Source organism: Saccharibacillus sp. WB 17 (genome assembly GCF_008634075.2).
Taxonomy (GTDB): domain Bacteria; phylum Bacillota; class Bacilli; order Paenibacillales; family Paenibacillaceae; genus Saccharibacillus; species Saccharibacillus brassicae.
Genome location: NZ_VPFK02000010.1, coordinates 1 through 115343, shown reverse-complemented (window position 1 = coordinate 115343; position 115343 = coordinate 1). Strand labels below are relative to the sequence as shown.

Annotated in this window: 104 protein-coding genes, 1 tRNA gene, 1 rRNA gene and 2 pseudogenes (1 of these 108 running past the window's edge); 30 read left to right on the top strand and 78 right to left on the bottom strand. The window is 57.0% G+C overall.

Features of this window, described 5'->3' with window-relative positions; translation table 11 throughout:
• The 5 genes from FTE24_RS03255 to FTE24_RS03235 all read left to right on the top strand — a co-directional run.
• Positions 1–745, top strand: the 3' portion of a protein-coding gene (locus tag FTE24_RS03255) for an ATP-binding protein (protein ID WP_150234290.1). The gene continues 569 nt to the left of window position 1, outside the view; only the last 745 of its 1314 coding nucleotides appear in the window; its start codon lies beyond the left edge, outside the window; it ends in the stop codon at positions 743–745.
• Between the two features lie 552 nt (positions 746–1297).
• On the top strand, positions 1298–2413 hold the full coding sequence (locus tag FTE24_RS03250; protein ID WP_150234291.1) for an iron-siderophore ABC transporter substrate-binding protein: 1116 nt from the start codon (positions 1298–1300) through the stop codon (positions 2411–2413).
• 5 nt (positions 2414–2418) lie between these two features.
• Positions 2419–3459, top strand: a complete 1041-nt coding sequence (locus FTE24_RS03245) for a FecCD family ABC transporter permease (RefSeq protein WP_141447726.1) — start codon at positions 2419–2421, stop codon at positions 3457–3459.
• Entirely contained in the window at positions 3456–4511 is a 1056-nt protein-coding gene (locus FTE24_RS03240) for a FecCD family ABC transporter permease (protein ID WP_150234293.1), read from the top strand. Before FTE24_RS03245 ends, FTE24_RS03240 begins: the two co-directional genes overlap by 4 nt.
• Positions 4511–5326: an ABC transporter ATP-binding protein gene (locus tag FTE24_RS03235; RefSeq protein WP_150234295.1), complete on the top strand. Its 816-nt coding sequence runs from the start codon at positions 4511–4513 to the stop codon at positions 5324–5326. Before FTE24_RS03240 ends, FTE24_RS03235 begins: the two co-directional genes overlap by 1 nt.
• Positions 5327–5470: 144 nt before the next feature.
• On the opposite strand, the gene FTE24_RS03230 is transcribed toward FTE24_RS03235, so the two are convergent.
• The 5 genes from FTE24_RS03230 to FTE24_RS03210 form a co-directional block, all read right to left on the bottom strand.
• Positions 5471–6487 (bottom strand): alpha/beta hydrolase, encoded by a 1017-nt coding sequence (locus FTE24_RS03230; RefSeq protein ID WP_150234297.1) that lies wholly within the window; start codon positions 6485–6487, stop codon positions 5471–5473.
• A 121-nt stretch (positions 6488–6608) separates the two neighbouring features.
• On the bottom strand, positions 6609–7973 hold the full coding sequence (locus FTE24_RS03225; protein ID WP_141447729.1) for a sensor histidine kinase: 1365 nt from the start codon (positions 7971–7973) through the stop codon (positions 6609–6611).
• Positions 7970–8647, bottom strand: a complete 678-nt coding sequence (locus tag FTE24_RS03220; RefSeq protein ID WP_141447730.1) for a response regulator transcription factor — start codon at positions 8645–8647, stop codon at positions 7970–7972. Before FTE24_RS03220 ends, FTE24_RS03225 begins: the two co-directional genes overlap by 4 nt.
• A 128-nt stretch (positions 8648–8775) precedes the next feature.
• Positions 8776–11283 carry an RNA polymerase recycling motor HelD gene (helD, locus tag FTE24_RS03215; RefSeq protein WP_150234299.1) on the bottom strand — a complete coding sequence of 836 codons (2508 nt, stop codon included), beginning with the start codon at positions 11281–11283 and terminating at the stop codon, positions 8776–8778.
• Positions 11284–12031: 748 nt separating this feature from the next.
• A complete protein-coding gene (locus FTE24_RS03210) occupies positions 12032–14701 on the bottom strand; it encodes an S-layer homology domain-containing protein (RefSeq protein ID WP_150234463.1) in 2670 nt (889 codons plus the stop codon).
• Positions 14702–14956: 255 nt separating this feature from the next.
• Between FTE24_RS03210 and FTE24_RS03205 the strand changes: the two genes are divergently transcribed.
• A complete protein-coding gene (locus FTE24_RS03205; protein WP_160441628.1) occupies positions 14957–17410 on the top strand; it encodes a helix-turn-helix transcriptional regulator in 2454 nt (817 codons plus the stop codon).
• 19 nt (positions 17411–17429) lie between these two features.
• Entirely contained in the window at positions 17430–19019 is a 1590-nt protein-coding gene (locus tag FTE24_RS03200; protein ID WP_150234303.1) for an extracellular solute-binding protein, read from the top strand.
• Positions 19020–19100: 81 nt separating this feature from the next.
• Here FTE24_RS03200 and FTE24_RS03195 read toward each other — a convergent pair whose 3' ends face one another.
• The gene (locus FTE24_RS03195) at positions 19101–19448 is read right to left on the bottom strand and encodes a DUF4260 domain-containing protein (protein WP_150234305.1); all 348 of its coding nucleotides are present in this window, start codon (positions 19446–19448) and stop codon (positions 19101–19103) included.
• Between the two features lie 4 nt (positions 19449–19452).
• Entirely contained in the window at positions 19453–20073 is a 621-nt protein-coding gene (locus FTE24_RS03190; protein ID WP_150234307.1) for a TetR/AcrR family transcriptional regulator, read from the bottom strand.
• 206 nt (positions 20074–20279) lie between these two features.
• On the opposite strand from FTE24_RS03190, the gene FTE24_RS03185 reads away from it, so the two are divergent.
• Entirely contained in the window at positions 20280–21230 is a 951-nt protein-coding gene (locus FTE24_RS03185; RefSeq protein ID WP_150234465.1) for an aldo/keto reductase, read from the top strand.
• Positions 21231–21507: 277 nt separating this feature from the next.
• Here FTE24_RS03185 and FTE24_RS03180 read toward each other — a convergent pair whose 3' ends face one another.
• From FTE24_RS03180 to FTE24_RS03145, 9 genes are all read right to left on the bottom strand, one after another.
• A complete protein-coding gene (locus FTE24_RS03180) occupies positions 21508–23232 on the bottom strand; it encodes a family 10 glycosylhydrolase (RefSeq protein WP_150234309.1) in 1725 nt (574 codons plus the stop codon).
• Positions 23233–23374: 142 nt separating this feature from the next.
• A complete protein-coding gene (locus FTE24_RS03175) occupies positions 23375–24367 on the bottom strand; it encodes a DNA-3-methyladenine glycosylase family protein (RefSeq protein WP_150234311.1) in 993 nt (330 codons plus the stop codon).
• A gap of 106 nt (positions 24368–24473) precedes the next feature.
• Entirely contained in the window at positions 24474–24902 is a 429-nt protein-coding gene (locus tag FTE24_RS03170) for a DUF3237 domain-containing protein (protein ID WP_150234314.1), read from the bottom strand.
• Positions 24903–24920: 18 nt separating this feature from the next.
• On the bottom strand, positions 24921–25838 hold the full coding sequence (locus FTE24_RS03165; protein ID WP_150234316.1) for an alpha/beta hydrolase: 918 nt from the start codon (positions 25836–25838) through the stop codon (positions 24921–24923).
• A 191-nt stretch (positions 25839–26029) separates the two neighbouring features.
• Positions 26030–26362 carry a hypothetical protein gene (locus FTE24_RS23145; protein ID WP_237401607.1) on the bottom strand — a complete coding sequence of 111 codons (333 nt, stop codon included), beginning with the start codon at positions 26360–26362 and terminating at the stop codon, positions 26030–26032.
• A gap of 17 nt (positions 26363–26379) precedes the next feature.
• Entirely contained in the window at positions 26380–26619 is a 240-nt protein-coding gene (locus FTE24_RS23140) for a nitroreductase family protein (RefSeq protein ID WP_442978158.1), read from the bottom strand.
• A 161-nt stretch (positions 26620–26780) separates the two neighbouring features.
• Positions 26781–27146, bottom strand: a complete 366-nt coding sequence (locus FTE24_RS03155; protein WP_150234317.1) for a VOC family protein — start codon at positions 27144–27146, stop codon at positions 26781–26783.
• Entirely contained in the window at positions 27143–28081 is a 939-nt protein-coding gene (locus FTE24_RS03150) for a ribokinase (protein ID WP_150234319.1), read from the bottom strand. The genes FTE24_RS03155 and FTE24_RS03150 overlap by 4 nt, the downstream gene beginning before the upstream one ends.
• A gap of 16 nt (positions 28082–28097) precedes the next feature.
• Positions 28098–28982, bottom strand: a complete 885-nt coding sequence (locus FTE24_RS03145) for an SIS domain-containing protein (RefSeq protein ID WP_141447742.1) — start codon at positions 28980–28982, stop codon at positions 28098–28100.
• A gap of 258 nt (positions 28983–29240) precedes the next feature.
• Here FTE24_RS03145 and FTE24_RS03140 point away from each other — a divergent pair, with 258 nt between their 5' ends.
• Positions 29241–30197, top strand: coding sequence for a sugar phosphate isomerase/epimerase family protein (locus tag FTE24_RS03140; RefSeq protein WP_150234321.1), 957 nt, complete (start codon positions 29241–29243; stop codon positions 30195–30197).
• Positions 30198–30225: 28 nt separating this feature from the next.
• Positions 30226–31476 carry an MFS transporter gene (locus FTE24_RS03135; protein WP_415663143.1) on the top strand — a complete coding sequence of 417 codons (1251 nt, stop codon included), beginning with the start codon at positions 30226–30228 and terminating at the stop codon, positions 31474–31476.
• Between the two features lie 106 nt (positions 31477–31582).
• Here FTE24_RS03135 and FTE24_RS03130 read toward each other — a convergent pair whose 3' ends face one another.
• Positions 31583–32263: a TetR/AcrR family transcriptional regulator gene (locus FTE24_RS03130; protein WP_150234323.1), complete on the bottom strand. Its 681-nt coding sequence runs from the start codon at positions 32261–32263 to the stop codon at positions 31583–31585.
• A gap of 155 nt (positions 32264–32418) precedes the next feature.
• Between FTE24_RS03130 and FTE24_RS03125 the strand changes: the two genes are divergently transcribed.
• Positions 32419–33171, top strand: a complete 753-nt coding sequence (locus FTE24_RS03125) for an SDR family NAD(P)-dependent oxidoreductase (RefSeq protein ID WP_150234325.1) — start codon at positions 32419–32421, stop codon at positions 33169–33171.
• Between the two features lie 5 nt (positions 33172–33176).
• Positions 33177–33296, top strand: a pseudogene (locus tag FTE24_RS03120) (NAD-dependent epimerase/dehydratase family protein); the annotation flags it as partial.
• Between the two features lie 51 nt (positions 33297–33347).
• Here FTE24_RS03120 and FTE24_RS03115 read toward each other — a convergent pair.
• Entirely contained in the window at positions 33348–34310 is a 963-nt protein-coding gene (locus FTE24_RS03115) for a helix-turn-helix transcriptional regulator (RefSeq protein WP_150234327.1), read from the bottom strand.
• Between the two features lie 106 nt (positions 34311–34416).
• Here FTE24_RS03115 and FTE24_RS03110 point away from each other — a divergent pair, with 106 nt between their 5' ends.
• Positions 34417–34896, top strand: a complete 480-nt coding sequence (locus tag FTE24_RS03110) for a GyrI-like domain-containing protein (RefSeq protein ID WP_150234329.1) — start codon at positions 34417–34419, stop codon at positions 34894–34896.
• 69 nt (positions 34897–34965) lie between these two features.
• Here FTE24_RS03110 and FTE24_RS03105 read toward each other — a convergent pair whose 3' ends face one another.
• Together FTE24_RS03105 and FTE24_RS03100 are read right to left on the bottom strand one after the other, a co-directional pair.
• Positions 34966–35565, bottom strand: coding sequence for a YdeI/OmpD-associated family protein (locus FTE24_RS03105; protein WP_237401605.1), 600 nt, complete (start codon positions 35563–35565; stop codon positions 34966–34968).
• A gap of 63 nt (positions 35566–35628) precedes the next feature.
• Positions 35629–36093 carry a VOC family protein gene (locus FTE24_RS03100; RefSeq protein WP_150234332.1) on the bottom strand — a complete coding sequence of 155 codons (465 nt, stop codon included), beginning with the start codon at positions 36091–36093 and terminating at the stop codon, positions 35629–35631.
• 99 nt (positions 36094–36192) lie between these two features.
• On the opposite strand from FTE24_RS03100, the gene FTE24_RS03095 reads away from it, so the two are divergent.
• Entirely contained in the window at positions 36193–37104 is a 912-nt protein-coding gene (locus tag FTE24_RS03095) for a helix-turn-helix transcriptional regulator (RefSeq protein WP_150234334.1), read from the top strand.
• 119 nt (positions 37105–37223) lie between these two features.
• Here FTE24_RS03095 and FTE24_RS03090 read toward each other — a convergent pair whose 3' ends face one another.
• The 6 genes and pseudogenes from FTE24_RS03090 to FTE24_RS03065 form a co-directional block, all read right to left on the bottom strand.
• Complete coding sequence (locus tag FTE24_RS03090) at positions 37224–38705, bottom strand: DHA2 family efflux MFS transporter permease subunit (protein WP_150234469.1); 1482 nt, start codon at positions 38703–38705, stop codon at positions 37224–37226.
• Between the two features lie 58 nt (positions 38706–38763).
• Positions 38764–39351 carry a TetR/AcrR family transcriptional regulator gene (locus FTE24_RS03085; RefSeq protein ID WP_150234336.1) on the bottom strand — a complete coding sequence of 196 codons (588 nt, stop codon included), beginning with the start codon at positions 39349–39351 and terminating at the stop codon, positions 38764–38766.
• A gap of 306 nt (positions 39352–39657) precedes the next feature.
• A pseudogene (locus FTE24_RS03080) lies at positions 39658–40955 on the bottom strand (L-arabinose isomerase family protein).
• Positions 40956–41040: 85 nt separating this feature from the next.
• The gene (locus FTE24_RS03075; RefSeq protein ID WP_141447753.1) at positions 41041–41736 is read right to left on the bottom strand and encodes an L-ribulose-5-phosphate 4-epimerase; all 696 of its coding nucleotides are present in this window, start codon (positions 41734–41736) and stop codon (positions 41041–41043) included.
• A 17-nt stretch (positions 41737–41753) separates the two neighbouring features.
• On the bottom strand, positions 41754–43355 hold the full coding sequence (locus tag FTE24_RS03070) for a xylulokinase (protein ID WP_150234340.1): 1602 nt from the start codon (positions 43353–43355) through the stop codon (positions 41754–41756).
• Positions 43356–43672: 317 nt separating this feature from the next.
• Positions 43673–45412: an ABC-F family ATP-binding cassette domain-containing protein gene (locus FTE24_RS03065; RefSeq protein WP_150234342.1), complete on the bottom strand. Its 1740-nt coding sequence runs from the start codon at positions 45410–45412 to the stop codon at positions 43673–43675.
• Between the two features lie 303 nt (positions 45413–45715).
• Between FTE24_RS03065 and FTE24_RS03060 the strand changes: the two genes are divergently transcribed.
• Positions 45716–46342, top strand: a complete 627-nt coding sequence (locus FTE24_RS03060; RefSeq protein ID WP_237401604.1) for a YczE/YyaS/YitT family protein — start codon at positions 45716–45718, stop codon at positions 46340–46342.
• 104 nt (positions 46343–46446) lie between these two features.
• Here the strand turns inward: FTE24_RS03060 and FTE24_RS03055 are convergent, their stop codons facing one another.
• Together FTE24_RS03055 and FTE24_RS03050 are read right to left on the bottom strand one after the other, a co-directional pair.
• The gene (locus tag FTE24_RS03055) at positions 46447–46848 is read right to left on the bottom strand and encodes a VOC family protein (RefSeq protein WP_150234346.1); all 402 of its coding nucleotides are present in this window, start codon (positions 46846–46848) and stop codon (positions 46447–46449) included.
• Between the two features lie 160 nt (positions 46849–47008).
• Complete coding sequence (locus FTE24_RS03050) at positions 47009–47314, bottom strand: winged helix-turn-helix transcriptional regulator (protein ID WP_237401611.1); 306 nt, start codon at positions 47312–47314, stop codon at positions 47009–47011.
• 66 nt (positions 47315–47380) lie between these two features.
• Between FTE24_RS03050 and FTE24_RS03045 the strand changes: the two genes are divergently transcribed.
• Positions 47381–47767 (top strand): RidA family protein, encoded by a 387-nt coding sequence (locus tag FTE24_RS03045; RefSeq protein ID WP_150234350.1) that lies wholly within the window; start codon positions 47381–47383, stop codon positions 47765–47767.
• Here FTE24_RS03045 and FTE24_RS03040 read toward each other — a convergent pair.
• The 3 genes from FTE24_RS03040 to FTE24_RS03030 form a co-directional block, all read right to left on the bottom strand.
• On the bottom strand, positions 47761–48828 hold the full coding sequence (locus tag FTE24_RS03040; RefSeq protein ID WP_150234352.1) for a hypothetical protein: 1068 nt from the start codon (positions 48826–48828) through the stop codon (positions 47761–47763). The two genes, FTE24_RS03045 and FTE24_RS03040, sit on opposite strands and share 7 nt — an antisense overlap.
• A 66-nt stretch (positions 48829–48894) precedes the next feature.
• Complete coding sequence (locus FTE24_RS03035) at positions 48895–50385, bottom strand: aldehyde dehydrogenase family protein (protein ID WP_150234353.1); 1491 nt, start codon at positions 50383–50385, stop codon at positions 48895–48897.
• A gap of 37 nt (positions 50386–50422) precedes the next feature.
• The gene (locus tag FTE24_RS03030) at positions 50423–51508 is read right to left on the bottom strand and encodes a 5-methyltetrahydropteroyltriglutamate--homocysteine S-methyltransferase (RefSeq protein WP_150234355.1); all 1086 of its coding nucleotides are present in this window, start codon (positions 51506–51508) and stop codon (positions 50423–50425) included.
• Between the two features lie 586 nt (positions 51509–52094).
• Here FTE24_RS03030 and FTE24_RS03025 point away from each other — a divergent pair.
• Complete coding sequence (locus FTE24_RS03025) at positions 52095–52799, top strand: hypothetical protein (protein WP_150234357.1); 705 nt, start codon at positions 52095–52097, stop codon at positions 52797–52799.
• Here FTE24_RS03025 and FTE24_RS03020 read toward each other — a convergent pair.
• The 3 genes from FTE24_RS03020 to FTE24_RS03010 form a co-directional block, all read right to left on the bottom strand.
• A complete protein-coding gene (locus FTE24_RS03020) occupies positions 52789–53988 on the bottom strand; it encodes a hypothetical protein (RefSeq protein ID WP_150234359.1) in 1200 nt (399 codons plus the stop codon). The genes FTE24_RS03025 and FTE24_RS03020 overlap by 11 nt on opposite strands.
• A gap of 1 nt (position 53989) precedes the next feature.
• Positions 53990–54871 (bottom strand): serine/threonine protein kinase, encoded by an 882-nt coding sequence (locus tag FTE24_RS03015; RefSeq protein ID WP_160441627.1) that lies wholly within the window; start codon positions 54869–54871, stop codon positions 53990–53992.
• A 245-nt stretch (positions 54872–55116) separates the two neighbouring features.
• Positions 55117–55938 (bottom strand): NYN domain-containing protein, encoded by an 822-nt coding sequence (locus tag FTE24_RS03010; protein WP_150234363.1) that lies wholly within the window; start codon positions 55936–55938, stop codon positions 55117–55119.
• Between the two features lie 746 nt (positions 55939–56684).
• On the opposite strand from FTE24_RS03010, the gene FTE24_RS23545 reads away from it, so the two are divergent.
• Both FTE24_RS23545 and FTE24_RS03000 read left to right on the top strand, forming a co-directional pair.
• The gene (locus FTE24_RS23545; RefSeq protein WP_150234365.1) at positions 56685–56915 is read left to right on the top strand and encodes a recombinase family protein; all 231 of its coding nucleotides are present in this window, start codon (positions 56685–56687) and stop codon (positions 56913–56915) included.
• A 153-nt stretch (positions 56916–57068) separates the two neighbouring features.
• Entirely contained in the window at positions 57069–57821 is a 753-nt protein-coding gene (locus FTE24_RS03000) for a zinc ribbon domain-containing protein (RefSeq protein ID WP_160441625.1), read from the top strand.
• A gap of 23 nt (positions 57822–57844) precedes the next feature.
• Here the strand turns inward: FTE24_RS03000 and FTE24_RS02995 are convergent, their stop codons facing one another.
• Positions 57845–58195 (bottom strand): hypothetical protein, encoded by a 351-nt coding sequence (locus FTE24_RS02995; protein WP_150234369.1) that lies wholly within the window; start codon positions 58193–58195, stop codon positions 57845–57847.
• Between the two features lie 148 nt (positions 58196–58343).
• On the opposite strand from FTE24_RS02995, the gene FTE24_RS02990 reads away from it, so the two are divergent.
• The gene (locus FTE24_RS02990; RefSeq protein WP_150234371.1) at positions 58344–58979 is read left to right on the top strand and encodes a serine/threonine protein kinase; all 636 of its coding nucleotides are present in this window, start codon (positions 58344–58346) and stop codon (positions 58977–58979) included.
• Positions 58980–59104: 125 nt separating this feature from the next.
• Here the strand turns inward: FTE24_RS02990 and rlmH are convergent, their stop codons facing one another.
• From rlmH to FTE24_RS02925, 13 genes are all read right to left on the bottom strand, one after another.
• Entirely contained in the window at positions 59105–59584 is a 480-nt protein-coding gene (gene rlmH, locus FTE24_RS02985; protein WP_141447774.1) for a 23S rRNA (pseudouridine(1915)-N(3))-methyltransferase RlmH, read from the bottom strand.
• A 162-nt stretch (positions 59585–59746) separates the two neighbouring features.
• Entirely contained in the window at positions 59747–60229 is a 483-nt protein-coding gene (greA, locus tag FTE24_RS02980; RefSeq protein WP_150234373.1) for a transcription elongation factor GreA, read from the bottom strand.
• A gap of 77 nt (positions 60230–60306) precedes the next feature.
• Positions 60307–61374 carry a YdcF family protein gene (locus FTE24_RS02975; protein ID WP_150234375.1) on the bottom strand — a complete coding sequence of 356 codons (1068 nt, stop codon included), beginning with the start codon at positions 61372–61374 and terminating at the stop codon, positions 60307–60309.
• 124 nt (positions 61375–61498) lie between these two features.
• Complete coding sequence (locus FTE24_RS02970) at positions 61499–61666, bottom strand: CxxH/CxxC protein (protein ID WP_141447777.1); 168 nt, start codon at positions 61664–61666, stop codon at positions 61499–61501.
• A gap of 54 nt (positions 61667–61720) precedes the next feature.
• Complete coding sequence (locus FTE24_RS02965) at positions 61721–62956, bottom strand: S1C family serine protease (RefSeq protein ID WP_150234377.1); 1236 nt, start codon at positions 62954–62956, stop codon at positions 61721–61723.
• Positions 62957–63151: 195 nt separating this feature from the next.
• Positions 63152–63967: an MBL fold metallo-hydrolase gene (locus FTE24_RS02960; RefSeq protein ID WP_141450425.1), complete on the bottom strand. Its 816-nt coding sequence runs from the start codon at positions 63965–63967 to the stop codon at positions 63152–63154.
• 30 nt (positions 63968–63997) lie between these two features.
• Positions 63998–64738, bottom strand: a complete 741-nt coding sequence (yycI, locus tag FTE24_RS02955) for a two-component system regulatory protein YycI (RefSeq protein WP_150234379.1) — start codon at positions 64736–64738, stop codon at positions 63998–64000.
• A gap of 84 nt (positions 64739–64822) precedes the next feature.
• A complete protein-coding gene (locus tag FTE24_RS02950) occupies positions 64823–66121 on the bottom strand; it encodes a two-component system activity regulator YycH (RefSeq protein ID WP_150234381.1) in 1299 nt (432 codons plus the stop codon).
• On the bottom strand, positions 66122–67984 hold the full coding sequence (gene walK / locus FTE24_RS02945; protein ID WP_150234383.1) for a cell wall metabolism sensor histidine kinase WalK: 1863 nt from the start codon (positions 67982–67984) through the stop codon (positions 66122–66124). It lies immediately after the preceding gene.
• Between the two features lie 3 nt (positions 67985–67987).
• Entirely contained in the window at positions 67988–68716 is a 729-nt protein-coding gene (gene yycF / locus FTE24_RS02940) for a response regulator YycF (protein WP_141447782.1), read from the bottom strand.
• Between the two features lie 176 nt (positions 68717–68892).
• A complete protein-coding gene (locus FTE24_RS02935; protein WP_150234385.1) occupies positions 68893–70560 on the bottom strand; it encodes a M23 family metallopeptidase in 1668 nt (555 codons plus the stop codon).
• Between the two features lie 210 nt (positions 70561–70770).
• The gene (locus FTE24_RS02930; protein ID WP_150234388.1) at positions 70771–72057 is read right to left on the bottom strand and encodes an adenylosuccinate synthase; all 1287 of its coding nucleotides are present in this window, start codon (positions 72055–72057) and stop codon (positions 70771–70773) included.
• Between the two features lie 390 nt (positions 72058–72447).
• Positions 72448–73230, bottom strand: coding sequence for an SDR family oxidoreductase (locus FTE24_RS02925; RefSeq protein ID WP_150234390.1), 783 nt, complete (start codon positions 73228–73230; stop codon positions 72448–72450).
• Positions 73231–73651: 421 nt separating this feature from the next.
• Here FTE24_RS02925 and FTE24_RS02920 point away from each other — a divergent pair, with 421 nt between their 5' ends.
• The gene (locus FTE24_RS02920) at positions 73652–73852 is read left to right on the top strand and encodes a DUF2512 family protein (RefSeq protein ID WP_150234392.1); all 201 of its coding nucleotides are present in this window, start codon (positions 73652–73654) and stop codon (positions 73850–73852) included.
• 138 nt (positions 73853–73990) lie between these two features.
• Here the strand turns inward: FTE24_RS02920 and dnaB are convergent, their stop codons facing one another.
• From dnaB to rpmH, 30 genes are all read right to left on the bottom strand, one after another.
• Positions 73991–75358, bottom strand: a complete 1368-nt coding sequence (gene dnaB, locus FTE24_RS02915) for a replicative DNA helicase (protein ID WP_141447787.1) — start codon at positions 75356–75358, stop codon at positions 73991–73993.
• A gap of 1 nt (position 75359) precedes the next feature.
• Positions 75360–75803, bottom strand: coding sequence for a 50S ribosomal protein L9 (gene rplI, locus FTE24_RS02910; RefSeq protein WP_141447788.1), 444 nt, complete (start codon positions 75801–75803; stop codon positions 75360–75362).
• Entirely contained in the window at positions 75800–77791 is a 1992-nt protein-coding gene (locus FTE24_RS02905; RefSeq protein WP_150234396.1) for a DHH family phosphoesterase, read from the bottom strand. Before FTE24_RS02905 ends, rplI begins: the two co-directional genes overlap by 4 nt.
• A gap of 12 nt (positions 77792–77803) precedes the next feature.
• Positions 77804–78730: a DUF2232 domain-containing protein gene (locus FTE24_RS02900; protein WP_150234398.1), complete on the bottom strand. Its 927-nt coding sequence runs from the start codon at positions 78728–78730 to the stop codon at positions 77804–77806.
• 136 nt (positions 78731–78866) lie between these two features.
• Positions 78867–79298, bottom strand: coding sequence for a CBS domain-containing protein (locus FTE24_RS02895; RefSeq protein WP_150234400.1), 432 nt, complete (start codon positions 79296–79298; stop codon positions 78867–78869).
• Positions 79299–79526: 228 nt separating this feature from the next.
• Positions 79527–80468 (bottom strand): D-alanyl-D-alanine carboxypeptidase family protein, encoded by a 942-nt coding sequence (locus FTE24_RS02890; RefSeq protein WP_160441624.1) that lies wholly within the window; start codon positions 80466–80468, stop codon positions 79527–79529.
• Between the two features lie 270 nt (positions 80469–80738).
• The gene (locus tag FTE24_RS02885) at positions 80739–81749 is read right to left on the bottom strand and encodes an ABC transporter ATP-binding protein (protein ID WP_150234405.1); all 1011 of its coding nucleotides are present in this window, start codon (positions 81747–81749) and stop codon (positions 80739–80741) included.
• Positions 81712–82731 (bottom strand): ABC transporter ATP-binding protein, encoded by a 1020-nt coding sequence (locus FTE24_RS02880; RefSeq protein WP_150234407.1) that lies wholly within the window; start codon positions 82729–82731, stop codon positions 81712–81714. Before FTE24_RS02880 ends, FTE24_RS02885 begins: the two co-directional genes overlap by 38 nt.
• A gap of 33 nt (positions 82732–82764) precedes the next feature.
• A complete protein-coding gene (gene opp4C, locus FTE24_RS02875; protein ID WP_150234471.1) occupies positions 82765–83673 on the bottom strand; it encodes an oligopeptide ABC transporter permease in 909 nt (302 codons plus the stop codon).
• A gap of 34 nt (positions 83674–83707) precedes the next feature.
• Positions 83708–84670, bottom strand: coding sequence for an ABC transporter permease (locus tag FTE24_RS02870; RefSeq protein ID WP_141447795.1), 963 nt, complete (start codon positions 84668–84670; stop codon positions 83708–83710).
• 93 nt (positions 84671–84763) lie between these two features.
• Positions 84764–86530, bottom strand: a complete 1767-nt coding sequence (locus FTE24_RS02865; protein WP_150234408.1) for an ABC transporter substrate-binding protein — start codon at positions 86528–86530, stop codon at positions 84764–84766.
• Between the two features lie 757 nt (positions 86531–87287).
• Positions 87288–87563, bottom strand: a complete 276-nt coding sequence (gene rpsR / locus FTE24_RS02860; RefSeq protein WP_018976953.1) for a 30S ribosomal protein S18 — start codon at positions 87561–87563, stop codon at positions 87288–87290.
• Between the two features lie 21 nt (positions 87564–87584).
• Entirely contained in the window at positions 87585–88145 is a 561-nt protein-coding gene (ssb, locus tag FTE24_RS02855; protein WP_150234410.1) for a single-stranded DNA-binding protein, read from the bottom strand.
• A gap of 84 nt (positions 88146–88229) precedes the next feature.
• Positions 88230–88520: a 30S ribosomal protein S6 gene (gene rpsF, locus FTE24_RS02850; RefSeq protein WP_141447798.1), complete on the bottom strand. Its 291-nt coding sequence runs from the start codon at positions 88518–88520 to the stop codon at positions 88230–88232.
• A gap of 166 nt (positions 88521–88686) precedes the next feature.
• Positions 88687–88777, bottom strand: a tRNA-Ser gene (locus FTE24_RS02845).
• Positions 88778–88989: 212 nt separating this feature from the next.
• Positions 88990–89202, bottom strand: a complete 213-nt coding sequence (locus FTE24_RS02840) for a DUF951 domain-containing protein (protein ID WP_141447799.1) — start codon at positions 89200–89202, stop codon at positions 88990–88992.
• 18 nt (positions 89203–89220) lie between these two features.
• Positions 89221–90372 (bottom strand): mechanosensitive ion channel family protein, encoded by a 1152-nt coding sequence (locus FTE24_RS02835; protein ID WP_150234412.1) that lies wholly within the window; start codon positions 90370–90372, stop codon positions 89221–89223.
• Between the two features lie 94 nt (positions 90373–90466).
• Complete coding sequence (locus tag FTE24_RS02830; RefSeq protein ID WP_170315144.1) at positions 90467–90697, bottom strand: DUF3343 domain-containing protein; 231 nt, start codon at positions 90695–90697, stop codon at positions 90467–90469.
• A gap of 17 nt (positions 90698–90714) precedes the next feature.
• Positions 90715–91221 (bottom strand): DUF4446 family protein, encoded by a 507-nt coding sequence (locus tag FTE24_RS02825; protein WP_150234414.1) that lies wholly within the window; start codon positions 91219–91221, stop codon positions 90715–90717.
• Between the two features lie 210 nt (positions 91222–91431).
• On the bottom strand, positions 91432–92604 hold the full coding sequence (locus tag FTE24_RS02820; RefSeq protein WP_150234416.1) for an aminotransferase class V-fold PLP-dependent enzyme: 1173 nt from the start codon (positions 92602–92604) through the stop codon (positions 91432–91434).
• 115 nt (positions 92605–92719) lie between these two features.
• Entirely contained in the window at positions 92720–93562 is an 843-nt protein-coding gene (locus FTE24_RS02815; RefSeq protein ID WP_150234473.1) for a ParB/RepB/Spo0J family partition protein, read from the bottom strand.
• Between the two features lie 4 nt (positions 93563–93566).
• A complete protein-coding gene (locus FTE24_RS02810; RefSeq protein WP_150234418.1) occupies positions 93567–94328 on the bottom strand; it encodes a ParA family protein in 762 nt (253 codons plus the stop codon).
• A gap of 35 nt (positions 94329–94363) precedes the next feature.
• A complete protein-coding gene (gene noc / locus FTE24_RS02805) occupies positions 94364–95182 on the bottom strand; it encodes a nucleoid occlusion protein (RefSeq protein WP_150234420.1) in 819 nt (272 codons plus the stop codon).
• A gap of 466 nt (positions 95183–95648) precedes the next feature.
• Entirely contained in the window at positions 95649–96371 is a 723-nt protein-coding gene (rsmG, locus tag FTE24_RS02800; protein WP_150234422.1) for a 16S rRNA (guanine(527)-N(7))-methyltransferase RsmG, read from the bottom strand.
• A 2-nt stretch (positions 96372–96373) separates the two neighbouring features.
• Positions 96374–98266 (bottom strand): tRNA uridine-5-carboxymethylaminomethyl(34) synthesis enzyme MnmG, encoded by a 1893-nt coding sequence (mnmG, locus tag FTE24_RS02795; RefSeq protein ID WP_150234424.1) that lies wholly within the window; start codon positions 98264–98266, stop codon positions 96374–96376.
• A gap of 302 nt (positions 98267–98568) precedes the next feature.
• The gene (mnmE, locus tag FTE24_RS02790) at positions 98569–99945 is read right to left on the bottom strand and encodes a tRNA uridine-5-carboxymethylaminomethyl(34) synthesis GTPase MnmE (RefSeq protein ID WP_150234426.1); all 1377 of its coding nucleotides are present in this window, start codon (positions 99943–99945) and stop codon (positions 98569–98571) included.
• Between the two features lie 225 nt (positions 99946–100170).
• Positions 100171–101055: an RNA-binding cell elongation regulator Jag/EloR gene (gene jag / locus FTE24_RS02785; protein ID WP_150234427.1), complete on the bottom strand. Its 885-nt coding sequence runs from the start codon at positions 101053–101055 to the stop codon at positions 100171–100173.
• Between the two features lie 86 nt (positions 101056–101141).
• Positions 101142–102020: a YidC/Oxa1 family membrane protein insertase gene (locus tag FTE24_RS02780; RefSeq protein WP_337190005.1), complete on the bottom strand. Its 879-nt coding sequence runs from the start codon at positions 102018–102020 to the stop codon at positions 101142–101144.
• A gap of 129 nt (positions 102021–102149) precedes the next feature.
• Positions 102150–102527 carry a ribonuclease P protein component gene (gene rnpA / locus FTE24_RS02775; RefSeq protein WP_150234429.1) on the bottom strand — a complete coding sequence of 126 codons (378 nt, stop codon included), beginning with the start codon at positions 102525–102527 and terminating at the stop codon, positions 102150–102152.
• Positions 102528–102598: 71 nt separating this feature from the next.
• Positions 102599–102733 (bottom strand): 50S ribosomal protein L34, encoded by a 135-nt coding sequence (gene rpmH / locus FTE24_RS02770; protein WP_018976936.1) that lies wholly within the window; start codon positions 102731–102733, stop codon positions 102599–102601.
• Positions 102734–103798: 1065 nt separating this feature from the next.
• Here rpmH and dnaA point away from each other — a divergent pair.
• The 9 genes from dnaA to FTE24_RS02725 form a co-directional block, all read left to right on the top strand.
• The gene (gene dnaA, locus FTE24_RS02765; protein WP_150234432.1) at positions 103799–105154 is read left to right on the top strand and encodes a chromosomal replication initiator protein DnaA; all 1356 of its coding nucleotides are present in this window, start codon (positions 103799–103801) and stop codon (positions 105152–105154) included.
• Positions 105155–105311: 157 nt separating this feature from the next.
• Positions 105312–106454 (top strand): DNA polymerase III subunit beta, encoded by a 1143-nt coding sequence (dnaN, locus tag FTE24_RS02760; RefSeq protein WP_141447811.1) that lies wholly within the window; start codon positions 105312–105314, stop codon positions 106452–106454.
• Positions 106455–106601: 147 nt separating this feature from the next.
• Complete coding sequence (gene yaaA, locus FTE24_RS02755) at positions 106602–106820, top strand: S4 domain-containing protein YaaA (RefSeq protein WP_141450430.1); 219 nt, start codon at positions 106602–106604, stop codon at positions 106818–106820.
• A gap of 152 nt (positions 106821–106972) precedes the next feature.
• Entirely contained in the window at positions 106973–108082 is a 1110-nt protein-coding gene (recF, locus tag FTE24_RS02750) for a DNA replication/repair protein RecF (protein ID WP_150234434.1), read from the top strand.
• A gap of 30 nt (positions 108083–108112) precedes the next feature.
• Positions 108113–108364 (top strand): extracellular matrix regulator RemB, encoded by a 252-nt coding sequence (gene remB, locus FTE24_RS02745; RefSeq protein WP_150234436.1) that lies wholly within the window; start codon positions 108113–108115, stop codon positions 108362–108364.
• 148 nt (positions 108365–108512) lie between these two features.
• Complete coding sequence (gene gyrB, locus FTE24_RS02740; RefSeq protein WP_141447814.1) at positions 108513–110432, top strand: DNA topoisomerase (ATP-hydrolyzing) subunit B; 1920 nt, start codon at positions 108513–108515, stop codon at positions 110430–110432.
• A gap of 353 nt (positions 110433–110785) precedes the next feature.
• Positions 110786–113335: a DNA gyrase subunit A gene (gene gyrA, locus FTE24_RS02735; RefSeq protein ID WP_150234438.1), complete on the top strand. Its 2550-nt coding sequence runs from the start codon at positions 110786–110788 to the stop codon at positions 113333–113335.
• 218 nt (positions 113336–113553) lie between these two features.
• Positions 113554–114645: an HD-GYP domain-containing protein gene (locus FTE24_RS02730; RefSeq protein ID WP_141447816.1), complete on the top strand. Its 1092-nt coding sequence runs from the start codon at positions 113554–113556 to the stop codon at positions 114643–114645.
• 384 nt (positions 114646–115029) lie between these two features.
• Positions 115030–115343, top strand: a 16S ribosomal RNA gene (locus tag FTE24_RS02725); the annotation flags it as partial.

Here is a 115343-nt window from a genome sequence, read left to right as displayed (position 1 = left end):
GCCGATGAACGCGATCCTGAACATGGGCGAGATGCTCGAATCGACTCACCTGTCGGAGACGCAGCGGCAGTATTTGCGGCTGATCCATTCCAGCGGCAGTTCCCTCATGACGATCCTCAATCAGATCCTGGATTATTCCAAGCTCGATTCCGGCAAAATGGAAGTCGTGTACGAACCGTTCTCGCTCAGGGGCTGCCTGGTCGAAGTGCTGCAGCTGTTCCGCTCGGAAGCTGCCCGCAAAAACGTCAAGCTGAACGAGGTCATTCCGATGCATATGCCGGATCTCTGGATCGGGGACGAGAACAAAATCCGTCAGATTCTGATCAACCTGCTGTCGAACGCGCTGAAGTTCACGGAAGAAGGCGAGATCCGGATCGAAGCTTACGTCTCCACCGACTCCAGAACGGACCCGGAGACGAGTCTTGCGGCGCTGCCGCTGTCGTCCGCCTCGGGCGCCGCGCTCGAAGACGACCGCGAGGCCAACGTATATCTGACGTTCACCGTCACCGATACCGGCAGCGGCATCTCGGAAGACAAGCAGCCGCTGCTGTTCCAGGCGTTCACGCAGCTGCATACGGCCAACTACGTCAACCGTTACGGCGGCACCGGGCTCGGCCTGTCGATCTGCAAGCAGCTCGTCGACCTGATGAACGGCGAGCTGCGGCTGAAGCATTCGTCGGCGACGGGCAGCTGCTTCTCGTTCAGCCTGCCGGTCGAGCTGCCCGAATCGGCCTGGGGCCGGTAAGCGGGGCGGCCGACCCATCGAACCATCAGAGCATCGAACCATCCGAGCATCGGGCTGTCTGGCGAAACCCAAGCGGCCTGGGCCGGTCGTTCCGCTTCCTGCGCTTTTCGTATAATTCCGTATAAGCATGCATGTTCAAGTCCGGAACTTCAAACCTGCGTGCCGCGAACGTCCGTACTTCAGTACGGACGTTTTTGGTCTGCCCTCTCTGCGAACGTCTGTACTTCAGTACGGGCTTTTTCGTATGCTCTTCCTTCTAAACGTCCGACCTTGGTGCGGCAGGCATTTTTGGTGTGCGTCGCCTGCGAATGTTCGAAAATCGCGACCCGATCCGTTCTTTTTCGCGTTCGATGTCAGGTTTTTCTATGAAAATACGTACGTATTCCCGGCTGAGCGCTCAAATTTGCGATTGACAGCGCTCCCTGTATACCGATATATTTAGTGATGTTGATAATCATTATCAGAATCATATTTCTCATTTTATTGCATTTTTATTCACCGCGTAGAATTTTGCTCCACCCAATAAGCTTTCCACACAGAGAGGGGTTCATCATGAACAGAAAAAGAAAATATTCGCTCCTGACCGCCATGATCTCGATTCTGCTGGTTCTGGCGCTCGTCGGCTGCGGCGCGCAGCCGGCCGCTACGACTCCCGCTCCGGCCGCAGCCGATTCGGCGACGACCGAAACGGCTCCAGCCGCGGACACGACGACAGCTGCCGAAGAAGAACCGGCTGCCGCCGACGCTTCGGCCATGGAATACCCGGTTACGATCAAGGGCGCGCTGGGCGATGCCGTGATCGAGAGCAAGCCTGAACGGATCGTCACGATCCAATGGGGCAACCAGGACGTAGCGCTCGCTTTGGGCGTCGTGCCGGACGGTTTCTCCGCTGCCAACTTCGGCGTGCAGGACGACAGCGGACTGCTGCCGTGGACGAAGGAAAAGCTGGACGAGCTCGGCGCAACCGACCCGAACGTGTTCCAGGACACGGACGGCCTCGACTTCGAAGCGATCTCCGATACCAAGCCGGACGTAATCCTCGCCGCTTATTCCGGCATCACGCAGGAAGATTACGACACGCTGAGCGAGATTGCTCCGGTCGTCGCTTACCCGACGTCCCCTTGGACGACCAAATGGCGCGAACAGGTTCAACTGATCGCACAGGGCATGGGCATGCCGGCCGAAGGCGACCAGCTGATCGCCGATACCGAAACGCTCATTAACGAGAAATTCTCCGCCTACCCGCAGCTCAAAGACAAAAAAATCGCCTGGGTTAACTTCTCCTCAGACGATCTGTCCAAGCTGCACATCTACACGCCGGTCGATACGCGCGTCTCGTTCCTCGAAGAGATGGGCCTGACTTACCCGGAGAGCATCACTTCGCTGATTACCGACCCGGACAGCTACTCGCTGGAATTGAGCGCGGAGAATGCCCAGGCGCTGAACGACGTCGACCTGATCGTCGGCTACGGCGACGACCAGCTGCTCGAAGCGCTGCAGGCCGATCCGCTGCTCGGCAAAATTCCGGCCATCGAACGCGGTTCCGTCGCTTTCATCACGGCGGATACGCCGCTCGTCGCGGCCGGAACGCCGACGCCGCTGTCGATCGCGTACACGATCGACGATTACATGAAGCTGCTCGGCGCTGCCGCCGACAAGGTTAAATAAACAAGATGAACCCGATTACGGTCTCGAGCGATCACCGTCCGAGTCCGCACATCCCGAAGCATTTCCTTACGGTACTGATCGTGAGCCTGATCCTGCTGGGAGCGAGTATTCTCGCCTCCCTCGCATTCGGCTCGCGGGCAGTGCCGTTTCACGATTTGATCGACGGTTTGTTTCGTCCGGAGAACGACTCCTACGAAGCGAACATCGTTCGAAAACGGATCTCCCGGACCGTGTTCAGCCTGTTCTGCGGCGCGGCACTCGGCGTATCCGGCTCGCTGATGCAGGCCGTGACGCGCAATCCGATCGCCGATCCGAGCATACTGGGCGTGAATACGGGAGCTTCTCTGTTCGTGGTGTGCGGCATGGCTTTCCTGAATATGACGACGGCCAGCCAATACATCTGGCTGGCAATGGCCGGCGCCGCGCTCACGGCGGTATTCGTGTTCGGCGTCGGTTCCCTGGGGCGCGGCGGAGCCACGCCTATCAAGCTGATTCTGGCCGGAGCGGCCACGAGCGCGGCTCTCTCCTCGCTCGTCACGGCCATCCTGATCCCGCGTTCCCACGTCATGGACCAGTTCCGCTTCTGGCAGGTCGGCAGCGTCGGGTCGGGCACGTGGAGCAGTATCGGAACGTTCCTCCCGTTCCTGCTCGTCGGCCTGCTGATCGGCTTCCTCACTTCGCCGGCGCTTAACGCGCTGGCGCTCGGCGACGAGACCGCCAAAGGCCTCGGCGTCAAGACCGGCACGCTGCGGCTGATCGCGGCGCTCGCCGGCGTGATCCTGTGCGGCGCGACGACCGCGCTGGCCGGGCCGATCGGCTTCATCGGCCTGCTGGCGACCCATGTGGTCCGCCTCATGGTCGGACCGGACCTGCGCTTCGTCATTCCGCTGTCGGCCGTCGCCGGCGCGATCATCCTGACGGTATCCGACGTCTTCGGCCGGCTGATCGGCAGTCCGGGCGAACTTGAAGTCGGCGTCGTGACCGCCTTCGTCGGCGCTCCGATTCTGATCATTCTGGCGATGAGAGCGAAGGTGCGTTCCTTATGACCCTGACTTCCAAACTCGCCGTTCCGGCGGCGTCCGTCGAATTCATCCGCGCGGGCCGGCGGCAGCGGGCGCGCCGCTGGATGCTCGTGACCGGCATCCTCGCGCTGATCGCCGTCTCGCTGTGCGCCGCCATGCTGATGCTCGGCAATACGATCTACCCGCTCGACCAGGTCGTTCGCGCCCTGGCCGGCGAGAAGATCAAAGGCGTCTCGTTCGCCGTCGGCACGCTGCGCCTGCCACGCATGCTGGCCGGCTTGTTCGCCGGCTTCGCGTTCGGCATCGCCGGCTACACGTTCCAGACGCTGCTGCGCAATCCGCTCGCCAATCCGAACGTGATCGGCGTCACGTCCGGCGCAAGCGCGGCCGCCGTCTTCTGCCTGACCGTACTTCAGGCAAGCGGCGCGGTCACGTCCGCGGCGGCCGTAGGCGGCGGACTTGTCACCGTAATCGTCATCTACGTTCTCGCCCGCGGCAAGATCTTCTCGATCGGGCGGCTGATCCTGATCGGCATCGGCATTCAGGCCATGCTCGACTCGGTCATCTCGTATCTGCTGCTGATCAGCTCGGAAAAAGACGTCCCGGCGGCGATCCGCTGGCTGTCGGGCAGCCTGAACGGTTCCAAGATGAGCGAACTGCCGCCGCTCGTCCTCATCGTGCTGATCTGCACGCCGATCCTGATGCTGCTGGGCAAGCATCTGCACGTGCTGGAACTCGGCGAACAGACCGCCTCCTCGCTCGGCGTCAGCACGGACAAGACGCGTATCGCGCTGATCGTCTGCGCGGTGTTCGTCGTCTCGATCGCGACCGCGACGACGGGACCGATCGCTTTTGTCTCGTTTCTGGCCGGACCGATCGCCAAGCGGCTCGTCGGCAGCGGCTTCCACGGCCTCATCCCGGCTGGGCTCGTCGGTATCAATCTCGTGCTGGCCGCCGATCTGATCGGGCAGTTCGCTTTCGTCTACCGATTCCCTGTGGGCGTCATCACCGGCCTGCTCGGAGCGCCGTACCTGATCTTCCTGTTAATCCGCATGAATCAGAAAGGGGAATTGTGATGAAGCCGAACCATATTTTCCGGGCCGAACAGGTCGTCGCGGGCTACGAGCACAAGACGGTCATCAACGGCGTGGACCTGACGATTCCGGGCAGCCGGATCAGCGTCATCATCGGCTCGAACGGCTGCGGCAAATCGACGCTGCTCAAAGCGCTCGCCCGGCTGATCAAGCCGACTTCGGGCAGCATTACGCTTGACGGCAAGCCGATCGCCAAATATCCGTCCAGGCAGCTGGCCCGGATCATCGGGCTGCTGCCGCAGTCCCCGATCGTGCCGGAAGGTATCTCCGTCGCCGATCTCGTCGGCCGTGGACGTTTCCCGCACCAGTCGCTGCTCGGCGGCTGGTCCAAGCAGGACTACGCCGCCGTCGCCGAAGCGATGGAGCTGATGGACATTACGGAGTTCGCCAACCACAACATCGACGAATTGTCGGGCGGCCAGCGTCAGCGCGTCTGGATCGCCATGGCCATGGCGCAGCAGACCGACATCCTGTTTCTCGACGAACCGACGACGTTTCTCGATATCACGTACCAGATCGAGATTCTCGACCTGCTGACCGACCTCAACCGCAAGCACGGCACGACCATCGTCATGGTGCTGCACGACATCAATCTGTCGGCGCGCTACGCCGACCATATCTTCGCGCTTCAGGAAGGACGGCTGGTCGCCGAAGGCACGCCGTCCGAAGTAATCACGAGCGAACGGATCAAGGACGTGTTCGGGCTGGACTGCGAAGTGATCGACGACCCCGTCTCCGGCAGCCCGATGGTCGTGCCCAAAGGGCGGCATCATATGGAGACGAGAGCGGCTTTGTAAGTCTGCCGGTCGCTTAGGTCTCGTACGCTGCTGCGTTTCTGCCCGTACTGTCCCGGCGGCGCCGTTTACGACGCAACGAAAAACCCCCGATCGCGCACCGGCGCGGATCGGGGGTTTTTCGTTGCGATTTTCCGGAATAATAGATCAATTCTTCTTCCCAAGCCCGTCCATAAAAGCGTCAAAGTCGGTCGCAATCTCCTGGGAAAGCGTATGGTGCAAATAATGGTCGCCTTCCATCGGAATCAATTTGCCGTGCGCCGAATGGGCCACCTGCTCTTCGTGCAGGCCGGTCCAGTTCGTCACTTCGACGTCGTCCTTCTTGATGAACAGCAGCAGCGGCAGGTCGGCCGGGAACGTCGCGCCGGCTTCTTTGGCCTGATTGAAGTTTGAAGAGATATGGCTCATCTCGTTCAGCATCGTCTTGTTGTTGCCTTTGCGGTTCGTGATCATGCGCATCTGCTCTTTGGTCGACTCGTCGTAATCGAGCGCCGCGTAGGGATCGCCGCTGATTTTGGTCAGCATCCGCATCAGGCCGGACTGGCGCAGAAATTTGAACGTGCCGATCGGCAGCTCCGTGTCCATGCCGCCCTGCGACGGGACGCTGGTGTCGATACCGGCGAACGCGATCACTTCGTCCGGATAGCGGTTCGCGTACTCCAGGCCGTACAGCCCCGCGATGGAATGGCCCATCAGCACGTAGCGTGTCAGTCCGAGCTGCTGCACCGCTTCATGGACTTCGCCGACGATGTTGTCGGTCGTCCGCTCTTTGTCCGTTCCGTCGCTGAGCCCGTAGCCGAAAGGCTCGACGGTGACGATCCGGTAGTCTTTCGCTTCCAGTTCCCGGATCAGCGGCTCGAAATCGAGCCCCGGCGCCGCCGTGCCGTAGCCCGGCAGCAGCACGATCGTCTCGGCGCCGTCCCCGTCGATCCGCACGTTCATCCGCTTGCCGTCCACTTCGACGAACTGCCCGTACGGCTCGATCCGGGCTTCTTCCATGCTGCCCGCGACTTTGTCCGTCACGAACACGATCGCGAAGAACAGCACGATGATCCCCGCGAAGATGCCCAATACGTTTCTTATGATTCGAAGCGGTTTACGCTTTTTTTTGATTTTGCCCGTCTCTGCCGCGCCGTTTCCGTTCTCGCTTTGTGCTGCCGCCATGTCGATCCACTCCCGTTTCCATTTCTGTATTCCGGCCGCTTCAAGCTGCCGATACACCAAGCATAACCGGTCCGCATGGACGCTTCGTGACGGCAGTATGAACGCAGCATGAACAGGACGTTTAATTCGGCGGGGCGAGCGGCAGGCTCACGACAAACGTCGTGCCCTGTCCCAATTCGCTTTCTACCGCGATCTCTCCGCCCTGCAGCGTGACGATCTGTTTGACGATGGCGAGTCCGAGCCCGCTGCCTTCGTACTTGCGGCTGCGGGCCCGGTCGGCTTTGAAAAAGCGTTCGAAAACGCGTTCCCGGTCTTCCGGCGCGATGCCGATGCCTTGATCGGCTACGCGCACCGTGACGATGCTTTCGTCCGTCTCTACCCGGATAGCGATCTGCCCGCCGTCCGGGGAGAACTTGATCGCGTTGCCGATCAGGTTCGTCCAGACCTGGTCGAGCTGATCGCGGTCGCCCGCAAGCCGCACGTCCGGCAGATCCAGCTCGAACGCGATCTGCCGCTCCTGCCACTGCGGCTGAAGCGCGATGACGACGCGGCGAAGCTGCTCGTCGAGCTGGAACGGTTCGCGGCGGAGCTGCGGCGACTGCGCTTCGAGCGCGCTGAGCTTCAGCAGGCTGTCGCTCATCTTGGAGATGCGCCCCGCCTCCCCGATGATGATGTCGAGATAGCGGATACGCTGCTCCTCGCTCAGTTTGACCTGCTTGAGCGCGACCGCGTACCCGGAAATCGAAGTCAGCGGCGACTGCACTTCGTGCGAGACGTTCGAGACGAAGTCCCGGCGCATCGTCTCAAGCTGCCCCAACTCGCGTATCATCTGCTCGAAGCTGCGCGCAAGCGTGCCCAGCTCGCCTTTTTGCCGAATATCGAGTTTGACGTCGAAGTGGCCTTCCGCGATCCGCCGGGTCGCTCCCGTCAGCTTTTGGATCGGCCGAACGAGGAAATACGCCGCGGCCAAAATGACCAGACTGCCGGCGACCAGCGCATAGACGGAAAAGTTCAGCAGCCATTTCAGCACGAACAGGGACGACGGCGATCCCATCGGATCGATGAAGATTGCCTGGGAGCCGGTTTTCGTCTCGAACGGCAGCCCCACGAGCGATATGGTCAACCCGTTCGGGTTTCTCTGGATCTTTTCGCCGCTCAATACCCGCCGCACTTCTTCGCTCGTAATATCGGCAATCCCTTCTCCGTCAAGTTGCCCGAAAGAGCGGAAAACGTCCGGCGATTCGTAAATGCGTATATGGTAAGAACTGAGCTGGTGCATGCCCGCGACAAAAGCATCCGCTTCGTCCGTCGGCAGCACCTCATAGATTCGGGCCACGTCCTGAGCGAAATGGACGAGCGGAATCTGCAAATTCTCGTTCAACGGCTCCCGGAACGCCCACGTCGCGATAAAAAACGACAGCAGCGTCCCGCCGATGACGGAGACGAGAAAGATCAGGACGACCCGCGTATACAGCGAGCGGATCACTTGGCGGCCTCCAGCCGGTATCCGAGTCCCCGCACCGTCTCGATCGCAAAGTCCGCCGTATCCGCGAAGCGTTCCCGCAGCCGCTTGATATGCACGTCGACCGTCCGGTTATCTCCGGCGTAATCGAGTCCCCAGATGCTCTCGATCAGCTGTTCGCGCGTGTATACCTGACCCGGCGTCTCGGCCAGCTTGTACAGCAGTTCGAACTCTTTGAGCGGCAGGTCGAGCGACGGACCTCCGGCGACCGTCACTTTGTACGTGCTGCGATCCAGCGTAACGCCTCCGAGCTGCACGCTCCGTCCGGCGTTCGTCCGGCTTCGCTTGAGCAGCGAACGCACGCGCACCGTCAGCTCCAGCGGATCGAACGGCTTGGTCAGATAATCGTCCGTGCCCAGCTCGAAACCTTTGACCTTTTCCCACGTCTCGCCTCTTGCGGTCAGCATGAGCAGCGGCAGGTCGGCGCTTCGCTTGCGCAGCTCGCGGCACAATTCCCATCCGTCCAGCACCGGCATCATGATATCGAGCACGACCAGGTCGATCGGCGTCGAATCGTACGCCTCCAGCGCTTCTCTCCCGTCCGCGGCTTCCACCGCCATCCATCCGTCATTGCGCAAAAACAAACAAACGAGCTCGCGAATATTCGCGTCGTCGTCGGCGACCAGTATCGTCGGCATCGCATTCCTCTTTTCCCCGTGCTTGCGGATTGAATCTTCCCGTGACTCGTAACTCGTAACTCGTAACTCGTAACTCATGACTTGCAGGGCCGGTACTCTTCTACGCAGCAAGCGGCCTGTAAGGTTCATTATGCCGGATCTGCCGGATCTTCGCCTCTTTGCGTTTCGTACAGGTCGGCGTCGACATGCGCGAGCAGCGGACTCCATTCGCCCGAGGCCAGCAGCACCAGCCGGTGCATCGCGCGGGTGCAGGCGGTATACAGCAGCTTGCGTTCGCTCTCCCGGCCATAGACCGCGGCGGAAGCGTCGTAGAGAAGCACGGCGTCGAACTCGACCCCTTTGGCGAGGTAGACGGGCAGCACCAGCGCGCCTTGTTCGAACTCCGGCGTATCGCGGGTCACTTCCTTGAGGCCGGCGCAGCCGGCGGCGGCCAGTTTCTCGCAGGCTTCATGCGCTTCGGCCGCGGTGCGCGTCAAGATGCCGATCGAAGCGAAGCCTTCCGCGCGCAGCCGCGCCAGCCGGTCCGCGACGTTCGCGGCATGAAGCTGCGGCGTGTTCGAGCGGATCAGCAGCGGCTTGGCGCCGCCGCGCTCGAACGGTTCGACGCCGGCCGCTTCGGGCAGCAGCGCTGCGGCGAAAGCGACGATCTCGCGCGTCGAGCGGTAGCTGCGGTTCAGGCGGAACACGCGGGTGTCGGCTTCGCCGTACAGACGCAGCAGCGGCGAGTCGGCAGCGGACAGCTCCGTCGACTGCGCGAAGATCGCCTGGCCGAAGTCGCCGAGAATCGTCATGCGGGCGCGCGGGAACATCTTTTTGAGAAAAGCGTACTGAAAAGCCGAATAATCCTGTCCTTCGTCGACGAACACATGCCGCACGTCCGAGTTACTCCGCTGCCCTTCGATCAGTTCTTTCAAATACAGGTACGGCGTCGCGTCTTCGTGGAACAGCTCGCCCCGTCCAAGCTTGTCGCGCGTCTGCCGGCACATCTCGTCCCAGTGCGGAGGCTTGGGGTCGGCAGGCCCGGAAGAGGAAGAGGCAGTCCGATCGGCAAAAGAGTGCGGCGCGGACAAAGAAGACTCCGGCGCACCCGACGGTCCGTTGTCGCGGTCCGCTTCGAAAAACGCCGCGTACAGCCCCGGCATGTCGATAAACGCCATCCGCTTCACGCTGCGCTTCAGCGGCTTGAACGCGTCGCCCACCAGCCTGCGGCGCAGCCAGTCTTCTTCCCGCTGTCCAAAATCGAAATCGCCTTCGTCCGGCCGGTGCCTGCCTTCGATCCGCACGCGGGCCGCCGCATACTCTTCGGAAAAATCGAAGACGTTCCGCTCTTCGTGCAGCTCGCGGTACGCTTCTTCGTACAGGGAGCTGTCGGCGAAATGGATCGCTTCTTCGACCCAGGCCGCTTCGTATTCCGCGTGCTCCAGCCGCTTCAGCTCGCCGAGCAGCCACTCCCGCAGCCTGGCCGCGCGGTTAGCGATCCGCAGCGACGGATCGCAGGCCGCAAGCGCCTCCGCCATCTGTTCCGCGCCGATCAGACGTTTGCCCCGAAAATCCAGATCGACGAACTTCAGGCCCGACCGTTCCAGACCGCCCGCATAATGCTGAAGCTCTGCCAAGAAGCGCTCCGAAGCTTTGTACCGGATACCGCTTAATCGTGCTTCGTAACCCGGAGCCTCCGCCGCAGACAGCACCGCTTCCATTTGGTCGCAAGGATCTTCCACCTTGAACGTCCGGCCGAGCCGGCTGTCGAGATACTCCTGAAACGTTGTCTGCTTCATATTGTCTTCGCCGAGTTCCGGCAGCACGGTCGAGACGTAGCTGTTGAACATCCTGTTGGGTGAAAAAAGTACGATCTGGTCGGCGCCGAGCCGGTCCCGGTGGCTGTACAGCAAATAGGCGACGCGCTGCAGCGCAGCCGACGTCTTGCCGCTGCCGGCCGCTCCCTGCACGATCAGCATGCCGCTTTTGTCGTCGCGGATGATCGCGTTCTGCTCTTTTTGAATCGTGGACACGATCGTCTTCATCCGGTGGTCCGCTTCCCCCGCGAGCACCTGCCGGAGCAGTTCGTCCCCGATCGTCTCGTTCGTGTCGAATGCGCCGAGCAGCTCGTCGCCCCGGATCCGGTACTGCCTTTTGAGCTCCATGCGGCCCGAGATCGGTCCGCCCGGCGTCTCGTAGCCGGCCCGTCCCGGCGAATGGTCGTAATACAGGCTGGCGATCGGCGTGCGCCAATCGTAGATCAGGAACTCCAACCCTTCCGCGTCGACGAAGGAAGAGACGCCGATATAGACCTGTTCCGCGAACCCGGTGCCGTCCTCGCGAAAATCGATTCGCCCAAAATAAGGCGATTCCCGCAGCCGGCCCAGTTTGCGGTACTGCGCCGCTTTTTGCCGGTGGCTGCGCTCGCGTTCGGACAGCAGCGCTTCCTGCTGCTCGATACTGTAGACGCTCTCCTCGAAGTCCTCGTTCGTGCCCGTGCTGACGCTGACTTCTTCCCAGAAGCGCCTGCGCATATCTACCGCCTGCTCCTGCAGCCCGTCCACCTGCGGCGCAAGCTTCTCAAGCGCCTCTTCCAATTGGCGCGCGACGTCCGTCAGCCGCTGCCGTTCCTTCTCCAAGTCTTCGCGTCCGATCATTGCCCGACCCCTCCCTTGTGATACTCCGAGTCATGCTCCGCAAAATCCGATTTGACAGCCCGCCGCAGCCCGTGGTAATATTAAAGTATAAGTAAGATGCAATAATTATGATTTTTTATATCAGCTCACAGCGGTTCTCCCATCGTAGCATGGAAGCCCGCGTTCGAGCAAGGTGATTTTCGATTTTTCCAACCCCGGCGGAGACGCCGGGGTTTTTGTTTTTTGGCGCGGTTTGTCGGGAGTCGGCTGCTGGGAGCGATTCGTCGGGAGCGGTTTTCGTTTTTGAAAAAAAAGCGGTGCGAACGGTTCGCGTCAGCTTTGATCCGCTCCAAATAACTGCGCAGCTGCACTTATTCCGGCTTTATTTTTCGCATTCGGGCAAATAACTGCGCAGAAGCGGTTAATTTTGCTCTTTGTGCGTTTTCGGCTTCTTGGGAGGCGAAATAGTTGTATTCAGGCCGTTATTCGGGCTGCGCTCCCTTCGGCGCCTGAATTAGTTGGATTCAGGCACTTAGGCGGCGCGGGAAGGATCGATCAGCCGCTTCGGCTTGTTCGATCCGGCGCAGACGCGGCGCGAACTCGCTTCTCCGGCGAAAAAAACGCCGAAAAACGGCGAAAACCCCGTCCATAAGGACGGGGTTTTCGCCGTTTGGCAGGAAGCCGGGCCGCTGGCCGCGGAACGAGCCGGCCGACCGGCGCGGAGCGCGGCGCTGGAGCCCGGCAGCCGAACCCGGCAGCGCCGCGGAACTTACAGTCCGGCCAGCAGCGCCTTGACGGACTCGTCCGTCTCCAGCGCACGCACGATCAGCGCGATCGCTTCGGCGCGGCTGGCGTTTTGGTCCGGCGCGAAAGCCGACGCCGACGAGCCGTTCAGCAGGCCGGCAGACGCGGCCTGCTTGATGACGCCGGCGGCCCAATGGTCGCCGCGGACGTCGCCGAAGTTGGCCGGCGCCGACGTGCCCGGCAGGGCGCCCAGGTTCACGACGCGGGCGATGATCGCGGCCATTTCGGCGCGCGAGATCGTCGCGTTCGGCTTGAAGCTGCCGTCGCCGTAGCCGGCGACGACGCCGAGGTTCGACAGGGCGCCGATATAACCGGCGGCCCAGCTCGAACGCGTATCGCCGAACGCGGCGGCGGAAGTGGCCGGCTGGATACCGAAGCCGCGGGCGATCATGGCCGTGAACTCGGCACGTGTGACCGGCGCGTTCGGACGGAACGTGCCGTTCGCGTAGCCGCCTACGATGCCAAGCTTGGCCGCTTTGGCGATGGAGGCGCTGCCCCAGTGGCCGGACGGCAGGTCGGAGAAGGTGCCGTCGGCAGCCGATGCGCCGGCCGCGGCCTGCGTCAGCGATTGCAGCAGCGCTGCCGGATCGACGACGTTCGAACGGAACGGACTGGTCGGCAGCGGAGTCTGCGGGTCCTGCGCGCCCGGTTGGGTCGGCGGCGTGACCGGCACGGTCGGCGGCGTCGTTGGCGGCGTCGGTGTGACCGGAGCCGTAGGTGTCGGCGTCGGTGCCGGAGTGAAGGTACCGCCTCCGCTCGAAGGCGGATTGGTCGTGCCCGGGTTCGACGGAACGGCCGTCGTGTCGGTAAGCGTCAGCACGACGCCTTCGCTGCGGTAGCCAAGCGCGGCGGTGTAATTCGCCGGCAGGCCGGACGTTTCAAGCTTGTCGAAGCGGCCCGAAGACAAGCCCGGCGCCTGGGTAATCACGGTAAAGTCGCCGGCGGCCGGCACGTAGCCGTTCGCGAAGTTGACCCGGAGCGTGCCGCCCGCCTGCACGCTGCCTTTGACTGCAAGCGTATCGCCCGGGGCGGTCACGTTCAATTCCAGCGTGCCGTTCGCGGACTGCGAGAAGTTCCCGCCGATCGTCAATTTGCCGGAACCGCCGTAGACGTTGGCGGTCACCGTGCCGCCTCCGTACACGTTCTCTGTCACGGTGCCGCCGTTGTTGACGACGCTGCCGGTGCCGAACGCCGATGCGGACAAGGCTTCCACCGTGCCGCCTTCGATTTGCGTACCGCCGCTGTACGTGTTGGCGCCGGACAGGCTCAGCTTGCCGCTGCCGCGCTTGATCAGGCTGCCGGCGCCGGAGATGTCGTTGCGCCACAGGTCTTCGGCGTGGAAGCCGCCGAGCGAAGCGTCCATGTTCACCGTCACGGCGCCTTTGAACGCGCCGTAGCCGTTGGCCGCTTCGAACAGGTTCAACCGGCCCCAGCCTTCCGGGTCGTCCAGCAGCGGATAGCCGGACGGCAGGCCCGTCGTCGCCAGCACTTCGCGGATCTGCGGTCCGCTCAGGTACGGCAGGCGCGTCTCCAGCAGCACCTCGGCGTTTTTCGGAACGACCATTGCCCGGGTCGTATCGCCGATCGGCTGGAAGCCGTACGTCAGCCGCTTGAAGTAGTCCGCTTTATTTTTCCCGTAATCCGCGAAGCGGTCTTCCGACGTACCCGTCTGCTTCATCAGCACGTTCTGCGCCTGTTCGTACGCCTGCTTCTTCAGATCGGCGTTCGCCGGATCGGACAAAGCCGCCGCCGCAAGCGCCGTCGCCAGCATCCGTCCGCCCATCACGTCAAGCGGCGAGTGCATGCCGGACACGATCCGGCTGTCGCCCATTTCCGAAGCGCGGGTCAGCATCTCCTGATAACGCTCCGGCACGGCATAGGCCAGCGACAGCGAAGCGAGGTACGACGCGTTGGTGTGGCCGCTCGGGAAGCCGCCGTCTTTTTCCGGAGTGGTGCTGATCGCCGGGACGAGCGTCGGCACGACGATGCGGTTGGCGTTGGTGCCTTCCTGCTGGTTCACCCAGCGGTAAGGACGCATATATTGGAAAAAGCCTTTGGACGGATTGGTCGAAGCGAAGTTGCCGCGCACGATCCCGACCAGGTCGACCACTTTGCCGAGCTGCGAATTGGAATCGCCGCCTTTGTTCGTGCTGCCGACGTCGTCGTATTTGACGGTCGTGGCATCGGCCGGGACGTCTTTGATAACGGTCGTCGTGCCGCTGAGCGTCCGGTAAACGTCGGCCAGCGCGCCGAGCCCTTCGGTCGCGCCGTACGTCTGGCCGCGGCGGTCGACGAGATACGCCATCTCTTCGTCGGCAGCGGTGCGGGCAGCGGCGAGATCCACTACGTATTGAATATTATAGTCGAGCACGTCCGCCCGCAGCTTCGTGCCCTGATCCCACGAGCTGCCCGGCGTCCACAGTTCAAGGAACTTGGACAGCGTGCCGTAAGCGGCGTTGGTCTCGACGGTCGTGAACTCATTCTGGTTCGTCTTGTATTTGTCGGTGAAGTAGCCCCAGGCCGGCGCGGCCGGAAGTTCGATCGTATAGGAATCGGGTGCCGCGATCGCGGGGTGGACGAGCGCCGTATTGGACAGAATGGCGAAGCCCAGCGCAACGGCGAGCATTTGTTTCATCGGTCTTTTTTTCACGGTAGGGTTGCTCCTCTTCGGTTGGGTTGGATGTGCATATTGGCGGCTTGTGTATTCGAATCGCTCAAAATGTAGCATCCGGGACCGAATTTGGGCAATGCAACGATTTCCCCTTTGTATCGTTTTGGGAGGTTTTTGCTCAAATGTTGCTCATTACGCAGAATTTAACGTATGTTTAACAAAAGTCGTGAACAAGAGTTGATCGTGGTTTGTATAATCCCGGCGGGAGGAGAATACGCGATGAAAACATACCATTCCGTTCTGGCCCGTCTGGCCGTGTCTTACATAGCTATCGTGCTCGTGATCGTCCTCTCACTGTGTTCCGTTTTTTATTTGTACGACTCCGGTCGCGACCGGGAACAGCTCAACGCGCGCAGCCGGATGACGCTCGAAAACGCGGCGCGGACCCTCGACGCCGAAGTGTTCGAACGCGTGGAGCGGATTGCGCTCGGCCTCGCGCTGGACAAGACGACGGATCTGCGGCAGCTGCGCGGCGGTTCGTGGCAGACCTATCCTTCGCGGCTGATCGGGCTCCAGGAACTGCTTCAGGCGGAAGTGTCCGGCAACGCGGAGCTGATCGAAGCGATCCATCTGTACGAACCGGCGAGCGGCGCGACGCTGTCTTCGCTATACGGACTCGTGGACGCCGCAAGCCGGGCAGCGAATCCGTCCCTGCCGTCCGACTGGATCGACGGCATGCTCGGCACTCCGGAGAGCAGTCTGTGGACGCCGCCGCGCTTCGTGCCGAAAGACGCTTTTTCGCGCATTACCGGCGGCAGCGGGCAGCGGCTGCTGACGTATGCGCACGCTTATCCGTTCCAATCGGCCGGAGCCGACAGCCAGCTCATTCTGGCGATCGACGTCAAGGAAGACGCAATCCAGGCGGTGCTGCGCAACATGCTGCCTGTTCAATATGAAGAGACGTGGCTGCGCGGCGCTTCGGGCGCGATCGTGCGCGGCCCGGCGGAAGCCGCCGCCGGCGGGGCGACCGCTCCTGCCGCGGACGCTTCCGCCCTGCCCGCGCTGATCGCGAATGCCGACCTTATGGCTGCGCCGGGCGTGGCCGGCGGCTGGACCGACAGCGACTCGCATACGGTGTTCCGCGAGCCGCTTCCGACGGCGGACTGGACGCTCTACAGCGCCACGCCCCACAGCTTCTATCAGGAGCGGTCGGCGGCCGTGCTCAAGCTGATGCTCGGCATCTGCGCGCTGGCGATCCTGATCGGACTCGTGCTGTCCGGCGTCATGACGCGGCTGATCTACAGCCCGCTCAAGCGTCTCGTCGGCAAAATCCGCCATCTGGCGGGGCAGCCGGCAGCGCCCGGAGCCAACGAATACGGCATGATCGATACGGCTCTGGAACATCTGAGCGGCCGGGTCGTCAGCCTGGAAGAGACGCTGCACGCGGCCGGTCCGCTCGTGAAGCGCGACGCGCTGTTGAAGCTGCTGCGCGGCGATTCCGTCGGAACGTCGTCCGAGGAGACGCGCCTGCTCGGCGACGGGTTCGGCGGATACGCGCATCTGCGCTGCGTGGTGCTCGATATCGGAAGCCGGCCGGCCGGCGATTCCGCGGCGCGCCCTGCCGCTCTGCGGGAGCTGGCCAAGCTGCTGGAAGAGCGGCAGAACGCGCAGCGGCGGATCGTGACCGCGGAGCTGTCGGACCGGCGCCTCGCCGCGATTGTCGCCGACCGGGAATCCGGGAGCGCGGACGGGCCGGCTGGCGGCGCGAACGGGACGGCCAGCCGCGCCAACGGGCATGGCAGCGCGGCAGCGGCGGAGGCGGCAGGCGAAGCTGGGCTGCGGCGCGAAGAAGACGCCCTGCAGGCGTTCGCGCAGCGGCTCGCCGACGACAGCCTGCGGCGATTGGACGTGCGCGTCCAATTGGCGTGGGGCTGCGAGGTCGATCGGCCGGACCGGCTTCCGCTCAGTCTCGGCGAAGCCGAGAGCCGACTGAAATACGCGTATTTCCTGCCCGGGCCGGCGGTCTTGTCCGGCGCCGGGCTGCTGGAGCGGGAGCTCAGCACGGAAGAGATTCCGCAGCCGATGCTGGCGCGCTTCCGCGACAGGCTGGCCGCGCGGCAGCCGTTCGAGCAGATTGCGGCGGCGGTCGACGATCTGCTCGGGGCGATGCGCACGGGACCGTATTCGGCCGATTATTGCCACTTCGTGCTCGCCAATCTGGTCTTCGTCTATTCGGACCATCTCAAAAGCATTCGTTACAACCCGCCGAGCGGCGGCCGGCCCGACCTGCACCGCCAGTATGTCGGACTTGGCCATATCGACGATTTTCGCCGCTGGCTGCTCGATTCGGTGACCGCTTTTCTGGCTGATACCGAAAAACGGCACGGCGAGCGGGCGACGGATACGCTGGAAGCGGCCAAACGCCATATCGAGCGCGATCTGTCCGGCGATCTTTCTCTGGAAGCGGTCTCTTCCAGCGTGTTCATCAGCGCCAAATATTTGAGCCGGCTGTTCAAGGAAGAACTGGGCGTGACCTATACGGAATACGTCACGGCCCGGCGGATGGAAACGGCGAAAAATCTGGTCGAGCTCGGCAGCCTCACGATCGAGCAGGTGGCGGCGGCGGTCGGTTACGGCACCCCGGCGTATTTTATCAAAAAGTTCAAGGAAGCCTACGGCTGCACGCCCGGCAACTATTTGCGGGAGCAAGCGAAGCAGGCCCATTCTTCGTAGAAGGAACAGGAGGGTTACGATGAAAAAGACGTGGAAGCGGAGCGGCGCCGCGCTCATGCTGACCGCCGCGATCGCGGGAATCGCCGGCTGCGAGACGCGTTCGGACGCCGATATTCCCGCCGCGCCCGTTCCCGAATACGAAATCTCCTGGACGATGCACCAGAACCGGAACGTGCCCGAAGACGCCGAGATGCTGCGTTACGTGGAAGAGAAGCACAACGTGAAGCTCGACATCTGGAATCTGCAAAATAACCGCTACGAATCGCTGCTCGACCTTAAGCTTGCGCGGGAAGGCCCGCCGGACCTGCTGCGCATCCGCCAGCCGCAGGATCTGCTGAAGTACCGGCAGCAGGGACTGCTCGCGGAGATTCCGCAGGCGACGCTCGATCGGCACGCGCCCAATCTGATGGCGGCGATTCGGAAATACGCGCCGGATTACGCGGATTACGGCGTCATCGACGGCAGGATCTACGGCATTCCCGCGATCAGCCCGACGAACGTGTACCGGATTCCGGTCGTGTACCGGCAGGACTGGCTGGACAAGCTGGGGCTGGACAGCCCGCGGACGCTGGCGGAATTCGAGCGGGTGATCTACGCGTTCGCCCACGAAGATCCGGACGGCAACGGGATCAAGGACACGTACGGGCTGTCGCGCGAAGGGATGAACGTCGTGTTCGGCGCGTTCGGGCAGGTCGTGTTCGCGGACCAGCTTTATTTTGGCGAAAAAGACGGGGCATTGGTCGTGGGCGCACTGGAGCCGGAGATGAAGGAAGCGCTGCGTTATTTGCGCAAATGGTACGCGGACGGCGTGATCGATCCGGAGTTCGTCACGGGCGAGAACAAAGGCGGGTACAAACATTTGTCGCATTCTTTTATCAACGGAAGAATCGGCATGACGTCCATGGGCAACTACTACCATTGGATCGGCGACGGCGATTACAAGGCGTGGACGGTGGACGGACGCGGCGGCAGCCGCGAGATTCCGGTGGAATCGACGTATAACGTCAAAGAGCTGAACGCCAAAAATCCGGACGCCCGCATCTCGTTCGGGCGTCCGTTCAGCGGGCCGGGCGGCAAGCGGGGGTCCAAAGCGTACGACCGATTGATGAGCTTCACGGCAATCGGCGCGAACGTGACGCAAGAACCGGGCAAGCTGGAGAAAATTCTGCATATTCTCGACGACGTCAGCGCCAATCCGGACCCCGACGAGCGGACCGCGCTCAGAAACGGCGTCATCGGCAAGCATTGGGCCTGGGCCGACGCTTCCAAGCAGGACATCGTCACGCTGCCGCCGTACGAACGGACGCCCGACTATCTCAACGTCATCGGCGCCAATCTCGGCATGTCCGTTCCGTATCCGCCGACCGGCCGCCGCGAGCAGTGGGCGTCCACGCTCGGGCTCGACCGGGACGGCATCTATAACGCGCTGGAAGCGTCGACGCCGTCGCTTGCGAGCAGCGGCGAAGCGCTGATCCGGCTCAAAGACAAAGCGTATCTGTCGTTTATCGCGGGAGAGCGGCCGCTGGCGGAATTCGACGAATTCGTGCTTGAATTCATGGAAGCGGGCGGCCGCGACGTGCTGGCGGAAGCGAATGCGCTTCGGCGGTAGCGGGCGGGCTGCGTTAGGTGCTGCGGCAGGCGCGAAGTCGGGCGCGAAATCAGGCGGGGTCAGAGGCGGGGTCGGACGCCGTTACAGCCGCTGCACGTGCGTGTCCTGGAAGCCGGTCTCGTACTTCAGTCCGTAGCCCATCATCCGGTCGAAGCCGATATGCGCGGTCCAGATCAGGCCGATCATCAGCGGCCAATCGGCCTTGAAGACGACGCCGGCGAGCAGCAGAAACAGCGGTACGGTGTACGTATGCGCGGCGTTGTACAGATAGGCACCGACTTTGGCGTTGGCGGCGTAGCCGAGCATGGAGACGTCCGGAACGAACAGCAGCAGCACAAAAGCGAGCCCGCCGTACCCGTTCCAGAAATACATGTAGGTGCTCAGCGCAAGGACGATCAGCCCTTCGATACGAATCAGATTTCGGTTCATCGGTTTACTCCCCTTTTTCCGCGGATGACGTTCGAATGCCCTGCAGCATCCAGTGGATGCCTTGCGAGACTTGGGCGTGGGACAGAGGCTGTTCGGACAGCAGGGCCGGGGCTTGCAGCGTCAATCCGTCGAATACGGCTTGAATGAGTCCGGCCAGGCTTTCTTTGGCCTGCGCGTCGAGCGGCAGTTCCAACCGGTCGATCACCTGGACGACGCCGGCGCGCATTTCGGTGTAGATGCCGACCAATTCCGCCGCGAGCTTCTCGTTGTTCACGCTCTCCGACCATAAGCTGACGAGCAGCGTGAACCATTCGGGATTGGCTTTGCGGAATTCGACGACGTGCAGCAGTCCCTGTCCGAGCATCTCCTGGGGCGAAGACTGCAGATCCAGCTTGGCAAAAGCTTCTTTCATGCCGCGGTTGATCATCCATTCCCGCACGACTTCGACCAACAGCGTTTCTTTGTTCCCGAAATGGTAGCCGATCAGCCCCTGCGCCACGCCGGCTTGGGCCGCGATGTCTTTCATGGACGATTTGGCGTAGCCGCTGCGGCCGAACAGCGTGTAAGCCGCCTGCAGGATCGCCTGTTTGCGTTCGTCTTGAGGCGTTGAAGATACGTGGGTCATAAAAGTCTCCTTCATACTGTTTGATTGAACAGTCAGTTTATAGGGATATCATAATCCTGTTTGTTCGAACAGTCAAGTGTTTTGTCTATTACTCCCGTTACCCGTATAGACAGAGCGTGGCTGGACCGGACGGGATCGCTTAGGATAAAAGCAGACCGCGGCTTTGCGTTATCTTTTCGCCGCAGAAAAGAAGGTGTATCCATATGATCCAACGCAGACTATTGGGCAGTCAGGGGCTGGAGGTATCCGCACTGGGCCTCGGCACGATGATGATGCCGGATAACGAAGAATCCGTACGCACGATTCAAGGCGCGCTCGATCTGGGCGTCACGATGTTCGACACGGCCGACCTGTACGGCGATTACACGCTGGGGCAGTTCGGCGGCAACGAGAAGACGCTCGGCCGCGCGCTGCGCGGACGGCGGGACGAAGCGATCGTCGCCACCAAGTTCGGCGTGACGCATACCCAGGGCCCCAAAGGCGATCCGGCGTATATCAAAAAATCGGTCGATGCCAGCCTCTACAGCCTCGGGCTCGATCATATCGACTTGTATTACCAGCATCGTCCCGATCCGAATACGCCGATCGAAGACACGGTCGGCACGCTCGCGGATCTCGTCCAGCAGGGCAAGATCCGCTATATCGGCTTGTCCGAAGCGCCGGCCGACCTGATCCGCCGCGCGCATGCGGTGCATCCGCTGTCGGCGGTGCAGACCGAATATTCGCTGTGGAGCCGCGAAGTGGAAGACGAAGTGCTGCCCGTGCTCGGCGAGCTGGGCATCGGCCTCGTGCCGTACAGCCCGCTCGGCCGCGGCTTCCTGACCGGACAGATCAAGACGTTCGAAGACCTGCCGGCCGACGATTACCGCCGCTATTACGAGCGATTCCAGGGCGACAACTTCGCCAGGAACGTGGAGATCGTATCCCTGATCGAGCAGCTGGCCGCGCAAAAAGGCGTCACGCCGGCTCAACTCGGCCTCGCCTGGCTGCTGTCGCGGGGCGAGCGGATCGTGCCGATCCCCGGCACGAAGCGGCTTGAGCGCGTACGCGAGAACCTCGGCGCGTTGGACGTTGAGCTGAGCGCGGAAGATCTGGCCGGGATCGAGCGAATCTCGCCCAAGGGCGCGGCGGCGGGCGGCCGATTCGGCGCGTTCTGATCCACGGGCGGCGCAGTTATTCGAGCCGGATATTCGAACGGAACCGTCGAGCCGGCCGTTCGGCAGCGCGTTCGGCGCGGATCGACGTTCGGCATGTCGAACAACAAAAAAGACTCTTCCGTTGTGGCGGAAGAGTCTTTTTGCGTCGATTCGTCGACTTGTCGATTCTTTGATTCTTCGATTCGTCGATGCGTCGACTTGTCGATCCAACAAGGTCACGCTTCCAACCAACGAAGTCTACCTTCAAATCTGCCTGCCTGATCCGCACTCGCCCGAATTACCGGGCCGGCGTGAGCTTCACGTTCCCGAACACGGCTTTGCCGGCCGCGTTCTCGCTCGGATTGCTGAGCGCAAGGCCGATATAGGCCCGGTCGCTTAACGGAATCCGGACGGTTCCGACGCGCTCCCAGCGTTTGCCGTCCGCGGAGATCGAGCCGACGAACGTATCGCCTTTGCGGCTCAGCTTCAGCCAGCCTGTCGCGGGCGCGTCCGCCGTGCGGTCGGCCGTAAGGCCCGAGGTCTGCTCCCGATACTGGAAAGACGCTCCATGTTCCGGCGTCAGCACCAGATCGACGTGGCGGGCATCCGCCGCCAGCGATTCCCGGATCGAGAGGCCGTACTTCGCCCACTCGTCCAGGCGGCTCGGCGATTTCACCTGCGCGACCAGCTCCGCGTCGCCGGTCAGCGGCCGGTACACGAAGTTCAACTGATCGGCTTCGCCCCAGACGTCCGAAGAACTGCCGCTGAGCGTAATCTGCTTGCTCGACGCGGCGTAGCCGGCTTTGCCCGGCATCGACCCGATATTGCGGGCGCTCCACCCTGCCGGCAGCTTGGCGGCATAATCGGCTTCGCCCGACTCCGGCCAGCCGGTCCGTTCGTCGATCGCGGCCAGTTCGTCTTCCGTCCACGCGCCGTAGGCGAAGAAGGAAAGCCTCCGCACGTTCGGCACCTGCTGCCGCAGCCCTGCGTAGATCTCCGCGTATTCGGCGTCGGTCCAGTCCGGGTCAAGCGTCGGCACGATCTGCGCATCCGAGCCCTCAAGCTTGCTCTGCACCTGCTTCAGCAGGCCGGAATCCCGGCCGTAGACCCAGTCCGGTTCAAAGCCCCAATCGTCGAAATACGCCATCGGCGCAACGAAATCGATCGAATGCTTGAACTTGGACACGTCCTGCCCGACTTCGCCGAATTCCGGCGGCAGCGCGTACAGGCCGAGCGGCACGTCCGGGTTCGAAGATTGAAGCAGATCGCGTCGCACGTCGGCGACGTAGGCCGCAATCTGGTCCGTGCGCCATTCGTTCCACTGCCGGCGCCGCGGCGAATCCGCTTCGAAGTCGATCGCAAGCGGCGAATAGCCGAACTGCGCTTGGTAGCGGGCAATCGTGTGATCGCTGACGTCCATGTTGTAATCGTCGAAGCGAATCCAGTCCAGCGCTACGCCGTCGACCGCATAATTTTCGACCACTTCCCGGATGATGGAGCGTTCGTACCGCTGCACGTCGGGATGCAGCGGATTGACGAAATATTCGCTGCCGTTCGATCCGGTAAAAGGCACTCTTTTCCCGTCGACGAGAGACTGCATCTGCCACTCTTCATGCTGCAAAAACGCCTCCTGATCGTGAAACTGCGGAATCCAGGCGTGAACCTTGATCCCCGCCGCATGCGCCTGCCCGACGACTTCGCGCAGCGCGTCGAACTCTTCGTAGCCTTCGGCGACCGGCGCGATCCGGCTGTCGTAGAACACTTGGCCGGACGGCACTTCGTCGTCTTCGTCCTGCTTCACGTTCATGCTGATCACGTCGACGCCGCGGCGCTCCGCCGCTTCGACGAAAGCTTCGACGTCCGCTTCGTCCGCGAACTGATTCACCGTGCGGACGACCACTTCCGTATCGAACGGCGGATAATCGCCGTTTTCGGCCGAGACCGGCGCGTAAGCGCCGAGCGTCGATCCGAGCAGCAGCAGAGTGCCTGCCGCCGCCATTCTCTTTTTCCATACCTTTTCCATCTCAACGCCTCCGTGCACTTATGGGGTAGACTTGCCGCCTTGCCTCACCACTGCCCGTCTATGGTCTGTCTATGGCCTGTCAACGGTGTGCCGACGGTCTGCTCAACCTGCCGGCTCGACCCGTCTCTCTCTTCTTCGGCATTCAGTACAGAAACCGCCATAGATAAAACGTCGCGTAAGACTCCCACATGCTCCAGCCGGCGGACCATTCGAGAATCTGCTCCTTGCCGGGCTTGGCGTCGAGGCCGAGCACGTGGCGGATCGAATGATGCAGCCCGACGTCGTCGATCGGAAAAGCGTCCGGTCTCCGCAGGCAGCGCATCAGCACGTAGTGGGCGGTCCACGGTCCGATGCCGCGAATCCGCACGAGCCGCTTCTCGGCTTCCTTGACGCTGTCGGCCGCAAGCAGCTGCTCTTTGGTCAGTTCGCCGCTTGCGATCAACCGGGCGGTATCGACGAGGTATTCGCATTTCTTGACCGTCGTCATGCCGGCGGCGGACAGGTCTTCGGCGGTCAGTTCGGCCATGCGCACGGCGGTCGGGAACAGCCAGTACGTCTCGCCTTCGCGCTCCAGCGCCTGACCGAACCGCTCGACATACCGTCTTTTTAACGTATAGGCGAAGCCGAGGTTGATCTGCTGGCCGAGAATGCCCCAACATATCGCTTCGTACAGGTCGGGTATGCCCATATTGCGCAGCCCGTAGAACGATTCGACCGCCTGCCTAAGCAGCGGATCGGTCTTGGCCATCTTGTAAAAAGGCTTCAGGTCCGTGCCGAGATCGAACCAGTCGTGCACGTATTCGGCGACGCCCGTGCGCAGCGCCGGCGAATCGGCATTCGGTTCTGCGACAAACCGGATCCGCAGCTGCGCATCGCCTTCCGGCGCGATCTCAACGACCGTCGCCTGCGTGCCGACCGCGATCGCTTTGCGAATCCGCCCTTCCCGCAGCGTATAGAGCGCTTCGTTGGTCGCGGTCGCCAGATGGTCGTAGTTCTGCGCGAAGCTGAATTCGTCCGGCACCGGCAGCAGCAGGTCGGCACCGTCGTCTTGCCACACCGGCGAACGGTGCGCGGGCAAAGACCGATCCGGCGGCACAAAAGGCGGCGAATGCGGATGATCGGGGGAGTTGTTCATGGATGTGTCGGCCTCCGTTTCGATGCGAAATCGTGATGAACCGGGCCTGTGACCCGTCATTTCCCCTATTAACCGTTGGCGCCGCCGCCTGAACTCCGCTTTAGGCTTACAGCCGGTAAATCTTGATCTCCACGCCGTCTTCCGATGGCCGACCTTCCCCAACCAGCTGTGCCCCGTTCAGAAAAGACAGCGCTGCGCTGTTCGTGATGATCTTCGGCGTCGTACGGAACAACAGCCCTTCCGCTTCCGGTACCCCGCCGAAGCTGCCGTTGTTCTCGATATACAGCTCGCAGCGCTGGCCGGCGCGATCCGTGCCCCGCAGCATGTAGCGCGCCGACAGCGTATGCCGATCCCCGGGCTGTCCGATGATCTGCGTATCTACGCCGCCGGGAAGCACTTCCCCTTCAAAATACGGCCCGGCCGCCTGTCCTGTAAAAGGGATCATGACGACGGAATCGCCCTGTGGATTCTCGAGGCGCAGCGCCTCTTCCGTCGAGATCCGGATCGTCAGCACTTCTTCGCGTTCTTTTCCCATATCATCCTACTCCTCCTGCTAGAACGGCAGCGGCTGCGCGGACGGGCTTTTGAGATAGGCCGCCAAAAACTTCGCCGTCACCTCAAGCACCTGCGGACTCCAGATACCGGTTCCGTGATCCGCGCCCGCCACTTTATAGAAAAGCGCGTTCTGCCCATGTGCTCTAAGCGCTTTGTACATTTCGATGCTCTGGCTGACATGTACGATCCGGTCGCAGTCTCCGTGCACGAGCAGAAACGGCGGCAGTTCCCGGTCGAGATCCTGATGGATCGGACTCGCCTGCCGGGCCGCTTCGACGTGTTCCTGCACCCGCCCTCCGATCAGCAGCCCTTGCGGGGAATCGGCGGCGTTATGGTCGAGAATATCGTTATGTGCGCCAAGCGTCAGCAGATCGGACACGCCGTAATAATCGACGACCGCCTGCACTTCGTCCGACTGTTCGCCGTGCGCCCCTTCGTTGTAACGGCCGATCGTCAGCCCCGTCATGAGCGAGAGATGCCCGCCCGACGAATCGCCCCAGACGGCTGCCCGCTCCGGGTCGACGCCGTACTGTTCGGCATGGTGCCGCATGAAGCGCAGCGCGCTTTTGACGTCTTCGAGCGGGGCCGGGAACTTCGCGAGGTCCGTATTCCGGATCTCGACGCTTGCGATCACGTAGCCCTTGGCCGCAATCTGCGACAGGTTCGGGAGTGCGGCATAGACGTTCTGGGGACGCCACGCCGAACCTTGAATGAATACGATCAGCGGGAAAGCGACGCCTTCCTGCTGCGGCCGGATGATTTGCAGTCGTCGTTCGGTGCCGGCGTGCGTCGCGTAGACGACGTCAGGCTCGTAGGTACAAGCATAATACGTGCCGCCTTCGGCGAATTCGCCGTACAGGATCTGGGTTCCTTCGGGTGTCTCGTTGGCGGCTCGGCTTGCGGCTTGTCGGTTCATGGGATCGGCTCCTTGTGGGTGGGTAAGATAAATGCTGTGTTTCTCACTCTAACCATAATCGAATTTGCGCCATAATCCAATCTTTACATAATAAAACGCCATCCGCTTAAGCGGATGACGTGCCTGATGAAGCCTCTTGTCTTCTGCCCGGTGTCGGACCGATCGCGCTGCGGCGCTTTTTTACGCGGAATTCAGTTGGACTCGTCGTTGCGCATGAAGTTCTGCTTGTCCAGGTAATCCAGCACGGTCTGCGAGTAGCCGAGATGGGATTCCTTCGTATATTTGGCGATCGTGTAGATCTGGGCCAGGTTCTGCAAGCCGAGCCGCTCCGTCATTTCTTTGAGCTGCGGCACGTCCATGTAGCGCTGCCAGCCTTTTTCGTTGCGCTCGGCGTAAATGTCGAGAATCCGCTCGTCCGTATAGTCTTCGTACTGCTCGTAGTGGACAAGCCCCTGCTGCGGCAGGCGGTCGCGCACCGCGGGCGATTCGGCGGGATAGCCGAGCGAATAACCGACGACCGGCACGACGTTCGGCGGCAGGTTCAGCAGNTGAAATTGTCGAAATGCACCGGCGCGTCGTTCAACTCCAGCCAGCGGCGCATACGGTTGAAGTCGGCGCAGAACGTGAGCAGCACCGGCGCGTCCAGCACCATCGATTGATCCATATGCGGCGTGTACAGCTTCTTGCGCAGTTCCTTGTCTCTTGTGACAACGATGGAGTAGGACTGCATGTTGCCGCTGGACGAAGCGCGAATGCCCGCGTTCAGAATCTCATCCAGCACGTCCTGGCTTACTTCGCGATCTTCGTACTGCCGAATGGAACGGTGTCCGTGTATGACGTCATTGAATTCCAAAGCTTCATCCCCCTGAGCTACCGCTTTTTTTAAGTTTTATCATAAACGAGTTTCCCGGGCGGGGATAGCCGCAGCGGCAAATAAAAAGCTCAGAGGTGCTGCGCCAGCTGTACTTCGAATCCGTCCGGATCGAGTACGTACAGAAAGCGCAGCCGCGGATTCGGCGATACCGGCCCGCGGGCGATCGGAATGCCCCGGTCCGCAAGTTCCGCCATGGCCGCATCCAGCGACTCCACTTCGAACCCGACCGAGATGCCGCTGCCGGGCCGGACGTTGACGTCGCCGCCCTGAATCAGCTCGATCTTCGGCTGCTGCGCGGTGCCGAGCATGGCGATCAGCCGGCCCCGGCTCTCGAAGCGGCGATCGACCGGCAGGCCGAGCACTCCGTTGTAAAAAGCGATCGAAGCTTCGAGGTCGCGCACCCGGAGGGTGAGCCAGTTCCAGGTGAGGTTCATCGGCCGAGTTCCTGTCCTGCCAAGGAAGCCTGGGCGGCCCGCAGTTCGTCAAGCGTCGGAAACGATTCGCTGCCTCCGATTTTCGATACGGTGATCGAACTCGTCAGGGTCGCAAATTCGGCGGCCTGCCGCAGGGCACATCCTTCGACCAGGCTGAATACGAACGCTCCGATAAAGGAATCCCCGGCTCCCGTCGCGTCTACCGCGTCCACTTTGCGAGCAGGTGTGTAGAACGATTCTTCCCGGTCGGCGACGACGACGCCCAGCGCGCCCAGCGTCAGGATAACCAGACTTTTGACTTGGTTGACCAGCTTCCGTGCGGCTGCATGAGCCGATTCCACGGAATCTACCGGACAGCCGCTCATGAAGGCGGCTTCCGTCTCGTTGACGACCAGAATGTCGACGGTCGCCAGGCTGTGTTCGCTAATATCGCGGGCGGGCGCATTGTTCAATACGATACGGCATTCCGCATCTTTCGCCCGCTCCAGAATGTAATCCGTCACGGAAGGAGAAATCTCCTGCTGGAGCAGCACGTACCGGCTGCCAAGTATCGCCGGCAGGCTTCGGTCGATATCTTCGTTCTCCAGCCGATAATTGGCTCCCCGCAGCAGCGTACTGTGGTAATCGCCGTCGGGCAGAACGTTTACAATGCCGAGACCGGTCGCGCCTTCCCGGCCCACGCCATCGACGTTGACGCCGGCGGCCTGCAAAGAATGGATCAGCGCGTCGCCGAATTTATCTTCGCCAACCTTGCCGACCATGACCGTGGACAGTCCGAGCTTGCCGCACTGGGCCGCCTGGTTGGCGCCTTTGCCGCCCGGTCCCTGCGTAAGCTCGTCGGCCGTGAACGTCTCGCCTTTTTGGGGCAGGCGTTCCTGCTTCAACAACAGATCGTAATTCAGACTGCCGATTACGGTTACTTGCGGATTATTCATGTTCGATTCTCCTTTTTTATCCCCGATAATGTTTGACCGACTCGCTCGTCAGCGTCAGTTTTTTGTACGATTCTCCGGAATCTTTCAGGGCCAGGCTGGTGTACAGCGCATCGAGAATGCTCAGCTGCACGATCCGGGCCGCCGCATTTTCGCCGGTGATCGGATGATTCTTGGCCGTGGAGACCAGGCTCATCTCCGATACTTCGGTAATGGGGCTGTGCATATAATTGGTCAGGCTGATCGTGCGCGCTCCCTGCTGCCGGGCCAGCTTGAGAATCTGTACGATATTCTTCGTCGCCCCTGTGTGCGAAATCCCCAGCACGATATCGCCTTCCCGGATCAGGGAAGTGAACATGAACTGCATATGCGTGTCTTTGTAGACATGGGCAAAAATGCCGATCTTCAGCAATTTATGTTGGAAATCTTCGCACAGGATCGCGGACCCGCCGTTGCCGACCAAGAAAATCTGTTTGTCGTCCGGTTTGTCGCGGAAAATCCCGGCCACTTTGTCGAACGTGACGTAATCGACGATATCCAGCGTATCCTGGATCGCGACGATCGCGTTAATCATGACCTTTTCCAATACTTTCGCATTGGAATCTTCCAACGTGAACTCCGAATCCAGATCGCTTTGATCTTCGTCTTTTTGGCCGCCGACATACTGCTCGATCGCTTTTTTCAATTCGTGGAAGCCTTTGCATTTTAACTTTTTACATACTTTCGTGATGGTCGCTTCGCTGACGTTGAGATGGAGAGCCACCTCGCTGATTGTGCTGATCGCCAACTCCTGATAGTTGTTGCTGATAAACTGCGTAACCCTTCTCTCTTTGTTGCCGAGGGAAGGCGAAATGCTGCGCGCGAACAAGATACATTCCTTGCCCGATAACGGCTTATCTTCCATTCAGGATCTACCTCCCTGCTTCCGTATACTCCTTCGATCATAGCATCGTTGTCCGCAGATGAAAACCCCTACATTACTTTTATGATTACAAAAGTAATGTAAAAAGACGTTTATAAAGCTATATAAAATATTATCGGTGTTTAAATTTATTTTTGTTTACACCAGAGTAAAATTACTTATAGACTACAGAGACAAAGCCGTTGCCACGACGTAAGCGTAATCAAACGGCATACCCACACGAAAGGTGATGAATACCGCATGATGTTCTCCACGCGTCTCAATTCATTCAAAGCCCAAAAAGGCTTGTTCTTCCCTGAAGATCAAGAACTGACTACCGTCGATCTGATCCGGAGAATCTCCACGGTCAACGGATTAACCCATATCGAATTGAATTATCCCGAACATTTCAAAAAGAACACGCCGGACGAAGTGAAAGAAGCCGTTGCCGGGGCCGGTCTCGAAATTAGCGGAATCGCGCTGCGTTTCGACGACACGTACCTGAACGGCGAGTTCACCAACAGCAATGAAGAGATCCGCAGCCAGGCAATCCGCGTCACCAAGGAAGCGATCGAAGTCTGTCAGCAGCTCGGCGGCACGACCACGACGATCTGGCTCGCCAACGACGGATTCGACTACTCGTTCCAGCTTGATTATGAGCAGGCCTGGAATCAGACGGTCTCCGCCCTGCGGGAAATCGCTTCGGCCTACCCGTCCATGAATATTAGCTTCGAGTATAAGCCCTACGAGCCCCGCTCGTTCTCGCTCGTCGGCGATATCGGTCTGTCCCTCCTGCTGGTGGAAGAAGTCGGCCTGCCGAACGTCGGCATCACGCTCGACTTCTGCCATATGCTGATGAAAAAAGAAAATCCGGCATACTCGGTCGCTCTGGCCGCACGCAAAAACCGTCTGATGGGCTTCCACCTCAACGACGGATACAAAGACGCCGACGACGGCATCATGCTTGGCAGCGTTCACCTGATGCAGACGCTCGAATTCATTTATTACGCCAAAAAATACAACTATACCGGCTTGATCTACTTTGATACGTTCCCGAAACGCGAAGATCCGGTAGCGGAATGCGAACAAAATATCCGCGTCTACCAAGCACTGGATGCGCTGATCGAGAAAACGGGCATGGACGCGATCGAACAGCTGATCCGGGAAAAAAGCGGCGTAAAAGTGCAGCAGTTCCTGCTCGATGCTTTCCTTGCGTAATCTTTTTTAAACAGCCAAAAAAGCGGAGATGATAATCATGATCGAAAAAATCGGATTACCGAGAAATTTAGTATGGGGATTCATCGGTCTTATGCTGTTCATGATCGGCGACGGGATTGAACAAGCTTGGATCGTTCCGTATCTGGTAGAGGAAGGCATGTCGGTCACGCATGCCTCCCTGCTGATTACGGTATACGGCGTTACGGTTACGATCGCGGCGTGGTTGTCGGGCGTCTTCGTTCAGACGCTCGGACCGCGCAAAGCGATGCTGTACGGATTTATCGCGTTCCTGATCGGAAGCATCGGCTTTATCGGCCTCGGGATGTATACGCTTAACTTGTCTCTGATGATTCCCTTCTATGCGATCCGGGGCTTCGGCTATCCGCTGTTTGCCTACTCGTTTCTTGTCTGGATCAATTACAGCACGCCGCTGGAACGCCGCAGCCGCGCGGTCGGATGGTTCTGGTTCATGTTCTCTCTCGGCCTCAGCGTAGCCGGTCCGCTGTATTCGTCTCTCCTGATCCCCGTTCTGGGTCATGTGAACGTGCTCTGGTCGGGCATCATCTTCACCGTGTTGGGCGCTTTCCTGGCCATTGTCGTCAATAAAGATCAGGTTCCAGCTTCGGAGATTACCAAAATTTCGCTCTCGGAATTCGCGAAAGCGATAACAATCCTCAAAAGGCCAGTGATCGCGCTGGGCTTGGTCGTCAAATCGATCAACGGCTTCGCCCAGTACGGTCTGCTTCTGTTCCTGCCGATCTATCTGCTGGACTTCGGCTATTCCACGACGGAATGGCTGCGGATGTGGTCCACCGTGTTCTCGGTCGCCATCGTCGCCAATCTGGTGTTCGGCTACCTCGGAGACAAGCTGGGCTGGAGAACGACGATCAAATGGGTCGGCGGATACTTCTACGCCGTCGTGCTGATCCTCGTCTACTTCATGCCGCAGTGGGTCGGCCACAATTACCTGATCATGACCGCAACGCTCAGCCTGTGCGGCGTGGCCATGGCCGGTTACGTGCCGCTGTCGGCGCTGTTCCCCATGTTGGCTCCGGACAACAAAGGCGCCGCGATGTCCATCTTGAATCTGGGCGCCGGACTGAGCACCTTCATCGCGCCGGCCATCGTATCGATCTTCTTCCAGCCTTTCGGGGCCGGAGTGGTCATCTTCATCTATGCCGGATTCTACGTGCTCAGCGCGATCCTGACGCCTTACCTCAAGACGCCGGACGAGCTGAACGGACAGCCGGCGGCCAACGCAAAAGCCAAAGTAAGCTGATCGATTTGCGTCCTGTCCTTCGCCTCATACAGGCATGGAGATAAAAAAGCACCCTACATAGGCGTAGGGTGCTTTTTGCTTTTCTGTGGACCGACGAGGAGCGAAGTCATTGCAAAGGCTTCTCGGCGGGGGAATCGGACGGATGCCGCAGAGCCGGCAGCAGAACGCCGTCGAGCAGCGCCGCGAAGAACGGCTTGTCGAACGGCTTGCGCTGGATCAGTCCGCGGAAAGCAGCCGTCGACGTCATGACCTGGCAGGCCATCTCGATATCCGCCCGCCCGGAAATTTCGTCCCGGTCCGCGGCCCGAAGCATCAGCTTGCGGTTCGCGTCGGCCCAGGCATCGAAAATGCCGTCCATGCCCGTCTCCGCGAATTCCGGCTGCCGCAAAAAGGAGCCCAGTCCGGCCAGCACGCTGAACTTTTTTTGCTCGTCCGCGATCGACTGCGGCTTGACGAGCCCCAGCAGGTCTTCGCGCAGGCTGCCCGTATCCGGCAGGTTCTCAAGTTCGAGATGGCTGCGGTTCATCCAGGCCAGAGCGTCCCGAACCAATTCCGGCTTGGACGACCAGCGGCGGTAGACTGTCGCTTTGCCCGCTTTGGCCCGGGAAGCGACGCTGTCCATCGTCATGCCGTCAAAGCCCGATTCGGCGAGCAGGTCGATCGCCGCTTCCAGAATTTTCTCGTCGCGCGAAGGATCGCGCTTGCGTCCGACTTTGGGCGCGGGCGCCCCGGTTGGCGCTTCGTCCGGCTCCGTATGGACAGACTTGCTGCGTTGATGTTCGCTCATGAAAAGACTCCTTTTGAGTTTATATTTCGAAACTATTTCGAAACTATTTAGTTTCGGAACTTTACAGTTCCGTTTTGTTGTGATTTAATGTCATTATCCCATACCGAACGGGAAATAGACAGACGGTATTCCATACCGAAAAGGAGATTGCGATCATGTCGAATCAACAAGTTGCCCTAATCACCGGAGCCAACAAAGGAATCGGGGCGCAGATCGCCGCAGATCTGGCGAAGCAGGGCTTCACCGTGCTCGTCGGCTCGCGCAGCCTGGAGAACGGCGAGACGGCCGCCCGCGGCATCGGGCCGGCGGCGCATGCGTTTCAGCTCGACGTCACCGATCCGCATTCGATCGAAGCGGCCGCGTCCCGCATCCGCCGCGAGTTCGGCCGCCTCGACGTTCTCGTCAACAATGCGGGCATCTCCCATGCGGGACGGCCCGGCAATCCGTTTCCGAGCGGCGGCGCGACCAGCGGCCTGCTGACCGTCGCTTCGCTCGAAGACATCCGCACGGTGTATGAGACGAACGTCTTCGGCGTGATCGCCGTGACCCAGGCCATGCTGCCGCTGCTGCAGGAAGCTCCCGCCGCGCGCATCGTCAATATCGGCAGCACCGGCGGCTCGCTGAGCTGGAACGCCGCGCCGGACAATCCGCACCGCGCGATGTACGGCGCTTATTCGGCCTCGAAGTCGGCCGTGCACGCCGTTACCTTCGCTTTTGCCGCGGCGCTCGAAGCGACGAACATCAAGGTCAACGCCGCCTGCCCGGGCTTCACGTCGACGGCGCTCAACAACTTTGCCGGCACCCGCACCGTCGAGCAGGGAGCCCGCGAAGCGGTCCGGCTCGCCACGCTCGGACCGGACGGCCCGACCGGGACGTTCTCCGACGAAGACGGACCGGTCGCGTGGTAAAGCCCATGCGCGTATTCGTCACGGGCGCGACCGGCTATATCGGTTCCGCCGTCGTCCGCGAACTGCTCGGCGCGGGGCATGCGGTCGTCGGGCTTGCCCGTTCGGACGAAGGCGCGGCCAAGCTCCCGGACCTCTTCGCTATCGAAGAGATTCGGGAGCTTTTCCTGTAGGTTCGATCACACGCCGCACCGTTCGAGCCGCTTCCGGATCGCGGCCCGCACTTCCTCCGGCACTTCCCTGAATGCAACGTCTTCTCCGAGAAACAGCAGCCAATCCGTCAGTTCCGCCAACTGCTCCGCCGGTTGGATCGGAACGAAAGTCTTCAGCCGGGCGGTCGTCTGATACGGATTCGTATAGGAAAGAAACATCTTCAGCGGATGATACTTCTTGAATTGGGCGATCGCTTTGGGGCCGAGTTCCAGCACGAGATTGCAGGCTTCTTCCTGCCGACTCCATTTTTCCGCCATCTTTTTGGGACTCATTCTTTTCTTCGCCCTGTACGGTTCGATCTCAATCAGGCTGTCCACAGGCAGAACCCGTCTTTTTTCCGCTTCCATATCAAAAACTTCGACCTGCCAGACGCTTTTCTCGCGGTACAGATGCAGCAGGTAAACCGGGTAACGCCTGATTTCGCGGCCTTCGGTGAAGGTAATCCACAGATAGCGGTCGGTCAGCAGAATCCGGATCAAGTTCTCCAGCATGGGATGCGGCAGATCGGACAAATCGAGCAGATCGGGATTGTGCGGATTGGTTCCTTCGAACAGCAGAATCCGATTGAGCAGAAGAAGGTCGTCTTGCTGATTGTGCGAGATCAGACCGAGCAGCTTCTCTGCCAAAGCCTGGCGAATCTTGAGATAGGGGAGCTGCTGATTCCGCGTAGCCATAAAAGCGATAAAAAGAGCTTTGATCTCGTTATCGGTAAAGCGCACCGTGGGCAGAATCGAATTGCTCATGACAAAATAACCGCCGGACCTGCCGACTTCGGCAACCAGCGGCATACCGAGAGCTTCGATCTCCCGAATATCCCGTACAGCCGTAGAACGGGAGATGCCGAATTCGCGCATAATTTCGGAGATCGTAAATTGGGAGCGGTTGTTGATGTAGCGCATGATCACGTTGATTCGTTCGACTTTTTTCATGGCAGCTCCTAAACAGTACCTTTTTTTGACAGGATTCAGGTTTATCCTATATCTACCGGGAGGAAAAAACAATTCGCCCGAAAAACGGAAAAGGAAGGTGTCTATCATGGCCAATTACACGCTTGAGAAAAAAGATCGCTTCAACGTTCTGGGTCTGGGAACCGAACTGCTCAGCGATTACACGGATTCTGCCGGAATTGCCCGCGAGAAGTCGGCGTTCTGGTCGGCCGTTGCTCAAGATGGACGACTGGATACGTTAAAAGCCATCTCGACGAACGACTACATTTTTGCCGTGAACGAAGCGGTCAACAACAAGATGATGCACTACGCCGGCGTCATAACCGATGAATCCGTTCCCCAGGAATCCCGGGTGATCGAATTCCCTGCGGGAGACTATCTGGTCGTACGCGGCGAAGGGTCGACGGCCGAAGAACTGAGCCATGCGCTGACCTACGCGGCTTTCGCCGAAGCGCTTCCGGAAGTCAAAGATTTCATCTATGTCGGCGGCCCGAATGCAACGGTCGAGATGGAGCAGCGGGACGGGCGGGTTGTAGGCGAGATGTGGATTCCGGTCGTCCCGGCCTAATCGGCCCGACTTTCTGGCCGACAAAAAAGCGGACCGCCATAAGCGGTCCGCTTTTTTTGTTCGGAAGTCTTAAGCTTCGTCCATCTTTCCTGCGGCCCATAGACGACCGTTATCGTTCCACTGCCCGTACATTTTGCCCGCCTGCGTGTTGAGAATGAATTTGTCCAGCCGGCTCTCGAACAGCTCCGGCTGATTCCGGCAGTTCTGTACGTTGTCGATCCGCACCCGGCGATAAAGTCCGGGCAAAGCCATAAAATTCTCGTACGTCTGCGCATCTTCCCGCAGCCTGCGCTCGATCTCCGGATGAATGCGGAAGTCGGCGGCGTCCATGCCGGGCAGCACCGCCCGTCCTTCATCCGTCATCCGCCCCAACCGCTCCAGCCGCCGGACGCGCTCTTTGTTCAGCTCGGTCCACGAGCTGCGGGCGCTGCGCGGAGACAGCCGCTGCGCCAGCTCCGTGTCCGAGATCTTCCGCTTCACCCCGTCGATCCAGCCCCGGCAGAGCGCTTCTTCGACAGCGTCCAGATACAGCAGCGTGTCCGGCTTGGGCGTCAGACTCACTACGACCCAGCACGATTTCTCGGACCTGCCGTGCTCCGCCAGCCACAGCCGCAGCGTCTCGCTCGAAGCGTCGGGCAGCAGATTGTCCATGTTCTTTTTTTCCAACATACCGCCTCCTCTTTTTCGATCGCAGACGACTTGCGGCTTCAGGATCGTATGGGCCGAACAGGGTTACGGTTGACCGGCGAGCACCTGATCGAGGAATCGATCGGCGTCGCTGTTGAATTTCCAGTGGACGCCGAACCGGTCGACCAGCATGCCGAAGCACGACGACCACGGCACGCTCGACAGCGGCATCACGACGTGTCCGCCGACGGACAGCCGATCGAAATACGTTTCCAGCTTCGCCTTGTCTTCCATGACCAGACTGATCAGCAGGCTGTTGCCCTGAATCCATTCGCCCGTGACCGGCTTCATCGAAGGCAGCACGTCCGACAGCATGATCCGGCCGCCGTCGAATTCCAGCGAAGATTCCATGATCATATTGCGCTCGTGCTCCGGCATCGGGTAGTTCGGGTCCTGCGGAATGTCTCCGAATCTGACCGCTTTCACTTCGGTCGCGCCCAGCGCTTCCCGATAAAATTCGATTGCCTGCCCGGTATTGCCGTCAAAGTTCAAATATGCGATTGCCGCCATAATGGTTAGCCTCCTTCGTGGTATGGGTTTATGATAAGCTACGATAGATGACGACTGTCTGTCACCTTTCCCCAGACCGTTTCAAATAAAGGAGCCTTTATGGAAAAAATCGAACGCCTGCTCTCGATCATCCTGATCCTGCTGCGCAAAGAGATCGTCCCGAGCCGTGAATTCGCGCAGCTGTTCGGCGTCACCAAACGCACGATTCTGCGCGATATGGAGACGCTCAGCCTCTCCAATATCCCGATCTACGCGGTCGCGGGCGCACACGGCGGCTACGGCATCATGGACACGTACAAGATGGACAAGCGTCTGTTGAGCAGCGCCGACCTGGAGAACATCCTGACGGCGCTCGGCGGGCTGGAACAGATCCTGTTCGGCGAAGAAGTGGAGATTACGATCAAGAAAATCGAAGCGATGGTGAATCCGGCGGCACCCAGAGGGACGGTCCGGCTATCTTTTTACGATTGGGCAGGCCGGTCCGAACTTCGCCATATGCTGAAAAGCTGCCAGGAAGCCATCTCCGGCAAAAAAGTGCTTGCCTTCGATTATATCGACAAAAACGGGACGGCCACTCACCGCACGGTCGAACCGGCCGAGCTGCATTTTAGCGAGAACAGCTGGTATCTCCACGGCTTCTGCCTGCAGCGCATGGATACCCGCTTATTCAAGCTGACGCGCATGGACCGGCTCGTATTGGACTCGCAGACGTTCGTCCCGAGAGCGGCGCCTTCGAAGCCGGCAGCCCAAAGCGGTTACCGGCCGGAACTGGCCGACGTCCGGGCGCTGATCTCGCCGGCCGTTCAAGACCGGTTCATCGAGCGGTACGGCCGCCAAAGCGTCGAACCTTACGATGACGAATGGCTGCTGGCCTCGTTCCGGGTGCCGCAAAGCCCGGTCGGCTTTCAATTTCTCGCCGGGTTCGGAACGAACCTGAAAATTACGGAGCCCGCAGACTATGCGGCCGAATTCCGGGCTTACGTGGCGAAGATGCTGAGCCTCTATACGTGAAAACGGCCCGCCGAACGCAAAAAGAGCGGCGTCCCCGGGGACGCCGCTCTTGAACTTGTTTGAATCATGCGACAACACACTTGATTCGCATGTATCGCGATAGGCAAGGCGCTACAAAATTAATGCATCGGTCCCTGCGACTTCGCAGCCGATCCGACCTTGACGCGCTTGATGAAGATCGAAGTGATCAGGCCGATGATCGACAGTACGAGCGCGAACACGAACGCGTTCTGCACGCCCGACGTGAAGCCGGCCAGTTGGTTCTCCGGGCTCTCCGGATTCGTAACCCCGCTCAGGAAGCGGGATTGGCCGGCACTCAGAATGCTGACTGCAACGGCGGTTCCGATCGCGCCGGACACCTGCTGCAGCGTGTTCATGATTGCCGTGCCGTGCGGGTAATACTCGCGCGGCAGCTGGTTCAGACCGTTCGTCTGCGCCGGCATCATGATCATCGAGATGCCGACCATCATGAAGATATGCAGCGTAATGATCTTGGCAAGCGTCGTCGTCGGCGTAATTCCCGTGTACAGGAACAGCACGACCGTTACGATGGAGAGACCGATGATGACGAGCCATTTCGGACCGAATTTGTCGAACAACCGGCCCATGACCGGAGACAGCAGGCCGTTGAGCAGGCTGCCCGGCAGCAGCACGAGTCCGGCCGTCAGAGCCGTAACCGCCATGCCCTGCTGCAGATACATCGGCAGGATCAACATCGAAGAGAGCATCATCATCATGGAGATGAAGATCAGGATCAGGCCGATGGTGAACATCGGGTACTTGAACGCGCGCAGATCCATCAGCGGCTGCTTCATTCTCAGCTGGCGCACGCTGAACAGGATCAGGGAGACAACGCCGATCACGAGCGTTCCGATGACGATCGGGCTCGTCCAGCCGCTGCCGGCTTCCCCGTGTCCGCCCGCGCTGCTGAAGCCGTAGACGATACCGCCGAAGCCGAGCGTCGACAGTACGATCGACAGAATGTCGATCTTCGGCTTGGTCAGCTTGGAGATGTTCGGCAGGAACAGCAGGCCGCAGATCAACGAGATAGCGAAGAACGGCAGGGAGATCCAGAAGATCCAGTGCCAGCTCAGGTTGGCGAGGATCAGGCCGGAGATGCTCGGGCCGCTGGCCGGCGCGAACATGATGACCAGACCGATCAGGCCCATGGCGGCGCCGCGTTTTTCGATCGGGAAGATCACGAGGATGGTGTTAAACATCAGCGGCAGCAGCAGCGCCGTGCCGACCGCCTGGAGCACGCGGGCCGCGAGCAGGATTTCAAAGTTGGGCGCAAGCGCCGCCACAAACGTGCCGGCGATCGAGAAGATCAGCGACGTCGTGAACAGCTGCCGGGTCGTGAACCATTGCAGCAGCATGCCGGATACCGGCACCAGGATGCCCAGTACGAGCAGATAGCCGGTCGTCAGCCATTGAATGGTCGTCGGTCCGACTTCGAGCATCGCCATCAGCGGCGTCAAAGCGACGTTCAAAGCCGTTTCGCCGAACAGGCCGATAAAGCCGCTCAGCAGCATGGCGAACAAAATCGGAAATACTTTATAAGATTGCGTTTCGGGTTGATTCTCTACCGAATCAGCTGTCATTGAACCACTCACGATTCCATCCTCCTCGAACATATCGAACTTTCTCTTTTGCTTCTTCTTACCGGGTTTCTCCGGCATTTTTCGTCACGGCGGCCAGGTAATCGGCGGCCGTGAGCAGCGGCTGTTTGTCCTGATTCGTCAGGCTGATGATCAGCGCGCCTTCCATCAGGGAGACGACCAGCAGCGCCGTCTCGTCCGCCCGCGCTTCGCTCATGCCGTCGATCACCAGATGTTTGGCGATGATCTTCTGCCAATCGGCGAACACGCCCTGGCAGGCGACGCGCAGACTTTGACTGATGCAGGACGTCTCCACCGCGGCCCAGAAGCTGAACGGCAAAAATCCGGTAAAGCCGGCCGCCTCCGTCTCGTACGCCATATCGTGCACGAACTGCTGGATGCCGTCCGCCGTATTGCCGTGCGCGGCGAACGTATCCTCGAACTTTTGCAAAATATGCTCATTCGTCTTCTGAATGCACACATGCGCGAGCTCTTCTTTGCCGTGCGGAAAATAATGATACAACGATCCTTTGGGCGTATGGCTTTCCTTGATGATCTGATTCAGACCGGTCGCATGATAGCCTTGGGAAAAAAAGAGCCGTGCGGCGGTGTTGACAATCGACTCTTTGGCATTCGACTTTTCACCCAACAAAAGCCACTTCCTTCGGAAAAATTATACCAATCGGTCTACATACATTATCCGTATTCGAAGGCACCTGTCAACGCTTTTATTTTTCTCGCCATTTGGTAACGCTCTCATTATAAGCAGGGTCGATTTTGGCGCTTTGAAGCCCTTTTTTTGGAAAATAAAAAGAACCGCTTCCCGACAAATGAACGTGCTCATTTATCGGAAAACGGTTCTGCCTCGTCGGACTCTGTCCGAGAACTTTTTATTATGAAAGAGACTTTTTACTATGAAAAGGACTTCTTATTTCTTGTTAGGAGAGCGAAGTCCTTACTTGATCACGACATACTCCAGATTCACGAGCTTCGCGTAAGTGACGATCTGGTCGGTCGTCAGGTTGAGCGACACGACCGTGTGGTGGCCGCCGCCGTTCTCGATCCAGGCGCGGACGCCGTCCTGGAAGTTCGGCTTCACGCTCCACAATACGCGCGCAACCGGAAGGTTCGGCGCCGGTTCCGTCGGCTCGAACGCGGTCACTTCGTTGATCAGCAGCTTGTAATGCGTGCCGAGATCCACCATCGAGACGACGACGCCGTCGCCGGCTTTGCCGTCGAAGACGAGACGGGCCGGATCTTCTTTGCCGCCGATTCCGAGCGGGGACACGACGACTTTCGGCTTGCTGCCGGCAAGGGACGGGTCCACTTCGAGCATATGGGACTGCAGGATCGCTTCCTGCCCGGCCGCCATCTCGTACGTGTAGTCTTCCATGAAGCCGGTGTTCTGGTTGTGGCTCATGACTTTCATGAGGCGATCAAGCGCCGCCGTCTTCCAGTCGCCTTCGCCGGCAAAGCCGTAGCCCTGCGCCATCAGCCGCTGCACGGCCAGACCCGGAAGCTGCTTCATGCCGTGCAGGTCTTCGAAGTTCGACGTGAAGGCGTTGTAGCCTTTCTCGTCCAGGAAGCGCTTGAGCGCGATCTCGTAACCCGCTTGGACGCGCACGCTGGCTTCCCACGCTTCCTTGCTGTTGTCGCCGTATTCGAACTCGTACAGATCGGCGTATTCGGCCATCAATGCGTCGATTTCCTGCTCGCCAACGGCGTTCACGACTTCCACGAGATCGCCGATGCCGTAGTAGTCCACGGTCCAGCCGAACTGGATCTGCGCTTCGACCTTGTCGCCTTCGGTTACGCCGACGTTGCGCATATTGTCGCCGAAGCGGGCCACGCGGATATTGAAGCTTTCGTTGTAAGCGACCGCGNGAGGTTCATGAAGTCCATGTCGATCGTCGCCCACGGAATGCTCTCATTGTACTGGGTCGCCAGATGCAGCAGCGGCTTTTGCAGCTTTTGCGTGCCGCGGATCCACATTTTCGCAGGCGAGAACGTATGCATCCAGGTAATGACGCCGGCGACTTCGTCGCGGTAGTTGATTTCCTGCATGAGCTGCGTAATCTTGTCCGCGGTCACGGCCAGATCCTGCAGCACGAGCGGATAAGGCAGCACGCCGCTCGCATTGAGCGCGTCCGTCATCTGCTGGGCGTGCGCTTTGACTTCGCCCAACGCTTCTTCTCCGTACAAATGCTGCGACCCGACGACAAACCAAAACTGTTTTTCCGCTGTTCCCGTCATCCCAATCAGCCTCTTTTCATCGTTGAATTTTTTATGGTGAGTTTTTATCATGAATTTTTATCGCGAAATTTGTATCGTCAACCGATCATTTCTGTCCGTAGTAGGCGTCTTTGCCGTGTTTGCGCAAGTAATGCTTGTCCAGAATGCCCTGAGGCAGTTCTTTGGCAAAATGGTTCAGTTGGCGCGCGTACAGGTTCATCTTGCACACTTCTTCCAGCACGACGCTGTTCACGACCGCCGACTTGACGTCTTTGCCCCACGTGAACGGCGCGTGGCCTTGCAGCAGCACGGCCGGAATCGCCAGCACGTCGACGCCGAGCTTGTCGAACGTCTCGATGATGACGCGGCCCGTCTCCGCTTCGTACCCGCGGTCGATCTCTTCCTGGGTCAGGAAGCGCGCGCAGGGTACCGCTCCGTAGAACGTGTCGGCATGCGTCGTGCCCATGACCGGCACGTCCAGCCCCGCCTGCGCCCAGATCGTCGCCCAGGTCGAATGCGTATGCACGATGCCGCCGATCTGCGGATAATGCTTGTACAGCACGGCGTGCGTCGCCGTATCGGACGAAGGTCTCATGTCGCCTTCGACCACGTTGCCGTCAAAATCGACCACGACCATATCGCTCGGCTTCATCGTCTCGTAGCTGACGCCGCTCGGCTTGATGACGAACAGATTGCTCTCGCGGTCGACGGCGCTGGCGTTGCCCCACGTGAACTTGACGAGGCCGTGCTTAGGCAGCTCCAGATTCGCTTCGTATACTTCTTGCTTCAGCTGTTCCAACAAGGTCAATCCCTCCCGTTCTAGTTAAGATGGTCGACAGCCGCCTGCTCGATGGCAAGTCCGGCCCGATAACGCTGGATAAACGTCCGGAAACCTTCGACATCCGACGCGTCCGGCGAGATTTCTTCGCCCTCGACGTCTTTGAACACTTTTTCGCCCAGGAAATGCTCCAGGCTCTCGTCCGCTTCGCGGTCCGTCATGTAAGCCGCGAGCAGCGCCATGCCCCATGCTCCGCCTTCGCCGGCGGTCGACATAACCGAGATCGGCACGTTCAGCGCGGCGGCCAGCATCCGCTGGCCCACGACCGGCGTCTTGAACAAGCCGCCGTGGCCGAGCAGGCTGTCGATCGCGACCTGTTCGTTCTCGGTCAGGATGTCCATACCGAGCTTGAGCGCCCCGAACGCCGTGAACAGATGCGTCCGCATGAAGTTCGCCAGCGTGAAATTGCTTTCCGGCGAACGGACGAACAGCGGGCGTCCCTGCTCAAGTCCCGTGATATTCTCGCCCGACAGATACCCGTAGCTCAGCAGGCCGCCTCCGTCCGGATCGGCTTCGAGCGCCTTGTTCAGCAGGACGCCGAACAGCTTGCCGGAATCCGCTTCGAAGCCCATCGCCGCGGCAAACTCGCGGAACAATCCCATCCAGGCGTTGAGATCGCTGGAACAGTTATTGGCATGCACCATGCCGACCGGACTGCCGTCCGGCGTCGTGACCATGTCGATCTCGGGATACAGCTTCGACAGTTCCCGCTCCAGCACGATCATCGCGAACACCGACGTGCCGACCGACACGTTGCCCGTGCGCTTCTTCACGCTGTTCGTCGCCACCATGCCCGTGCCCGCGTCGCCTTCCGGCGGACAGAGCGCAATGCCGGGCTGCAGGTCGCCGTCCGGGTCGAGCAGCTTCGCGCCTTCCGCGGTCAGCGTGCCGGCTTGTTCGCCGGCACTCAGCACCTGCGGCAGTACGTGCGAGAGCGTCCACGGATACCCTTTGCCCGCGATCAACGCGTCGAACTGCCCCACCATCGCCGGATGGTACGCATGGCTCGACTCTTCGATCGGGAAGAGGCCGGAAGCGTCGCCGATCCCGATCTTCTTCTCGCCCGTCAGCAGCCAGTGGATATAGCCGGCGAGCGTCGTCACGAAGTCGATGCTTGGCACATGCTCTTCCCCGCCGAGGATCGCCTGGTACAGATGGGCGATGCTCCAGCGTTCCGGAATATTGAACTGGAAGAGCTCCGTCAGCTCGCGCGCCGCCTCGCCCGTCGTGGCGTTGCGCCACGTCCGGAACGGCACCAGCAGCTCGCCTGCACGGTCGAACGCCATGTACCCGTGCATCATGGCCGAGAATCCGATCCCGCCGACCGTAGTCAGCTTCACGCCGTAGCGCTGCTGCACGTCCTGCTTCATCTCGCGGTAAGCGGCCTGCAGCCCTCCGAGAATCTCGCTTTGGTCGTACGTCCAATACCCGTCCTTGAGCCGGTTCTCCCATTCGTAACTTCCCGAAGCGATCGTCTCGAACGTCGAATCGATCAGCACCGCCTTGATCCGGGTCGATCCGAATTCGATGCCGAGCGAAGTCCGTCCGCCGGCGATCGCTTCCTGTACGTTGACTTGGTTCATGATGACAACTGTCCCCTCTCCTGTTCCTGCTGGGCCTGCGGTATACAATCCAAAAGTATGCGGTTTCAAAATGATACTTCCAGTATATTTTCTTGTACGTACATCTGTCAATATTCTCTCTTTCACTTTCAAAAAAAGATATTTGTACGTACATGTTATCGTTGACTGATCTGCATGCCGCGGCTGCGCTCGATCCCCTGCCCCGCCTGAATTTTCGCAGCCAAAAAGACACCCACGATTTACTCTTGGATGTCTTTTCGCGTTTTGCCCGTAACGAACTCTTTTACGCCGAGAACTTTTTTTACCATGCCAATCGCTTACAGCTGCTTGATCAACTGTTCCAGTTCGTCGACCCATTTTTTGGCCAGCTCGAAGTTTTTGTCTTTTAACGCAAGCTCGACCTTCAGCTCGACAGCTTTCTTGTTCTGCTCCGCCTCCAGATAGCCGCGATCGAAGTGACGGTTGTAGATCATCTGTCTGAACTTGCGCATGCTCATCTTGCGGACCGTTTTGTTGTCGATGATCAGCACGTAATCCATGCCGTTGACGACCGAATAGAAATCGTGGGAGATCATGAGGATCGCGCCTTTGTAGTCCTGAATGGCCTGATCCAGCGCGATCTGCGAATAGAGGTCCAGATGGCTCGTCGGTTCGTCCAGCAGCAGCAGATTGGCGCCGCTGCCCGCGGCTTTCGCCAACTGGAGCATGTTTTTCTCCCCGCCGGACAGCGATTGTATCTTCTGTTCCAGAATCTCGCCTTCGAAGCCGTATTCGAGCAGATGCGCCCGGATCTCGTCGTACGTCTTGAAGCCGGCGTCGATAAATTCGTTCAGAATCGTATTGGAATCCTGAAGCGTCTCGCCCTGCAGCTGGGAGAGGTACGCCGGCCGGGCTTCGTCGCTGACCTGGATCGCCGGATGCGTGCCGCGGAAAATATCGCGCAGCAGCGTCGTCTTCCCGGTGCCGTTCGGTCCGATCAGGGCGATTTTGTCCGTCGATTTGATCTCGAAAGTCACGTGTTCGAGCAGCAGCTCGTCAAAAGAAACGCTGTAGTCTTCGACGTTGACCCACACGCTCTCTTCCGGCGCCTCGTCCATGCCCAAGCGGATATTCGGCTGCTTGATATCGACGAACGGCTCCTTGATACGGCGCGCTTCCAGTCTCTCCTGGAACCGCACGCGCGCTTTGAGCGCCCGGCCGCGAGAAGCTTCCGAATTGTACGTCGCGATCTCGCGCAGATTGTCGATAATGCCGTCGTAGCGCGCGATCTCTTCGGCTTCCGCCACCGTGATCTCCTGCAGCTCGATTTTCGTCTGGAGCAGGTAGAAGTTGTAATCGATATAACGTCCGTCGAACTCCTGCAGTTCCGTATTTTCGAGGTGGATGATCTTATTGAAGCAGTGGTTGAGCAGGTAACGGTTGTGCGTGACGACGAGCAGCATGCCTTTGTGCGCGTTGATCAGCTTCTTGAGCGCATTGAGGTTCTCGAAGTCCAGGAAGACGTCCGGTTCGTCCATGATCAGCAGATCCGGACGCAGCAGCATTTGCTTCATGACCTGCACGAGCTTGAACTCGCCGCCGCTCAGAGCGGATACGTCCGCATCCCGGAGCTTGATCAGGTTGGCCAGGTTCAGCTGCTTGTTGATCGTATTCTCGTAATTGTCCCCGTCCATCGCTTCGAAAGCGTCCAAAGCCGACTGGGACTTCTCCATCAGCGCATCCAGATCCGACGACGTCGCCATCTCCGCATAGATCGCCGTGATTTCGTCCTGCACCTGGATGAACGCTTCGCCGATATATTCGAACACGGTCATCGGCCGGCTTTTGTCCACCTGCGAGAACTGGCTTACATGCCCGATCGTGAAGCCCGGCTCGATCTCAAGCTTGCCTTCGAACAAATACCGCTCCGGGTCCATCAGGATGTCGATCAATGTGCTTTTGCCGCTGCCGCTCGTCCCGATAAACGCGCAGTGCTGGCCTTCTTCGAGCGTGAACGAGATGTTGCTGTACAGTTCTTTTTGCGGAAAAGAGAACGATAGGTTTTCAACTTTTATCATAATGTTACCTTTCTGTATAGCCAAAGTGGTCATTATTTTTGAGGAGTCAGGGAAGTGCGTTGTTGCCGCGTTTACCACTCTTCAGAGTACCACTGATTGGGGGGAAGTACAATTGGTTTGTGGAGAAGGGAATCGGGATTTGAGCGTTCGGTCCGTGCACAGGAAGGCACAGCCCGACTGCGCGAACTGTGCTATAATGACGGCGTCGTTTGCGCGAGGCCGCATGGCCCTGCACGACAATCTGACTTTAGGACGGTTCATATGAAAAGCTTTTTGAATACGCTGGCAGAGCCAAGACGGTTAATGATTATGTTGGTCGGCAATATTTTTTTGGGTATGGGGATTAGCATTTTCAAGCTGTCCGGCTTGGGGAACGATCCTTTTAGCGGCATGGTGATGGCTCTTGCGGATACGAGCGGGATCGAGTATGCCCGATTTCTGATCCTGCTCAACCTGTCTTTGTTCGTGATCCAGCTGATCGCCGGAAGACGGTTTATCGGAATCGGCACCGTGGTCAACGCCGTATTTCTGGGCTACATCGTTACGTTTTTCTATAACATCTGGATCGACCTGCCCGGCGAACCCCAACTGCTATGGCAGCGCGTAATCACGGTAGCGGTTGGCGTCGTCATCTGCAGTTTTGGCGTGTCCCTGTATCAGACGTCCAACGTCGGCATCGCGCCTTACGATTGTCTGTCGCTGATCATGAGAGATCGCTTCCCGCGAGTCAGCTATTTCTGGCATCGCATGTTCACGGACGCTCTCTGCGCGCTGATCTGCTTCCTGTTCGGAGGCATCATCGGGCTGGGGACGCTGGTGTGCATGTTCGGACTCGGACCGATCATTCATTTTTTCAATGTGCATTTTACGGAAAAGATACTGGGTGACCGACGTAAAAGCGGCAAGTCAGTGAAAATGCGGACGGAGTGAAGGGATGTCGGCGACAAGAGGATGTCCGGCCTCCCCGCTGCATCAGAACTTTCTGCAACCCGTCAGGCCCTTTGTCGAAGGGAGGGTCGCTGCGGATGATCCGGTTATCGGTCTTTGAACCGTTCGATCGCGGCCTCGCTGACCGGCTCGAACAGATTAATCAGATTGCCGTCCGGATCGCGCAGCAGCATCGACCGGTTCCCCCACGGCATCGTCGTCGGTTCCTGCACCCATTGGCCGACCCACGGCTTGAGACGCGCATACTCCGCTTCGATGTCTGCTACACGAAGCTCGATGATCACCGTGCGATTGGAAGCTGCGACCGCGGAATCGGCTCCGAAGAGCTGCGCGGTCTGAGAGTGACCGATAGCCAGTGTGCCCGAAGGCATGACAATTTCGGCGAATACGGGCGCAGGCCGCTCCGCCGCGATTCCCGTGACCTTTTCATAAAATTCGGCCAGACCGTCTACATTGTCCGTGATGATGCGTACAGATGCGAAATTCATAAACCATCATCCTTTCTGCGATTTGCGTATAAGTTCGGCTGTTTGGCACAACCGTGGCACACTCTTTTTATCAATGAGTGAGGCGGGAACAGGTTAATCCTAAATAAACGCTACTGACAACATAATGTCAGTAGCGTTTTGAGGTTTTTGGATTTTTTGCTTACAAGAACAGAAAGGGCTCAGTGTCTTCAGGCTGTCGATTCTGCACGCCCCATTCGCACAGCTGTTCCAGTACCGGCAGCAGCGTCTGTCCTTTCGGCATCAACGAATACTCCACTTTGGGCGGAACCTGCGGATATTCTTTGCGCCGCACCAGCCCGTCGGCTTCCAATTCTTTGAGCTGTGCACTGAGCACTTTGTAAGTGACCGACCCAAGCTGCCGCTGCATCTCATTGAAACGAACCGGCTGATTGGCTGCCAACAGGTACAGAATCGCCATCTTCCACTTTCCGCCGATCACGGACATCGTATAGCCGAACGGCGTGTCCCCGATGACCGTCTCCTTCCCTTTCAAGTAAAGGGGCGCACAACAATGACAACTATTCAAACGTACAACCATACTCTCTGGGATCACGGGATTTCCCAAGGCTACCGCGCAGGCAGCACGCTGTACATCTCCGGACAGTTCGCGCATAATGCGGCAGGCGAATTTGTCGGAGCGGGCGATATTCAAGCGCAGATGCGGCAGACGCTGGAGAACCTGGATACGGTACTGCAGGAGTTTGGGGCAACCAAATCCAACCTGGCTTATGTCGAAATCTATCTGACTCATGCGCAGGAACACGGAGAGCGCGCAATCGAGATGTTCAAAGCATACGTCGCGGAACATCGTCCGGCAGGAAGCCTGATCGGCGTGACGTATCTGGCACTTCCGGAGCAGTGGGTGGAAGTAAGCGCAGTGGCGCATATCGATCAGTAAAAAGGCTTTTGCAATTCCGTTCCCTGATTGGCGGTTGGAACAAGGATCACCGCTTTCCCGTCGGCGGAAGCAATCAACTTATCTCTCAAATGAGTAGGAGTCGAGGATCGTTCTGCGATTAACTTCCCGTCCTGCGCCAGAAAAGACTGCTTGTTTTTTTCCGTATCGGTAAGCAGAAGCCGTCCGGCAAAATAACTGGAAGACCAATTGGAGTCCGATTGCGTAAAGGTACGTTTGAGGCTCTTCGTCATCTGACCCGTGTGCAGATCGTACCGGGCATACAGGATTTGCGGCGTATTCGTCTCTATGCCGAGCGGGGTGCCGCTGATGCTGGAAGTGTTCACGACCAGAGCCGTGCCTTCTGTGACGAAGCTGCTTCTTGCATTCGATCCCGGCGTAATCAACTTGAGCTGTCGTGTCGTTACATTCATGATTTTATAATATTCTTTGGTCTGCCCAAGACTCATTCCGTTCACCTTCGCGATCACATAAGGGAATTGAAATTGAACGTCCTGCACAATCGCATTTTCGTGTTTTTGATCTTCGCTCGTGGCCAGGGACAGGCTTTGAACCGGCTTTTTCCAAGGATATTGATACAGGGACAGCTGCTGCCCATCCGTAACGGCAATACTTTCTTTGGCCGCGGCCCCGGCAGCAGACCATTGAATTTGCGATGCGTCCGTTTTCTTGATCCCCGGCAAGTTTTGTGTGCTCACCACTTTGCCTGCCGTAGTGAACACTTGTTTCTGAAGCTGTCTGCCCGAGTCGGTAAGAACCACGATTTTCCCCGAGCCCAAAAGCACTTCGCAGTCGTACACAGCGCCAAACTTCTTCGTCCATTCAACTTTGCCGGTGTGGACATCGAAAAGCTGCACCTGCTTGAACTCTTTGTCTACGAATAGCGTCTTGGTGTCGTTCACGAATAACGCCTGGACTTCCGAACTTAACAACCGATCCGAAGAGGAGACGAGCGCTTGCGCGGGAAGATTGGCTGCAGGCGACACAACGAATCCAACAATCAACAACAGGCACACCAGAAATTTATTCTTTTGCTTTTTCATTTTACGGCCTCCTTGAATAGAGAATAAGAAGAGGCTGGACCAAATTGATCCAGCCTCTATCGTTTTTTATTCAGGAATATAAGGAAGATCCAGCATCTTAGGCACGTTGATCACATGCGGCTCGGTATACGTGCGAATGCCTTCCACGCCGTATTCGCGGCCGATCCCGGACTGCTTGAAGCCTCCGAACGGGAAGCGGACGTCCAGTCCCTGCACGGCAGCCGTATTGATCATCGTCGTTCCGGCTTCGAGTTGACGCGCAACGGAGATCGCTTGTTCTTCGATCCCCCATACGGAACTCGTCAATCCGTAGATGCTCTCGTTATGGAGACGAATGACCTGCTCTTCGTCGTCGAACGGCAGAATCGGAACGGTAGGTCCGAACTGTTCTTCCACGACGATCCGGTCATGCACGTCGCAGTCCAACACAAGCGTCGGCTGGAGGTAATACCCCTGGTCGAACACCTGCTGATCCAGAATCCGGCCGAGCGGAATGACTTTGGCTCCACGCTGCTTGGCGTCTTCGACCAAACCCAGCACGTACTCTTTCTGCTTCACGTTATTGAGCGGGCCTACCGTCGTATCGGGATCGAACGGATCGCCGATCCGGATCCAGCGATTGGCCGCCTCGATATATTTTTCCACAAAAGCTTCATAGATCGAACGGTGCACATACACGCGTTTGGCGATCATGCAGATCTGACCCGTCGTCAGGAAATTGGACACGACGATCCGGCGCATGGCGCGTTCATCGTTCACGTCGAAGCTGTCCAGGAAAATCGCCGCATCGTTGCCGCCAAGCTCCAGCGTCATATCCTTAATCGTCTCCGAAGCCGCCCGGATAATATGCTTGGCCGTTTCGGTCCCGCCGGTAAAAGCGATTTTGGCCACATGAGGATTCGTCGTCAGTTCAACGCCCACATCCGCACCGCCATGAACCACGTTGATCACGCCGGCCGGGAACTCGCTCGCGATGATCTCCGCCACTTTCGCTGCCGCGAGCGGCGCATACGGACTCGGCTTCAGCACGATCGCGTTGCCCGCCAGCAGAGCAGGAGCAATCTTGATCGTGGACAGCGCAATCGGATAGTTCCACGGACTGATCGCGGCCACGACGCCGATCGGATCGTAAGCAAGAATCGTTTTGCCGTTCTCATGCTCGGTGACCTCTTCTTGCAGAGCCGACGCCGCTTCCTTGCAGGCAAACTCCATCCACATCAACGAGACGTAAATCTCGCCGTGCGCATCGTACAGCGGCTTGCCGTGCTCCCTGGACAGCAAATGCACGATTTCGTTCTCGGCGGCCCGGATCTTCTCGATCGCTCTGCGCATTCTCGTTACGCGTTCTTCGATGCCGGTCTTCTTCCACGTCTGAAAAGCTCCGGCTGCCGCTTCGATCGCTTCGACGGCTTGTTCCTTCGTGGTGACCGGGAAGTAACCGACGATCTCTGCCGGGTCGGTCGGATTTTCTTTGGCGGACTGCGAAAAGGATGTGACAGATTGACCGTTAATAAGCGCTTCAACGGTAACCGGTTCCTGGCCTGCTTGAATGGTCATGGTAGATTCCCCCGTGAGTGAGTTGGATGAGACGATCTTACTGCCAAACTTCTTCCGCGATTTCCTTCACGTAACGAAGCTTCCGCCACTGCTGTTCTTCCGTCAAAATATTGCCTTCTTCCGTGGACGAGAATCCGCACTGCGGGCTCAAGCACAGCTGCTCCAGAGGAACATAGGTGGCCGCCTCGGCAATCCGGGCTTTGATCTGTTCTTTGTTTTCCAACTGTCCCGTTTTGGAAGTGAGCAGACCGAGCACGATTTTCAAATCTTTGCGATTCACATGCTTCAACGACTCGAAACTGCCGGAGCGCTCGTCATCAAATTCCAAAAACAATCCGTCCACGTCCAAGCCGCCGAAGATTACCTCGGAAGCGTAATCGTAACCGCCTGTCGAGAAAAAGTTGGATTTGTAGTTGCCGCGGCAAATATGCATCGTTACGACCAAATCAGCCGGTTTGTGCGCCAAAGATTCGTTGATCATGCGCTGCATCGTCTTCAACTCTTCCGCCGGTTCCAGCCCTTTGGCGCGCAGCTTGTCATGGCCGGCTTCCGAGAACAGATCCGCCCAGGCCGTATCGTCCAACTGGAGGTAGCGGCAGCCCGCGTCGTAGAACGCCTGAATCGCTTTTTGATACGCCGCGATCGTGTCCTGCAGAAAAGCCTCGCGGTCCGTATACACATTGGCACCGTTCTCCAAGCGATACAGCAGCATGTTCGGACTCGGAATAGTCTGCTTCGCCACCGCGTCGCCCGCATGCTTCTGTACGAACTTGAAATCTTCCAAGAAAGGATGCGCCGAGAAATCGACCTTGCCGACAACGCGAATCCCGCCTTTGCGCGTCTGCATATTGTGGAACTTCGGACCGTCTATTTGCTCGTACAGCTCGACGCCGTCTAGCCCGCCCAGGAAGTCGAAATGCCACCAGCTTCTGCGCAGTTCGCCATCCGTAACCGCCAGCACGCCGTTTTCCTTCTGCTTTTCAATGATCCGAATAATCTCCCGATCTTCCACAGCTCTCAATGCCTCATGCGTGAGTTCGCCCGATTTGTACTGTTCGCGTGCCTGAGTTAAGTCGGCAGGACGTAAAAAGCTGCCTACGTGATCATGTCGAAAAGGTATCATATCTGTTGCTCCTTCTGCCTGTTTGTTGTAACGAGTATACCATGAGGGGAAGGGATTTTGGTCATATGAAAAAAGCATGTCTGGTCATATGGTTGGGTGATAGCTGGGGGGTTTAGATTCGATGATTCTTCTCTGGCGGTCTATACGAAAACATGTGAATGGGGAACGATATTACATACTGTATGATTAGTACGGCCAGTTTTCCAATACGGGGAGGTTTGCTTGGCGATCAAAAAGCATGCGGGCTGATGATGCGGAATATGAGGAGGAAATGCTGAATAAGCGACTGTTCGAGGAGCTGGCGGAACAGAAGAAGGTTTTAGTTAGACAGAAAGAAGCGATTGAGGATGTGGCGGAGCAGCGGGCAACCGGAAGCGTGAATATCGCATATGTAAGAGGCATGCTGGAGAGTTCACGAGGCTGTCGAACCCGATGGGTGATGAGCGGAAGAAGTAGTTGGCGCATATGTTGATTAGAGAAGTTTCGGTGACTAAAGAGCGAAAAATTGATACAATAAAGCTAATATTATAGTTGAATTTTTAGTTATTTGAATGTGAGAAATCAATGAAAGAGAGGACACAGCATTATGTATTCTCATGAAATTGAAAGTATAAAACAGCATTATACAGAGCAAGAATTAGTAGAGAAAATAGAATTAATCATGAGAGAAGCTTTAGATAATTCTACTGTAATTTTACGCGAAGTCGACTGTTGGCAAGGCAGAGCAGACTTAGTTAAGGCTAATTTAAAAAGCGATTATGAAAATTTAGATATGCATCAAATAGAGTTATTAAAACACTATACTTGCTCGAATATTATCTCTTTATTGCATAAAAAGGCCCCACGTACTGAAGAATATTTGCAAAAAGCACTTGGACTTAGCTCTCGTACTTTAAAGAAATGGCTTATTTCTTTAGAAAAAAATCAGATTGCATGTAAAAACTCATATGGAAGCTATTTAATTTCAGACGAGTTTTCTTTACCCAATGCTGAACTTTATGCTTATGAAGTTAAGCTTCACAATTGGAAAAGAGCTTTATATCAAGCTAACCAGTATAAAGGCTTTTCTAATTTCTCTTTTGTAGTAATGCCTAAGAAAAATATAAATGCTGCTCTAGCAAATATCGAAGCGTTTTATGCAAACAACATAGGCCTAATTCAAATTGATGAACTAGGCCTAGAAGAAATATTATTCAAACCAAAAAAGATACAACCAAGAAAGAAGTCTTATAATTTGATTGGAATTGCTTTAGCAATAGAAGAAAAAAGACGTTCAGCAGTTAAACATTAGCCTGAATTCTAAAATTAGTGATTGCTTCTTCCCAAACTGAAAGGTGCATCTCACTCGAACTAACTTCCAGTGGGACATATCTTTGATTCATCAAAACATAAAGTCCCTGAGCGTTTACGATAGCTGACATTAAAGTATCTAATCTACTGGTTACATCTGAATATGGCGTAATAATAGAGTCTATCGCATTTTTAAGTGCTTCCCAATGTTGCATATGTCCACCATCTTTATCCCAAAGGGCAGATGAAGGATATGTTGCTTGGGTAATTCTACTATCATAACTAGTATTGGACATAATTCTAGGTAATAATCCTGTGACATCAGAAACCGAATCTAATTCAGTTAAAAGTAATGTATTAAATAAAGGCCAACAGGAGTATCTATGTCTGGGTTGCCTTCCTCCAGTTGAAGGCAATACTCTTTGTTGTACTGTAAATCTACGGAGCCCATTATGCCATCCAGTGGCGATAGAATATGCTCCTACTGATAGATACATGATTCCTACAAAATCAGAGTAACCCATTATAACCTTATACATGTTAATCTCAGAAAGAGAATATATAAAAGTCAAAATATTGGTTAAAGTACTTGGGGTATCAAAATTTTGATTATACGCCGTGCTGTTACGAGAAATTGTTACATAGAACCCGTGTACATCTAGAACAGATATCTCATTCAAGAATTGATTCAACTGTGCCAAATCACTAAAGGCATTCTCACTAATTAATAAGGATATGAGAAGCTCTTTTCCATTACCTAATGTACTATTGTAATCGATTGCTTCCTGGGCCATATTTAAAACAATTTGTGTTTCCCTATCTGTAAAGCTATTGATAAGTATGCAAGGGGACACGAGATATGTAGTATCTAAACTTTCTTGATAATCCATAACTCTTTCTACTAACGGTTGTAGCTGTCTCCCTCTAAAAGAGGATAATGACAAATGTCCTGGATAGTAAGGGTATGTAGTTAAATTTCTATCGTTCGCATTTACGAAGGGTACATGATAAAACTGAGGATCTAGCATAACCTCGGCACTCGGGTGATTTAAATGTATTGCTTGTACACAGGATCGCAGGTTGCTTTCTGATTCGTCCTTAGGACTTAACACTACTCCTGAAATAAAGCCCCCAGACATAGCTCTATCAATTTTTGTGCTTTTTCCATAACCATGTTGAGCAAAAAGCATGCTAAATCTCCCCTTTTACTTTAATCAGTTCCTTTTTTAAAATCTCAATATTTCTGTAACGTAAATGAGGTTGCTTAGCAAGCAATCTCATCACTATCTTATTTAAGTTCGGTGGTATAGAATCAACTTTATTTCTGAGCTGCTGAGGCGTAGCATTAATGATTCCACCCAAAAGCTCTGATACGTTCATCCCTCTCTGATAAAATGGATGTTCTCCAGAAATCGCTTCATACAAGACTATGCCTAAAAGAAACAAGTCTGACCTAAAATCTAGCTTTCTACTAGGACTGCTTAATTGCTCTGGCGACATATAGAGCCTAGTGCCTACTGGACCGAAAGATGTTAGAGACTCAGCATTTAAGTCAAAAGCAATTCCCGCATCTAAGAGTACATGGTGTCCATCTATGTGTCTGATAATATTTTGGGGCTTGATATCACGATGAATCATTCCTATTCCCCACAAATTTTCTATGGCGGTAGTCATGTCTAAAGCAAGAGTGAGCGCTTGTTCCAATTGAAGTGGTCCTGTATTTAAAACCTTGTCCAGGGTTGTGCCTTCAACAAATTCCTCTGTAAAATACAGTAACTGTTCGCCTTTAACCTGAATTTCACTCATTTTTATCGGACCTAACTTCACCAAATTAACACTAGAACACTTGTCCATAATTTCAATTTCTCTTTTTGCTCTAGCGATTATATCCTCTTTAAGCGATGAATCTTCGGTCATATCCTCTTTGATCTTAATAAACTTAATGACATAGGGTTTACCGTCGATGCAGCATGAAAAAACCACTTTTTGTCCGCCTCTATCTAAAAATTCAACTTGTTCTACCTCAGATATACTAAGTTGTACATCCTCTGCAGTTAGTCTCGGTGTTTCCATGCCCATCCTCCTATACTTTCGTCATTTTTATCTTTAAGAAAGTGACCTAAAGCTTATTTGTAAACCAAATTATACCTTAATACCTATGCATCTCACAAGCTTAGTATAGTATAAACATCTCTTGTATGAATTAACTACTTTTATTTCTGCGTTGCTGTTACTTATGATAAATTTCCCTCGCTGGGTATTTCGGCAACGAAAAAAGCCACTTTTTATAAGTGGCTTTTTTCGTTGCTCCCGAAAGTCTAAGTGCGTTCAGATTCACATGCGTGACAGTAAGATCGTCTTCCTTTAGGGAGATTTCGAGTTTCCACAAAAACCCCATGACAATTTGGACATTGTACTGCATTTCCTTCCATTATATCTTTAACATGATCTTGCAAATAAAGTGCTGGGATTTCAAAATCTTCTTGCTGATAAGAATATGAAGACTGCCTATGTTCTGCTTTTAGTTCATCAGGATGGGTAGTAACGATCATAATTTTTTTGCTAAACTCAGGATAAGCAATTTTTATAGCGGGTAAGATATCTGCATCACCTGCAATAACTACATGAATTTCTTCACTTTTTGTTATAGCAGATTTCACTAATAAAGCTACTACAGTAGTATCTACTTGTTTCTCTTGGAAAGTGCCATTAGACAACTTTTGTACCATCCAAGCTTTTAAGTTAGGTGTTAGTACAGAGCTACTTTCAAATCCAGAATTTATTGCTCTTTCAGCGAATCGCTTTCTAGCATGACTATTTGTTCTTGTTTTTTTTACATCTTCTGGTCTCAAAATATAGTTGTTAGCTTTGTTACTTCCGTCTATCTCCCATACCTTTTTATTTTTCCAAGTATCTAAGTCAGTAGGAAGTTGAAGAACCGATATGCAACAGTGTCGTTCTCCAAATCCATTACAGTCCCCATGACCATTATCTTTCACATGCTTCAAAATAAGATTGCTCAGTTTATTAAAATCTATGACGATAGGTCTCTGGCTTTCACTAGCTATCCTGGCCTTTTTTAAAACTTTGTCTTGAACTTTAAATAACCATGTACCGTCTATGAATATGTTAACTTTCAACCAATTCACCTCTGTTTTTTACAAATCATATCATGCCATAAAAAGCCACGTAAGTGGTTTTTTTGTTTACCTTTGCTTTGTGTTATGAAAAAAAACAACCTGAGGGCCGCTGATCCAAAAATCAGCTCTCAGGATGTGAAAAAATGTCCTTTAATATGGATGCTTACGAAAAGCTCGTCGAATAGGAAGACCACCTCATCAAACGTGTCTGGACCTGTAAGGAGATCAGAAATACGATCTTATATATGCTTTTTCCGACGTGGAGAAGCCATCAGCCTCTCGACCTGCCGAGATATCTTAAAGGCAATTTAGAAGATAAGATCCACAGGGATTCCAAAAAATTTACTTACCCGTGGCTTGGAGAAAACGATGCTCTCCTATGAACATTCTAAGAAGCAGCGTGAACGGGAGCCAATCAAAGAATAAATGGTTGCTGTAGGATACTCGTTCAGTCGTCTGTTTAGAAGTAATATTATGTATTATAAACCTAAATCTTATTTTCTTTATCTTAGATTTTGAACAATTTCTGTTCTTGTACTAACTTCATTAGATACTGATTGAACGTTGAGTCTTCTTTTGTATGGATCAAAGCGCAATCTTGCTCTTATCCACTTCTCTTACTGTATACAATTCCACGATAACCTCCATCATCTCAGAACTCGTTGCTCTTTTTTAACGTTTACTCTCTTTTGAATCTTTTGTAATTTTGGATTTTTTAAACTTTAATGTTGAACTAATCCTTCGTTATGTTGGATTTCGTCTCCATTATATTGTACTTTTCTTTCACTATGTTGGTTCTCTTCTTCCTTATGTTGTACGATCTCTTCACTATGTGGAGTATCATCTGTACCAACGAGCTAAATCAAGAAGGCCATCGGGCGAAGCGAAAAAAGCCGTTCTCCATGACGGCCATCAAGAACATTGTGACCAACCCCATGTTCGTGGTAAAGATCCGCTATAATCGCTACGAGAATTGATCCGAAAAACGCTAGTGGAGCCAGAGCAATAACGAGATCATCGCGGAAGGACTGCACCCGGCGATCATTTCCGAAGAGTTGTGGGAGAAAGTCCAGCTCCTTCAACAAAAAAAATCTAAGATGCCTCAGAAGCGCTTTGAAGGCGAATACCTATTGACCGGACTCATCCGCTGCCCCGAATGCGGGGCGGCGATGACCGCCAGCCGAACGGTTAACAAGATGAAAGACGGAACCAAAGTGACTCGTATGTATTACTCGTGTAGCCGGTTTCGTAGTCAAGGAAGTTCTGTTTGCCACGCCAATAGTGTTCGCAAGCTGGAAGCAGAGCAAGCGGTGACTGATCGGATTCGTAGCGTCGTCGAGAACCCTTCGATTTTGAAGGCGATTGTTCAGAGAGTGAATGAGCAAAGGACTCAGCAGTCTAAACCGGCGCTGACTGAACTCACAACTGTAAAGTCTCGCATTGAGAAACTGGAAGAGAAGAAACGGAAGTACCTGGAGCTTTACGAGATGGATGAGATTGATCGGGCGCTGTTTAGTGAACGCCTTAGAGAACTTAATGAGGAGCTGGATGTAGAGCTGAGGCGAAGGTCGAAGCTGGAGGCGACGGTTCGAGAAGACCAGTCGGAGCCGGTCCCTTACGAATTTGTACGTTCCTTGATGGAGAGGTTTGAGGAGTTGCTACAACGATCGCCATTTACACAGCGAAAGACATTGCTTCACTTGATTGTGAAGCGAATTACTCTAGATGAGAGCAAACGGGTTGATAGAATCGAGTTAGCGTTTAATAAAGAAGCTCAGAAGCATTTTTTAAATGAAGCCCCTTCTGCTGATACAACAGCAGAAGGGGCTAATTTATATTTAAGGCAACAATCAGAGTATCAAAAAATCCAGCTAATAGTTTGAAATCCATACATGTTGGTTATGAACTAAAGCTTTAAAAGCTTGGAAACGTAAGGCTGAGAAGCATCAATGTATTGAGCTATTTCATTCTGAGTTTTACCTTCTTTATACATCTTTTTCGCCAAGTCAGCTAATTCTTTTTTCTTCTTGGTTTTCTTTACAGTAGTCAATGTGATAGACTCTGCTTCATCAAATGTAGTGTACTCCAAAGTCAAATTATCACTAGCTGTTTTTCTACTCAAGCTCAATTTATTACCTTTTTTAACAATATCCACATCTTCTCTGCTGATTAACTCGTTTAGAGTTAAATTCGCAAAACTATCAGGGAATAAATTGTTTTTCTTATTTACTTTTACCACGGCCGTTTCTTTGTTCATAATCTACCCCTTCTTTCTGGCTTTTAGGAATATAAATGATTATAACACATTTTCTTAAGAAGGATAGATTATTTTTCTGATTATTTGCTATTTATTCACCAAAATGATATCCTTTAATCACCATTTTTAATATGAGGGAGGAAATAAAATGAATGCTGATTTTAGACAAAAAGAGTTATCAAACTGGGAGACGCTTTTGAATCAACTTTTTCCAAGCGGTATTCCAGAAACGTTCGAGTGGACAAATAAAACAAAAATCATTGAAGTTCTCAATGGAATCGGTAACTCGGAAGCCTCCAATCACACCTTCTTCCCTTCCGGTGGAGGTTTAGATTTAAGCAGTGCTAAGGAATCTAACGAACAAGGATGCATCGAAGTAAAGTTCGATAGTCTTTCACATATCCTTAAAATTTATAGTCTAAGATTTCAATCTTTTCCCGGATCGCCATTAGAATGGGCTCACTTCCGTATAATCACATCTTCTTTAGACGCTAGTGGCGTATATGAAAATCTTAGCCGTGATTCGGAAGAACTTACGGAAATCACTCCTGGAAGTTATATTAACCGAAGCTATTCTGAGCATGGTGAGTACAACGGAAAGCCATTACCTAGAACAGCTCGTACTGTAGTGAGAGTATTAGGTGGAGACTTTGTAATTTTCTCAAAAGGCTCCTTGTATAACGCTAATTCAAGTACTTATGATGGTAGACACAATAATCTTGGAGACCAAGGGTTTACCAAACATTTGAAAGATGTAATTAAGCATCTTGAAGAAAAAGATTAAGTTAATAGTTGTGATAGATAGTATAGCCCTGAGAATTCGAGGGCTATACTGCTGTGACAATCTTTAAATTCCAACTAAGGTTTTGTCTACTTTCGACTCTCATGTTGTACATTCTGAAATTTGCTCTACTTATGATACGGTTCCCCCCGATTAATCTTCACCGCCCGATACACCTGTTCCACCAGCACCAGACGCATCAGCTGGTGCGGCAGCGTCATGCGCCCGAAGCACAGCTTCTGCTGGGCGCGCTTCAGGACGTCGTCGCTGATGCCGTGGCTGCCGCCGATCACGAAGACGACGTGGCTGCTGCCGTAGGTGCCCAGTCGGTCGAGCTCGGAGGCCAGGTCCTCGGAACTCCACATCTTGCCGTCCAGCGCCAGAGCGATGACGTGGGCGTCGGGCTTGATGTGGCTCAGGATGCGCTCGCCTTCTTTGTCTTTCACGATCTTCACTTCCGCGTCGCTTAAGCTGTCAGGCGCTTTCTCGTCGGGCACTTCGACGATTTGCAGCTTGAGGTACGGCGTCAGCCGTTTGCTGTATTCCGCGATACCTTGAACGAGGTATTTTTCTTTTAACTTGCCGACTCCGATGATTTGAATGAACATAAGTCCTCCCGGTTTCCGTTCGTGATGTGATGCTTCCATTATACGATAGAGTGCGCCCGACAGCGCAAAAAAGACGGCACCCGCGCGTATCCGCCGGTCAGCCGTCTTTTCTTTTCCGATCTGTTCAGCTTTGAACGCCCATCCTGCTCAAGCGCCGCTTCCCTACGAGCCTTTGACTTCCAGCAGCTCGTAATGAATCGTGCCCATCGGGGCGTCGACGTTGATCTTCTCGCCGACTTTTTTGCCCATCAGCGCTTTGCCGAGCGGGCTTTCGTACGAGATCTTGCCGTCCACAACGTCCGCTTCGGCCGGTCCGACCACCTGGTATTCCAGCGTGTCGCCGAACTCGATGTCTTTGAGGACCACGTTCGAACCCACGCCGATAATGCCGGAACTGCCGCTGCTTGCCTCCGCGATCCGGGCTTTAATCAGCATTTTTTCCAAAATGATAATGCGCGTCTCCATGAAAGCCTGGTCGTTCTTGGCCGAATGGTACTCGCTGTTTTCCTTCAGGTCGCCGTAGCTGATCGCGAGCTTGATACGCGCCGCCAGCTCTTTGCGTTTCACGTATTTAAGGTCGTCGAGCTCCGCCTGGAGCTTGTCGAATCCTTCTTGGGTCAGTACTACCACTTCTTCGTCTGCCATGCTTTTGCTCACCCCACTCGAATAACTTCTCTCCCTAGTGTACCCTTTTTCGCGCCAACAATCGACCCATTGCCAAATTAGGCGACGAGCGAGCGGTTCGACCACCAGAGCGCAAGCGCCATAAGGCCGAACAGGATCACGAGCGTGCCGAGCAGCAGCATATGCCATTTGCGGTACATGGACAAGATGGCGACGTACTCGCGGATAAAAGCGTTCGGCAGGTAGTAAAAAGCGGTCTTCGACCCGATCCCGTCAGCTTGCAGCCCCGCTTTGCGCGCGTAGACGCCGGCCCGGAACAGGTGGAAGTTGTTGGTCGCGAACACGCAGGTGTACTTGCCTTCGCCGCTTTCGGCATCCATGATCTGTTTGGAAAAAGCCATATTCTCCAGCGTGTTCACCGATTGGTCTTCCATACGGATCTGCGCGTCGGGAATGTCCTGTTCCAGCAAATAATTGCGCATGGCGGCGGCTTCCGGGATGATCTCGTCCGAGCCTTTGCCTCCGGAGACGACGAACACGGGCGGCGTGTAGAGCAGATCTTCCTGCTTGCGGTAAAAAGCGATGCCGCGCTTGAGCCGTCCGGCGAGCAGCGGCGTCACTTTGTCGCCTTTGAGCCCGGCGCCGAGCACGACGATGTAGTCGCGCGGCGCGCGCGGACGCACCAGATTGTACAGCACGCACGAGACGAGGTAGCACAGGAAAATGAAGCCGAAATACCCGGTGACCGCCGTCATGAGGCCGATCGGCAGCGCCAGTTCTTCGCGGTGGGTCCACAGCGGGGAGAACAGCAGCAGGCCGAGGTACGCGAAGATCAGCAGTCCGAGACCGAGCGTGAGCAGGTTTTTCGGTTTGAAGCCTTCTTTTCTCCATAAAATGCGTGCGTTGTAGAGCAGTCCGGCTCCGGTGCCGATAACGAGCAGAGGCAGCAGCACGACGAAGGCCAGCGCGCCGAAAGCGGCGGCATACATGACGGCGGCATTGTCGTCGGCAACCTGGATCACGCTGATCATGAGGGAAAAAGCGAGCAGCAGCAGCCCGGAAGTCAGCAGCATGCCGACGCGGATACGGCGTTTGTCGCGGAGGTAGCTGACGACGAAAGCCAGCAGAATGAGGGCGGTCAGCCCATAGCTAAAAAGGAAGATCATCGGTTGTCAAAGCTCCCTTTCGTCCCGCCGGCCGAACAGGCCGCCTGCAGCCCGGCATTGCCGGATCCTGCGGGCGGCCCCGTCCGTCGGTCGTAGAATTCGGTCGTAGAATATGGAAGGCGGTCTACACGACCAGCACGATGGCCGGCTCTTCGCAGTGCGCGCATTGGAGCGGCGGGTCCCAATCGGAGAATTCCGTCTCCTGCAGGTTCACCAGGTCCGGCGCTTCCGCGTATTCGTCCAGAAATTGTTCAAGCGCGTTCTCGATATGCTGCTTGCATACACAGTACATGACAGACACTCCCGGTTGTTGGATTTGAAAAAAGAGAGGCGGCGCAAACAGCAGCTATTGGCTCGCTTCCGGACGTTCCCCGAGCGTCACGGTCGCTTTCTGCTTTTTGCCGTCGCGGTAATAGCTGATGCTCATTTTCTCGCCGATTTTTTTGTAGCCGTATAAGTATTTGCGCAGCATGAGCGTCGAATCGATCGACCGGTTGTCGAAGCCGACGATTACGTCGTTGAGCTTGATGCCGGCGTCCTTGGCGGGGCCGAGCGATTCCAGCACGACGACGCCTTTGTCGACGCCGCTCGGCAGCTTGAGCTTGTCGACCTGGTCTTCGGCCATCGGGGCGTACGGGTTGCTCAGATCGAGCGAGTACACGCCGAGGTAAGGCCGGCTGATCCGGCCGCTCTCGAGCAGCTCGCCCGCCGTCGCCATGACCTGATTGACCGGAATGGCGAAGCCGATCCCTTCCACCCCGGTGCTGGCGATCTTCATCGTGTTGATGCCGATCAGGCGGCCGTCGAGGTCGACCAGCGCGCCGCCGCTGTTGCCTTCGTTAATCGCGGCGTCGGTCTGGATCACCTGCTGCTCCCAGTCGTAGACGCCGTCTTCGTTGAGCGAGACGGGCATGATCCGCTTGGGATAACTGACGATGCCCGAGGTCAGCGTATCGCCGAGGCCGAGCGGATTGCCGAGCGCGATCACCGTCTCGCCGAGATCGAGCTGATCCGAATTGCCGATCTTCGCCACGGCCCGGACTTTGCCGGCGTCCACTTCCAGCACGGCGATATCGGTGATGAGGTCCGAGCCGACCGCTTTGGCTTTGAGGCGCGTGCCGTCGGTCAGCACCGCTTCCAGTTCTTCGGCGCCGGCGATGACATGGTGATTCGTGATGATATACGCTTTGCCGCCCTGCTTCTGGAACACGACGCCCGAACCGAGCGCGGCGTTCTCAAGCGTCGTCTCGCCGGCCGTGCGGTGATTCACGATGCTGACGACCGCGGGCCGCACGGAAGCGGCGGCCTGCACGATGCGATCGTACGGATCGCCCGAAGACGCCGCCGAAGCCAGCGCGCCCGTGTTCACCCGGGGCAGCACGAACGCGGCAAACACGCCGCCGAGCAGCAGCACGGTCAGCAGCGAGCCGATGACCGCGCCGAGCACGGCGCTGCCGGCTCCGCCCGCTCTTCGGCCGCGGCCGCTTCTGCCGGAGCCCTGGCGTCCGCGGCGGGTGCCACGCTCGGCGAAGCCGCTGCTGCGTCCGCTTCCGCCGTAATATTCGTCGTCAAACAGGCTCATGGTCATCCTTCCTTCCATCTATGCACGCCGTCCGCCGCGGGATCGGCCGGTCTGGGGCCGGTCGTCCGGAGCGGCAGCTTCGAACTCTCGTTGACTGCGCGTGGTCCTCTATCCATTAAACCGTTTGCTTGCCTGCCGACGCCGATCAGAGCCCTGCCTCGATTATTCGGCGCTTATTCCGTGCTTATTCCGTGCTTATTCGCCGCTTTTGCTGCCGACTTCGTCCCACGGCGTCGGCATGTTCCAGTACGTGTCGCGCAGTTCGAATTCGCTGTCCTTGAAAAAGACGCCGCTGTCTTCCATCGAGCAGCGCACCGTCATGCGCGCGATGTCCATCATGTTGTGGTCGCGGCTGAGGTGGGCCAGATACGTGCGCTTCAAGCGGCCGTTCAGCAGCTCGCTTAACGCTTCGCCCGCCGCGTTGTTGGACAAGTGGCCGATATCGCTAAGAATCCGCCGCTTGATGTTCCACGGGTAACGCCCCATGCGCAGCATCTCGATATCGTGGTTCGACTCCAGCACGAGCACGTCGGAGTCGTAGATCGCTTCCTTGACCCGGTCGCTCATATAGCCGAGATCGGTCGCGAGGCTCAGCTTGTGGATGCCGTCGTCGAACGTGTAGCCGACCGGCTCCGCCGCGTCGTGCGAAATGCCGAACGATTCGGCGCGCAGCGAACCGAAGTCCGCCGCCGTGCCCGTTTCCAGAATTTTGCGCTGGGCCGGCTCGATCTGCCCGACGTATTTTTTCATCGCTTCCCACGTCTTCTCGTTCGCGTAGATCGGCAGCTTGTACTTGCGCGCAAGCGCCCCTACCCCTTTGACGTGGTCCGTGTGTTCGTGCGTGACGAGGATGCCGCTGAGCTGCTCCGGCGACACGTCGCGTTCGCGCAGCAGGTCTTCCACCCTTCTCGCGCTAAGCCCCGCGTCGACCAGCAGCGTCGTGCCGCCCAGCTCGATCACCGTGGCGTTGCCCGTCGATCCGCTCGACAATACGGTAAAACGCATTCCCATACTCATTGATAATCTCCTTCTCTCCGCTGCTCAGGGACTGATAACGTCTCCGCTTGCTCCCTGCACGTAGTACACGCTGTATGAAGGGTTCGCGTCGCTCTCGATCGTGAAGCGCCACACCGGCGCCGCCACCTGCGTCTCCGAATCGAACGTCTGGCCGTAGAAGCCCAGTACGATCTCCTTCACCACCGCGCCTTCGGGCAGATAATTCTCGATCAGCGTGCCGAGCGCTTTCTGCGCGGGCAGCACTTCCGTCTCGCCGCCGGCTCCCTGGATGTCGACCGGGGCGCCGCGGTAAGCGGTAATCTTCTGATCGGTATAAAAAAGTTCCAGGCTTGCGTTGAACAGCGGCCACTGCCGCTCGAACAGCGGATGCAGCGTGAACGAACCGTCCCCGCTGCCGCCCGCCGCAAAAGCGTCGTAGCTGTACGTCCCGATCTGCGGGATCTCGTTTTTCAGAGCCGAAGCCAGGTCGTTCGGCGCGAAGATCAGCTTGCTGTCGGCCGGAACTTCCAGCTGCACCGGTTCGCTCGAAGCCTGGCGGACGTAGCGGTACGAGATCTTCGGCAGGCTCGGCGTATCGGCCGGGATCGAAGTCAGCACCTGGATATTTTTCTCTTCCATCGCGCGCTGCGTGCTCTCGCTCAGCGAGCCGAAGCCGAGGCTTACGCCCTGCTGCTCGCGGAAGTCGTTCCAGAGCTGGTAGCCCAGCACCAGATTCAGCAGCAGAAACGCATAGATCAATACGTTCTTCGCCCTTCCCCAATCCAAGTCCCGTCTCCCCCTTTTGCCCGGCCGTCCGATGCGGCGGTTCGCCGCCCTGCCTGCCGCTTGCTCTTGCTGCCGAAGCCCAGCCTAGCTGAACGTCGCGATCGATCCGTCTGTCAGCACGGCCACCCAGCCCGGCACGAGCCGCAGCGTGTCGCCGTTCATGCGCGGCGTATACGCCGGGTACAGATCGACGACTTTGCGGCCGTGCACGTCCTCGATATTCGTGATGCGGTCGATCAGCATCTGGCCGCCGGGCAGCGTATACTGCGGGCCCTGCTTCCCGACGTCCGCCGTCTCCAGCAGCGACCGCTCGTAGAACGAGACGGTGCCCTGCTGCAGAATCAGGTTCATGAAGCCGTAGCGCACGCTGCCGCTGCCGAGAATCGGCAGCGAGCCGTAATACTGCTGGAAGCGGACGCTGAAATCGGAATCGTTGTCCGAATTGCCGCCGCCCGGCAATTCGGCGCGGTAGCGCCCGTTCCAGCCACCATGCTGGTTGACGAAGTCGACGGCCGACAGTACGCTTTCGGTCGCGTCCGCTTCGATCGCCGGCGCGGCGGCCGGATCGGTATAGGTCATCCAGCGCGCCTCGTCTTCGATCTGGAGGCTGCGCTTGCTGTCGGTGTAGATCTCCGAACCGTCCTGTTCGTGAATGTTGCGTGTCACGGCCGGATCGGCGAACAGATTGCGCTGCATCTGGTCGCTCGTGAACGATTCGGTCTCCAGCACCGCTTCCGCCAGCACGATCGGCTTGGACGGCACGTACAGCGTATGCTTGTTCAGCGGCGTGTACGGCGTCCATTCTTCACCGAACGCCACGTGCTGCAGCACGTCCTGCACCGTCAGGTCGAGCTGCTTCGCCTCGTACACGTCCCGACCGTCGGCGCTGAAGAAGAAGGCGCGCGGTTTCTCGTCGCCGCTGCCGGTGTAGATCCAGATCCGGTCGATATCCGCCGTCTCGAACGCCGTGTCCGCGGACAGCCGCATCGTTTTTTGCAGCAGTGGAACGGGCAGGCCGGTTCCGAACGACAGCTCGATGCCCGGATTGTCGGCCGCGATCTTCGCCCAATCTGCGCCCGAGACCGGCTGCACCTGGAACGCGGCGAAGTCGCGTGCCTGAATGCGCGCATAGATCAGCTTGTAAAAAGCCGAATCCGGATAGAAAATCGTGTGCTTGTCTTCGCCCATATGAATGATCATGCGGTCGGGATACAGCGTATCCTCGACGCTTCGCAGCTCGCCCATCTCGTCGGTCCGGACGTAGCCGGCCGACGAGACGACGACCGAACCCGTGCCGGGCAGCCGATAGATCAGCAGGTAGCTCTGCACGAGACTGACGGCGACGAGCACGGTCAGTACCGCCGTTTTGAGCCGTTCTTTCACTTATTCGCCGCCTCCTTCCGCATAGGCGGGCAGCGTGAACGTCACGCGCGTGCCCTGCCCGAGCTCCGATTCGATCGCGATATCGCCGCCGTGCGCCTCCACGATCTCGCGCGCGATGGCAAGCCCCAGCCCGGTGCCTCCCATTCCGCGCGAGCGCGCTTTGTCGACGCGGTAGAACCGCTCGAAGATCCGGCCCAGCTCTTCTTTCGGGATGCCGATGCCGGTATCCGACACGACGACCGCATAGCGCAGGCCGTCTTCGAGCCGGTAGGCGTCCAGCGTCACTTCGCCGCCTTCGGTCGTGTATTTCATCGCGTTGGACACGACGTTGTCTAGCACCTGGTCGATCTGGTCGCGATCGACGTTGACCGTGCCGAGATCCGGCGAAGCCTTCAGCCGGATGCCGATGCCTTTGCCCTGCAGCGGAAACGTAAAGCGTTCCGCAACTTCCTCGACCAATTCGAACAGGTCCGCTTTTTTGCGGCGCAGCGCCGTCTCCTTGGAATCCATGCGCGACAGCTGGAGCAGGTCCGTGACGAGCCGGATCATGCGCTCCGTCTCGTTCTGGATGACGCCGACGAAGCGTCCGGCCACGGCCCGGTCGTCCAGCGCGCCGTCTTCGAGCGCTTCGGTATAACTCTTGATCGTCGTGAGCGGCGTGCGCAGCTCGTGCGACACGTTGGCGACGAATTCCCGCCGCAGCGTGTCGAGCCGTTCCTGCTCGGTAATGTCCTGCAGCACCGCGATCGTGCCGCTGACGCCGACTTCCGTGCCGCTCTCGCGGCGGTGGATCGGGCTGAGCGTCGCCTTGATCGTCAGGTCTTCGCGCCCGCCCGGGCCTCCGGGCGAATCCGGCGTGCCTCCGCTGCCGCCCAGAATGATGCTGCGCAGCCCGGCGGACGGCAGTTCTTCGTCGTCTTCGGGCAGGTCGAGCAGCCCCGAGATGCCGCGGCCGATAATATCGGCTTCGCGCATGCCGAGCATGGCGCTCGCGACCCGGTTGACGAGAATGACCGAGCCGGATTCGTCGGCCGCGATCACCCCGTCGCTCATATTCGTCAGAATCGAAGACAGCTTCTCTTTCTCTTCTTCGTTGAGCGCCAGCACGCCCTGCAGGCGGCTCGTCATATGGTTGAACGCTTCGCCGAGCTGGCCGATCTCGTCGCTGCCGAATACCGGCATCCGTACGTGGAACCGCCCTTCGGCGACCGCGGTCGCCCGCTTGGTCATCTCCTTGATCGGCTGCGTGACCGTATGCGCCAGAATGACGCCGAGCACGGCCGTCAGGCAGAGCGCGATCAGCACGCCGGAGATGAAGATGCCGTTGATGCGCTGCATCGTATCGTACAGGCTCTGCATCGAAGCGACGATATAGATCGCGCCGACGATTTTGCCGGCGCTGACGACCGGCTTGGCGACGACCTTTTTGCGGACGTTGTCTTCGTCGATAATGTATTCCTCGTTATCGTCGATGCCCTGCAGCGCGCGGCTGACGACGGTCTGCGTGTTTTTGCTGTTCACGAGATCCGCGTGCGTCGACAGCGACGTGATCAGCACGCGGCCGCTGACGTCGAGCACCTGGATCTCGCCGCTGCTCATGCTGGAGAAGTTGTCGACGAGCGTCCGCAGGCTCGCGGTCTTGTCCTCGGCCGCTTCCCCGCTGCCCGTCCAGTTCTGTCCCGCCAGAACGGACAGCAGTTCGGCCTGTTCCTTGAGGTCGTTCGTGAAATTGTTCGTCAGCGACGTCTTCATCGCGCTGACGAAATAGACGCCGATCAGCTGCATCGCGATCAGGATCAGCAGCATATAGACGATGATCAGCTTCGCCTGCACGGAACGGAAAAAAGCGGCTCCGCGAAACATGGCCTAAAATCCTCCCGGCTTGTTCGAACGCATCATGTAGCCGAGGCCCCGGCGCGTCAAAATGTATTCCGGCTTGCTCGGATCGTCTTCGATCTTCTCGCGCAGGCGCCGGATGGTCACGTCGACCGTGCGCACGTCGCCGAAATATTCGAAGCCCCACACCGCCTGAAGCAGATGCTCCCGCGTCATGACTTTGCCCGCGTTTTTGCCCATGTAATACACCAGCTCGTATTCGCGGTGCGTCAGGTCGAGCGGCTCGCCGTTCTTGTACACCATATACATATCCGTATCGATAAAAAGGGCATCCACGGTCAGTCCCTGCCGCTGCTGCGGCTGCGCGCCCGTGCCCGGATGCAGCGCCGCGCCCGGCTGGTGGCGGCGCATCTGCGCCTTGACCCGGGCCAGCAGTTCGCGCGTGCTGAACGGCTTGGTAACGTAATCGTCCGCGCCCAGCTCCAGCCCCAGCACTTTGTCGATCTCGCCGTCCTTGGCGGTCAGCATAATGATCGGCACCGGCAGTTGGGTCCGCACTTCGCGGCAGACGTCCATGCCGTCCTTGCCGGGCAGCATCAGATCCAGCAGGATCAGGTCCGGCTTCTCGCTCAGCGCAAGTTCTACCGCCCGAATGCCGTCGAACGCGCAGATGACCTCGTAGCCTTCTTTTTCCAGATTGAATTTTAAAATATCCGCAATCGGCTGCTCGTCGTCCACAACCAGGATTTTGCCCTGCATTTCGATTGGCCCCCTTGCTCGATTCCCCGTTATTCTCGGGATCTTTCCCGGGGATATCTTCGTTATTTTACCATAGGACACGGGAAAAAGCGCCGCCGGGAAAGGTCCGGAGGCGCTTAATATCCGAGAACGTGTCATTCAAAACGCATAAAGCGTCACAGTCGCCCGCAGCCCTTTTAAGGCAAATAGGACAACGGGTTTTCCGGCGAGCCGTTTTTGCGGATCTCGAAATGCAGATGCGTGCCGGTGGAGCGGCCGGTGTTGCCCATCACGCCGATCGACTCGCCGCGGGAGACGGACTGGCCGACGCTCGCGTTGATAACGCTCAGGTGGCCGTAGCGGGTCTCGAAGCCGTCGCCGTGGCTGACGATGACGATATTGCCGTAGCCGCTCATCTGGCCGGCGTACGTGACGGTACCCGGTGCGGACGCCTTGATCGTCGACGGCCCGGTCAGGTCGATGCCGGCGTGCATCTTGCCCCAACGCTTGCCGAACGTGCTGGAGATCGAAGCGCCGCTGACCGGCCAGCTGAAGCCGCTGCCGCCGGACGTCACTTCTTCCTGATCGTCGCGGTCCGAAGACGATTCGGACGAGGACGACGTGTCCGGCTCGGAAGACCGGGACTGTTCGCGTTCGGACGAAGAAGACTCCTCGCTCCGTTCGGCCGATTGTTCCGGCTGCGGAGCTTGTTCTACGACCGGCTTTTCTTCGACGATCTCTTTGGTTCCCTTGACGATGACGATCGGCGCGGAGCGGCGAACGACTTCCTGGCCGACCCAAGCTTCGCGCACGATCTCGCCGTTTTCTTTGGTCAGGCGGTAATCGACGCGCTTCGCTCCGCTTTTGCCGGGGGAAGCGACGATCCGTTTGCCCGCGGCCAGATCGGAATTGCGGCGAATGACGAGTTCCGGCGCGGTCGGAATAATCTCCGAGACGGATTCGACCGTCGTGACGGTGATCGCCGGGTCCGGCAGCGTAATGCGAAGTTCTTGGCCGATCTGGAGCGTGAACTCCTTGATATCGGTGTTGTTCGCGTAGAGGTCGTCCTGCGTGATACCGAACCTTGCCGCGATCGAGCTGACGGTATCGCCTTCGGCGACCGTGTAGGTCACCGGATCTTTTTGCCCGACCGTCAGCAGTTTGTACGCTTCTTCTTCGGTCAGCAGACGCGTCGGCGATGTCTCGGTCTGGCTGTACGCGATTTTCTCGTTGATCTTGATCGAATTCAGCTTGGACGTCGACGCGTCGGCCGACGCGGAACGGCCGGTCGACGCCAGACGTTTGGTCGCGGCGCCCGCCGTCTGCGTGCCCTGCTTGATATACGACTTTTCGGCTTTGCGGACGAGCTTTTTGGCGGTCTGCTCGTCTTTGACGATGCCGATCGTTTTGCCGTCCACAACCAGCTCGACGCCGGTAGCGTAAGCTTTGATCGTGCCTTCGAGCTTGCGCAGCGTCTCTTCGGTCTCCGGCACGACTTTGTAGCCTTCGGCCTGCTCGGCCCGGATGTTCGCCGTGAACAGCTTCATGTCCGCGTTCGGATATTTGGCCGCGAACTCCGCGCGTTTCTTCGCGATCAGCTCGTCAAGCTGGGTTCGATCGGCGATCGTCCCGACGATCGTATCTCCGGAATACACGTTATAATAAGGCAGCGTATGCGCTTCTACGTATTTGAATCCGCCGAAGGTCAGTCCGCCTGCCAGCACGGCACCGCCCACGATTCCCGCTGTCCAGCGGCGAATCTTCCCCGGCTTTCCCCCTGCCAAGACGACCTTGCTCCCCTGCTGCATTTCCGACTGCTCGGAGGATGCGGCTTCGACTCGGCTGTTGTTGTTCGGACTCTCCATGTTCTTCGATCTTCTCCTTTGCCTCGCAGACTAACGTTAGAAATAGTGTCAAAATTTTAACCTTTAAAAAACCTCCGTCTACCTTACCACAGATTCCGCGCTTTTTTCAACTTTACGACAAAGCAAAAAACCCGCGCGGGGCGCGGGTTTGAGCGTTCTAACTAGGTGGTTCGGCGCACAAGGCGCGGTACTGCTGGGACGAAGTCCGGTTTAGACGTAGATCGGAAGAACCGGGTTCGTCTGCTCGCGGTTGCGGCCGACGGAGAAGATGGCAATCGGAATGCCGGTAAGTTCGCTGACGCGGTTCACGTAATTGCGCGTCGACTCCGGAAGGTCTTCAAGCGTCTTGGCGCCCGTGATGTCTTCGCTCCAGCCCGGCATTTCTTCGTAGACCGCTTCGCATTCGGCCAGCTGCTTGAGGCTTGCCGGGTAATGCGAGATGATCTCGCCGCGGAACTTGTAGCCGGTGCAGATCTTGACCGTATCGAGGCCGGTCAGCACGTCCAGCGAGTTCAGGGACAGGCCCGTGATACCACTGACGCGTCTCGCGTGGCGCACGACGACGGTGTCGAACCAGCCGACGCGGCGCGGACGGCCGGTAACGGTGCCGTACTCGTGGCCGGTCTCGCGGATCGTGTCGCCGATGACGTCATGCAGCTCGGTCGGGAAAGGACCGTCGCCGACGCGGGTCGTGTAGGCTTTGGCTACGCCGATGACCTGGTTGATACGCGCCGGGCCGACGCCGGAACCGATGCAGACGCCGCCCGCGGACGGGTTGGACGAAGTGACGAACGGGTAGGTGCCCTGGTCGATATCGAGCATGACGCCCTGCGCGCCTTCGAACAGCACTTTTTTGTCCTGATCGATATATTCGTTGAGCACGACCGACGTGTCGCAGACGTAAGGACGCAAAATTTCCGCATACTCCAGATAGTCTTTGAGAATTTGTTCCACGTCAACCGTTCCGCCGCCGTAGACCTGTTCGATCATATGATTCTTTTCTTTTACCAGATGGCGCAGCTTGAGCTCGAACTCTTCCGCGTCCATAAGATCCGCCATGCGGATACCGATACGGGCCGCTTTGTCCATGTAGCACGGGCCGATGCCTTTGCCGGTCGTTCCGATTTTGTTCGGGCCTTTGCGTTCTTCTTCGAGCGCGTCCAGCACCATATGATACGGCATGATGATGTGCGCGCGATCGCTGATGGACAGATTCTTCGTCGTGAAGTCGTTATCGTGAATGTAGTTGATTTCCTCGATCAGCGCTTTCGGGTTGATGACCATCCCGTTGCCGATTACGCAGGCTTTGTCCGTATAGAAAATGCCCGATGGAATCATCGTCAATTTGTATTTTTTGTTTTCGATCAAAATGGTATGGCCCGCGTTGTTGCCGCCTTGATAACGGGCGACCACGTCGGCGCTTTCCGCCAAATAGTCCGTAATCTTGCCTTTGCCTTCGTCTCCCCACTGCGTTCCCACTACGACTACCGTTGACATTTTACATTCCTCCGTGGGTGCCTTTGCACCTTTGTATTGGTCGTCCGTCCTCTATCCCGGCAGGAATTTCGTCAGTGGAAAATACCGGCGGAGAAGCGTGCTAACGGACGAGCGGAGACGGCTTTTGTACGCATTTTTGCCTGAAAAAAAGGACGCAAAACACGAAAAAGCGCTCCTTGCGCTGCTTTAACGCAGCAATCATAGTGTACCAGCCCGTTTTTTCAAAGTCAAATAAATAACGAACGAATTAGAGAGGGAATGAATTTAATGTTCGGAAATGAGAAGAGGAAAAAAGAACGTAAAAAAGCGGAAGAGAAACTCTTCCGCTTGGGGTCGTGCGTATGAAGCCGGCGCTTGTGGTCCCTCCCCACGAAGGATGCAAAGGCGAGCTTAGTATTTGTACGATTGGCCGCCGTCGATCGGGATCACCGCGGCGTTGATGTAATCGGCCTGGTTGGACAGCAGGAAGGCGACGAGGTAAGCGACTTCTTCCGGTTTGCCGTAACGTTTCATCGGGTTCGGCTGAATGAACTCTTCGCCGGCCGCTTCCCAGTCGTCGCCGCCGATTTGGCGCAGCGAGCCTTCGACCATCGGAGTCATGATCGCGCCGGGCGCGATCGCTTTGATGCTGATGCCGTATTGGCCGTATTCGATACCGGAGTTGCGGGTCAGACCCACGACGCCGTGCTTGCTGGCCGCGTAGCCGGACTGGCTGCCGACTCCGCGGATGCCGCCGACGGAAGCCGTGTTGACGATCGAACCGCTGCCTTGTTCCTTCATGATTTTCAGCACGTATTTCATGCCGTAGAAGACGCCGTCCAGATTGATGCTGACGACTTTGCGGAATTCGTCGATGCCGAAGTCTTCGGTCAGGTCCTGCTTGCCTTCGATGCCGGCGTTGTTGAAGAATCCGTCGATCCGTCCGAACCGCTCCATCGTCTGGTCGACGTAGCTGCGCACTTCTTCTTCCTTGGCGACGTTCGCCGTCACGATCAGCAGTTCCGCCTGCGGTACGGCTGCGAGAATCTGCTGCTTCGTTTCTTCCAGGCCGTTCGGGTTGAGGTCGACCAGCACGAGCTTGGCGCCTTCTTTGGCGATTTGCAGCGCGGAAGACTGGCCGAGGCCCGAGCCTGCACCGGTAATAATAACAACTTTATGTTCGAATCTGTTCATGAATGACACGTCCTCTCAGAAGTTTGAAGTTAAACGTACACACTTATTAGCACTTACTAACTTTATTATAACACATATGATTTAAATTTGCATTATTGCTTTGGCAAGTTTATCGACGTTTAAATTTTTCCTTTCAATTTCCAGAAAAGGGTTCCGCTCCGCTAGCGGAAAAGCACAGCGGGATTAACGTCCTCAGAGCAGTTATTTGTACAAAAAAACCGTCAAAAGCGCAAATAACGACGCAGATCCACTTATTTTGTGAAAAAAGAGGGATTTCGGTGCCAAACCGGAGGAATAAATGCTTCTACGACGCTATTTGCGCACAGCGTGGACAGGCAGACCGAAATAACGGTCCTCACGCCGTTATTCAAGCGGCAGGCGGACTCCAAGGACGAAGGTTGCGTACAGACCCGCCGCCACGCTGGGCGATGCCGCCCTGACCTACGTCGTCCTCTGGGCCGCGTCTTCCATGCTCGGCTGGAATCTGTCGTATTTCGATATGTTCGTCGTGGCGCTGGTCGTCGGTATTTTCGAATTCTTCTTCCATATTTGGCTGCTGCAAGACGGGATTCCCGGGCGCAAAAATAATGAAGGGCATGCGCGGTTTCGTGCTCAGCGTTGAGAGGCGGAGAGATTTACCAGGTGAAAGATAAAAGCGAAAGATAAAAGCACAAGATAAAAAAAGATTTTCTTTTCGGGTTCGAAGTCTCCTTAAATTTGACTAGAAAAAGGTCCGCCGGATTGTCCGGCGGACCTTTTTCTATCCCGCAAACGAGTCCGAGTGGGCTCGTTCGTAATTCACGAATTTATTGAAGTTTTTGAGAAACACGAGCTCGACGGTTCCGACGGGACCGTTCCGCTGCTTGGCGATGATGATCTCGATAATGTTCTTTTTTTCCGTATCGGCATTGTAGTAATCGTCCCGGTACAGGAACGCGACGATATCGGCATCCTGCTCGATCGAGCCGGATTCCCGAAGGTCGGACATCATCGGACGCTTGTCCTGACGCTGCTCGACGCCCCGGCTGAGCTGGGACAGCGCGATGACCGGAACTTCCAGTTCCCGCGCGATCTGCTTCAGCGTCCGGGAAATGTCGGAGACTTCCTGCTGCCGGTTCTCGCCCGATTTGCCGCGGCCCTGGATCAGCTGCAAATAATCGATGACGATCATGCCGAGGCCTTTTTCCTTTTTGAGCCGGCGGCATTTGGAACGGATATCGGCTACGGTGATCCCCGGCGTGTCGTCGATATAGATTTCGGCTTCGGACAGCGAGGCGATGCCCATCGTCAGCTTGGTCCAATCTTCGTCGCTTTTGAAATCGCCTGTCCGCATGACGCTGGCGTCGAGATTCGCTTCGGCGCAGATCATCCGCTGGACAAGCTGCGCCGCCGACATTTCCAGACTGAAAATAGCCACCGTCTCGCCCGCCCGCACCGACACGTTCTGCGCGACGTTCAGCGCGAACGCCGTTTTGCCGACGGAAGGACGGGCCGCGAGAATGATCAAGTCGTTGCGCTGGAAGCCGGCCGTCATGCCGTCCAGATCGACGAACCCCGACGGAATGCCGGTCGTGCCGCCGCCGCCCTGATTCTGGTGCAGCATTTCGACGCGGTCGAACACTTCCATCAGTACGTCGCGAATCGCGACAAAACCGCCGCTTGAGCGGCGGTTGGAAATTTCGAGGATTTTGCGTTCCGCGTCGCTCAGCATCAGGCCGACGTCTTCGCCGCCGGTATATCCTTCGCTGACGATCTGCGTCGCGGTACGGATCAGTCTGCGCAGCATCGCTTTTTCTTCGATCATCTGCGCGTAATACTCGACGTTGGCGGCCGTCGGGACGGCGTGCGCCAGCTTGGACAAATAGCTGACGCCGCCGAGGTCTTCCAGCTGGCCCCTGTCTTTGAGCAGCGAGGTCAGCGTCACCAGATCGATCGGCTGACTCTCTTCCCCGAGTTGGACCATGGCCTCGAATATCATCTGGTGCGACTTGTCGTAGAAATCGTCGGCCGTGATTTTCTCCATGACTGTAATAAGTGCTTCGGCCTGGAGCAGCACCGCGCCCAGCACGGCCTGCTCCGCTTCCAGATTTTGTGGCGGAATCCGGTCGAAAAAGAGATCCTCGCTCATCCTATTCCTCCGAAACCTGAACCTTGAGCGTGGCTTTGACGTCCTTGTGCAGCTTGATCGGAATCTGGATCATGCCCAGCGTCCGGATCGGCTCGTCGAGCTCGATCTTGCGCTTGTCGACTTTGAAGCCCTGCTTGGACAGCGCTTCGCCGATCTGCTTGCTCGTGATGGCGCCGAACAGACGGCCGCCTTCGCCGGATTTAGCGTTGATCTGCACAGTAACGGCTTCCAGCTTTTTGCCGAGTTCGACCGCTTCCTGCTTTTCTTCTTCCTTGCGCTTTTCTTCGGCCGCATGCTGGTTCTCCAGCGTCTTGACGTTGCCCTGCGTAGCCGGCTTCGCCGTTCCGTTCTTGAACAGGAAGTTCTGTGCGTAACCTTCCGATACTTCCTTCACGTCGCCTTTTTTGCCTTGCCCTTTTACGTCTTTGAGAAAAATAACCTTCATTCGAATAGCCCCTCTTCCTTTTCAATATCTTCAAGCACGGCAAACAGCTTTTTCTCCGCTTCCTGCGGGGAAATGTCGAGCTGCACCGCCGCGTTGGTCAAGTGCCCGCCGCCGCCGAGGCGTTCCATCACGACCTGAACGTTGATCTTGCCGAACGAACGGGCACTGATGGCCGTCAGGCCGTCGGGACGGCTGCCGATGACGAACGACGCGTTCACGTCCGTCATGTTGAGCAGCGTATCGGCCGCCTGGGCGATCAGCAGCTGCGGAAACTGACGGCCTCCGTCCGTGACCGCAATCGCGACGCCGCCCATGACGACGCGGGCGTTTTTGATAATTTCAGCTTTCGAGATGTACTCGCCCAAATCCTCTTTCAGCATGCGCTGAACGAGAATCGTATCGGCTCCGCTGCGGCGCAGGAAGCCTGCGGCTTCGAACGTGCGGGAACCGGTATGCAGCGTAAAATGTTTGGTATCCATCGTGATGCCGGCCAGCAGCGTAGTCGCTTCGAGCGGCGTCAGCGTCATGTTGTCGTGAATGTACTGCAGCAGTTCGGTCACCAGCTCGCTGGCGGAAGACGCGTACGGCTCCAGGTAGACGATCACCGCTTCGTTGATAAATTCTTCGCTGCGGCGATGATGGTCGATCACGACGACCTGCTTCGCCCGCTGCACGAGCTTCGGCTCGATCGTCAGCGACTGCTTGTGCGTGTCGACGACGACGAGCAGCGTGCGCTCGGTCATGAGCGCAAGCGCCTCCTCCGGCGTGGCGAAGCGATCCGCCAGCGTCAGGTCGGCGCGAATGCGCTCCATCATCTTCGTGATGGACGGGTTATCCCCGTCCAGAACGATGCTCGCTTCCACTTCGAGCCGGTCGGCCGCTTTGAGCATGCCGATCGCGGCGCCGATCACGTCCATGTCCGGATTCTGGTGACCCATAATCAGGACCCGGTCGCTGCGCTTCATGAGGTCGCGCAGCGCATGCGCGATAACGCGCGCCCGGACGCGGGTCCGTTTCTCGACGGCGTTGGACCGGCCGCCGTAGAACGACAGGCGCTGTCCGGCTTTGACCGCGGCCTGATCGCCGCCGCGGCCGAGCGCCATGTCGAGACTGGACTGCGCCAGCGCGCCGAGCTCGCTGATCTTCTCGCTGCCGCACGCCAGACCGATGCTCAGCGTCATCGGCACTTTCAGGTCGCTCGTCGCTTCGCGCACTTCGTCGAGAATGACGAAGCGGCTGTGCTCCAGCTTCTCCAGCGACGCCTGGTTGAGCAGCATCATGTAGCGTTCGCTGGACAACCGGCGCAAATACACTTCGTACTGCCGCGCCCAGCCGTTGATCAGGCTGGTCGCTCGGGCGATCGTCAGCGTGCGCTGCTGATCGTCCATGCCCTGAAACGCTTCTTCGAGATTGTCGAGCACCAGAATGCCCAGCGCCAGGCTTTCCTTCTCGTAACGCTCCCGCAGTTCGGCCATTTCGGTCATTTTCTGGAGGTAGACGAGACGTTCTTCCGGATAGACCCGGACGTCGTACGTATCCGGTCCGACTTCGATCTCCGCCTGGACCAGCTGCAGCGGCTCTTTGGAACCGTCTTTTCGTTCGCGGGTCAACGCGGGCAGCCCTGGCAGCAGTTCCGACAGCGGAAGGCCGACGGCCGTCTCCAGGTTGAACAGCTGCGCGAACTGGCGGTTATGCCATTCCACGGCCCGATCGGTATCGTACAGCAGCAGGCCGAACGGCAGACGGTGCGTAATCTCGCCCTCGATGCTGTTCACGCGGTAAGAGAGCGCGGACGTGTATTCGGCAAGTTCTTGCCTGAATTTCAGCTCGGCCCGCAGCATGACGAACACGACGACGAATACGAGGCACAGCGACAGCAGGCCGAGCGGCCAGTTGTAGACCGTGACGAAGATCGTCAGCGCAAGCAGCAGGAGAAGCGCCCAGACGGTTCGATAACCGTACCAGCGTTTCAGCAAAAAATTTGGCATCGTTTCCTCACCCTATCGTCTAGGTCTCGTAATGAACTCGCGCAGCGGGAACGCCAAGTCGATAATTCCGATGATGCGCATCGGAGGGAAAACGACCGTAACGATTGCTAACAGAATGGAAATTACCCGATGCCACTTCTTGACGTGTCCGAGGAAGAACCAGAAGCCGATTGCCTGCACGATGAAGCAGAACTGGAGCAGCGGAAGCAGGTTGACGGCGGCGGTTCTCCAGAAGCCGTCTCCCTGGTTGTACGTAATCAGATCCACGATCAGGACGATAAAATAGTAAAAGATGAGCGAGCGCGGAAGTTTCCATTCATGCGCGGGCCGGAGTTTCGGCACGGCCGCGCCCATCGAAGCCAGCGTCGGACGCACGATCGAATGGGTGACGACCGCCAGCACGAACGAACTGACGGTCATGCCGAGCGGAATCATCATGACGGTCTGGTCGGCCAGCGCGAAGATGAAGTCCGGGTCCCATTGGCCGCTCAACACGGGATTCATCTCGGCTACGGCCAACAGCGGATCGAACGTCTGATGCACGAAGTCGCTCACGTAATCGGACAGGTTGAAGCCGAGTACGAGCTTGGCGCCGGCCAGCAGAATCAGCAGCATGCCGAGCAGCGAGCCCATTCCGTAGATGATCGTCTGCAGCGCGGGCGCGCGCTTCTTGTACTGATGCCCCATCACGATGCCGGGCACGAGGAAATATGCGGCCAGGATCAGCGTGTAGGGCGCGAGCGAACCCGAGATAACGCCCAAAATCGCCAATACGGGCACGACATGGAGCCAAAATACGTTGACACGCAAAGAGGCGTAGAGCACAGCCACCGGAACGACCATCACCAGCAGCGTGATCGCGGACAGCGGCGTTAACAGCGACAGCAGGACAAGCAGGTACAGGATCGCCCACATCGCCGAAGATAAACGCAATTTCAAGTAGATTCACCTCTTGTGCGGATACGAATACCGTTTCCCGAACGGGCGGCATGCGAAATTCCTTATGATCGAAAGTTTGACATTCATTATAGCATATTCGCGGCGCGCGCCGATACCGGGCTCCCGGGACGCGGCGTTAACGGTTCTGCGCGGCGCTGTTATGCTTGGCTACGAAGCTTGCGCAGTATTCGATGATCTGGCTGCGGCGGACGATGCCGATAAAACGGCCGCGGTCGTCGACGACCGGCACGAAGTTTTGCGTTTTGGACAAATTGATCAGATCGGCCATGTCCGATTCGATCGAGACGGGCTTATTGTTCATGCGCAGCGGCACTTCCTTCAACGTAAAACGTGAAGCGTTCTCAAAAGTGATGCGGCCCTCCGAATGCTTCATATGCCAGAGGATATCTCCTTCGGTCACGGTACCGGCGTATTCGCCTTCCTTGTCGATGATCGGAATGGCGGTATAGCGGTGATGTTCCATGCGTTCAATAACCTGACGAAGCGTCGCATCGATCGAGACGAACGCAACCTCATGCTTCGGCAGCAGGAAAAAAGCAATATTCATAACGGATTTCTCCTTCTCTATTGTTGAACTCGGCGGCAAATGAATATTCTCCTGTTCATCACCCCGAAAACGGCAGCCTTAATCGTGCCGGATTCCGGTTTGCCGGTCCGCCTTTCTATTATAGCGTAAAGTGGGTGCGGAAAGTAAAAATCAGCGGTTCCGGAAGCGGCCGCTGATGCAGGAATTTCGATTTGCGATTGGGGGTCTTTGCCGCGGACAGGCCGCGGATTACACGAGTTTGAGCCAGGACGCGGCGCGCTCCGCGAACGAGCCGGAGCGCGCATAGCCGTAGTCGAGCAGACGGCCGGCGGCCTGGAAACTTTTCTCCCGGCTCTCCGCGCCCATGATGACCACGATCAACCGCTGGTCGCCCCGCTGCGCCGTGCCGGCCAGCGAATAACCGTCTTTGTCCGAGCCGTAAGCCTTCAGCCCGTCCATTCCGCGGTAGGCATGCGGACCGGCGAAGTCCGGCAGCATCGCGTTCCGGTTCGTCAGGTAGATGCCGCGCGAGCGGATCTCCGTCTGCGTCACCGAAGACATCCGCAGCATCTCCGGATGCGACTGAATCAGCTCCCGGCACATCACCGCCGCGTCTTTGGCCGTGATCCGGCTGCCGCCCGGAAGTTCTTGCGCATCCGCGCCCGCTGTTCCCGCCCGGTCGGGCTTGAACAGCGTCGAAGCGGACAGGCCGATCCGGTGCGCTTTCTCGTTCATCATCCAGGCAAACGAAGCTTCCGAACCGGCCGTATACCGGGCCAACGCCTGTCCGGCTTCGCCGGAAGACGACACCGCGAGTCCCATGAACAGTTCGTTCAGCGGGATTTTGTCGTCGGCGCGCAGCATCAGCCCGGCATCCGACCGGCTGCCGCGGCCGCTCGAGACTTGCACGGCCTGCTCTTTGCCGCCGACGCGGACGGAATCTTCCCAATCGACCCGCCCGCTGCGGACGGCGTCGAGGATCAGCCACTGCGTCATCAGCTGCGACATGCCGGCAGCAGGCAGCGCCCGGTCGCCTTCCACCTGCCACAGCACTTTCCCTGTCCGCGCATCGATCAGAACGGCGGCTGCCGCTTCGACTTTGGGACGTCCGGCCAGCAGCTGCTGGGGAATCAGCAGCAGTGCAGCGACCAGCACGACAAGTATGCCTTTTTTCCAAATTCCACCGCTCATGACCCGATCCGCTCCCCTCATTACTTCTATAGACGTACGAAAACGGAATTTAGTCTGCAAAAATCAAAAATTACCCGAATTTTTCGAAAACGACGCTTTTTTCGCGTAATGTTCCCGTTTCGATTAACCGATTCGCACGCCAAACGCACTCAACCAGAGAGAAGCCGGCGGTGGAAAAAAGCGCAAAAAAGCCGATATTCGAGCGAAATGCTCGAATATCGACCGGGATTGAGAATGCGTACCCGACGCCGAAGCGGTCAGGCCGAAAGCTCAGGCAAAGTGGCAGGCCACGAAATGTTCGTTGCCCATATTGCGGTACTCCGGCACCTGCTCTTTGCAAATATCCGAAGCGATCGGGCAGCGGGTGTGGAACTTGCAGCCGGACGGCGGGTTCGCCGGGCTCGGAATGTCGCCCTGCAGCACGATGCGTTCACGTTTGAGTGTCGGGTCCGGCACCGGAATGGCGGACATGAGCGCTTTGGTGTACGGATGCAGCGGATTGCTGAACAGTTCGTCCGTCGGCGCCATTTCCATCATCGTGCCGAGGTACATAACGCCCACCCGGTTGCACAAATGCTCGACCACGCTGAGATCGTGGGAGATGAACAGGTACGTCAGCTGCTTCTCGCGCTGCAGATCGCTCATCAGGTTGATGATCTGCGCCTGGATCGATACGTCGAGCGCGGAGACCGGCTCGTCGGCGACGATGAATTCCGGGTCCATGATCAGCGCGCGGGCAATCCCAATCCGCTGACGCTGTCCGCCCGAAAATTCGTGCGGGAACCGGTCGTAATGGTAATCGGCCAGTCCGCAAATCTTCATCGTCTCGATGACGCGTTCCTTGATGTCCTGGCGGCTGGCGAGGCCGTGATCCAGCAGCGCTTCGCCGATCGCGTCGCCGACTTTGATCCGCGGATTCAGCGAGCTGAACGGGTCCTGGAACACGATCTGCATCTTGGTACGCATATGGCGCAGCTCGGACTTGGACAGCTTGTGCAGGTCCCGGCCTTCAAAGTGAACGCTGCCGTCCGTTTTGTCGTTGAGGCGCAGCAGCGTGCGGCCGATCGTGCTTTTGCCGCAGCCGGACTCGCCGACGAGGCCGAACGATTCGCCTTTGTTGATCGTGAAGGATACGCCGTCGACGGCTTTGACGTCGCCGACCCGGCGCTGGAACACGCCGCCCGTGATCGGGAAGTACTTTTTCAGGTTCTCGACCTGAACGAGGGGTTGGCCGTGTCCGCTGTTAGGTTCTTGCTTCGACTGAACCGGCGTTTTGCTCATTGCGCTGTCCCTCCTCTTCGTACAGCCAGCAGGCCGTCTTGTGTCCGTCCGCATGCGCGCGCAGAGGCGGAGTCTTGACTTTGCAGATCTCCATGCAGAATTCGCAGCGGTCGTGGAAATGGCAGTTGTCTCCGAGATCGACCGGGTTCGGCACCTGGCCCGGAATCGAATACAGCCGCTCCTGGCGCTGGTTGATGATCGGCTTGGCTTTGAGCAGGCCCTGCGTGTACGGATGCTTCGGTTCCCGGAACAGTTCCAGTACCGACGCTTCTTCGATCACTTTGCCGGCGTACATGACGACGACGAAGTCGGCCATTTCGGCCACGACGCCGAGGTCGTGCGTGATCATCATGATCGCGGTGTTCATCTTGCCTTTGATATCGCGCATCAAGTCGAGAATCTGGGCCTGGATCGTCACGTCGAGCGCCGTGGTCGGCTCGTCGGCGATCAGCAGCTTCGGATTGCAGCTCAGCGCGATCGCGATCATGATCCGCTGGCGCATGCCGCCGCTCAGTTCGTGCGGATACGAATCGTAGATTTTCTCGGGACGCGGAATGCCGACCATCGTAATCAGTTCGATCGCGCGCGCCTTCGCTTCTTTGTGGGACATCGTCAAATGGTGCAGCAGCGGTTCGGAGATCTGCTTGCCGATCGTGAAGACCGGGTTCAGGGAAGACATCGGCTCCTGGAAGATCATCGCGATGTCGTTGCCCCGCAGACGGCTCATTTCCTTTTTGCTGAGCTTGAGCAGGTCTTTGCCCTCGAACAGGATCTCGCCGCCAACGATTTTGCCCGGAGGCGATTCGATCAGCTGCATCAAGGACATGGCCGTCACGCTTTTGCCGCAGCCGGACTCGCCGACGACGCAGAGCGTCTCGCCTTCGCGAATGGAAAAACTGACGTCGTTAACCGCTTTGACGGTGCCCGCGGACGTTTTAAAATGGGTCTCGAGGTTTCGGAATGCGACTAGTTCTTTGGCCATTTCGTCTCTCCTACTTTTTCAGTATGGGACTGCTTATCTATTTTTCATTTTCGGATCGAGCGCGTCACGCAGACCGTCGCCGATCAGGTTGATTGCCGTAACGGTCACGAGGATGCAGATGCCGGGAGGAATCCACGTCCACGGTCTTTTGCGGAATTCGATCAGGCTGTTCGCCGCGGTAATCATGTTGCCCCACGACGGTGTAGGCGGAACGACCCCGAGGCCGAGGAAGCTGAGCGCCGATTCGGTCAGGATCGCTCCGGCGACGCCGAGCGTCGCGGAGACGATGATGATCGGCACGGTGTTCGGAAGCAGATGCCGGAAAATTTTCCGGTTGTCGCGCAGGCCCAACGCTTCGGTCGCCTGCATGAACTCCTGCTCGCGCAGCGTCAGAATCTGGCTTCGCACGAGGCGGGCCAGGCCGACCCAGCCGAGCAGGCCGATGATCAGCATCAGGAAGTAAATCCGCTGACCCGGGTCGACCTTGAGGTCGGACAGGATCGCGCCGAGCGTAATCAGGATCGGCAGCGTCGGCAGGGCGAGGAAGATATCGGCGATCCGCATGATGATCGTATCGGCGTATCTTCTATAGAAGCCCGCAACCGCGCCGAGCGTGGCGCCGATCGCCACGGAGATCGCCGTTGCAACGAGGCCGACCGTCAGCGAGATTCGTCCGGCCAGCATGACGCGCAGCAGGATGTCGCGGCCGAGCTTGTCGGTACCGAGCCAATACGAAGCGTTCGGCGCCTGGTTTTTGTTGCGGACGTTCGTCTGGTTCAGCTCGTACGGCGAGAACAACGGCCCGACAAAACAAAGCAGGAACATCAGAACGAGAATGAACAATCCGATCAGAGCCAATTTATTTTTGGAAAACCGCCGGATCGCGATTTTCCAGGGAGATTCGGGTTTGACGATTTTGAGCTGCTCCTGAAGCTGCTCCATGCGATTTTGCGGCTGTTCCACTTTCAATCTCCTCCTACTTTAGACGAATTCTCGGGTCGGCAACCCCGTACAGGATATCGGAAATCAGGTTCCCGAGAAGCGTCAATACCGCCAGGAACATCGTGAATCCAAGCATCAGCGGATAATCTCGCAGGTTGATCGAAGCCAGATAAATCTGACCGATACCCGGCCAGGTGAAGACGCGTTCGAGGATCATCGCGCCGCCGAACAAGGCAGGCAGTTCGAATCCGAGCAGGGTGATCGCAGGAAGCAGGGCATTGCGGAAAGCGTGCTTGAAAATAACCGTGCGTTCTTTGAGACCTTTGGCGCGCGCGGTACGGATATAATCCTGGCGCACGACTTCGAGCATGCCGGTGCGGAAATAACGGGTCAATCCGCCTATGCTCAGCGTCGTCATCACCGCTACGGGAAGTACCATATGGCCAGCAACGTCTTTGATGTAAGCCCAACCGCTGGCATTCAATCCGGCCGTTGTCATCCCACCGGTCGGAAATAATTTCAAATCGAGAGCGAAATATTTGATGGCCAGCAGCCCGATGAAGAACGAAGGCAGCGACATCAGCAGGAACACGAGCAGGGTCACGACTTTATCGAAAAACGAATACTGGAATTGCGCAGAGAAAACACCGACGAAAGCGGCGATGACCCAACTCAGGATCAACGTAACGAAAGCGATAATGAACGAGTTCCATACATACGTATTGATGACTTCGGTAACGGGCATCTTATGCTGGAACGAATCCCCCAGGTTGCCGGTCAACATATTTTTGGCCCAAATGAAATATTGCTGTACGGCCGGTTTGTCCAGTCCGTAAATAGCCCGCAGCTGTTCCGCGCGTTCGGCGGACATGTTCGGATTCTGGGATGCGGTGATATAGTCTCCCGGAACCATCTGTGAAATGGCAAAAACAATGATCGATATACCGATCAAAGTCGGGATCATCTGCAGCAGCCGCCGGATGATGTACTGACTCATTGACTCGTCTCCTTCTGGCATATAAATCGATATGCCCAGCTCTCTTGAGCTGAGCATATCGGATGTCCAAATATCGGCCTGGGCCGTCGCTGATTACTGGGCGATTTCGACTTGGTTCAAGCTGTGTTGGTATTCCTTGTAAGGAGTAACGTCCCAGCCGTCGAGTCTGCCGTTGATGGCCAGCATGTTCGTTCTTTGGTACATCAGGATTTCAGGAGCGTCTTCGTTGATCGTTTGGTAAGCTTCGGCGTAGATCGCTTTGCGCTTCTCGAGATCCAGCTCTTTTTTGCCTTTTGCGTACAGTTCGTCTACGGCCGGATTCGAATAGCCGGAGTTGTTCTGCGCGCCGTCCGTGATATACACGGTCGTGTCCGGGTCCGGAGTCAGGCCCCAGGCGGCGAAGAACATATCGTAGTCGCCTTTGTCTTTTTTCTCCATGATGGCGTTGAAGTCGAGCGTTTCGGTGACGAGCTTGATGCCCAGCGCTTCATAGTTTTCCGTCATGATCGGGATCAGCGCGTCAACGACCGGGTTGTCTGCCGTTGCGGAGAAGTTGATCTCAAATTTCTTGCCGTCTTTTTCGCGGATGCCGTCGGCCCCTACGGTCCAACCGGCTTCGTCGAGCATCGATTTCGCTTTTTCCGGATCGTAGTCGTACGCTTCGATGCCGTCGGCCGTGTAAGCCCACGAAACGTCGGATTGCGGGATGTTGATGACTTCGGCATAAGGACCGTAAGCCGCTTCGACGACTTCGGCGCGGTTCAGACCGAAAGTCAGCGCCTGACGCACGGCTTTGTCGGAGAACAGCGGGTTTTTGTTGTTCATCGCCACGTAGCCGTAACCGTTGTTTTTCAATACGTTGACGTCCAGGAAGCCCATGCTTTTCAGTTCTTCGACGTTGTCTTCGTTAACGGTTACGTTATCGAGATCCGTCTCGCCGGACTGCAGCATCGCCATGTTCGTCGTATCGGTCGTTACTTTGTAGATCAGGTTCGGGATTTTGGCTTTGTCTCCGTAGTAGTTCTCGTTCGCCTGCAGATCCACTTCCTGACCTGCCGTGTACTTCGTCAGCTTGTAAGGACCGGATCCCATCGGCTTGTTGTTGAGCTGCTTGACGCTGCTCAGGTCGCCCTGTTTGTAGCCGGCTCCGTAGTAAGCTTCGGACATCGGCGCTATTGCGCCGAGGTTGATCTGCGTCATCGCGTCGTAATCGCTGACCGTAACGGATACCGTTTTGTCGTCGATGACTTTGATGCCGGAGATTTCCTTGGCTGTGCCCGCGTTGTATTCTTTGGCGCCCACGACGTTCCAGCTCAGCGGATCGGATTGTCCGTCATAGCTCGAATCCATGTACATTTTCATCGTGAACAGGTAATCGTTGGCCGTTACCGGAGTGCCGTCGCTGTATTTCGCGTCGCGGATATGGAACGTATATGTTTTGTTGTCGTCGGAAATTTCGATTTCTTCGGCCAGGTCGTTCTCGTACGTGCCGTCAGCTTTGATTTTGATCATGGAAGAGAAGATTGTATCGTCGATCGCTACGTCGTACGCCGTCTGTTGGAACAGCGGGTTGAATACGCCCTGCGGCGCTACCGTTCCCAGGATGGCCGAATCGGTACGGGCCAATGCGGGAGCCGGGTTCATGCTCATGTCTTCCGCTTCCGTCAGGCCGATCGCGCTTTCGCCGCCTTCCGCAGGTTCGGTTCCGGTCTCGCCTGTCTCTCCGGCGTTATCGGCCGGTGCCGTTGCTTCCGTACCGTTGTCTGCGGGTGCTGCCGCTTCTTCTCCACCGCCGCAAGCAGCCAAAATGGAACCGAAGGCCATAATCGTCACGAGCATCAAAGATAATCTCTTTTTCATGTAGATCCCCCTAATCGAAGTTTAAAAGCTGTAAAAGCTATGAAAATAATCGGAAATCGCGAAGCGCTCTGATTATTTCGTACTAACCTTTGACGACGGGTGACAAGCGGACCGTAACTGCTTTTCTCTGGCGCCAAGTCGGCAGCCTGCCGGAAGATCACTCGTTCGCGGCAGGGACGCCTTAGCATAAATGTATAAAACATCTACGGGCCTTTACATTTAACCTTTGGTCGATTCAAAACCGCACCAGGGCTTGCTTTAGCGCTTATCCTTAATGAACCAACGGTAAATTTAATGTAAATACTACGTGTAAAATATACTCACGTCAACCCTTTTTTTGCGGTAAAAACCCTTTTTCTCCGATATTTTAAAGTTTAATCTGCATCTTTTCTCTCTTTTGTGCATAAAAACACGGATAAATGTACACGAATGAAACCTTTTCGAAACATTCATGCAAGCAAAATTCCTTTTCATGTTAGGTAAACTAACAAATAAGTACGATGCCAGAAAAGATTTGAGGAAGAAGACCGTAAAATAGGGAGTTTTTTCATTTTAGCATACTGCTGGAAAAAGAATAGTCTTTTTTGTCACGGTTCGGTGGCAGGCAGCGGCTGTACGGGTAGAGGCTTTTTAGTTTTCCTTCTATTATAAGAACGTTTCGATATTTGTACAGCTTTTTTTGTCGCGGTAAACGATCTGTCCAAACGCAAAAAAAAGAGACGAGCGGCAAAGGCCGATCGTCTCTTGGGTATTGATCCTATTCTGTCGTGTAAGGCAGCAGGGCTACCTGACGCGAACGTTTGATGGCAACAGTCAGCATGCGCTGGTATTTCGCGCTTGTGCCTGTTACACGACGAGGCAAGATTTTGCCGCGCTCGCTAATAAATTTACGGAGCAGGTCCGTATCTTTATAGTCGATGAAAGTGATCTTATTTACAGTGAAATAGCACACTTTACGACGCTTGTTGCGGCCACGACGGCCGCCGCTAGGACGTCTTTCGCCGTCTCCGGCATCACGTTGTCTAAAGCTCATTGTATTCAGTCCTTTCTGTTGTTAGAATGGCAGGTCGTCATCCGAAATATCGATCGGTCTTCCGTCATCGGAAAAAGGATCCTGATTGTTGCTGCTGCCGCCTCCACGAGGAGCTTGGCTGCCGCCGCCGCGATTTCCGCCGCCTCCGCCACCACCGTAAGATGGTTCGGGACGATTTCCGCCGCCGCTAGTGCTGCTGCCACTATTGCCGCCTCCATTGGAAGACGACTCTTCGCGGCCCGATCCGCCGCCGCCTTCGCGGTTCGGCGATTCCAGAAAACGGACATTATCGGCAATAACTTCGGTTACGTATACACGTTTGCCTTCGTTATTCTCGTAGTTCCGTACTTGAATACGGCCTTCCACCGCCGTCAGGCGTCCCTTACGCAAGTAGTTTGCGCAGGTCTCCGCCAGTTGGCGCCAGGTGACTACCGGAATGAAGTCCGCTTCGCGTTCTCCACCCTGGCTCGTAAACGGACGGTCGACTGCAATCGTAAACTGGGTTACGGCAACGCCCGCAGGCGTGTACCGCAGCTCAGGGTCACGTGTCAGCCGGCCGATCAAAATGACTCGGTTCAACATCTCGGTCCCCTCCTTATGCCGGTGGAGCCCAGGCCCTGCGGCAGCGAATCCGCTCTGCAGGACTTCAGGCTCTCAGTTCGACGATTACTTCGTTGGTACTGCGGTAATGAGATAGCGGATGACATCATCGGAAATTTTCATGATGCGTTCAAGTTCGAGAATAACTTCCGGCGCTGCCGTAAAGTTAGTCAGAACGTAGAATCCATCACGGAATTTCTTGATCTCATACGCGAGGCGGCGTTTACCCATAGCATCGTGCTTGGTAATTTCGCCGTTACCGTCAGTGATAACGCCAGAAAATTTATTGATAGCAGCGTCTACCGCTTCTTGTTCAACGTCTGGACGAATGATGTACATCACTTCATAGTTACGCATATGTTTCACCTCCTTTTGGTCTAAGGCCCCCAATCGGGTTGGGAGCAAGGAACGGGCTGTAAGCCCGGACCGTATTATTATACCAGACTACTCTGCCGCAAGCAACAGAAACTTCCAGCCCGTAAAAACAAAAAAACGACCCATGGTCGTTAGTCTGAGTAAAATATGGCGGAGAGGGTGGGATTCGAACCCACGCACGCTTTGACACGCCTAACTGATTTCGAGTCAGCCCCCTTGGGCCTCTTGGGTACCTCTCCACGAAGCAAGTTTCACAACAAGATTTATTATATAGTAAGCTTCGCATGAAATCAAGCGCTTTACCGATTTTTCCGAAAACTATTTTAAAAGTATTTGAAAAGCATTTGATGGGAGTCAAAAAAGCCCGGAATGCCGCGGCCGTTCCGACGAGCGAAGCGGCCATGCGGCGTTCCGGACCTGGGCCCCAGGCCGGCGCGCGGTCCGCGCACCGTTATTCCTGCCGTTCTTCCGCTTCGGCGGATCTCAGCACTTTCTTCATGTTCTTCTCGAACTTCGCGCGCGGGATCAGGACGCTGTGCTGGCAGCCGGTACATTTGATCCGGATGTCCATGCCCATGCGAATGATCTCCATTTCGTTGCTGCCGCACGGGTGCGGCTTTTTCATCTGTACGATGTCCCCCAGAGCGAATACTTTGCGTTCCAACCGGACCCCCCCTTTTCCTTACTGCGCCGAATGCGGTTTGTCTTCCGTGTTCGGCGTTTTCTCCGCATCCGTCTTCTCGGACTCCGGTTTGCCCGGTCCTTCCGGATTTTGCCGGACAGGCGCCGGTGCCGCTTCCGCTCTGGATGCTTCTTCCGGCTTGGCTTTGGCTTCTTCTTCCGTATGCGCTTTGCGCTCGGATTCTTCGGCCAGCGCCTGCTTGAGCGCATCGTCGCGTTCCATGGCCCGCTTGATCTCTCCGCGGATCATGCTCTCGACCTCCGCCTGGGCATTCGGCGAACAGCTGACCGAGATGCGCAGCGTGTACTCGCCCGTCGTCATCGCCTGCACCCCGAGAATGTTCGGCGGCGCCAATACTTTGGCGTTTTTGTCATGCACCTTTTCCAGCGAACGGGCTACCAGGTGGGTCGCTTCGTCCAGCGGACGTTCCGCGCTCATCGGAATATCGATGACCGCTTTGGCGTCGGCGAGCGAGAAGTTCGTCACGTTCGTAATGATGCCGTTCGGGATGACGTACACTTCCCCGTTCCAGTTGCGCAGTCGCGTCGTCCGCAGGCCGATCACTTCGACCGTGCCTTTGAACGTCGTGATCTGCACGACGTCCCCGACTGCGAACTGATCTTCGAACACGATGAAGAATCCGGTAATGACGTCTTTGACGAGGCTTTGCGCGCCGAAGCCGATTGCGAGGCCGATCACCCCGGCCCCGGCGATCAGCGGAGCCAGATTGTAGCCGAGCTCCGAGATGATAAGCAGCATCATCATGAAGTTGAGCACGATGACCACCATGTTTTTCAGCAGCTTGCCGATCGTCACGAACCGTCTTGGCTTGACGCGGAACTTGCTGTCGCCGGCGTCTTCTTTTTGCCGCAGCAGCGCCCGGTCGATGATCTTGTACGTCAGGCGGATCGCGATCTGCGCCAGCAGAATGATCAGCACGATGCGCAGCGCCGTATCGGCCAGGCCGATCCAGGTCGCGGCATCCGTCAGCTTGTTCCACAGTCCTTCGGTGAACGACACCGCTTTTTGGACCGAATCGATCGGCGTGCTGGGCTCTTCCGGCACGGCGTTAGCGTCGTTCGTGCCGGTGTCGGTCGTACCTCCTGCTGCCGCTGCCGCGGCCGTTAAGACATTCAAAAATCCATAGCTCATTTCACAGCTCTCCTTTCTGACACCGCGCCCGGAGAACATCCCCTTATCACGTAGAAGGGTGTCTTCCGGGCGCGGGCATTTCATTCGAGTCGATTTACACCTGTCGGTCGTATCCCGCGCCGTTTTTGCGGAAGATGCCGCGAATCTCGACATGCTCCCGCCGGACGACGGCAAGTACCGGTTCCAGCCCGGATTCGGCAAAAGACAAGCTCATCGCGCAGCCGGCCGTAATCTCTCCGGGCGTCGGAATGAGTTCGAAGCCGATCTGCTGTTCTTCAAGCAGCATCTCGGCGCGCAGCGCCTGCTGGGAAGAATCGAACGCCATCACAAGCAGCTTCCCGGTCACCGCGACCCCTCCCGGCGCGCCAGTTCGACCGCTTCTTTTTCTTCCGGAGACAGCGTATACGTCGAAGCGCCCTGCTCAAGCGGCTTGGCGTACACGTAGGAGCTGTCCCGGTTGTGCAGGCCGCTGATGACGATGCCGTTGTCCAGCTCGTCGAGCAGCGCGAACGAGAAGCTGAGATCGCTCCCCTGATCGGAAAAAGCATTGTAGCGCTTCATGCCGAGCTTCGTCTTGGCCATCCGCTGCCGCTGCTCGATCATTGTCATCGCGCGGCGCTGCTTCTCCTGCTCGTCTTCCACCGAATCGGTCTGCATTTTCAAATTCAGCAGCAGCGATTCCAGATCTTCCACGCCCGCGCCCGCCATCATGCGTTCGTAACGCTTGCGCAGCCGGCTCACTTTGACGGACTGGGCCAACACGATGATCAGAAGGAGGATAACCAATACCGCCAGAACGGCCACGACCCCAAATAATTGTTGCGCAATCAACTCATTCAATTCTGCCATGCTTCGACTCTTTCCCTTCTGTCGCTTGTCTAGTGGAAGTTTGTAAAATCGGCGCTTGCGGCTTCCGTCGAACATACGCGCAGGAGGGTGCATTTTCGGTATTTACCCGATTTGACCGCACCCTACACGGCCGCTCCTACAAGCGGAACATCCGCTTGGCGGCGCTCCCCCCGCTTCGCAAGAGCCGTCTTTTACAAAATTCCCGGTGGATCAACGGGAAACGGAGCGCGCGATTTCCCGAACGGCCTGCGCCAGTGCTTCCGTCTCTGTCCCGGTCGTATCGAACCCTACGCTGCTGCGGACCGCCCCGCCGTCGATCGTCTTGGCCGCCCGATGCGCAAGCGGCGTGCAATGATACCCGGCGCGCACGGCAATGCCGTATTCGCGATCCAGCCGAAAAGCGATTTCGGCGGAATCGATCCCCTGCAGCGTGAAGGAGACGATGCCTGTCCTCGGTTCGCCCAGCTTGGGCCCGAGCAAAGACAGTCCTTCTATGGCGGACAAATGTCCTATTAACTCCTGCGTCAATTCCCATTCCCTGCGCCCGATAACGGACGGCCCTTCCGCCAGCACATGCCGGACTCCCGCTCCCAATCCGGCGATGCCGACCGTGTTGGGCGTGCCCGCTTCGTAGCGGTCGGGACGCACCGAAGGCTGGTCGGCTTCTTCGGATTGGCTGCCTGTTCCGCCGTGGATCAGCGGCAGAAGGTCGATCGACGGATGGATGTACAACCCGCCGGTGCCCTGCGGACCGAGCAGCCCTTTGTGCCCGGGAAAAGCCAGCAGGTCGATCCCGAGGCGGCCGACGTCGATATCGAGTACACCCGCGCTCTGCGCGGCGTCGACCAGCAGTAAGGCTCCGCGGCTGCGCGCGATCTCGGCGATGTCCGCGACAGGAAGAATGCTTCCGAGCAGATTCGAGCTGTGATTGCATACGATCAGCCGCGTGTTTGCCCGGCAGAGCGCCGACAGCCCGTCCAGATCGATCCGCCCCGCTTCGTCCGCCGGTACGTAATCGACCTGCACACCGTGTTCCCGCCGCATGTACTCCAGCGGACGGCGCACGGAATTGTGCTCGGTCATCGTGGAGATGACGTGGTCGCCCGGACGCAGCAGTCCTTTGATCGCCTGGTTGAGCGCCGCCGTCGTATTCGGCATGAAGACGATATCGCTCGGATTCGGCACGCCGAACAGCCGGCCGAGCAGCATGCGCGTGCGTACGAGCACCCGGCCGGCCGAGACCGCCATGCGATGGCCGCCCCGTCCCGGGTTGGCCGCTTCTTCGCGCATCGAATGCTCCATGGCCGCAAGCACGGAAGCCGGCTTCGGCCAGGAAGTCGCCGCATGATCCAGATAGATCACCGGCTTGTCGGTCTGTTCCATGTTCGGCTTCCCTCCCTTCCGTGTATTCCGTATATAATGAAGGAATTTTTTCGCGGATCGAATCCGTTCTTCGCATCAACGCGGATTGTATGGCGGCGGCTTCTGGCCGTGGACTTTATTGCAGCAGATCAAGCAGCCGCTGCAAATCCTGCTGGTCGTAATAGCTCAGTTCGATCTTGCCTTTTTCTTTGCTGCCCGGTTTGATCTTGACCGTCGTCTTGAAATGTTCGCGCAGCGAATCTTCCACGTCGGCGATGTACGGATCACGCTTTTTCGTTTTGTTTTTCACCGCGCTGCCGGCTTTCGTGCCGAGTTCCTGCACCGCTTCTTCCAGCTCCCGCACGCTCCAGCCTTCGCGTATCGCTTTTTCGGCAAGCTCGATTTGGAACGCCGGATTTTTGAGGCCGACGATCGCTTTCGCATGGCCCATCGAGAGCGTTCCACGTGAAACATGCTCTTTCACTTCGTCCGGCAGCGACAGCAGCCGCAGAAAGTTCGCGATATGCGAACGGGACTTGCCGACTTTGGCTGACAATTCTTCCTGCGTCATTTTGAACTCGTCCATCAGCGACTGGTAGGCGACCGCGATCTCCATCGCGTTCAGGTTTTCGCGCTGCACGTTCTCGATCAGCGCGATCTCCATCACCTGCTGATCGCTAAACTCGCGCACGACAGCCGGAATACGGCTTTTGCCCGCCAGCGCCGAAGCGCGCGTCCGGCGTTCGCCGGCGATGATCTCGTAGCCCCTGAGCACGTTGCGCACGATGATCGGCTGGATCACGCCGTGCTGGCGGATCGATTCGGCCAGTTCGCGCAGCCCGTCTTCGTCGAAGTGATGCCGCGGCTGATAAGGGTTGGCGCGCAGCCGGTCCAGCGGAATATCGACGATCGGGTCGTTTTCCCCTACCGATAACGAAGGGATAAGCGCATCCAGCCCGCGGCCGAGCCCTTTGCCGATTCTTTTATTCATTGATCAACACTTCCTCTGCCAGCTCCATATAGTGCGCCGCTCCCTTGGACCGGGGATCGTAGGTCATGATGGTCTGGCCGTGCGAAGGCGCTTCGCTCAGACGCACGTTGCGCGGAATGATCGTCTCGTACACTTTGTCCTGAAAATACTTCTTCACTTCTTCGATGACCTGCAGGCCGAGATTGGTCCGCGCGTCGAGCATCGTCAGCAGCACGCCTTCGATCTGGAGCTGCGTATTGAGATGCTTCTGCACGAGGCGCACCGTGTTGAGCAGTTGGCTCAAGCCTTCCAGCGCGTAATATTCGCATTGGATCGGAATCAGGACCGAGTCGGCGGCCGTCAGCGAGTTGATCGTCAGGATGCCCAGTGAGGGCGGACAATCGATGATGACGTAATCGTAGTCCTGTCTGACCGCATGGATACTTTTCTTGAGCCGAAGTTCCCGCGAGACGATCGGCACCAGCTCGATCTCCGCGCCGGCGAGTTGAATCGTGGCGGGAATAACGTCGAGCCCTGCGATCGGCGTAGGCACGATCACTTCCCGGGGATCGGCTTCGTTGATCAGAATATCGTAGATGCACCGTTCCACGTCGGCTTTGTTGATGCCGACTCCGCTTGTCGTGTTGCCCTGCGGATCGATATCGATCAGCAGCACGCGCTTGCCCAGCTTGGCCAGGCCCGCGCTCAGATTGACGGACGTCGTCGTCTTGCCGACTCCGCCTTTCTGGTTGGCGATTGCTATGATTTTGGACAATCGGATTCACCTCGGTTGGCATTTGATTTCCGCAATCAGGTCGGCTTCGGAATCCGAATCACGATTTCGTAGTGATCCCCCTGGTCGGCTTCCGTCGTGCGAATATCCAGGCCCGATCCGGATACCATGTCGATCGACTGACGGATCGTGTTCAGCGCAAGCCGCACGTCTTTGGTGTAGGAGACACGCCTGGACTTTTTGACCGGCACGGCTTCTTTGTAAAAAGCGACCCGGGCTTCCGTCTGTTTCACGCTTAGCTCTTTGTCGACGATTTCTTTCAGCAGCTTGAGCTGAAGTTCGCCGCTGCCGAGCGGCAGCAGCGCGCGGGCATGGCGTTCCGTAATTTTGCGCTCCATCAGCGCCAGCTTGACCGGCTCCGGCAGCTGCAGCAGGCGCAGCTTGTTGGCGATCGTCGACTGGCTTTTGCCGAGACGCTGGGCCAGGCTCTCCTGGGTCAGCTGATGCAGCTCGATCAGCTTCTCGTAGGCGGCCGCTTCCTCGATCGCCGTCAGCCCTTCGCGCTGCAAATTTTCGATCAGCGCGATCGAAGCCGTCTGCGAATCGTTGAACTCGCGCACGATCGCCGGAACGGCCGGAAGGCCAAGCTTCCGTACGGCGCGCCAGCGCCGTTCACCGGCGATGATCTCGTACTTGCCGCCGCGCAGGCGAACGACGATCGGCTGAATGACGCCATGCGTTCGAATCGTCTGGCACAGCTCTTCGATCTTGGCTTCGTCGAAGATCGTTCGCGGCTGGTAAGGACTGCTCACGATCTCGTCGATCGGGATCTGTTTGACTTCGTCTCCGGCCGAACGTTCCGTCAGCCCGAATAACCTGGAAAATTGCTCTTTCATTCCGAACATGACCACCCATTCCGGGAAAACGGCATGATGCGCCGGCGTTCCCAAGAAATTTCAACTCCCGGCCCGGCCGGGCGGCGCTCCCTGCGGAGTCCGGCCGCCGATGCGTTCCCCCCGCATCTTGGGCTGCCGTCTTTTCCCGCCGGCTCTGCCGCCCGCCAAGCCTGCTCCTGCCGTCTTTTGCAGCGTGTATCTTTGTTCCGACCGGCGGTCTGGACCGCCGTTTCTTCCCGAGTGGCAAACTGCCCGCGACCCTGTAAAAAGCCTGCGGACAGACAAATCCAGTTTATCACTTTTCTGCGTTTAATCCTATCCTGAAATCCGCCCCGGACCTGTTCGATGCCAGCCGCAAACGTCAGAGCGCGCAGCCAAAAAAAGCGCCGCCCGAAGGCAGCGCTGTGGCCTCCCCGCCGCCGGGGAAGCTTCGATCCGAACTTCTGTTCCACGTGAAACAAGCCTGTTACACGAGCGGCTTTTTCATCGGGAGACCCGGCGTACGCGGATACTTGTACGGCGTGATCGCGAACTTCGAGACTCGGATAATATGGCGGTCCGAGTCGTCGGACGGCAGCCGGAACGCTTCGACGCCCACGATCTCGCCGCGCAGTTCGCGCAGGCTCTTCTGGGCATCGGCAATTTCTTCGGCCGGGTCCGTGCCTTTCATCGCCGCGAAGATCCCTTCCGGCTTGACGAACGGCAGACAGAACTCGTTCAGCACGGCGAGGCGCGCTACCGCGCGGGCCGTCACCAGATCGAACGAATCGCGGTAGCCGCGTTTATGTCCCCATTCTTCGGCGCGCCCGTGCAGGAACTCGGCATTTTGGAGCCCGAGTCCTTCCGACAGCGCCTTGAGGAACGTGATCCGCTTGTTCAGCGAATCGATGATGCACAATTTCAGGTGCGGGAACGCGATTTTGAGCGGAATACCGGGGAAGCCGGCGCCCGAGCCGATATCGGCGAGGGTGTTCACCTTTTTCATGTTCACGTAAAAGGCCAGCGTCAGCGAATCGTAGAAATGCTTCTCGTACACCTGCTCCCGCTCGGTAATGCCGGTCAGATTCATCTTCTCGTTCCATTCGACCAGCAGTTCGTAATACGTCTCGAACTGCTTCAGCTGTTGTTCGTTCAGTTCGATCCCGTGCGGCTTGAGCCGATCCGTGAACCGTTGTTGTATCTCGTCCATGCTTACCCCCGTACCGCCGCTGCCGCTACCCGGTTAACCTGTTCCAGGTAGACGAGCAGGATCGAAATATCGGCGGGCGTTACGCCGGAAATACGCGAAGCCTGTCCGATCGACAGCGGCCGAATCGCGGCCAGCTTCTGCTTCGCTTCCATCGCCAGACCGCGCACTTCTTCGTACGCCAGATCTTCCGGAAGCTTTTTCTTTTCCATTTTCTTCAACCGTTCCACGTGCGCCATCTGCTTCTCGATGTAGCCGGCATATTTCACCTGCACTTCGACCTGCTCTTTCATCTCTTCGTCCAGTGCTATGTCGGTCGGAACGATCGGTTCGATGTCGACGTACGACACTTCCGGACGGCGCAGGATGGTCAGCAGATCGGAGCCGTTGTTGATCACGGCCGAACCGATCCGTTCAAGCATCGGATTCACCTGGTCTGGATGCACTTTCGTTTTGCGCAGCCGTTCGATCTCCGCATCGACTTTCGCTTTTTTGTCGAGGAACGCTTCATAGCGCTCTTCCCCGATCAATCCGATCTCGCGGCCAATCGGCGTCAGACGCAGATCCGCGTTGTCGTGACGGAGCAGCAGTCTGTATTCGGCGCGCGAAGTGAGCAGGCGGTACGGCTCGTTCGTGCCTTTCGTGACGAGGTCGTCGATCAGGACCCCGATATATCCCTGCGAACGGTCGAGCACGATGCCGTCCAGCCCCTGCGCTTTGCGCGCGGCGTTGATGCCGGCCATGATGCCTTGTCCCGCGGCTTCTTCGTAGCCCGACGTTCCGTTCAGCTGTCCGGCGGTGAACAGGCCCGGCAGCAATTTCGTTTCGAGCGTCGGCCACAGCTGCGTCGGCACCATCGCGTCGTATTCGATCGCGTAGCCGTTGCGCATGATTTCAACCTTTTCCATACCGGCGATCGTGCGCAGCATGCTCAGTTGAACGTCTTCCGGCAGGCTGGTCGACAGCCCCTGCACATAATACTCGGCCGTGTTTTTGCCTTCCGGCTCCAGGAAAATCTGGTGCTTCGACTTGTCGCTGAAGCGCACCACTTTGTCCTCGATAGACGGACAGTAACGCGGGCCGGTACCTTCGATCAGACCGGAGAACATCGGCGCGCGGTGCAGATTGTCGTTGATGATCTGATGCGTATCCGGCGACGTGTAGGTCAGCCAGCACGGAAGCTGCTCGTTGGTCGACCCTTTCGTTTCGTAGGAAAAGAACTTCGGCTTCTCGTCGCCCGGCTGGATCTCGGTCTTGGAAAAGTCGATCGTGTCCTTGTGCACGCGCGGCGGCGTGCCTGTCTTGAAGCGGACGAGATCAAAGCCAAGCTCGCGCAGATGTTCGGCCAGGCGCACGGACGGCTGCTGGTTGTTCGGGCCGCTCTCGTACATCAGCTCGCCCATGATGATTTTGCCGCGCAGGTATGTGCCGGTCGTCAGTACGACCGACTTGGCGGTATAGCGCGTGCCGGTCTTGGTCAGCACGCCGACGCATTTGCCGTCTTCGACGATCAGTTCTTCGACCATGCCCTGGCGCATGGTGAGATTCCGTTCTTTTTCCATCGTTTCCTTCATCGTCTGCTGGTAATCGAATTTATCGGCCTGCGCGCGCAGCGCGTGCACGGCCGGGCCTTTGCCGGTGTTGAGCATCCGCATCTGGATAAACGTCTTGTCGATATTGCGTCCCATTTCGCCGCCGAGCGCATCGATCTCGCGCACGACATGGCCTTTGGCCGGGCCGCCGATCGACGGGTTGCAGGGCATGAACGCGACCATGTCGAGGTTGATTGTCACCATCAGCGTCTTGCAGCCCATCCGGGCCGCGGCCAACGCCGATTCGACGCCGGCATGTCCGGCCCCTACGACGATAACGTCAAATTCTCCGCCTGAGTATGTCATTTGGTTTTCCCTCCTTAAGGGGTGCTCGCACAACAGGCTGCGGGCGCAAAAAGTTCCTTCAATCGCTTCCTGCCTTCGGGATGCCTGATTGAATTGGGCAGGGAAGCATCCCGAAGACAGAGGCGAACGCTTCGCTTTTCCGGAATCTTTTTGCCCCTTCGCCTGCATGCTCGCATAAGTTTAAAAAGCTGGCTTCGCTGTAGTTGTAGAGAAAGGCTGCGGGCAAAAGCGCCTTCGCCTGCATGCTCGCATAGATGAACAGCCGACTTCGCTGTAATTGTAAAAGAAAAGACTGCTGAGGTTTATTTGCCCAGACAAAACTGGGAGAAGATCTGGTCGATCAGCGAGTCCTGGGCGGTATCGCCGACGATCTCGCCGAGCTGTTCCCAGGCCATGCGGACGTCGATCTGGATCATGTCGATCGGCACGAGCATCTCCGCCGCTTCGATCGCGTCGCGCAGCGAACGCTGCGTCTGGTGCAGCAGCGCGATATGGCGCACGTTCGATACGTACGTCAGGTCGGCGCTTTCGAGTTTGCCGGCGAAGAACAGCGAGGAGATGGCTTCTTCCAGCCGGTCGATGCCTTCGCTGTCTTTAACGGTCATCGGCACGATCAGCTCTTCTTTGTAGAATTGGCGCACTTTTTCCGTCTCGATTTTTTGCGGCAGATCCATTTTGTTCAAAATAACGATCGACTGGCGGCCGCTGATCTGCTCCATCAACCGGACTTCTTCTTCGTCCAGTTGATCGCCGCCGCTGAGCACGAGCAGGATCAGGTCGGCTTCGTTCAGCGCGGTGCGGGAACGTTCGACTCCGATCCGTTCCACGACGTCCAGCGTCTCGCGGATGCCGGCCGTGTCGAGCAGCTTGAGCGGAATATTGTTGATCGTAATGAATTCTTCGATCACGTCGCGCGTCGTGCCCGGAATGTCGGTGACGATCGCCCGGTTCTGGCCGGACAGCGCGTTGAGCAGCGACGATTTGCCGACGTTCGGGCGGCCGACGATCGCCGTCGTAATGCCTTCGCGCAAAATTTTGCCCTGATTGGACGTTTTGAGCAGCCGTTCGACTTCTTCCAGCACGGCTCCGCATTTTTCCTGGATAAACAGCGAGGTCATCGATTCCACGTCATGCTCGGGATAATCGATATTGACTTCGATATGCGCCAGCGTCTCGATCAGCGTCTGCCGAAGTTGCTGGATGCGGCGGGACAGATCGCCTTCCACCTGCTTGAACGCGACGGAGAACGCTTTGTCCGACTTGGAGCGGATCAGGTCGATAACGCCTTCCGCCTGCGACAGGTCGATCCGGCCGTTCAGAAACGCGCGCTTCGTGAACTCGCCCGGTTCGGCCAGACGGATCTTCTGCTTCAGCAGCAGTTCCATGATGCGCCGGACCGAGACGACGCCGCCGTGCGCGCTGATCTCGACTACGTCTTCCGTCGTGAACGACTTGGGCGCGAGCATCAGGGTGACGAGCACTTCTTCCAGCTTCTCCTTCGTGTCGGGATCGACCATGAAGCCGTAATGCACCGTATGGGTAGGAACTTCGGTCAGCGGCTTGGCGCCGCGAAACAGCCGGCTGACTTCCCCGACCGCTTCGGGCCCGCTGACGCGAATCACGGCAATGCCGCCTTCGCCGACGGCCGTGGAGATCGCTGCAATCGTATCGCTAATCATCTGGTTGTTCCTCGCTTTCTCGGCATGTTCGTTCCGATGCCTATATACAAGAAGAAACGGACCGCTTCCGCCGCTGCGCGGCGTCGATTCGGGACGTTCCGCGCAGAGCCCGGAAGCTTCCGCAGCCCGTTTCCTTCGAATTCAATGGTTGGTGTCCGACTCCGCAAACGGCAGAGGCCCCCTTCGCCGTAAAGGCAAAGAGGGCGCTCGCCGGGAACGGTCGGCTTATTTGAGCGTGATCACGACGCGCCGGTTCGGTTCGTCGCCCCGGCTTCCCGTCTCGACTTCGGGATGATTCTGCAGACGCGCATGGATGACTTTGCGCTCCTGCGAAGGCATCGGCTCCAGCACGACTTCCTTGCGTGAGCGAACGACGCGTTCGGCCAGGCGATCGGCCAAATCTTCGAGCGTCTTGGCGCGGCGGCGGCGGAAGTTCTCCGCATCCAGCGTCAGACGGATGAACTTGTCCGAATCGCGGTTCGCCACGACGCTTGCGAGCAGCTGCAGCGCATCCAGCGTCTGGCCGCGGCGTCCGATCAGCATCCCGAGATCCGGGCCCGAAATGTCGAGCAGGCCGCCATCCCGGTTCTTGCGGATATCGACTTCGACTTCGAGGCCCATCGACTCGGCCACGTCGCGAATAAAATCGGCCGCTTCCCGGTAGCGTTCTTCGGGACGGACGCCGGCGGATGCCGACGCTTCCCGCTGCGGCGCGGCGGACCCGGCAGGGCCCGGTGCGGCCGGATTCGGCCGTTCCCGGCGCGGCGCGTCGGTTCCGCCTTCGCCGGTCGGCTTCGCGGGTGCCGGCGCGGCCGGGTTCGGCCGCTCGCGGCGCGGCGCAAGCTCGTCGGCGGGCATCTCCCGCCGACTGCCCGGAGCGCGCGCTTCCGTCTGGGCGGAAGACGGCGCAAGATCGGCAGCGGCGCGATTCGAGCGGATCAACGTGAGTTCGACTTTGGCCTTTCGGCCGCCGAACAGTCCGAGAAATCCTCGGGAAGGATGCTCCAGCACGTTCACCTCGACGCGATCCCTCGCGGCGCCGAGCTGAGCCAGCCCCTGCGATATGGCTTCTTCTACCGTTTTTCCCACAGCCGTCACTTTGCTCGTCATCGAATCCGCGCCCCCTTGTGTTCACGCTTCGTCCCTGAATATGCTCGTCGCTTGGATGGTTATCTTGTCTTTTTCTATAAAAGGAATTACCGTTTTTTCTTTTTCTTTTTACGGCTCGATACCGGGCCTGCGCCCTTCGCGAGGCTTACGCCGCCATTTTTGCCGGCAGGCTTCGTTCCGCCCTGCTGCGCGATAACGGCAGCTGCGGCTTTCGGATCGTTGTTGCGGTACAGGAAGAAGTTTTGCACGATCGTGTAGACGTTACTCATGGCCCAGTACAGCGGGAGGGCGGACGGGAATTGGTAACCCATGAAGAAGATCAGTACCGGGTACACGAACAGCATGAACTTCATCGGGCCCTGCTGCTGCGCCGGGTTCTGACGCATCATCAGCCACGTTTGCAGGAAAGTCGTTGCCGCCGCGAACAGCGTCAACGGAATGTCCGGCTTGCCGAGTTCCATCCAGAGGAAGGAATGCTGCGCCAGATCGCTGTTATAGATAATGGCGTTGTACAAGGCGATAAAGATCGGCATTTGAATGATCAACGGCAGACAGCCTGCGGCCGGATTGACTTTGTTCTCCTGGAACAGACGCATCTGCTCCTGCTGCATGCGCTGCGGATCGTCCTTGAACTGCTCTCTCAGCTTCTGCATTTCCGGTTGGATCTTCTGCATCGCTTTGGAGCTTTTGACCGATTTGATCGTCAGCGGCAAAATAAGCGTACGCACGATCAACACGAGCAGCAGTACGGCCAGGCCATACTCGCCCCCGAACCATTCGGCGAACGTGTCCAGAGCCAGAGCGAACCAATACACCACGTTGCTCTGCCAGAAGCTGCCGCTGTTTTTCAAGTCTTCTGTCGTATGCAGCACCGTAGTCGGCGTACAGCCCGCAAGGACGGTAATCAGCAGGACCGCGGCGATAACGAACAGCCACTTGCCTCTGCGTTTGAACAAATGAGACACTTGATAACCCCTCTCTTGACCTTCATGTTCCTGCACTCCCGTGAGGCTTGCTGCCGCGCTGAACCTTCTGTCGGCAGTTGTGAAAATCATACCATAATTAGCGCGTTATTTGAAACGCAAAAAAGCGCTTCATCCGCGGACCCCCGGACCGCCCGTTTCGCGGCCTTTGCGTTTGAGCAGCGAGGATTTGCGAAGCACGTGCATGACGCTCTTCTCCAATTCCTTATACTCCAGATCGAGCGCGCCCTTGCGGACGATGAAGACCAGGTCGAGACGGTCGACGATTTCGTCGGCATGCTGCCGGACGATTTCTTTCATGAGACGGCGCATCCGGTTGCGAACGACCGCATTGCCCACTTTTTTGCTGACCGATACGCCCATGCGAAATTGCTCGACGTCACGCTTCGGAAACCAGTACAGGACCAGCTGCCGGTTCGCGAAAGACTTGCCGTGACGGTATACGCGGGTGAACTCGGCACGGTTTCGTAATCGTAGCTTTTTTTGCACCTTTTCTCGCGTCCCCTTTGTTTAAGAAAAAAAAGACCACCTCCAGGTGGTCTTCGCTCATGTGCCCGAACTTACGCGCTCAGCACTTTTCTGCCTTTGAGACGACGAGCAGCCAGCACCTTGCGGCCGTTTTTCGTGCTCATTCTTTTACGGAATCCGTGCACCTTTTTGCGCTTTCTGGTGTTTGGTTTGAAAGTAGGACCCATTACAATAGCACCTCCTTTTGCAGGTAGTACAGGTTTTGCAAAATCGCTAAACCAATATAGTTTCACACATTCGTTCTTCTTCTCGCAGAACATGCCTTTTATCATTTAATCATGCGTTTCCAGCAAAGTCAAGCAAAGTTCTTGCGATCGTCTTCTCTTTTTCCTGTCGAAAAAAGGGCCGAAAAGGTTCTATATAAGGAAGGGTAAATTTCGCGGCCGGCCGGAACGCTTTCTTCTCCCTCTTTTGAGCGGCTGGAAAAAAAGGTTCGGACGCGATCGGCTGCGCCTGTTCAAGGCTTTTTCGTGGCTGCTCCCTTTTTCGCCTTGCCATGCCCCGCTGCCTTTTCCTGCTCCTCGCGCCCGCAACCTTCTCCGGCCGATCCTCCCTCTTTTTCACGCCTCCGCTGCATGCCTGTACCCTCTTCCGATTCCCTCTCCGCTTTTTCGCTCGGCGGCTGCGGTCTTCCCACGCTTCTTCTTCCTCTCCCTCGTATTCCGTCCTTCTTCAATTCGGGTTTCCCTGCTCTCCCTCTTTTGTCCCGGCCTTTTCGATTTTTCGACTTGCGTGCCTGCTTGCTCGGCCATCCGCAGCGCTTTGAAAGTTATCCACAATCGGCGTTTCAAGCTGGCAAAGGGCTGCCGTCCAAAACAACGTTTTTGCGTAATGCACTTTTCCACCATATTGCCTTTTGGCCTGTGCATAATTTTCGTCCGCCGATTTATTAACAGTTCGCTTCTGAACACGTTATGAACAATATCTTGTGGTGTGGATATCTATTATGCACAAGGTATTGGTATTGTGGATAATATAACGAGAAACGTTGAAATAGGCGGCTTCTTTTGCTATGATTAGATTACTTTTCGGTGTGAATATCCGGTTTTAGCCTCTATATTATCAACAGTCTGTGGATAAGGTTGTGCACAAGTTCAATTTATCCTTCTTTTTTTGTTCCCATTATTCTTGATAGTGGGGATAACCCTCTCTCGGCTTTCCAAATTTCCGAAAAATTTCGGCGGGTGCTCCGGCTCAAGCCACATCGTACGATTTCAAAGGAGTGACAGTTTGTGGACAGCCATACCGCTCAATTGTGGCAACAAATTCTATCGATCATCCAGACCAAGCTGAGCAAACCCAGCTTCGACACCTGGTTCAAAGCAACGGAAGTGATTCAACTGACCCAGGGCGCGCTGACCGTCTCGGCCCCGACAACGTTTGCCGTAGAGTGGCTGGAAAGCCGATATACGAAATTGGTGGCGCAGGTCGCGTTCGACGTGCTCGGACGCAGCGTGACCGTCAAGTTCGTCATCGAAGAACCCGGACATGAGGAAGAGTTGCTGCAAAGGCAATCTTCGCCGCCGCCGACGCCCGTTCAGGTCAGCGTCGAGGCGAATACGAACATGCTCAATCCGAAATATACGTTCGATACGTTCGTGATCGGCTCGGGCAACCGCTTTGCCCATGCCGCGTCGCTCGCCGTCGCCGAGGCGCCGGCAAAAGCCTATAATCCTCTGTTTTTGTATGGGGGAGTCGGCCTGGGGAAAACGCACTTGATGCATGCGATCGGCCATTACATTTTGCAGCACAATCCGAGCAGCCGCGTCGTGTACATCTCTTCGGAGAAATTCACGAACGAGTTCATCAACTCGATTCGCGACAACCGCGGGGAAAGTTTCCGGAACAAGTACCGGAATATCGACATCCTGCTGATCGACGACATCCAGTTCATCGCCGGCAAAGAGTCGACGCAGGAAGAGTTTTTCCATACGTTCAACGCGCTGCACGAGGAGAGCAAACAAATTATCATTTCCAGCGACCGGCCTCCCAAAGAGATTCCGACGCTGGAAGAACGTCTGCGTTCGAGGTTCGAGTGGGGGTTGATCACCGACATCCAGCCGCCGGATTTGGAGACGCGGATCGCGATTTTGCGCAAAAAGGCACGGGCGGAAAAGTTGGATGTCCCGAACGAAGCGATGATGTACATCGCGAATCAGATCGACACGAACATCCGTGAACTCGAAGGCGCGCTGATCCGCGTGGTCGCCTATTCGTCGCTGACGAACCAGGACGTAACCGCGCATCTGGCAGCCGAAGCGCTCAAGGATATCATTCCTTCCAGCCGGCCGCGGATCATCACGATCCAGGATATCCAGCAGCGGGTCGGCGAGTATTACAACTTGAAGATGGAAGACTTCAAAGCGAGAAAACGGACGAAGGCGATCGCGTTTCCCCGCCAGGTGGCCATGTATCTGTCGCGCGAGCTGACCGATTACTCGCTGCCCAAAATCGGCGAAGCTTTCGGCGGACGCGACCATACGACGGTTATCCACGCGCACGAAAAAATCTCCCGGTCGTTGAAGATCGACCAGGAGCTGTCCAAAGTTGTCCACAGCCTTACGGAAAAAATCAAAAATCCGTCCTGAATAAGCAAAAAGCCTATGCACAACTTATACACATGTGGATAGGCTTAGTTTGTTATGTTTTTCGGGCTTTTTATGAGGTTATCCACATATCCAGTGCCCCTACTACTTTTACTATAAAGATCTTAAAGAATATATTATCTATTACAGGAGTGACGAGATGAAGATCAGCATTTCCAAATCCCACCTCAGCGACGCCATTCAACATGTATCCAAAGCCATTTCCAGCCGGACGACCATTCCGATTCTCGGAGGGATCAAATTCGACGTGGCTTATCACGGCGTGACCCTGACCGCAAGCGATACGGACATTTCGATCCAATCGTTTATTCCGGCCGAGCAGGACAACAAAACCGTCGTCGCGGTAGAGAAAGTCGGCAGCGTTGTGCTCCCGGCCAAATTTTTCGTGGAGATCATCAAAAAGCTGCCGACCTCGGAGATCGAGATGGAAGTGGGCAGCGGATTCCAGACCTTTATCCGCGCGGGCGCGACGGATATTCAACTCGTAGGTCTGGACCCGGAAGAATTCCCGGTTCTGCCGAGCATCGAAGAAAATCGGGTCTTGTCCGTACCCGGCGATCTGCTGCGGCATATGATTCGTCAAACGGTGTTCTCGATTTCGACCCAGGAGACGACTCCGATTCTGACAGGCGTCATGTGGAGCCTCAAAGAAGGGCAGCTCAAATTCGTGGCGACGGACCGTCACCGTCTGGCGACGCGAACCGTACGCCTGGAAGGCACCGAAGACCTGGAATTCAACAACGTTGTCATTTCCGGCAAAACGCTGAACGAACTGAGCAAGATCATTCCCGACCAGAACACGCTTGTGGACATTGTCGTCGCCGACAACCAGGTGCTGTTCAAAGTCGATCGCGTCCTGTTCTACTCGCGCATTCTCGACGGGCTGTATCCGGACACGTCGAAGATCATCCCTTCGAGCCACAAGACGCGGCTGCTGCTCGACACGAAAAACCTGAGCGAGTCGATCGACCGCGCCTACCTGCTGTCCCGCGAAGAAAAAACGAACATCGTGCGCATGCAGACGCTCGAAGCGGGCGGCATCGAAATTTCGTCCAGCTCGACGGAACTCGGGCGCGTGCAGGAAGAAATCCAGTTGGCGGAATTCGAAGGCGAGCAGCTTCGTCTGTCGTTCAACTCGAAATACATGCTCGACGTGCTCAAAGTCATCGAAAGCGAACAGCTGACGATCCGGTTCACCGGCGTCATGAGCCCGATCATCATCGAGCCGACGGACGACAGCAACAGTCTGTATATCATCCTCCCTTACCGGACGACCAACTAGATTTTTTGGTTTTTGAACACAAATCCGATTCCGAAGAAAAGGCAGCAGGCGGAGGGGAAGTTCCAGTGAACAAGCGATCGTAACGGAACTTTCCCGCAGCCTTCCCGCCTTTTCTTTTTGACACAACCCCGAAAGGAAGGCAAAATGATGAATGAAGTTTCGATTCGCACGGAATATATCAAGCTCGACACCTTTCTCAAGCTGGCCGACTGCATCTCCACCGGAGGCAGCGCCAAAATACTGATTGCCGAAGGCCTGATCAAGGTCAACGGGGAAAACGAAGAACGCCGCGGACGCAAGCTCTATCCGGGAGACACGGTCGAAGTGGACGGGGAAGACTCCTTCAAGGTCGTCCGGGAAGGCTGACGCTTTCGCTCCGCAGCCGTTATCCACAAGCAGCGTACAAGATCCGCAAAGGGCGGGTTATCCACTATCCACAGCAGACGGGGCGGCTTTGCGACGTGCAAATGCGGCCCCGTCTTCATTTTGCGGCGGCGCACAGGAGGCATCGAAACCACGTGCAAGTTAGAGACATCGCACTCAAAAATTACCGCAACTACGACGAACTGAAACTGGAAAACTTCGGAAGCGTCAACCTGATGATCGGTCGCAACGCGCAGGGCAAAACGAATCTGCTGGAGTCGCTGTTCGTGTTGGCGCTGACCAAATCGCACCGCACCGCCAAAGATCGCGAACTGATCGCTTTCGGCGAAGATTCCGCGTACGCGGGCTGCCACGTGGAGAAAAAGTACGGGAACGTCCATCTGGAATTGTCGCTGTCGCCCAAAGGCAAAAAAGCGAAGATCAACGGGCTGGAACAGCGCAAGCTGAGCGATTTTATCGGGACGCTGAACGTCGTCATGTTCGCTCCGGAAGACCTGGAGATCGTCAAGGGAACGCCGGGCATCCGCAGACGTTTTCTCGACATGGAGATCGGGCAGGTGCAGCCGAGCTACCTGTTCCACCTGCAGCAGTATCAAAAAGTGCTGCTGCAGCGCAACAATATGCTCAAGCAGTCCTACGGCAAGACGCCGGACCCGGTTATGCTCGACATCTGGAACGAGCAGCTCGCCACGCACGGAGCCAGTATCGTGCGCCGGCGCAAGCGATTTATCCGCAAGCTGCAAATCTGGGCGGAAGATATCCACAAGGGGATAACCGGCGGGAAGGAACAGCTTCTGCTGCGTTACATGCCTTCGTTCGGCGAGGTCGAAGAGGAAGATGAAGCTGTCTTATTGGAACAATTTATGATAAAATTATCACAAGTGCGCGAACAGGAAATCCGCAGGGGGACGACCCTTGCCGGACCCCATCGGGACGACCTGACCTTTTTTATCAACGAAAAAGAAGTGCACAATTTCGGCTCCCAGGGCCAGCAGCGCACGACCGCGCTCTCGCTGAAGCTGGCGGAGATCGAACTTATCCATGAAGAAATCGGCGAATATCCCATTCTGCTGCTCGACGACGTGCTGTCGGAGCTCGATCCGTATCGGCAGACCCAACTGATCGAGACGTTCCAGAGTCGGGTGCAGACTTTTATTACCGCGACCGGGATCGAGACGATCCATGCGGAGAAATTGCAGGGCGCGCATATTTATCAGGTGAGCGAAGGGATCGTCGAATCCTGAAGAAGTTCCTCGAGGAGGCTTCGAATTTTTATGTATATTCATCTCGGCGGAGAAAAAATTATCCGTTCTTCGGAACTGATCGCCATTTTCGACGTGTCCATCGAAAAGTCTTCGCGCATCTCCAAGCAGTTCGTGACCGCCGCCAAAGAAAGCAAAAAGGTGGAAGCGATCGGCGAGGAAGAAGCGAAGTCCATCGTCGTTACGAAGTCCGTCGTCTACTATTCGCCTATTTCTTCCGCGACGCTGAAGAAGCGCTCCACCACGTTCGGCGCAGGCATGTGACACCGGCAATCGCCGGCATACAGCATCGGGTTTTAACTTTTTTACCTATACGCCGCCCTTCCCGCTGCAGCTTCTACAGGCTGCGGGAGCGGGCGTTTCGTATTCTTTTCTCACAATTTCGAAAACTATAGGAGTGGGTGAACGAAGCATGTCAATGGATCAACAATCGTATGATGCCAGTCAGATACAGGTCCTTGAAGGACTGGAAGCGGTGCGCAAGCGTCCGGGTATGTATATCGGTTCGACGAGCGCCAGAGGTCTTCACCATCTCGTATGGGAAGTCGTGGACAACAGTATCGACGAAGCGCTCGCCGGCCACTGCGACCATATTCAGGTCATCGTGCACGAGAACAACAGCGTAACCGTCATCGACAACGGCCGGGGCATCCCGGTCGGCGAACATCCCAAAATGAAACGTCCGGCGCTCGAAGTCGTCATGACCGTCCTGCACGCGGGCGGCAAATTCGGCGGCGGCGGATATAAAGTGTCCGGCGGCCTGCACGGCGTCGGCGTCTCGGTCGTCAACGCGCTGTCCGAGAAAATCGTCGTTCAGGTTAAGCGCGACGGCAAAATCTACGAGCAGGAATACCGTTACGGCGCTCCGCAGTACGACCTGCGCGTCATCGGCGAGGTGGAGGAAGAAGGCGAGACGGGCACGAAGACGACGTTCCAGCCCGATCCGCAGATCTTCACCGAGACGGTCGTATACGACTACAACACGCTGCTGACAAGAATTCGCGAGCTGGCGTTCCTGAACAAAGGGATCATGATCTCGCTGCTCGACGAGCGGACAGGCGAGAACGCTTCGTTCCACTACGAAGGCGGCATCGGCGAATACGTCCAATTCCTCAACCAGAACAAAATCGTGATCCAGGAAAACCCGATCTACGTCGAAGGTTCGCGCGACATGATCGCGGTCGAAATCGCGATTCAGTATAACGACGGCTATGCCGAGAACATTTATTCGTTCGCGAACAACATCCACACGCACGAAGGCGGTACGCACGAATCCGGCTTCAAGAGCGCGCTGACGCGCATCATCAACGATTACGCGCGCAAAGCCGGCGTGATCAAGGACGCGAACAGCAACCTGACCGGCGACGACGTGCGCGAAGGTCTGACGGCGATCATCTCCGTCAAGATTCCCGAGCCGCAGTTCGAAGGACAGACGAAGACCAAGCTCGGCAACAGCGAAGTTCGGGGCATCGTCGAATCGCTCTTCTCGGAGAAGCTGACCGACTTCCTGAACGAGAATCCGTCCGCGGCGCGGCGCATTCTCGACAAAGCGCTTCAGGCGTCGAGAGCCCGCGAAGCGGCGCGCAAAGCCCGCGAATTGACGCGGCGCAAAAGCGTGCTCGAAGTCAGCGCCCTGCCGGGCAAACTGGCCGACTGCTCGTCGAAGGACGCTTCGATCAGCGAAGTGTACATCGTCGAAGGCGACTCCGCCGGCGGCTCGGCCAAACAGGGCCGCGACCGGCACTTCCAGGCGATCCTGCCGATTCGCGGCAAGATCCTGAACGTGGAAAAAGCCAGATTGGACCGGATTCTCTCCAACCTGGAGATTCGCGCGATCATCACGGCGATCGGTACCGGTATCGGCGAAGACTTCGATATCGCCAAAGCCCGCTACCACAAAGTCGTCATCATGACCGACGCCGACGTCGACGGCGCGCATATTCGCACGCTGCTGCTGACGTTCTTCTACCGCTACCTGCGCCCGATCATCGAAGCCGGCTACGTCTACATCGCGCAGCCGCCGCTGTTCAAGATCGAGCGCAACAAAACGGTCGTCTACGCGAACTCGGAGAAAGAACGCGACGAGATCATCGCAAGCTTCGGCCCGGGCGTCAAAGTCAACGTGCAGCGCTACAAAGGTCTGGGCGAGATGAATGCCGGACAGCTGTGGGAGACGACGATGGACCCGGAAAGCCGGACCATGATGCAGGTCTCGATCGGCGACGCCATGCTGGCCGATACGCTGTTCGACACGCTTATGGGCGACAACGTCGAACCTCGCCGCGATTTCATTCAGGAGCATGCCCGCTACGTGACGAATCTGGATATTTAACGCCGGATTTCCCCCTTTTCGGGGAGAGGGCAAAGAAGAGGCGGCCCGCAGGGGCGTCTCTTCTTTTTTTATATGCAAAACGGTTGAAAATGCGCAATAAACGTTTTTTTGGCACCGCTTTTCCGTCATAAATTACGGACATCCGGCCGGATTAATGGTATAATAATAAGGATGTGGAAGCCGCATATTCCGGCGTTTGCAAGATGATTTCAAGGCTTTATTTTCAAATACAAAAGCAGCCGTAAAAGCAGGACCCCACGTGATTATGCAGGCACCAACGGTACGGGATTCGAACCGCTTTTTCCCCGGAAACAGGCAGGCCCGAACCCGTGTCCAAATAGAAGGAGGCAGTCATGGCGGAAGAACAAAGATCGCAGGTCATAGATCGGGATATCGGCGTAGAAATGCGCGAGTCCTTTATGGATTACGCAATGAGCATCATCGTCAGCCGCGCGCTGCCGGACGTCCGGGACGGATTGAAGCCGGTCCACAGACGGGTTCTCTATGCGATGTCCGAACTCGGCATGTCGCCGGACAAGCCGTTCAAGAAGTCGGCGAGAATCGTCGGCGAAGTTATCGGTAAATATCACCCGCACGGAGATACCGCGGTATACGAGACGATGGTCCGTATGGCGCAGGACTTCTCGATGCGCTACATGCTCGTCAACGGACACGGGAACTTCGGTTCCGTCGACGGCGACGGCGCCGCAGCGATGCGGTATACGGAAGCCCGTCTTTCGAAGATCGCGATGGAAATGCTGCGCGACATCAACAAAGAAACGATCGATTTCCAGCCGAACTACGACGGCGAAGAGCATGAACCGGTCGTGCTGCCGGCACGTTATCCGAACCTGCTCGTCAACGGCGTGTCGGGCATCGCGGTCGGCATGGCGACCAACATCCCGCCGCACAACCTCGGCGAAGTCATCGACGGCGTTCAGGCGCTGATCGAGAACCCGGATCTGACGCCGATGGATCTGATGGAATATATCCAGGGACCGGACTTCCCGACGTCCGGCTACATTCTCGGACGCTCGGGCATTCGCCAGGCGTATCAGACGGGCCGCGGCTCCATCACGATGCGAGCCAAAGCGGAAATCGAAGAATTCGGGAACAAGGCGCGGATTATCGTGACCGAGATCCCGTACCAGGTCAACAAAGCGCGGCTGGTCGAGAAGATCGCCGAATTGGTACGCGAGAAGCGGATCGACGGCATCACCGACCTGCGCGACGAGTCCGACCGCAACGGTATGCGGATCGTGGTCGAACTGCGCCGCGACGTGAACCCTAGCGTCGTGCTGAACAATCTGTACCGCCATACGGCGATGCAGTCGACGTTCGGCGTGAACATGCTGGCGATCGTCAACAACGAGCCGAAGATTCTCAATCTGCGGGACGTGCTGTATCACTACCTGGAGCACCAGAAAATCGTCGTGCGACGCCGCACCGAGTTCGATCTCAAAAAAGCGGAAGCGCGCGCCCATATCCTCGAAGGTCTGCGCATCGCGCTGGATCATCTGGACGAAGTCATCGCACTGATCCGCGGTTCGCAAACGGCGGACGCCGCGCGCGAGCAGCTGACGGAGCGCTACTCGCTCAGCCAGGAACAGACGCAGGCCATTCTCGATATGCGTCTGCAGCGCCTGACCGGACTCGAACGCGAGAAGATCGAAGGCGAGTACAACGAACTGCTGGAACGGATCAGCGAATTCCGCGCGATTCTGGCGGACGAGACGCTGCTCGTGCAGATTATCAGCGACGAGCTGAACGAGATCAAGGAACGTTTCGCGGACAAGCGGCGTACCGAGATCACGGTCGGCGAAGACAGCATTCTGGACGAAGACCTGATTCCGCAGGAAGAAGTGGTCATCACCATTTCGCATACCGGCTATATCAAGCGTCTGCCGGCAACGACGTACCGCAGCCAGAAACGGGGCGGACGCGGCGTAATGGGCATGGGAACCAAAGACGAGGACTTCGTCGAGCATCTGTTCGCGACCAATTCCCACAATCATCTGCTGTTCTTCACGGACCGGGGCAAAGTGTACCGGCTCAAGGCGTACGAGATTCCGGAACTTAGCCGCACGGCACGGGGAACGCCGATCATCAACCTGATCCAGATCGAGCAGGGCGAGTCGATCAACGCCGTCATTCCGGTGCACGAGTTCAAGGAAGACCGATTCCTGTTCTTCGCGACGGGCCGGGGCATCGTGAAGAAGACGCCTCTGACCGACTACGGCAATATCCGCAAAGGCGGTCTGATCGCGATTACGCTGCGTGACGACGATTCGCTGATCGGAGCCAAGCTGACCGACGGCGAGCAGGAGATCATCATGGGTACCGCTTCGGGCTTGTCGATCCGCTTCAAGGAGAGCAATGTCCGGTCTATGGGCCGCGGCGCTACGGGCGTCAAAGGCATCTCGCTCGAAGACGACGATACGGTCATCGGCATGGACGTCGTCAAGATGGACCGCGAAGTGCTGATCGTGACGAGCAAAGGCTACGGCAAGCGCACGCCGATCGGCGAATACCGGATTCAGACCCGCGGCGGCAAAGGGATCAAGACGATCAACGTCACGGAGAAAAACGGTCCGGTAGCAAGTCTCAAAGTCGTCAAATCCGAAGAAGACTTGATGATCATTACGACGAGCGGCACGCTGATCCGTACGAGCATGGACGGCGTCTCCTCAATGGGCCGCTATGCGCAGGGCGTAAGGCTGATTCATACTCGCGACGAAGATGCGGTAGCTACGGTCTGCCGGATCGACAAGAGCGACGAGCCGGACGAAGACGAACTGGGCGAAGGCGAATTGTCCGAAGAGCAGGCCGGTACGGTTGTGGCGGATGTCGAAGCCAAGGCTATGCTGGACATGCTGAATACCGATCCGGAAGCTTCCGAATAAGGATGAACCGGCTGCTTGAAAAGAGGGAGGTCCTGCGGGACTTCCCTTTTTTGCGTGAAAATCCGCTTTTCTTTAAAAGAGCGTACCCAAAACCGATTTCGGATATTTTTGGTATTGTTGCTCTTGGTATCACGGCATATAATCGAGATGGTAAGCAAGCGGGAGCAAGAACGGCCGGATTGGACAAGCGATCGACCGCAATAGAGGAGATGTATGCCATGGTAAGGGTACCCGTGAACGAGCTGGAAGCGGGAGTTAAAATAGCCGTTAACGTTTATACCGATAAAGGGAATCTGCTGTTTCAAAAAGGCAGGATCCTTCTTCCAAAAGATTTGGAGATTTTGCAGGCTTTCATGATCGATGAAGTCGAGATTCAGGGCGAAGCCGGAGACAGCGACAAAAAAGGAACGGAACCCGACGGCAAAGAATCCGCATCGCCGGGCACCGACGCGGCTCGTTCGGGCCCGAATCGCAGGGAACGCAGCTTTATGGAAGAATACGACCAGATGGTAGCCCTTATCAAGACCGGTTTTCCTTCCGTACTGGCGATGGAGATCCCGATCTTCCAGTGGCGCGCCCAACTGGAGAAGCTGATCGATCAGATTCAGGGATACCGGATTTTGGGCTTTACCCCGCGTATGCCGGACAAGCACGACTATATGTATCATCATGCCGTTCTGTGCGCGTTGACTTCCTATATGTTGGCACGCTGGTTGGACGTTCCGCAGAAGAACTGGATCCAGGTCGCTCTGGCCGGACTGCTGCACGATCTGGGCAAAGTCAAGATTTCGCCGATGGTCCTGCACAAGCCGACTCCGCTGAATGCCGAAGAAAAAGTCGAGATGAACAATCATACGACCTACGGCTACCAGATTCTCAAAAATGCGACGGCTTTGCAGGAAGGTGTTCTGCTCGCGGCGCTTCAGCACCATGAACGGATCGACGGCAGCGGCTATCCGTTGGCTTCGACCGGCGAGAAGCTGCATCTCTATTCGAAGATCGTGGCCGTAGCGGACATCTTCCACGCCATGACGCTGGACAGCGGCTATCGCGGCGCGACTTCGCCTTATCTCGTGCTGGAACAGCTCGAGAAAGATTCGTTCGGCAAGCTCGACCCGGCAATCGTACGCACGCTGATCAAACAGACGACGCAGCTGTCTCTGGGAACCCGCGTGAAGCTGAGCAACCGTAAGACAGGCGAGATCGTCTATGCCGACGCGCATCAGCCGACCCGTCCCATGGTATCGATCAACGGAGAGATCGTTAATCTGATGCAGGACCGCAAGCTGTTCATCATGGAAGTGCTATAAGGCGATATAGACTCTATATTAGTAGGAAAAATCAAGAGCCTCAGAGAAACGGGGCTCTTTTTCAATGATTATCAAAATGTCTCTAAAAAAAGGCTTGCTATCTGTTTGTGGGCGTGATATATTCTAGGAACGGCCTTGAGAGAGTGACCGAGCGGTTCGAACAAGTGAGCAGGACAAAGATGAAATCGAAATAGACGCTTCGCAAGAAGTTGAAAAAAAGATTTCAAAAAAGGCTTGCAAAACGGAAACGGACATGCTAATATATAAGAGTTGCTGCTGCGAGCGAAACAAGCGAGCGGGGCACACGAGTAAGACCGAGTAACACGNAAGCCTTGGCCCTAAGGGTTCCGGCTTTGAAGTCGCGGTTGCGAAAGTGTTCGCAACTTAATGGAGAGTTTGATCCTGGCTCAGGACGAACGCTGGCGGCATGCCTAATACATGCAAGTCGAGCGGATTAGATGAGAAGCTTGCTTCTCTGATAATTAGCGGCGGACGGGTGAGTAACACGTAGGCAACCTGCCTTTCAGTCTGGGATAACTTCCGGAAACGGATGCTAATACCGGATACATCATTTCTCCGCATGGAGAGATGAGGAAAGACGGCGCAAGCTGTCACTGAGAGATGGGCCTGCGGCGCATTAGCTAGTTGGTGGGGTAACGGCTCACCAAGGCGACGATGCGTAGCCGACCTGAGAGGGT

Bases quoted from the DNA above. Each gene is read 5' to 3' on its own strand.
- FTE24_RS03090 (WP_150234469.1), bottom strand. From the start codon at position 38,705: ATGACAGCTGATTCGGTAGAGAATCAACCCGAAACGCAATCTTATAAA.
- FTE24_RS03030 (WP_150234355.1), bottom strand. From the start codon at position 51,508: ATGATACCTTTTCGACATGATCACGTAGGCAGCTTTTTACGTCCTGCC.
- FTE24_RS03195 (WP_150234305.1), bottom strand. From the start codon at position 19,448: ATGAACCGAAATCTGATTCGTATCGAAGGGCTGATCGTCCTTGCGCTG.
- FTE24_RS02835 (WP_150234412.1), bottom strand. From the start codon at position 90,372: ATGAGCTATGGATTTTTGAATGTCTTAACGGCCGCGGCAGCGGCAGCA.
- FTE24_RS02960 (WP_141450425.1), bottom strand. From the start codon at position 63,967: ATGGGAATGCGTTTTACCGTATTGTCGAGCGGATCGACGGGCAACGCC.
- FTE24_RS03240 (WP_150234293.1), top strand. From the start codon at position 3,456: ATGACCCTGACTTCCAAACTCGCCGTTCCGGCGGCGTCCGTCGAATTC.
- FTE24_RS02890 (WP_160441624.1), bottom strand. From the start codon at position 80,468: ATGAGCGGTGGAATTTGGAAAAAAGGCATACTTGTCGTGCTGGTCGCT.
- FTE24_RS03230 (WP_150234297.1), bottom strand. From the start codon at position 6,487: ATGGCGGCAGCACAAAGCGAGAACGGAAACGGCGCGGCAGAGACGGGC.
- jag (WP_150234427.1), bottom strand. From the start codon at position 101,055: ATGACGAGCAAAGTGACGGCTGTGGGAAAAACGGTAGAAGAAGCCATA.
- greA (WP_150234373.1), bottom strand. From the start codon at position 60,229: ATGGCAGACGAAGAAGTGGTAGTACTGACCCAAGAAGGATTCGACAAG.
- rpmH (WP_018976936.1), bottom strand. From the start codon at position 102,733: ATGGGTCCTACTTTCAAACCAAACACCAGAAAGCGCAAAAAGGTGCAC.
- FTE24_RS03105 (WP_237401605.1), bottom strand. From the start codon at position 35,565: ATGTTGGAAAAAAAGAACATGGACAATCTGCTGCCCGACGCTTCGAGC.
- FTE24_RS03115 (WP_150234327.1), bottom strand. From the start codon at position 34,310: ATGAAAAAAGTCGAACGAATCAACGTGATCATGCGCTACATCAACAAC.
- FTE24_RS03210 (WP_150234463.1), bottom strand. From the start codon at position 14,701: ATGAAACAAATGCTCGCCGTTGCGCTGGGCTTCGCCATTCTGTCCAAT.
- FTE24_RS03015 (WP_160441627.1), bottom strand. From the start codon at position 54,871: ATGGAAACACCGAGACTAACTGCAGAGGATGTACAACTTAGTATATCT.
- FTE24_RS03145 (WP_141447742.1), bottom strand. From the start codon at position 28,982: ATGGAAGATAAGCCGTTATCGGGCAAGGAATGTATCTTGTTCGCGCGC.
- FTE24_RS02730 (WP_141447816.1), top strand. From the start codon at position 113,554: ATGGTAAGGGTACCCGTGAACGAGCTGGAAGCGGGAGTTAAAATAGCC.
- FTE24_RS02870 (WP_141447795.1), bottom strand. From the start codon at position 84,670: ATGAGTCAGTACATCATCCGGCGGCTGCTGCAGATGATCCCGACTTTG.
- dnaN (WP_141447811.1), top strand. From the start codon at position 105,312: ATGAAGATCAGCATTTCCAAATCCCACCTCAGCGACGCCATTCAACAT.
- FTE24_RS02970 (WP_141447777.1), bottom strand. From the start codon at position 61,666: ATGTACTGTGTATGCAAGCAGCATATCGAGAACGCGCTTGAACAATTT.
- FTE24_RS02930 (WP_150234388.1), bottom strand. From the start codon at position 72,057: ATGTCAACGGTAGTCGTAGTGGGAACGCAGTGGGGAGACGAAGGCAAA.
- FTE24_RS03050 (WP_237401611.1), bottom strand. From the start codon at position 47,314: ATGTCCGTGATCGGCGGAAAGTGGAAGATGGCGATTCTGTACCTGTTG.
- FTE24_RS03140 (WP_150234321.1), top strand. From the start codon at position 29,241: ATGATGTTCTCCACGCGTCTCAATTCATTCAAAGCCCAAAAAGGCTTG.
- FTE24_RS02865 (WP_150234408.1), bottom strand. From the start codon at position 86,530: ATGAAAAAGAGATTATCTTTGATGCTCGTGACGATTATGGCCTTCGGT.
- dnaB (WP_141447787.1), bottom strand. From the start codon at position 75,358: ATGAGCGAGGATCTCTTTTTCGACCGGATTCCGCCACAAAATCTGGAA.
- FTE24_RS03100 (WP_150234332.1), bottom strand. From the start codon at position 36,093: ATGGCGGCAATCGCATATTTGAACTTTGACGGCAATACCGGGCAGGCA.
- FTE24_RS02995 (WP_150234369.1), bottom strand. From the start codon at position 58,195: ATGAACAAAGAAACGGCCGTGGTAAAAGTAAATAAGAAAAACAATTTA.
- FTE24_RS03045 (WP_150234350.1), top strand. From the start codon at position 47,381: ATGACAACTATTCAAACGTACAACCATACTCTCTGGGATCACGGGATT.
- FTE24_RS23545 (WP_150234365.1), top strand. From the start codon at position 56,685: ATGTTGGATTTCGTCTCCATTATATTGTACTTTTCTTTCACTATGTTG.
- rpsF (WP_141447798.1), bottom strand. From the start codon at position 88,520: ATGCGTAACTATGAAGTGATGTACATCATTCGTCCAGACGTTGAACAA.
- FTE24_RS02885 (WP_150234405.1), bottom strand. From the start codon at position 81,749: ATGAGCAAAACGCCGGTTCAGTCGAAGCAAGAACCTAACAGCGGACAC.
- rsmG (WP_150234422.1), bottom strand. From the start codon at position 96,371: ATGGACGAGATACAACAACGGTTCACGGATCGGCTCAAGCCGCACGGG.
- FTE24_RS02990 (WP_150234371.1), top strand. From the start codon at position 58,344: ATGAATGCTGATTTTAGACAAAAAGAGTTATCAAACTGGGAGACGCTT.
- gyrB (WP_141447814.1), top strand. From the start codon at position 108,513: ATGTCAATGGATCAACAATCGTATGATGCCAGTCAGATACAGGTCCTT.
- FTE24_RS03155 (WP_150234317.1), bottom strand. From the start codon at position 27,146: ATGAACCTCACCTGGAACTGGCTCACCCTCCGGGTGCGCGACCTCGAA.
- FTE24_RS03175 (WP_150234311.1), bottom strand. From the start codon at position 24,367: ATGAACAACTCCCCCGATCATCCGCATTCGCCGCCTTTTGTGCCGCCG.
- ssb (WP_150234410.1), bottom strand. From the start codon at position 88,145: ATGTTGAACCGAGTCATTTTGATCGGCCGGCTGACACGTGACCCTGAG.
- opp4C (WP_150234471.1), bottom strand. From the start codon at position 83,673: ATGGAGCAGCTTCAGGAGCAGCTCAAAATCGTCAAACCCGAATCTCCC.
- FTE24_RS03125 (WP_150234325.1), top strand. From the start codon at position 32,419: ATGTCGAATCAACAAGTTGCCCTAATCACCGGAGCCAACAAAGGAATC.
- walK (WP_150234383.1), bottom strand. From the start codon at position 67,984: ATGTTTCGCGGAGCCGCTTTTTTCCGTTCCGTGCAGGCGAAGCTGATC.
- FTE24_RS02880 (WP_150234407.1), bottom strand. From the start codon at position 82,731: ATGGCCAAAGAACTAGTCGCATTCCGAAACCTCGAGACCCATTTTAAA.
- FTE24_RS03110 (WP_150234329.1), top strand. From the start codon at position 34,417: ATGGCCAATTACACGCTTGAGAAAAAAGATCGCTTCAACGTTCTGGGT.
- gyrA (WP_150234438.1), top strand. From the start codon at position 110,786: ATGGCGGAAGAACAAAGATCGCAGGTCATAGATCGGGATATCGGCGTA.
- noc (WP_150234420.1), bottom strand. From the start codon at position 95,182: ATGAAAGAGCAATTTTCCAGGTTATTCGGGCTGACGGAACGTTCGGCC.
- rplI (WP_141447788.1), bottom strand. From the start codon at position 75,803: ATGAAGGTTATTTTTCTCAAAGACGTAAAAGGGCAAGGCAAAAAAGGC.
- FTE24_RS03035 (WP_150234353.1), bottom strand. From the start codon at position 50,385: ATGACCATTCAAGCAGGCCAGGAACCGGTTACCGTTGAAGCGCTTATT.
- FTE24_RS02925 (WP_150234390.1), bottom strand. From the start codon at position 73,230: ATGAACAGATTCGAACATAAAGTTGTTATTATTACCGGTGCAGGCTCG.
- mnmE (WP_150234426.1), bottom strand. From the start codon at position 99,945: ATGATTAGCGATACGATTGCAGCGATCTCCACGGCCGTCGGCGAAGGC.
- FTE24_RS03180 (WP_150234309.1), bottom strand. From the start codon at position 23,232: ATGGAAAAGGTATGGAAAAAGAGAATGGCGGCGGCAGGCACTCTGCTG.
- FTE24_RS03060 (WP_237401604.1), top strand. From the start codon at position 45,716: ATGATTATGTTGGTCGGCAATATTTTTTTGGGTATGGGGATTAGCATT.
- yaaA (WP_141450430.1), top strand. From the start codon at position 106,602: ATGAATGAAGTTTCGATTCGCACGGAATATATCAAGCTCGACACCTTT.
- FTE24_RS03235 (WP_150234295.1), top strand. From the start codon at position 4,511: ATGAAGCCGAACCATATTTTCCGGGCCGAACAGGTCGTCGCGGGCTAC.
- FTE24_RS02895 (WP_150234400.1), bottom strand. From the start codon at position 79,298: ATGAATATTGCTTTTTTCCTGCTGCCGAAGCATGAGGTTGCGTTCGTC.
- FTE24_RS03220 (WP_141447730.1), bottom strand. From the start codon at position 8,647: ATGCCGACGATACTGGTCGCCGACGACGACGCGAATATTCGCGAGCTC.
- FTE24_RS03245 (WP_141447726.1), top strand. From the start codon at position 2,419: ATGAACCCGATTACGGTCTCGAGCGATCACCGTCCGAGTCCGCACATC.
- FTE24_RS03250 (WP_150234291.1), top strand. From the start codon at position 1,298: ATGAACAGAAAAAGAAAATATTCGCTCCTGACCGCCATGATCTCGATT.
- FTE24_RS03200 (WP_150234303.1), top strand. From the start codon at position 17,430: ATGAAAAAGACGTGGAAGCGGAGCGGCGCCGCGCTCATGCTGACCGCC.
- helD (WP_150234299.1), bottom strand. From the start codon at position 11,283: ATGATCGGACGCGAAGACTTGGAGAAGGAACGGCAGCGGCTGACGGAC.
- FTE24_RS02830 (WP_170315144.1), bottom strand. From the start codon at position 90,697: ATGGCGTTCGATTCTTCCCAGCAGGCGCTGCGCGCCGAGATGCTGCTT.
- FTE24_RS02965 (WP_150234377.1), bottom strand. From the start codon at position 62,956: ATGAGCCTGTTTGACGACGAATATTACGGCGGAAGCGGACGCAGCAGC.
- FTE24_RS02975 (WP_150234375.1), bottom strand. From the start codon at position 61,374: ATGATCTTCCTTTTTAGCTATGGGCTGACCGCCCTCATTCTGCTGGCT.
- rlmH (WP_141447774.1), bottom strand. From the start codon at position 59,584: ATGTTCATTCAAATCATCGGAGTCGGCAAGTTAAAAGAAAAATACCTC.
- remB (WP_150234436.1), top strand. From the start codon at position 108,113: ATGTATATTCATCTCGGCGGAGAAAAAATTATCCGTTCTTCGGAACTG.
- FTE24_RS02935 (WP_150234385.1), bottom strand. From the start codon at position 70,560: ATGGAGAGTCCGAACAACAACAGCCGAGTCGAAGCCGCATCCTCCGAG.
- FTE24_RS03135 (WP_415663143.1), top strand. From the start codon at position 30,226: ATGATAATCATGATCGAAAAAATCGGATTACCGAGAAATTTAGTATGG.
- FTE24_RS03070 (WP_150234340.1), bottom strand. From the start codon at position 43,355: ATGAACCAAGTCAACGTACAGGAAGCGATCGCCGGCGGACGGACTTCG.
- FTE24_RS03130 (WP_150234323.1), bottom strand. From the start codon at position 32,263: ATGAGCGAACATCAACGCAGCAAGTCTGTCCATACGGAGCCGGACGAA.
- FTE24_RS02820 (WP_150234416.1), bottom strand. From the start codon at position 92,604: ATGGAACAGACCGACAAGCCGGTGATCTATCTGGATCATGCGGCGACT.
- FTE24_RS03040 (WP_150234352.1), bottom strand. From the start codon at position 48,828: ATGAAAAAGCAAAAGAATAAATTTCTGGTGTGCCTGTTGTTGATTGTT.
- FTE24_RS03055 (WP_150234346.1), bottom strand. From the start codon at position 46,848: ATGAATTTCGCATCTGTACGCATCATCACGGACAATGTAGACGGTCTG.
- FTE24_RS03020 (WP_150234359.1), bottom strand. From the start codon at position 53,988: ATGCTTTTTGCTCAACATGGTTATGGAAAAAGCACAAAAATTGATAGA.
- FTE24_RS03065 (WP_150234342.1), bottom strand. From the start codon at position 45,412: ATGATAAAAGTTGAAAACCTATCGTTCTCTTTTCCGCAAAAAGAACTG.
- FTE24_RS03170 (WP_150234314.1), bottom strand. From the start codon at position 24,902: ATGGGAAAAGAACGCGAAGAAGTGCTGACGATCCGGATCTCGACGGAA.
- rpsR (WP_018976953.1), bottom strand. From the start codon at position 87,563: ATGAGCTTTAGACAACGTGATGCCGGAGACGGCGAAAGACGTCCTAGC.
- FTE24_RS03190 (WP_150234307.1), bottom strand. From the start codon at position 20,073: ATGACCCACGTATCTTCAACGCCTCAAGACGAACGCAAACAGGCGATC.
- yycF (WP_141447782.1), bottom strand. From the start codon at position 68,716: ATGCAGGGCAAAATCCTGGTTGTGGACGACGAGCAGCCGATTGCGGAT.
- FTE24_RS03165 (WP_150234316.1), bottom strand. From the start codon at position 25,838: ATGAACCGACAAGCCGCAAGCCGAGCCGCCAACGAGACACCCGAAGGA.
- FTE24_RS03095 (WP_150234334.1), top strand. From the start codon at position 36,193: ATGGAAAAAATCGAACGCCTGCTCTCGATCATCCTGATCCTGCTGCGC.
- FTE24_RS02905 (WP_150234396.1), bottom strand. From the start codon at position 77,791: ATGCCAAATTTTTTGCTGAAACGCTGGTACGGTTATCGAACCGTCTGG.
- FTE24_RS02825 (WP_150234414.1), bottom strand. From the start codon at position 91,221: ATGGCAGAATTGAATGAGTTGATTGCGCAACAATTATTTGGGGTCGTG.
- FTE24_RS03150 (WP_150234319.1), bottom strand. From the start codon at position 28,081: ATGAATAATCCGCAAGTAACCGTAATCGGCAGTCTGAATTACGATCTG.
- FTE24_RS03025 (WP_150234357.1), top strand. From the start codon at position 52,095: ATGTATTCTCATGAAATTGAAAGTATAAAACAGCATTATACAGAGCAA.
- mnmG (WP_150234424.1), bottom strand. From the start codon at position 98,266: ATGACATACTCAGGCGGAGAATTTGACGTTATCGTCGTAGGGGCCGGA.
- FTE24_RS03205 (WP_160441628.1), top strand. From the start codon at position 14,957: ATGAAAACATACCATTCCGTTCTGGCCCGTCTGGCCGTGTCTTACATA.